Below are 115,343 nucleotides of genomic sequence, written 5' to 3'. Positions count from 1 at the left end.
TATATTACAGCAACTACCATCTATTTTACAGTGAAAACGTGTAGGGTCGCTTTTTCTGATATGGCGTTCTGGTATGCCGTGGTAGGAAAACAGAATATGGTCATAATCAAAGTCTTTTAATCCCTCTTTAATACTTTCGGACAAGGCTTTAATGTAATCCGGATTCTTATAAAAGGCTGGCATTGTGGTAACTTTCATTTCAGGAAAAAGTTTTTGTTGATCTTCCAACACCTTCACTACTACTGTTTCATAGGAAGACATGGCGTAATGCGGATATAAGGGAACTAGCAACACATCGTCCACGCCTTTATCCTTCAACTCTTGCAATGCATTTTTTATGGTCATGGTACCGTAACGCATCCCTAGCGCAACGGGCATTTTGGTGTGCTCACGTAATTTTTTTGTAAACCGTTCGGAGAGCACAATTAAAGGAGAACCTTCATCCCACCAAATCTTTGCATAAGCCTTAGCAGATTTCTTGGGCCTAGTTTGAAGTATTATCCCTCTGACCAATAGCGTTCTTAACCATTTTGGAGCATCTATTACACGCTCATCCATGAGAAACTCATCCAAATAAGGTTTCACATCCTTTGCGGTAGGATTATCCGGGGAACCCAAATTAACTAGTAAAACTCCTTTCATGCTGCTTTGTGTTTTAAAACAAAAATACGAGTTGACTTCAATATTACCCTAACGGATGAGCAATACTTTATCAATGGTGATATAAGTTGTTTCAATCGCAGCTTAATGATAACTTTGACGACATCTAATTCATGATTTCGCTACAAACCTAAAACCTATGGACACTGTTTTTAAGGATATGCCCAAGGAGGCTATTTTATATCTGAGTTTAACCTTTGGTGGTTTTCTTATACTCTATTGGACGGTACTTTTTGTTTTGCGAAAACTGGGTAGGGACCCCAAGTACTTATTACCCGAAGGCGTTATGAAGCGGGTAGCTTTTCCTATTTTTCTAATCTTTGTTTCCATCGTTATTAGAATGGCCTCTTTTAGGCAATTACTAGGGCTAGAGGACAAAGGATACCTTTTTCGAAAAGCAAGCACCTTGCTTTTCATCTTCGCCGCAACGTGGTTGGTAATAGGGGTTTTAAAGGTGATAAAAAAACTTATCATACATAACTACGATGTTAGTTCTTCCGATAACCTGAAAGCCAGAAAAATATACACGCAGTTTAATATTCTAGAACGGATTATCATTTTTATAGTAGTAATATTAGCTATAGGCCTAGCGCTAATGAGTTTTGAAGAAATTCGTGAAATCGGGGTCAGTATCTTTGCCTCTGCAGGGGTTGCCGGTATAATCATAGGGTTCTCCGCTCAGAAATTAATTGGGACCATACTTGCGGGTATTCAAATAGCCGTTGCACAGCCCATAAAAATAGATGATGTTGTCATTGTTGAGGGTGAATGGGGACGTATAGAGGAAATTACCCTGACCTATGTGGTCGTTAAAATATGGGATAAACGTAGGCTGATAGTCCCAACTCCCTATTTTATTGAGAAACCCTTCCAGAACTGGACCAAATCGTCTTCGGACATTTTAGGAACCGTATTCCTTCATATGGATTATAGGGTTCCGTTCGATGCGCTTAGAAAAGAACTCGCTACCATTTTAGAAAGTACAGACTTATGGGACGGTGAAGCAAGTAATATTCAAATAACCGATAGCAAAGCGACCTATGTAGAGGTCAGGGCCATGGTCAGTGCTCGGAATGCCTCAGACGCGTGGGATTTAAGAGTACTGGTACGGGAAAGACTGATTACTTTTTTACAGGAAAACTATCCGGATAGCATTGCTCACAACAGGGTGTTGTTGAAGGACGTTAATACAAAAGAACAATAAATACGTACTTTTATTCCCATGAAATCTCTTTTGCTATTTACATTTTTCATTCTAACGACTGCGGTATTTTCCCAACAAATCACCTGCACCCCAAAAAACAAACAGGCAGTAAAAGATAAATTGATACAGGTAGCTAGTTTACTGGAAAAGGATTTGGGCAAAACCATGGTTGCTGTTGGAAAGACTTTTTTAGGCACCCCATATGTTGCAAAAACCCTAGAAATTGATAAGACAGAATTACTGGTGGTAAACCTTCATGGATTGGACTGCACGACCTTTGTTGAAAACGTGCTTGCTTTTAGTCTGCTTTTAAAGAACGGGCAATCCAGTTTTGATGATTTCACTCAAGCCTTAGAAACCATTCGGTATAAAGATGGCGAGTTAGATGGTTATGCTTCTCGATTGCACTATTTTTCGGAGTGGATAGCCAATAATGAGTCTAAGGGTTTATTGAAAGACATTACCAATGAAATAGGTGGCAAGGAAATTACCAAGCCCATAAATTTTATGAGCACCCATCGCGATTTATATCCCTTTTTGAGCGATGATGCCAATTTTGAAAAAATTAAGGCTTCGGAGAAGTATCTGAACGAACAGGTAATTTGTGTCCTAGCACAAGAAGATATTTTGGCCAACGAACACCTCATTAAATCCGGGGATATCATAGCCCTAACAACTTCTATTAAAGGCCTAGATATTACACACACCGGAATTGCAACTCGGGAAAAGGATGGTCGTATCCATCTATTACATGCCTCTACCGTGGGTAAAGTAGTCGTATCTAGTCTACCCCTGATAGACTATCTCAAGAAAATAAAAGGCAATACCGGCATCATGGTGGCAAGGGTTTCTTCCTAACAGATAACGAACGGTATTTTACGATTTAAGCGTTGGGCAGGGCCATTACATACTTCTTAGGTGTAGTACCATACTTCTTTTTAAATGCTGCTATAAAATGGCTAGAAGTACTGTACCCTATTTTTAAACCTATTTCGTTGACATTGTACTGTCCAGATTCCAGAAGCCTTCTAGCGTACTCCATTTTGTAATCAAAAAGAAAGCTGTAAACCGAATCTCCATAAATCTGCTTAAACCCCTCTTTCAAACGTTTAAGGCTTAGTCCTATTTCCTTGGAAAGTTCAGGCAAAGAAGGAGGTTCGGCCATATTCGCAATAATCAGCTCCTTAGCCCTTCTAATACGTTTTACGTTATCCTCGTCTACAAGAAAAGGGCATTGTTCTACATCGGCATCCGTGCTTTTATTAAAATAAAGGGAAATTAATTCGTAGACCTTTCCCTTGATAAATAACTTCTTGATGGTAGGGTGCAAATTATAGTTTATCATTTGACTGAGCACTACCGCTATGGCCGGCGAGACCGCCTCTTGGGCGTAGTATTTCTTTTCGCTACTTTCAGTATTAAGAAAAGGAATATAACTGGCTTCATCAGAGAATAAGGAATGAAACTTGCGTATGGTCATTACCACGGAAACCATCCATGAACCGGGAGCTAAGGACAGGTCCAATGGTAAATCTAACTGCGTATTATACAATAATAATGAATTTTCCTCAGAAACTTCCAGGGCATAGTTTCCTTGGTTAAAGACAAATTTTCCACCCCCTTTTAAACAGAAATGGAACTGTATATATCTTTTATTGATCTCTCTTGTTACCTGCTGAGGCTCAACCCCTTCATTCTGTATTTTGAGTACATAGAAACCGTCATCGATTAATATTTCCTCGAAAGAACCTGTAGCGACATTTTCTAATTTCATTTTAAATAAATTTTACTTCTAAGTTATTTAGATAGAGTCTAAATAATATGCTGATGATGCTTAAAATCATAATAAAATTAAGGCATTTCAGCGGATTTACATCAATTTACTCAGAAAAACACTTTTATCGATGTTAATTGTTCCTCTAGCGTTACTTTTATCCAAGGACGGGTTCTATTTTTGTTTCGCTTTATGAAAGATTATCATATTTCCAAACACAATTCCTTTTACACCATAGGACTTAACTACAAAAAGGCCGATGCCGTAGTGCGGGGTAAATTCAGTTTGGACGAGACTTCCATGAACAATCTTTTACTTAAAGCACAAGAACAAGGGGTAGACGGACTTCTGGCAACTTCCACCTGTAATAGAACCGAGCTTCACGGCTTTGCACAGCACCCCTTTCAACTTATAAAATTACTTTGTGAGCATTCCAACGGAACCGTAGAAGAATTTCAGGAAGTAGCCTATGTTTACAAAAATAACGAGGCCATTGGCCATTTATTCCGCGTAGGCACGGGTTTGGACAGCCAAATACTTGGCGATTTTGAAATCATCAGTCAACTGAAACAAAGTTTTAATCGTTCCAAAAAAATAGGTATTGCGAACCCTTTTATAGAACGGCTATGTAATGCCGTAATACAGGCGAGCAAGCGTATAAAGAATGAAACCGAAATTTCTTCAGGAGCCACATCCGTGGCTTTTGCATCGGTACAATATATTTTAAAGAATGTCACCGATATTACCGAAAAGAACATTCTACTCTTTGGTACAGGTAAAATTGGAAGGAACACTTGTGAAAATCTAATCAAACATACTAAAAATCCGCACATCACCCTAATCAACAGAACAAAGGGTAAAGCTGAAAAAATTGCCGGAAAATTTAACCTTTCCGTTAAAGATTATGGGGATTTACAGACCGAAATCCGTAAAGCCGATGTTTTGGTAGTAGCCACGGGCGCATTAAAACCTACCGTTTCCAAGGAATTAATCTATACAAAGAAGCCGCTTCTGGTATTGGATTTATCCGTTCCAAAAAATGTAGATGAAAATGTATCCGATTTAGAAAACGTAACGCTGATTCATTTAGACCATCTCTCCCAGATGACCGATGAAACATTGGAACGAAGAAAAGAATTTATCCCTGCCGCGGAGGTAATCATTGAGGATGTCATGGCAGACTTTATACAGTGGTTGGAGACCCGTAAGTTCGCTCCAGTTATAAAAGCCTTGAAAATGAAGTTGAAGACCATGAAGGACGAGGAACTAGATTATCAGTCCAAAAAGAAATCCGATTTTGATACGGAACATGCGGATATTATCTCTGACCGCATTATTCAAAAGATAACCAAACAATTTGCGAATCACCTCAAAGATGATAAGGTAGATTCTGATTCCAGTCTAGAACTTATCCAAAAAGTATTTCAATTAGAACTGGACCAGAAATGAGCAAAACCATACGCATAGGAACCCGCGATAGTGAATTAGCACTGTGGCAGGCCAATACGGTAAAAGATGCCTTGACATCTATGGGCCATAAGGCACAGATCGTAAAAGTAAAGTCCACTGGAGATCTCATCTTGGACAAACCCCTTTACGAACTTGGGATTACGGGCATATTTACCAAAACCTTAGATGTTGCAATGCTCAATGGGGAAGTAGATATCGCTGTGCATTCCATGAAAGATGTACCCACCGCGCTACCCAAAGGCATTGTACAAACGGCTGTATTAAAGCGTGCCAATTATCTGGATATTCTGGCATATAACGACAATGAAGAATTCCTTGGACAACGCAAAGGAGTTATCGCCACAGGTAGTTTAAGAAGAAAAGCACAATGGTTGAATAGATACCCCACCCATACTGTGGTTGACTTAAGGGGCAATGTAAACAGCCGTTTGGAGAAATTGAACAATAGCGATTGGAACGGAGCCATTTTTGCCGCCGCCGGATTGGAACGTATAGGTTTGGAACCCAAGAATACCTTGGGTCTTACATGGATGCTACCCGCCCCGGCACAAGGAGCGATTATGGTGGTTGCCATGGAACATGATGATGAAATACGCCAAATCTGCGCACAACTCAATCATGAGGAAACGGACATCTGCACCCAACTAGAAAGGGAATTCCTAAGAGAGCTTGAAGGTGGTTGTTCTGCACCAATTGGGGCATTAGCCTATATAAACAAAGAGAATATTGTTCATTTAAAGGGTATTCTTTTAACCGTTGACGGTTCTAAAAAATTGGAAGCTTCTTTGGAAGCACCGCTTGGAAAACATAAAAATCTCGGAATTGATTGTGCCAAAAGTATTCTTAGCCGGGGAGGCAAACGCCTCATGAACGAGCTGCAGAATGGCAATCTACAACCACACGTGTTCTCTACTAAAAAATTCACCGAAGAACAGCAACAACGCTTCTCGTCTTCAGTAAGGGTAGATTCAGAGGATTTTATAAAGATAAGCCCCAATAGGATTTCTCCGATACAGCTTAGGAAGGAAATGAAGAATGTGGTATTCACCAGTAAAAATGCGGTGGAGAGCTTGCTGACCAACATAAGTCCAGAAGAGCTAAAATTTGAAAACATCTACTGTGTTGGTAGAAAAACCAGACGTCTCATTCAGAAGAAAATAGGCAAGGTTACCCATTTTGAAAAGAATGCTACAGATTTAGCGAACTATTTAGTAGAGTATATCGAGGGCACCGAAGTAACGTACTTTCATGGAAACCTTAGCCTAGATATAGTGCCAAAAATTTTAGAGGAGAATAATATTACCGTTCATACCATTGAGGCTTACCGAACAAAATTAGCCGGAAAGAAGATTGATGAAGCAGTGGAAGGTATTTTATTCTATAGCCCTTCGACCATTGAAAGTTATTTAATCAATAATGAACCAAATAAGATAGCCTACTGTATCGGTGAGACTACCGCTGCCGAAGCACGCAAACATTTTAAGGATGTTAAGGTCTCTAAAATACCGGACGTAGAAAGTGTTATTGATCTAGTGAATGATGATTTTAAAGCCCCCTAGCCCCCAAAGGGAGAATTATTGCATGATATTATGATAAAAAACGACCTATTCCTAAAAGCCTTGAAAGGCGAAACCGTTGAAAGGCCACCAGTTTGGATGATGCGCCAAGCGGGCAGGTATCTGCCCGAGTTCATGGAAATTAAACATAAATATGATTTCTTTACCCGTTGCCAGACCCCAGAATTAGCCTCGGAAATCACTGTACAACCCATTCGGAGATACGGCATGGACGCGGCAATACTCTTCAGTGACATTCTTGTCATTCCACAGGCCATGAATATTGAAGTAGAAATGAAGCCAAACTTTGGGCCTTATCTGCCCAATCCCATCCGTTCACAAAAGGACCTAGATAGCGTCATTGTGCCCGATATTAACCATGCGCTAGATTACGTAATGCAGGCCATAAAGGCGACCAAGGAAAAATTAAACGATGAAGTACCTTTAATTGGTTTTGCAGGTTCTCCGTGGACCATACTCTGTTACTGCGTTCAAGGGCAAGGAAGTAAGACTTTTGACAAAGCCAAAGAACTATGTTTTACGCAACCCGTAGTGGCTCATGAACTATTGCAAAAAATAACGGATACTACTATTGCCTATTTAAAGGCGAAGGTAAAAGCAGGTGTTAATGCCGTACAAGTATTCGACTCTTGGGGCGGTATGCTTTCTCCTGTTGATTATCAAGAGTTTTCTTGGCAATACATACAACAAATAATCGATACCTTAAAAGATGAAGCACCGGTAATCGTATTCGGAAAAGGCTGTTGGTTCGCTCTAGGCGATATGGCCAAATCTGGTGCATCTGCACTTGGTGTAGATTGGACCTGTTCCGCTAGAAATGCCAGATATCTTTCTGGCGGCAAGATTACACTACAAGGCAATTTTGACCCGTCTCGGTTGTTATCACCCCCTGCGCAAATAAAGAAAATGGTAACGCAAATGATCAATGAATTTGGAAAAGACCAATATATTGTAAATCTTGGTCATGGTATTCTACCTAACGTTCCGGTAGAAAATGCAAAAGCGTTCATAGATGCCGTAAAAGAATATAAACCATGAGCTAAGCAATCCTATGAGTTTACTTAAAACTTTGTCGGGGAAATACCTTCGTTTTAAACTAGGCTTAACCCCTCAACAAAACCTTTTTTATGGGTTTCTTAGCTATGTACTTATAGGAGCGGTTCTGCTCTCCCTTCCCTGGTTGCAAAAAACCAGCGTATCCTTATTGGATAATTTATTCATTGCTACCTCAGCCGTCTCTACGACAGGTCTCGTCACAGTCTCCGTATTTGATTCCTATAACTTCTTTGGACAACTGGTTGTAGTGGTATTGTTTCAGCTTGGCGGTATCGGTTACCTCACGTTTACCACCTTTATGATTTTGTCCACGACCAAAAAAATTACCCATTGGCATCAAACACTACTTAAAACAGAATTTACGCTACCCGTTACTATTAAGATAAGGGATTTTTTGAAATCGGTCGTTGTTTTTACCTTAGTCATGGAGGTGTTAGGAGCCATATTGTTCTATATCGCGTTCAGCAGAGAGGGAATGTCCGTTTTAGAGGCATTATGGTCAGCTATTTTTCATAGCATCAGTGCCTTCTGCACAGCAGGTTTTAGCCTTTTCAATTCTGGTTTTGCCGATTATTCAGGGAATGTTCTAATTAATACGACCATTTCCATTTTGGCCATCGCCGGTTCTTTGGGGTTCATCGTTGTTACCGACTTTGTACTCTTACTCCGCAAGAAAAAGCATAACCTTAGCTTTACGACCAAAATAGTTTCTTACGGCTTTTTGATATTACTTTCATTTGGGTTTATCTTTTTCTATACCTATGAACCTGCCATAAGTAATTTAGAGGGCAGCGAGCGTTTTCTAGCCGCTTTCTTTCAGAGCATGACCGCAATGACCACCGTAGGTTTTAACACCGTAGATTTTGGAGCTTTTATGCTCCCTATGCTGTTGGTCACCATATTTCTAATGTACATAGGGGCATCACCCTCCGGTACCGCGGGTGGGATGAAAATTACGACGCTAACGGCAGTTCTTGCCATCATGAAAAGCAGGTTAACGAACAGTAAGCGCATTACCTTTTTGGGTAGGATTATACCCTACGAAAGACTTTATATTGCTACCTCCTCCTTTATTTTTTACACCTCCATTATAGCCTTGGGCACTTTTATCTTAACTTTTTCGGAAGACTTTAAGTTTGAACGAATTTTGTTTGAAGTGGCATCCGCACTCGGAACGGTAGGTTTAAGCACAGGTATCACCGGGGACCTGTCCGTGGTAGGTAAAATAATCATTATCATAACCATGTTTATCGGAAGATTGGGCGTACTTACCTTTGGTCTCGCCATTTGGGCAAAACAACATACGGGAGATAAAAGCATCCCTACTGACGACATTGCCGTGTAATTATGATCTTTGATTTATCCGACTATATTATAGAGGCCATACATGAAAAACATGCTTGGCGTATCTGTGACCTTATGACGATAAATTCGGAAAGATTCCGTCGCTTTTTCCCAGAAACGCTTCAACAGAATCTAACCCCGGACCTCTCCAACTATTTTGTACAGCAAAAAGTACGTCAATTCCATAGAAGAGAGGAATTTCTCTTTGTTTTAAAGGAAGCTGAGCATAGTGCCATAATAGGCCTAGTTTATATAAAAGACGTGGACTGGGCCAAAAAACGGGCAGAATTGGCCTATTGCATAGGTTATCAGTATGAAGGACGAGGATATATAACACAAAGCGTTCAAAAGCTTTCTGACTACGCTTTTAAAGAGTTGGGCTTAAAAACACTTCAAATAATAGTACACAGATCCAACAAAGGAAGCATTCGAGTTGCCGAAAAGTGTGGGTATATTTGGAGCAAAACCTTGGTAAAGGCCTTTACGCCACCTAATGAAAATGCTTTGAACATGGAACTTTATGAATTACAATATGAAAGATAAATTCTACACCTACATAGAAAAACTACAAGACACGATTACCACTAAATTGGAAGCTATTGATGGTGAAGCTACCTTTAAAGAAGACCTTTGGAAACGACCAGAAGGCGGCGGCGGCAGAACCCGTGTAATTGCAAACGGTAAGGTATTTGAGAAAGGCGGCGTAAATATCTCCGGGGTATATGGAGAGTTACCTAAAAGTATGCAGACCTATTTTGGGGTAAAGGATGCCGATTTCTTTGCCTGTGGGTTAAGTTTAGTACTGCACCCCAAAAACCCAATGGTACCCACGGTACATGCCAACTGGCGCTATTTTGAAATGTATGACAAGGAGGGTAATATCGTGGACCAATGGTTCGGTGGCGGACAAGATCTTACTCCCTACTATTTGTTTGATGAAGATGCCGTACATTTCCATAAAACCTGTAAAGAGGCCTGCGATAAACACCATCCTGAATTCTACCCCAGATATAAGCAACGTTGTGATGAATATTTCTGGAATACCCATAGAAACGAGGCCAGAGGCATAGGTGGATTGTTCTTTGATTATTGCAAAACAACAACGGAAACAACAATGACCGATTGGTATAATTTTGTAACGGAAGTAGGGAATAGCTTTCTACAAGGTTATGTGCCCATTGTAGAAAGAAGAAAGGACCTGGCTTATACTAAGACCCAACGCGACTGGCAAGAAATTAGAAGGGGCAGGTATGTGGAATTTAATCTAGTACATGACAAAGGCACCCTATTTGGCTTAAAGACCAATGGTAGAATTGAAAGTATTTTAATGAGTCTGCCCCCGCACGTACAATGGCACTATGACCACCAACCAGAGAAAGGTAGTGAAGAAGCAAAACTTTTAGAAGTATTAATAAGACCACGGTCTTGGGTATAATCGTATACGATATGGGGAAAAAAGGAAAAGCAAAAAATACGGTCAATAAAGCCAAGCATATCAAGCTTATGACCCAGAAGAAGAATAAGCTAAAAAAGGAGGTCACACTTAGAAAAGAACGTTTAAAAGTAATCATTGCAAAAGCCAAAGAAAGCGAATAATTTAAATCATACTTCACGGATATGAAACAAAAAATCTACCAAATCGATGCTTTTACCGATACTGTTTTTGGTGGTAACCCAGCAGCCGTATGTCTTTTACAAGAATGGCTTCCCGATGATGTAATACAGAACATTGCCGCTGAAAATAATTTAGCGGAAACCGCTTTCGCTGTTTCTAAAGCCGATTATTATGAACTTCGATGGTTTACTCCCGAGCTAGAAGTAGATTTGTGCGGACATGCAACTCTGGCAACCGCTTTTGTGCTATTTAACTACTATGGACTCAAAGAAAATACTCTACGGTTTATTTCTCCAAGAAGTGGTGAACTTTTGGTTGATAGGAACTTGGATGGGAGCATGACGCTAGATTTTCCTAAGGATGAGTTATTCGCCGTAGAAAATCAAGAAGACATCAACCGCGCCATTGGAAAGGTTCCGCTCCAAACGTTTAAAGGAAAAACGGACTTCCTTTTGGTGTTTGAATCCCAAGAAGTCATAGAAAACATATCACCAGACTTTCATCTTTTAAACCAGCTTGATTGCCGTGGGGTTATCGTTACCTCGGTCGGGAAAGAAGTAGATTTTGTATCCCGATTTTTTGCGCCACAATGCGGTATTCCAGAAGATCCTGTTACCGGTTCGGCACATACATCCCTGACACCCTATTGGTCATCAACATTGGATAAGACAAAGATGAGCGCCAAACAACTTTCGCAACGTGGAGGAGCATTAGGCTGTGAATATCTTGGCGACCGCGTAAAAATCACGGGCAAGGCAGTTTGTTATATGGTTGGGGAGATTTTTCTTCGATAGTTAGTGGATGATATAACATCACCCACTAGGTTTATGCTAAGGCCACTACTCCTCTATAACTTTCAAGTTGTCATCAGAATTACGGTCAATAAGCTTGTTGTAGGGGTCAATACCTGCCTTTAAAGGCTTTTCGTCCGTTATTATGGTAAAGGTATTATCGCCCGGAGAAAGCCATTTTAAATCCATAGAAAGCGGGTTTTTTATAGTGATCCCGTCCTCGTTGGTTACATCTTCTCCAAAAAGACCGATGTCTACCAAATTATTTTTGTCATCTGCCAGTTTTTCCTTTCCGGAATCGTCATAATAAATCTTCTTGGAATTTACGGTAAACGTAGTTTTCCATTTGTTGTTATCTAGCGCTTTTGTCTTGGCGTTCATGACCCTGTTCTCATAAAGTACAATTTCCTTAAATCCGTCGTCAACTTTATATTTTAAGGAGTCCGGGGTTACTTCATAAAGTGCTTTGTACAAATCTTCAGACGATGCATAATAGCCTTTTTTAAAATATTTAAACTCGTTCAAGAAGTTACGAAGTCCTTTATTTACAGTGGCCTCACCAATAACGTCTTGCAAATCATACATAATCATGGAGCCTTTCTCGTACCAAATATACTGACCGGTCTCTACGTCCATTAACGAGCGTTCCGGTTTAAAGCTAAATTGTCTGCTAGATAGATATTCGTCCAGCGAATTCTTTAAAAATGATTTAATACCATTTTCTCCATACTCCTGCTTCATCGTCATAAGCGATACATACTCGGCCAAGGTTTCGGAAATAATATTGGCGCCAGAAGTTTTGCTCGGTGTTACGATATGACCCCACCATTGGTGAGCTACTTCATGCGATGTTACACGAAATGCGTAATTGTAATCTTCGGCCTTGGAAAAATCCGCCACAAAGCCAAAATCCTCGGAATAGGGTATGGTCGTAGCAAATGATTGCGCAAAGTTGGAATACGCAGGAAATTCGATAATACGTATGACCGAATAGGGGTACTCCATATAATTTTTGGAGTTATAGTCCAATGATATTTTGATTCCCTTTATAAAATATTCCAGGTTCTTGTTATGCTCCGGGTGGTGATATATCTCAATCTCCACTTTTTTTCCGCTCGGCGCTGTCCATTTGTCTTTCTTTACCTCATACTTAGCACTAACGAAATTGAAGAAATAGTCGGTCTTGCCCTCTAGTTTGTAATTGTAATAACTTCGGTCTCCTTCGTTCCACTTTTTTATAAGTGTGCCTGGTGCAATTGCAATTTGATCACTAGATGTACTAACGATAGCTTCAAAATTCATATAGTTGGCATCCTCGTTAGATAGGTTCCTTTTAAGTGCCAAACTATCCGTCCGTGGTGGAAATAGAAAATCTAATTCTTCCAGACCATACTTTTTACGAACGCCATTATCGCTCAAAGCACGGTCGTAGTGAAACGTAGGGAAAATGGCATCCCTGAAAAACGTTCCGTTTCCTAAAATAGCGGTTTCGGTATCATTGGAAAATCCATGCGTACGTACCTTGGTTTCAATAACTAAATTTGCCGTATCCTTTGCTTGTAGGGGTTTTGGCAACTTATAAATAAAAAGACGATAAACACTATCGTTTAAAAATGGCTTTATTTCGGTACCATTGTACACAACCTTACTAATCTTAGTGTCCGCGATAGGGAACTTAATTTCCATCAATACCGTATCGATGGGTTGGTCCGACGGATTTATAATCTTAAAAATCCCTTGAGCATCCGCTTTACGCTCCTCTGGATAAATATCAATATTGGCCTTTAGATCAATTACTTGAATGTGCGGTTTGCCTATATACTTCCCATAGGCTTTCTCTGCATCGGCATTTACCCTTTCTCCATAATCACCATCCTCTAACTGATTCAATACCTTTATATTGTAATAGCTATATGCGGCTACGGAGACAAAAGCCAGCAAAAAGAACAGGGTATAGGCAACAGTGCTACCTTTAAACCTACTCTTGGCCAATTTTAAACGCTCTTTAGCGGAAGAAAAGAATCCTCTGTTCCAGAATATTTTACCAATCGCAGCAAAAACACAAGTAAACAAGACCCAATATAGATTCAACCAAAATTCTCCATATAGGTAATGGCCAAAACCATTTAAATCGCTTAAAAAACTTCCGGTGGTATCACTGAATATTAGCAAGGGGTTGTTGGTTTTAAAGGCCAAACTTAAAAGTAGGGGGAGTCCAATATAGATAGTAATTACGATGAAATGACCCAAAAATTTATTGTTCACCAAGACATGGATAAAGAAGGCCAGCAATAAGGTCATTAAATAGGCAGGAAATATTTTGGCAAAATTATAGGTGAAATACATGCCTAGCTCATAGTTGAAATAACCATTAACCGTTTGGTATATTATACCAACTAGTATTCCTAATAAGGTCAGTACTACGGCAACCCCAACGAGCGAAATAATTTTAGAAAGATATAGGGTATTGTTACTCACCGGCAGCGCATCATAAAACTCGAACGTTTTGTTTTTACGGGTTCTATGTACCGCTTCACCAGCATAAATAATTAGGATAATTACAGAAAATAACGATATTCCTCCTGCTATTTGCGCCACCATATAGCGTGTTAGAGGCAAGGACGGCGTACCGTAGATTTGATTGGATTGATAAGCCACGAAACTAGCGATAAGAATACCTATGACTATCAATACCAAAAAGACAGATTCCTTTACAATGGATAAAAATTCTATTTTACTAAGCGACCATAGATTTCCCCACTGTGCCTTTTTTGTGAAACTCTGGGCAATGGCCGTAATTCCGCTTGGCTCATAAATTGCTTTATCTTCCTTAACGGATTTTTTCTTTTTGGATGCCAAAAACCCTTTGTACGAAAATTTGAAAAGCGTAAAAAGAAATATTACTAGGGCTATTCCCAACCAAAATAAACGATTCAACATAAATTTTCCCGAAAGGGAAAGTTGTGTGGTGTTCAATTCATTAACGGACCAATATTTGGTGATATAACCATATGCCCTGTTTCCGAAAGGATCTACGTAAACACTAAGCCATTCCGTATCTAAACTGGACAATAGTTCACCTGAAATAATGGTCGCCAGAAAAAGGACAATACCTCCCAAATAGAGGATAGGCATCCGTTTAAAGAAGGTCATAAGACTAAAGAACAAACTCCCGATAAAAAAGGCATTGAACGTCAATAAATAAACAAACGGTAAAAAGTAGGACCAGAAATTAAAATCGGTATAGGTTCCATAATCCGGTCTATCTAGAAAAGCACCGAGCCCAAAACCTATCATGGCGCCCACCATTGCACCCAAGTTCATAAGCGTTACAATGGCAAAGCTGCCCCAAAACCGTCCAAGGATATAGTTTTTTTCAGAAACAGGATACGTAAAATAAGTTTCCGCAGTCCTATGCTCCTCGTCCCTGAATACCGGAACACCCATAATAGCGGCGTAAAAGAATAGGGCCAAAATGCTCATTCCCCCAAGAACACCTACTATGGCGTCAGGACTATTGGTATACTGTGCCGTGACGGATTTTTCAAACACCGCCAATAAAAACGGCATCAGGAACATGATAAAAATATAGATGTAGGTAGCCGGTCTTCGGAGTCGGTATTTCAACTCAAACAAGAAAATCTCTTTCATGATTATACGGTTTGAGGTTGATTGATACTATAGAAATAAAAATCTTCCAGATTGTTGTTCACCAATTCAAATCCGTCACCGGGATCCGTATCATGGTAAATATTTACGTTTAGATTTCCGCTTCTGAGATAGGTGGAAAGTACTGTATATTCCGACTGGTATAAATCTATCTCCTCCTTCGCGATTTTCTTTCGAGACACCCTATTATTCAAGGTGTTGGACAGTTCCTGCGGATGCCCTTGGACCACCACCCTGCCCTCGTTAAATACGGCCATATTCGTACACAGGTTAACTACATCATCAACAATATGGGTAGATAGAATTACGACCGCATCCTCTCCGAGCTCACTTAGCAAATTATGAAATCGGTTACGCTCTAGAGGGTCCAAGCCAGCAGTGGGCTCATCTACAATAATCAACTTTGGGTTGCCGATCAGGGCTTGTGCAATTCCAAAACGTTGGCGCATTCCACCGGAATAATCCCCAAGATTGCGTTTACGGAACTTAAATAAGTTCACCTTGTTCAATAAATCGGAAACATACGCCTTGCGGTCGTTCTTGTGCTGAATCCCCTTAATCTTGGCGATATGGTTCAGCATCATTTCGGCAGATACTTTTGGATACACCCCAAAATCCTGTGGTAAATACCCCAAAACCTTGCGAAGTTCGTCAGGAGCCCCAAAAACATCCGTATCATTAAAGGTTATGGTTCCGCTATCGGCCAATTGTAGGGTTGCGATGGTACGCATCAAAGTAGATTTTCCGGCGCCATTAGGGCCTAAAAGGCCGAACATACCCGTTCCAATTTCAAGATTTACATCGTTTAGGGCCTGTGTTCCGTTAGGATACGTTTTATTCAAATTGGAGATATAGAGCATATGCTATGTTTTGGTTGGTTTATAATTTTAAGGAATAAGTATGGAAGATATTCAATTTGTTACAATCTCAACTATTTTAGCAAGGATTCAAATTATAAGAAAAAGACTATCCGCTCATAGAATGACAGGCTTCCCTTATATTTGTGAAAGATTCATTTTTTTTTAAAAATAGTTTGTACAATCCTAGAACAATAAACTGTGTATCCACTCATAAGAAATAGAAGACTTAGAAGTTCAGAAGCCATAAGACATTTGGTTCGTGAAACCATTATTACACCAAGCGACTTTTTAGTACCGCTTTTTGTTGTTGAAGGTAAAGGTGTTAAAGAAGAAATAGCTTCCATGCCCAATTATTACAGACTTAGTTTGGATAACCTGGAGAAAGAAGTAAAAGAATTATGGAACATGGGGCTTTGTGCCGTGCTCCTTTTTGTAAAAGTTCCCGATAATTTAAAGGACAATGCCGGTTCAGAAGCGTTAAATGATAATGGTTTAATGCAATTGGCCATAAAAACGGTGAAGAATGTTTGTCCGGATATGTTGGTGATGACCGATGTTGCCCTTGACCCGTATTCTTCTTACGGGCATGATGGTATCGTGGCAGATGGACAAATACTCAATGATGAAACTGTAGAAGTGTTGGCAGAGATGAGCGTTTCGCACGCCAATGCCGGAGCCGATTTTGTAGCTCCTAGTGATATGATGGATGGTCGCATACTTAGTATCAGGGAAGCTTTGGAAGACGAAGGGCATAGCAACACAGGAATCATGAGTTATAGTGCAAAATACGCTAGTGCTTTTTACGGTCCTTTTCGTGATGCTTTGGATTCTGCACCGGTGGACATTAAAAACGTTCCCAAGGATAAAAAATCCTATCAGATGGATTCCGCCAACAGGTTTGAGGCCATTTCGGAAACCCAACAGGATATTGATGAAGGTGCGGATATCGTCATGGTAAAACCTGGACTTTGCTATCTGGATATTGTTAGGGAAATAAAGAATGAAGTAGACGTTCCCGTAGCCGTATACCAAGTTTCAGGGGAGTACGCCATGGTCAAAGCCGCAGCGGAAAAAGGCTGGTTAGATCATGATGCCGTAATGATGGAACAACTCATTGCCATAAAACGTGCTGGGGCCAATATTATAGCCAGTTATTTTGCTAAGGACGCTGTTCGGCTGATGTAGAAAGGTAACGCCCTCTTAAAAGGTTTCCTTTTAGGTGAAGAAAAATTCAATATGAAAAGAAAGCTTCTCATTTTGTTATGTTGCGTGCTTCCAATGGAAGCTGTCCTTTCACAAGAAATCATACCTGACAAAATTGCACTGCCAAGAACGCATACACAAGATGTATCGCTGTTATCAGAAGTGGATTTACTTTCCGTAAACCCAAAGGTCGATTCCATAATAACGAACGGTATAAAAAATGAAGCATTCCCAGGAGCACAAGTACTTGTTGCCGAAAAAGGGAAAATCATCTTCCACAAAGCTTATGGATTTCATACCTATGACAGTATTCAACCCGTTGCTTTAAATGATCTTTACGATTTGGCATCGGTCACAAAAATTCTTGGTCCGCTACCTGCATTGATGAAGTTGGTAGCTGAGGGCAAATTAGATTTAGATACGCCTTTTAGTACCTATTGGAAACCGTGGCGGGGCGTAAAGAACAAAGAAACCATCACGCTTCGGGAAATTTTGGCTCATCAGGCCGGTTTAAAGCCTTATATCGTTTTTCTGAATCGTGTTTTAAATAAAAATGGCAAACCCAAGAATCGCTTTGTTAAAAAAGAGCGGAACAAGCGGTTTGAAAAGGAAGCTTACGATGGAATCTATGTTAAGGATAGGTTCAAACTAAAAATGTACCGTATCATAAACAGGTCCGAGGTATCTTCTGAAAAGAAATATGTCTACTCGGGTTTGACATTCCTCATTTTTCCTGAATTGATCCAACAATTAACGGGTATCCCCTATGAAGACTACGTGACAACACATTTCTATGCACCCATAGGCGCCAAAACCTTAGGGTTTTTGCCCATGTCCAAGAGGCTTTCAAATAGGATAGTCCCTACCGAGGTAGATACGCTTTTTCGCCATACCGTGACCAAAGGCTGGGTACATGATGAAAATGCCGCGCTGCTGGGTGGTGTTTCTGGTAATGCCGGACTTTTTGGTACAGCAAACGACCTGGCAAAGATGATGCAGCTGTATCTGGATTATGGCATGTATGATGGCGAAAGAATACTGCCGAAGGAAATCGTCAAAGAATTTACAAAGGTACAATATCCGGATAATGAAAATAGAAGAGGATTAGGTTTTGACAAGCCACTCTTAGGTAATGCTTCGCTTCTCTTTTCTGAAGCCTATCCCGCACCTCAGGTAAGTCCTGAAAGTTTTGGACATAGTGGATTTACAGGTACTTTCGTATGGGCAGACCCTTCAAACCAATTGGTATATATTTTCTTGTCCAACAGAGTGTACCCTTCGCGTAATCACAGAAAATTGTACGAGCTCAATATTCGCCCCGCCATACAGCAAGTCTTCTATAATGTACTCGCTAACTCAAGTTAAGCAAGACACATACCTATTTTATTGGTATCTTAGTCCCAGAAAATGAACCTATGGGACTACTGGTATTCTATGCTGTTATTTCAATCTTTTTTTCCTTTCTGTGCTCCATATTGGAAGCCGTTCTACTGAGTATTACACCAACCTTCATCAATGTTAAAAAAAGGGAAGGCAAGTCATATGCCACTACTTTAGAAGAACTAAAGAAGGATGTGGACAAGCCTCTTATTGCCATACTGACCCTTAACACCATAGCACATACGGTAGGAGCCATACTCGTAGGTGTACAGGCAAAAGTGGCTTATGCAGAGCTATATGGCACTGAAAAAAGGGCTATATTCGGAATTGAGTTTTCGGAGGACCTTATGGTCGGGGTGGTCTCTACCATTATGACCATTTTAATCCTAGTGGCTTCCGAAATCATACCTAAGACCATTGGTGCGACATACTGGAGGCAGCTATCTAACTTTACCGCCAAAGCATTGAATATTATGGTACTTGGTCTTAAATATACCGGACTTCTTTGGCTGTTGCAATTATTCACCCGTCTCGTAGGTGGCAAAGGACATCACGGTAGCGTACTGAGCAGGGAGGATTTTACGGTAATGACGGATATGGCCCACGAGGAAGGTGTCTTTGAAAAATCCGAATCCACCATTATTAAGAATCTTCTGCGTTTTGACGAGGTATTGGTGAAGGATGTAATGACCCCAAGGGCCGTGATGAAAATTGCCTCGGAAGAGAAATCCATTCAGACCTTTTTTGAAGAAAATCCTAAGTTAAGATATTCTCGTATTCCTGTGTTTCAGGAGAAGATGGATAATATCACCGGTTTTGTCCTAAAAGATAATGTCTACGAAGAAATTATTAATAAGAACGGTGGGTTGCCGCTTGGTGAAATTAGAAGGGATATTCTAGTTACGAGAAGAAGTACCCCTATCCCCAAATTATTCGATATCCTTATCGCCAAAAGAGAGCATATTGCCTTGGTCGTTGACGAATACGGTTCTGTTGCCGGTCTTGTAACCATGGAAGATGTTATAGAGACCCTTTTAGGATTGGAGATTATGGACGAAAGTGATAATGTAGCGGACTTACAGCTCCTAGCGCGTAAGAATTGGCAAAGTAGGGCCAAGCAAGCGGGTGTTATAGAGCAAACTCCTGAAACTCCGAAAGGGGAATAACCACAACTAATGGAACAAGCCTTTATCCAAAGTCCGTTAGGTGTCACCAAATTAAAAGGCGATACCAATGGCTTAGTCGCTATTTCCGTCCTTAATTCCGCCGAAGCCCTAACCACCGTTATCCCTGCATGTTTAGAGGATGCCGCTTATCAGCTTAAAGAATATTTCGACGGAAAACGCCAACACTTTGATTTAACGTTAAATCCCGTCGGTACCGATTTTCAGAAACGTGTTTGGAAAGCCTTGGCAGAGATTCCATACGGTAAAACGGTTTCTTATCTGGAACTCGCTAAAACCTTGGGTGATGTAAAAGCCATACGAGCCGTTGCGGCGGCCAATGGCAAAAATCCCTTATGGATCATAGTTCCTTGTCATAGGGTAATAGGAAGCGATGGTTCATTAACGGGATATGCTGGTGGTCTGCATCGCAAAAAATGGCTTTTAGAGCACGAAAGTCCGGTGAAACAACAATCGTTATTCTAATTTTTTGAGACTATCTGGTCGGTTTTTTACATCAAGTAGCTAACAAACGTACGCCCTACTGCACTTCATCCCTATTTTTGTCCGTGTTAACGCAACAAATTAGAATTATAAGTTAAGGACTTAGGTGTAAAACAAACTGGGCGGTCCGTTCCCAGAAAATTTTCAGTATTACTTTTACAAATAAATAGTTCGCAATAATTGCCTATTTTCATGGGACTAATTCGCTCTCCAAAATGAAATATTTCAAATTTCTAGTTTCTCTTATGCTCACCGCTGCCGTTTTTTACGGTCTAAATACCAAGATTGGCCCGGCACCACCGATTGGAAAGTTTCTTAATCCGTATACCGGAATATGGCAGAACGAAAAAGACGATGCCATTACGGGAACCATAGAAATAAAAGGTCTAAAGGAGAAAGTGACCGTGCATTACGACGCACAACTGATACCACATATTTTTGCACAAAACGATACCGATCTATATAAAGCGCAAGGCTACATTACTGCAAAACATCGCCTTTGGCAGATGGAATTTCAGACCTATGCAGCCGCTGGGCGTTTATCGGAGATAATTGGTGATGCTGCTCTTGATTACGATAGGCAAGAACGTAGACGAGGTATGGGTTTTGGGGCGGAACAAGCCCTAATAAAGATGAAAGAAGACCCGGAAACGGCAGCTTATATAAAGGCTTATGCGGAGGGTGTAAATAACTATATCAACCAACTACAACCCAAAGACTTCCCGGTTGAATACAAATTATTAGATTATGTTCCGGAACCATGGACAGTTAAAAAAACAGCCCTTTTGTTGATGTATATGACAAAGGATTTATCAGGGTTTGACTCGGATTTAGAAAATACCAACGCCTTACGTTTATTCGGAAAAGAACGTTTTGATTTGCTGTTCCCCGATTTTTTTGAGGTCAACGACCCTGTAATTCCAAAAGAAACAGACTGGAGTCACATCGATGTGCCTATGACAAAAACACCGGAAAGTGAATTGCCCTTAGATACCATTACTAGTACTATGGACAAACCACACCCTGATAACGGCAGTAACAATTGGGCCGTTTCGGGTCGAAAATCCTATTCTGGCAATCCTATTTTGGCCAATGACCCTCATCTAGGCCTAAATCTACCTTCCATTTGGTTCGTAATGCAACTGAGTACACCAGAACATAATGCCTTTGGGGCCACCTTACCCGGAGCCTTGGGCGTTATCTCAGGTTTCAACAATCATATTTCTTGGGGAGAAACCAACGCCACGAGAGACGTATTGGATTGGTATAAAATTGAATTTAAAGACGATAAGCGTACCCACTACAAATATGGAGAGGCATGGAAAGAGGTCAACATCAGAGTAGAAGAAATAAAAATAAAAGGTAAGGAACCGTTTAAGGATTCCGTACGCTACACGCATCATGGTCCTGTTGCATATGACATTAATTTCAAAGGAGATAACGGACGTGCAGGCTATGCTATGAAATGGATAGGACATATTGGCGGCAACAACCAAAAAACCTTCTTAGCCTTGAACAAGGCACATAATTATGAAGAATATGTTACGGCATTGACGCATTATAGTGCTCCCGCCCAAAATTTTGTATTCGCTTCTACCCAAGGTGATATAGCCCTTTGGATACAAGGAAAATTTCCGAACAAGTGGAAGGGACAAGGAAAATTCTTGATGGACGGTAGCAACCCTGAAAATGATTGGCAAAGCTTTATTCCCCAACCCTTTAATGCCCATACCAAAAACCCGGAAAGAGGATTTGTAAGTTCTGCCAACCAGCATCCCGTGGACCAAACGTATCCCTATTATGTCTTTAATGACGGTTATGAAACCTATAGAAATAGGGTGATCAATGAATTTTTTCGAAGTAAAGAAACTTTTTCCATTCAAGATTTCAAGGACCTGCACAACAATAATTATAACCTGAAGGCCGCAGAACTTATTCCGTATGCTTTGGAAAACATAGATACCACTATGCTTAACGCTGAAGAGATAGCTGTCTTAGAACAATTGAAAAACTGGGATTTTTATAACGATATCGATAAAGAAGGGCCAAGTATTTGGAGGAATTGGTGGGGTAAACTCTATACTATGGTTTGGGACGAGTTTAGCGTGGAAGACGTGGCGTTGGACGCTCCGTTTACCTATCAAACCATACATATGCTTAAGACTATGGGAGAAGACCCTTTCATGGATATAGTAGCGACTCCGGAAACAGAGCATGCGAAAAATCTGTTCCTTTTAAGCTTTAAGGAAGCGGTAAAATCCCTAACGGAATGGAAATCAGAAAATGGCGAGTACAACTGGCGCGACTATAAAAACACTAGCGTAGGGCATCTGCTGCAAGGTCTACCCGCTTTCTCCAGAACCAATCTCCCGATTGGGGGAGGCAGAAATATTGTAAATGCAACTTCCGAAAGGCACGGACCTTCTTGGCGTATGATCGTAGAGATGAGTTCGCCTCCAAAAGCGTTGGGCATCTATCCAGGTGGGCAATCGGGGAATCCAGGTAGTAAGTTCTATGATGATTTTATCGATGTATGGGCGGCAGGCGAATATCATTGTCTCCATTACCTACAGAACGATACAGAGGCCGATGCCGTAATAGCTACGCAAACCTTAACACCAAACTAAATGAACTCCAAAAAAATAAATTTTGCTGTAACACTTGTTCTAGCCTTGGCTTTTTCATTTTTCCTACCGTGGTGGTCGGTAATGTTGGCCGCGTTTATCACGGCGTTCCGATTACCTCTAAAAGGTATTAGCGTATTTCTATTACCTTTCCTTGCCATTTCATTGTTCTGGGGTATTTATGCATACCTTTTGGCAAACGATAATAGTTTTATCCTTTCAAAGAAAATAGCTGTACTATTACCATTGAAAGGTAGCCCATACCTTTTAATTTTGGTTACAGCCGTAGTTGGTGGTTTAGCGGCCGGGATAGCTGCAATTTTTGGCAGACAATGTCAACTACTGTTGAGAAAGAAATAAGATTTGCCTACTCTATAAAATACACGGGCACAAAATTCAACTCTACGTTCTCTAGTAGTTTACCTTCATCAGAAATTACCATTGCTCCTCCTCGTAATTGACTATCGTTCGTAAACTCGCTGTAGGACACTAGGAAAAACCTTTCCTTAACATTGTACTGTTGACTAAAAATGTTGATAGAAATATCATTTGTTATCTCTACTTCGCTAATTAAATTAGGCAAATCAATGATACTATTGGTGCTGGTGGCCAAATCATAGATAGCAGGTCCCCGCTCTATGCTGAAAGGCTGTGAATACTCAAACTCATAATAAAATTTATTATCGATAAGTTTTGCGTTGATGGGTCCCGGATTAAAACGTTGGCTTAATGTAGGCAAAAATTCTTGAACCCTGTCTAAAGTATTGAAATCTAAAATGTCCAACGTGGTGTTTGCCTCAGAAGAAAATTTAAAGACCGCCAAATCGCCATTATCGTCGATTAAAATACTTGGAGCATCGTTGCCAAAGGACAAGGTCTGCTGTATGACATTTGTTTCCGTTTCGTAGACGCTTATCTTATATTCCAAAGCGTTGGTTCTGTAGGTAACGAACAACTTGCCGTTATGGTATAAAGGAGGATAAAGTGTATTGATGTTAAATTCCAGCGAAAGGTCGGTGCCCTCTAATGTGTTTAAAGTAATATTACGAATAGCAAGGTTCGTTGTTCCTTGCGGGTTGTAGAACCCGAAGAACACGGAGGTATCATTATTTGTTCCCCAAACAATAGATCGGGCCGAGGTATTTGTATAAAAATCGTTGTAGACTTGAACTTCGTCAGTGTCCACATTTTTTTGGATCAAAGAGAATTTTCCGGAATCGAATGAATAGAAGGAGAGCGTTGAACCAATCTGCCTTAAGGTCAAGTAGTTGGTGTTAACCCCAATTTCGTTGGTAAGGTTGGTTTCAACGGTGCTGTCTAGCGTTCCGTCCTGGCGATATTGAAAAACAGCATCCTGGTTGACTCCAATTAGTTCAAAACTAATTCTTTCTTCAACCTCGGGGGTTGCCATATCGTCTTCTTTTGAGCAACTCAACAAGAAAAAACAGCAAAAGAAGAAAACTAAATAGGAATTACGCATGTCATAGATGGTTTTGTACCACGCAAACAAGTCAATTTCGCATACCTAATTAGATGTGCGAACCGGACTCAATTTCATAGCAAAAATTTTTGTCAACGAGGAAGATACAATATTATTCGAAGGCTAAGTTGATGATCTTATTAAATTAATGCATTAATTTAATAGCGCTAACCATAAGTTTAATGCCATGTTACAAAAGATTAACTTGGAAAATATCTTATTTCTGGATATTGAAACCGTTCCCGAAAAGGAAAATTTTGAAGATTTGGATGATGCTAAAAAAGAACTCTGGGACCAAAAATCGCGCTACCAAAGAAAAGACGATTACACCCCCGAAGAATTTTACGATCGTGCGGGTATCTGGGCAGAGTTTGGAACAATAGTGTGTATTTCTGTAGGTTATTTTAATTTAAACGGTGATTCCAAAACGTTTCGGGTAACCAGTTTTCAAGGTGATGAGGTAAAATTACTGAAGGAATTTAAAAACCTGTTGAACAGTCATTTTAATCAACCGAAACACTTACTATGTGCGCATAACGGAAAAGAATTTGATTTCCCCTATATCGCCAGAAGAATGATTATCCACGGTATATCATTACCCTACAAACTGGATTTGTTCGGAAAAAAACCATGGGAAGTACCACATTTGGATACCATGGAACTTTGGAAGTTCGGTGATTACAAACACTATACTTCTCTAAAACTTATGGCCCATATTCTGGGAATCCCGTCACCAAAGGAAGATATAGACGGTAGTATGGTGCGCGACGTCTTTTATGAGGAGAAGGATATTGACCGCATTGTAAACTATTGCGAGCTAGACGTAGTTACCACCGCACAGGTATTCTTAAAAATGAGAAATGATGACCTTTTGAATGATTCGGAAATAAAAAAGATTTGAGAATAAAAAAACCTCCCGACTATGAAAATCGAAAGGCCTATCTTGAGTAGTAATTGTACTTTTGGGGGAACTACCTTTCTTTAATATTTGAAAAACTTAGCACTTTTTTTACTTCCCAAATCCTGAACTTGTATAATGTACAATCCTGTAGCCAAATCGGCCACATTGATTTGAGCATTCTTTGCCGACCCTGTTTTGAGTTCAATTCCGGAGGAAGATACAATACTATACATCGCCGTATCGGCTACCTCTGTATTTAACCTAATCTCGTTTGCCGCCGGATTGGGATAGACTGAAAAATTAACTTCTGCGTCTTTATTGAACGTTTCATTGAAATCTAGAGGATCCACTACCGTTGATTCCCCTAAGAACGTAAAACGATACTCATCAGTATATTCTGATGCAATGTTTTGAGAACAAAATGTGCGTACCCGTAGGATGTAGTTTTCATTGGCTAGTAGATCTTTCAGTACAAGGGAATCGTTAGACACATATTCCGTGATCCATTGGTCCTCATTTTCATTTTTATATTGTACTTCATATAGTGCATCCAAAGTACCGTTCCAGGATGTCGTTATCTCATTCGTCGAGGCCGCATCCAAAGCAAGATCATCCGGGGTGGCAATACTACAATGGTTCATTTTAACACCTGAAATTAATAGCGAAAAATCCTGAGCATTATTCTTAAGTGCACCCTTATGGGATACGGTAATCGTATACGTACCTTTTGCATTTGGAATGTCTATTCTTTCAAAAGGATCTACAAGGTTATCGCCTTGTTTTGCACCTGCATTAGGGTCAATTGGGTTTAATTTCCAAGGAAAAAAAGTTTTCCCATCTTGGGTAATCCGTATGTCCAAGTCATTCACCAGTGCAATCCTTTTATCGTTTACCACTCCTATATTAATGTATTCCGATTCTGGGTCGGTCCAAGAAATAGAAGCAGCTAAGGTTTCATTTCCATTTGCCGTTACGGTAAAGGTAAAGGTGGCACCATCCTCTAGGTTCTCTTCAGAAATATGAGTCGTATAGTCTTTGTTTATAAGTGCTTCGGCAGCTTTTTTAGCGTTCATAATGCCCCATCCCATTTTATAATCAGGTCCGGCCTGATCTACATCATCCGCCGTATGCAAAGCCAATCCTTTTAAGGTTGCCGCTTTTAGATAAGAACCGTACAATTGCTCGTTATACTGTTGTAACAACAATAACGCCCCAGTAACACCCGGAGTGGCCATTGACGTTCCTGAGGAAGCATTATAGCTTGTATTACTCGTTGCGTACGTAGACACGATAGAAGATCCATCGCCCGCTAAATCTGGTTTAATCCTTCCATCATCCACAGGGCCAAAGCTACTGTATGGGGATACCTCAGCTTCCTTGAGGTTTCCTTTTCCATCTACCTTAGTATTTGCACCGGCTATCGTAAGTCCGTTCTTAGCTAGGGTAAAACCCAACATCAGATCAAAACCGTCACTACTCGTTCCAAAGATGGGAGCATCGTTATCTCTTCTGCTCTGGGCATTACCTGCGGCAGTAACCATTAAATAATAGGGAGCGTTATACATTATCCTGTCCCAATCCTGGGAAACCTTGATATAGGAGCCAAAATACCAGTCCGGCACTCTATCGGTTTTGATACCATAAGAGTGATTAGAAAGTAATAGACCGTTAGCTGCTGCCTCTGTCACCTCTATTTTATCTCTTGTCCAATCGTGTGAAAGTACATTTGCGGCATGGGCAACCCCTTTAGCTTCTTTCTTTATACCAGATGAAATAATGCGACCAGTTACCATAGTAGCGTGTGCATCTATCTCATTGCTTCCATCGGCAATAGTAGCTCGGATATCATATTCTTGATGCGTTGTAAGCGCAACACCAGAATCCCAAACCCCTACCTGCATTCCTGCTCCATCCAAATCCAGTTCTAACAAACCGTTTGTATGTAACGTAGACGCCCTTGAAGTCTGACTTGCATCCTCAGCATAGGTTTCGTAAAAAATAGGGCTACCATCGGTGCCCACTTCTTGTAATTCTATTTTTTTACCATCGGGAAGTACTTCTTTAACTTTCCAGTTGTTTATCTTGGCAAGCGCCAACGTTTTTTTCCTGTTATCTTCAAAATCAAATTCCAGATCTACGTGCATTGCCCCTATCTTGGAAAAATCATATTCCTTGTCAATAAGGGACTTTAATTTTTCGGACTGGCCAAAAGCTAACGGACAAATTAAAATAAAGAGCAAAATGATACTAATCGATGTATACATTTTGCTCTCAGGTATTTGGTAGTTCATAGGTCGTAGGTTATAAATGTAAGATTTGGACTACAAATATATTTTACAACGCTAGATAATCAATTCAAAAAATAGATTTATTCGATGAAATACATAGGATGATATCCTTTCCTGTTGTGAAAGTGCTATTTTTTGTTGTTTATAGGATTATTCTTACAAATTGTATTCGCTAAAAAAGCTTTATTTATTATATTTAAGAATAATGTAAACAGGAAAATGATCGCTATAACCGCCCAAATATTTACTCCCGGCGTAGGTTCTAAATGGGCTCCCTTTATATTTCCCCTTATACTCCTTTAAAGACGCATCATCATAAATATTGGCCCTATCAAAGCTATGCGAACCCTTTTGGTAGTTAAAAAAATTGTGTGATATGATAATTTGATCAAAAAGGCTCCAACTTTTCTTATAATTGGCGCTTCCCCTTATTTTAGGAGCATGTAATTTCTCCATAGGGTTATATAAAACACTATTCGATACCAATTTCTGTATACTGGCTGAATGAGGGTCATCATTAAAATCTCCCATTATGATGTAATTAGGATTACTATGGTTTTTCTCGATTGACGCCATCTTCTTTAAAATCACGTCCGCGGCAATGATTCTTTTGTATTCCGTAGAATCGCTTCCGTCTCTCCTGGAGGGCCAATGGTTTACGAATACATGAATTTCTTCCCCATTCAATTGCCCATGTACATATAATATATCTCTTGTGGTATCTCGGGCACCATCCAGATTTTTTATGATCAATGGCAACGGCGCTGCACTCAGGATTTTAAAATACTTCTGATGAAAAATAAGTGCAGTATCTATACCTCTCTCGTCGGGGGATTCATAGTGGACAATATCATAAGGAATGTTTGCTAATGAATCCTTTTTAATAAGATCTTGTAACACCGCCTTGTTCTCCGCTTCAGCCACCCCAATCAATACCGGGGGATGCGTATTAAAGTCTTTTCCTATTTCAAAAATGGTTTTAGCCAGTTTACCCAGTTTTTGTTGATATCTTTTGGGTGTCCATTTTTTAAAACCCTCTGGAGTAAAATCCTCGTCTAAAGTATGGTCATTATACTCGGCATCGAATAAGTTTTCAAGATTATAAAATGCCAGAGTATAGAGATGTTTGCTTTTTCTTTTTTTAAAAAGGAAAAATCGCATAGGGTGTTTAATTGGGTCAATAAAATTACTAAAATAGCTTGGTCCCTTTTTCTTAATTTTGCACTTTAAATATATATGTTAGAAAAGAAAACCAATACCTACGAAAAAACAGTACTCATTGGTATCCTGAACAGGGAACAGAATGAGGAAAAGGTTACAGAATACTTGGACGAGCTTGAATTTTTGACCTACACTGCTGGCGGAGAAGTTTTAAAACGCTTTATACAACGAATGGATGTTCCCAATCCAAAAACACTTATCGGAAGCGGTAAAATGTTAGAGGTGGAAAAATTTGTTGAAGAGAATGAAATAGGCTCTGTTATTTTTGATGACGAACTTACACCTGCACAACAGCGAAATATAGAAAAACAGCTTCGCTGCAAGATTATTGACCGTACCAGTCTTATCCTAGATATTTTTGCTCAGCGCGCACAGACCAGTTATGCCCGTACGCAAGTAGAGCTAGCCCAATACGAGTATCTGCTGCCCCGGCTAACCGGTTTATGGACACACCTAGAGCGACAAAAAGGTGGTATTGGCATGCGTGGTCCAGGGGAGACGGAAATAGAAACAGATAGGCGTATCGTTAGAGATCGTATAACCTTGCTTAAAAAGAAACTTCTTAAGATCGATAAGCAAATGGAAACCCAGCGGGGTAATAGGGGAGCTTTGGTTAGGGTTGCCTTGGTGGGCTACACCAACGTGGGCAAATCTACCTTAATGAACGTTATCAGTAAAAGTGATGTTTTTGCAGAGAACAAACTCTTTGCCACTTTGGACACGACCGTTCGTAAAGTAGTCATTGGTAATCTTCCTTTTCTATTGAGTGATACGGTGGGGTTCATTAGAAAGCTTCCGACCCAGTTGGTAGAGAGTTTTAAGAGTACGTTGGATGAGGTACGTGAGGCCGACCTATTATTGCACGTTGTGGATATTTCTCATCCCCAATTCGAAGAGCATATAGATTCTGTTCATCAAATTTTAGACGAGATAAAAAGTGCTGACAAAAGAACCATTATGGTTTTTAATAAAATTGACCAACACGAGAATGAAGTAATAGAGGAAGACGATTTAGTCACCGAACGTACTTCCAAACATTTTACCATTGCCGACTGGAAAAGTACATGGATGGAAAAAGTGGGCGATCGTGCCTTGTTCATATCCGCCCTTAATAAAGAAAACCTTGACGAATTTAGGAAGAGGGTTTATGATGAGGTAAGAGACATTCATGTGACGCGTTTTCCTTACAATAATTTCCTTTATCCAGAACATTTAGATGAATATTAAGTGCAAAGTATACATCGTATGATGTAGTTCATCGATCAATTACTTCCATTGATATTTTTCACAACATTATAAGATACGTTCACAACATAAATCTTGTGAAACTGTAAACTTGCCATAAATTACACTGTGTTTAAGTGAAAGTGTTGACCCCAAATCAAGAATAGAACTTACATAGCTAGAAAGTAAAATCCCAAATTTTACGATAACTACTTAACCTGAAAAGCCCTCCAAAAAGGAGGGCTTTTTTTATGATGTTTCGTTCTTAGTGCTGCCTAGAAGGCATAGTTTAAACCAAATAAAATATAGGTCTGCAAATCGTTTTCAACATCTTCAAAAGATGTAGCCGTTGCAGGTGTTTGGTTCAAAGCAAAATTCAATGCCTCTTGTTTGTTGTTTCTTAGACCGAACTCAAAACCAAGTCCAATGCCGTTCCATAGGGTATATCCAAAAGAGTTTATCCACGTGTAGTTAGATAGGTCTCCGCTCTTATAACTCTGGAACATGGATAAGTTGGTCTTAAAGTTAACCGCTCCAATTTTTCTAGTGTAATCCGCAATTATCTTGGCACCTAAAGAAGATTCAAAAACAGCATCGTTGTTGCTAAATACAAAGTTGTAGTTTAAGGGGTGAATGACCACCACTAAATCCGTTATCGGAGTCCATGTAGCACCAACACCTAAATCCAAGTAGCCAGGGTCATTAAAATTATCCAGAATCGTAGTCCTATATTCCCCTAATCCAGAGATGGCGAATTTTTCCCTGATTTTACGACCGTAAAGTGAAGTAATTGTAAATACGTCCGCTGCTTGTCTAAAGCTATCGTCGTCAGCCGGATCATCTTTATCGTCAAATTTTACCCATCCAAGGTTAATGTTCGCAGAATTTCTCCAGAAAAATTTCTCTTGGTTCAGGTTGGCAAAACCATTTACCGTAACACCAATGTTACCAGAGGAGTTGTTCGGTGACCCCTGCGCATACCAGTTATTGAAGCTGCTTAAGTTAGCACCAATGGTACCAAACGCTCCTTTTTTCCATCCAGGAAGTGCATCAATCTGTGCTTGAATAGCATCTACCCTTCCCTGTATGGCAGCAATAGAATCTGTTTTAGGGGCCATTTGGGCCTTTAATTCTTCTTCGGTTTGTGAGAAACCTAAAGCGCATGCAAACAGTAGCGCCGTTGTTAGTAAAATGTTTTTCATGATTTCGTGTTTATTTTTTTAGAAACGCAAATGTAAGAATAGTCACATTTCAAACTAAAAAAAAGTGGTATTATTTTCTTTTATACAAGGGTACGGAGGAACAGGCTTCACCATACATGACCGACTTTACTACTGGCAATAATTTCGCCGTTAGAATTAGATATGCATTGGGAGGGACAGGTTTGTTACTACAGCCCTTTATGATTACAGGTTTATCCTTGAAGTCAGAAACAGGTATATTTTCTATGATAGATTGGTATATTGAGGTCTCCAAATCTTCAAGGTTTCCTAAAACCGTTCTGACTGTAAAGGGCTGAAGTTTTGTAGTAATCAGCATATAAGCCCATCCAGGAATTATGGCATCCGTGGAACAGGTTAACGCTACATATGCACCCTTATACTGTTCCCAATTATGTGCCTTGATATAATCCCTGAATTCTTTTTCTTTCAAGATAAAGCCCTCAAAAAGCCAATCTTTTATATCTAAAACAATACGCTCTCCTTTTGGATAATAATCTTCAAGGTCAAATGTTACGAGCTTGCTTTGGGCAACCTTATTTATAATTTCATCAGGCATGGCTACAACTTAAAGTTTATACCGATTAAGCTGTATTAGAGCATTCCCAGTTCCAATTTAGCCTCTTCGCTCATTAAATCTTGGGTCCAAGGTGGATCAAAGGTAATTTCCACCTCCGCATCCTTAATTTCGTTTATAGATTTTACCTTTTCTTCTACCTCTACAGGCAAGGTTTCTGCAACAGGACAATTAGGTGAAGTTAAAGTCATCAAAATCTTAACCTCTGTATCTTCGTTGACCAGAACATCATAAATAAGCCCTAGCTCATAAATATCTACGGGAATTTCAGGATCATAAATCGTTTTCAATACTCTAACGATTTTATCACCTAAGACTGCACTATCTTCTGCTATATTATCTTCGCTCATCTTTAGTTTATTTGTGTTTGATATGCCACCGCATATAATTTAATCTGTTTTATCATGCTCACAAGACCATTTGCCCTTGTAGGTGATAAATGTTCCTTAAGCCCTATTTCGTCTATAAATGCCGTATCGGCGTCAATAATGTCCTTTGGCTTTTGATTGCTGAATGCCCGTATTAAAATAGCAATAATTCCTTTGGTAATTATCGCATCGCTGTCGGCAGTAAAAATTAATTTATTCTCCTCTAAGGTAGCATGTACCCAGACCTTACTTTGACAACCTTTGATGATATTATCATCCGTCTTAAATTCATCTTCAATTAAAGGCAAGGATTTTCCCAACTCTATCATATACTCATAGCGCTGCATCCAATCTTCGAACATCGAAAATTCATCTACTATTTCATCTTGTATTTCCTTGATATTCATAAGCCCAATTTATCTCCCTAAAAGGATATAATTTTTTGCAAAAATACAATAACAATCGGTGGTTATCAATAGTTTAAGAAAACCATAACTCCGATGTTTAAAGCAACATATTCTTTGCTAGTCTAACACTATTGACCAGAACATCTACCTCTCCTCTGGTATTATAAAAACTAAAGCTGGCCCTTGCAGTGCCGGGAATTCCGTAAAAATCCATAATGGGTTGTGCACAGTGATGTCCTGTTCTCAAGGCAACCCCCAGCTTATCCAAAATACTTCCTATATCATAGGGGTGTAAACCTTCAATATTAAAAGAAATAACAGAGGTCTTTTTTTTTGCTGTGCCGTATATTTTGAGTCCTTCTATTTCAAGAAGTTGCTTCGTTGCGTATCCCAATAAGTCCTGTTCATACCTTGCTATCTCATCAAAACCAATTGCGTTCATATAGTCCAAGGCTGCGCCAAAAGCTATGCCACCACAAATATTGGGTGTACCTGCTTCAAATTTATGAGGTAAGTCCGCATAAGTGGTTTTCTCAAAAGTAACTTCTGCAATCATTTCGCCACCTCCTTGGTAAGGTGGTAGTTTGCTAAGCCATTCTTCTTTGCCATATAACATACCAACTCCGGTGGGCCCACATATTTTATGTGCGGAAACCGTATAGAAATCTACATCCAGTTTTTGAACGTCTGCCACTAAATGCGGTGCTGCTTGGGCGCCATCTATTAGCACGGCCGCACCCACTGCATGGGCTTTGTTTATTATTTCTTCAATAGGGTTAATGGTTCCTAATGCGTTTGAAATATGATTACAGAATACCAGCTTTGTTTTTTTGGAAAGTAAATCATCATACACCTCCATTAAAAGTTCCCCGTCTTGATTCATAGGAATAACTCTTAGTGTTGCCCCTGTACGTTCGCATAGCATTTGCCAGGGTACGATATTGGAGTGGTGTTCCATTGCGGAGACAAGGATTTCATCTCCTTTTTCAATCAGGGAAGAAAAACCGTTCGCGACGATATTAATACTATGGGTAGTGCCTGAGGTAAAGATAATTTCATGAGGCTTGACCGCATTAAAATGTTTTTGAATCTTTACACGTGCTTGCTCGTATTTATCGGTAGCCTCTTGCGATAGTGCATGAACACCCCTATGTATGTTAGCGTTGTAATTCTGGTAGTAGTCCACTATTGTAGCTATCACCTGTTGTGGGGTCTGTGAGGTAGCCGCATTATCTAAATAAACCAGTGGTTTACCATTGACCTCACGTTCTAAAATGGGGAAATCTTTTCGAATTTTCGTTACGTTCAACATAGCACTTTTATTGAAATACAAAGATACCGACTAGGTTCCATATCTACTTACATCACAGGGCCAAATTAAAGTAATATGATTACGTATATCAGCGAAAACTATAATTCGCAGAAAACTGTAGTGCAACATTGTAGTTCTGAGCATTGGGTAATCCGTTCAGCCGATTTCTAATGCCAATATAAAATCTAGGCGCTAACGAAATGTTATCGTTTATACGCATAGCCACTCCCGCAGTAACACCGTAATCCAACTGAAAATCTCCTGAGACGGAGCTTCTTTCATTAGTATTAGTACCATCTTGCTCGTCCAAATTCTTGATTTTTGTTACTTGGTTGAGCAAAAACCCGAACTGTGGACCAAATTCCAAGGAATACCTGTCATTAAGCAGAAATTTTCCTAGTAGTGGAACAGTCAGGTAATTCAATTGCACGTTGGTTCTAAAATCATTTTCTTGGCCAGTAGAACCCCATTTTGGATGGCAGCCAAATCCGTACTAAACTGAAATCCTTGAGAAGAATATAGGAGTTCTGGTTGCAATTGAAATTTTTCCGTGAACGCTATCTCTAAAAACAGGCCTACGTGACCGGAGAAACGAAATTTAATACCATCCGTTAAATCCCCAACAACGGAAGAATAATTTAGCCCGCCCTTTAATCCAAAAGTGGTCTCCTGGGCATTACCATCATAAATCAAAAACGAAAAAAGAGCTATGACAATCATAGCTCTTTTTCTATTATTATCAATTTTGTACATAACTTATAAGTCAAATCCTAGATTAACCCCTAATTTCTTGGCAATTAGTTTATTGATTCTAGCTTTAAGTTCAGGAATACGAACACTTTCCAAAACATTGTTGGCAAAAGCGTACATTAAAAGTGCACGTGCCTCCTTCTTAGGAATACCCCTTGTTTGCATGTAAAAAAGCGCATCTTCATCTAATTGACCAATAGTGCAACCGTGGGAACATTTTACATCGTCCGCAAAAATCTCTAATTGCGGTTTTGTATTGATCGTTGCCTTATCACTTATCAGGATATTGTTGTTCTGTTGAAAGGCGTTGGTCTTCTGCGCTATCTTGTCTACAATGATTTTACCGTTAAAAACCCCGGTAGAACTATCGCCATAAATTCCTTTATAATCTTGATGACTTTCACAATTAGGTTCAATATGATGTACCAAAGTATGATGGTCCACATGTTGCTTATCTCCTAAAATTGTAACCCCCTTCATGGTAGAGTCCATGTACTCCCCGTTTTGAAAGAAATTAAGATTATTTCGGGTTAGTTTACCGCCAAAGGAAAAGGTATGTACGCTAACATTACTTTTACTTTTTTGGTTGATATAGGTGTTATCTATCAATGAAGCTTTAGCAGCGTCATTTTGGATTTTATAATAGTCTATTATCGCATTTTCTGCAGCATAAATCTCCGTTACGGCATTGGTAAGCACTTCGTTAGAAGTAAGACTTTGATGACGTTCTATAATCTGGACTTCTGCGTTCTCCTCTACAATAACAAGGTTTCTTGGTTGCAGCATTAGCGATGCCTCGTTCCCAGTAGCCAAATTCAGTATCTCAACAGGCTTTTTAGGCATCTTGTTCTTGGGAATATAAATATATGCCCCCTCTCTACTAAAAGCAGTATTCAAGGTGGTTAAAGACTCATCTTTTGAGGCTACCTTATTAAAGTATACATCTATAATCTGTTTGTACATGGGTTTGGTCAAGGCCGAACTCATTAAACAAATATCCACCCCGTCGTGTGTAGTTTCGGATAAGTGCGAACTATAAACCCCATCAATAAAGACAATTTTATAGGTGTCTATATCATGGATAAAATATTTTTTGACATCCTTATATTCAAGTGCATTGTCCTGTTTAGGAAAAATGCTGAAATCTATTTTCTGGAGACTGTTCAACGAAGTATATTTCCAAGCTTCTTCCTTCTTGTTCGGAAACCCCTTTGCTTCAAAATTCTTTATAGCCTCGGTACGCACATCGTGAACAGGGTGTTCTACGTCCACATTGTTCTCAAAGGCCATAAAGGAAGAAATTAATTTATCTTTTAAATCCATTTTTTTAATTTTCAGTTTGCAGAAAAATCACGGGTTACCCCTAAACGGCAGCCTCTTGCTTAATCCAATCGTATCCTTTCTCCTCTAGTTCCAGTGCCAATTCCTTACCGCCAGATTTTACAATTTTACCGTTATGTAGTACGTGAACAAAATCAGGAACTATATAATCTAAAAGTCTTTGATAGTGTGTAATAACAATTACCGCGTTATCCTTGCTCTTTAATTTATTCACCCCGTTCGCTACAATTCGCAAGGCGTCTATGTCCAAACCGGAATCCGTTTCGTCCAAGATGGCCACCTTAGGTTCTAACATTGCCATTTGAAAAATTTCGTTTCTTTTTTTCTCCCCTCCGGAAAAACCTTGGTTTAAAGAACGTGAAAGGAATTTCCTATCTATTTCCAATAATTCGGATTTCTCACGAATTAACTTCAGCATCTGGTTTGCTGGCATATCTTCCAGGCCTCTTGCCTTTCTAGACTCGTTTATGGCCGTCTTCATGAAATTAGTAACAGAAACTCCAGGAATTTCCACAGGATATTGAAACGAAAGAAACACGCCCTTATGTGCTCTTTCTTCCGGAGCAACATCTTCCAAATCCTCACCGTTCAATGAAACAGAACCTTGAGTTACCTCAAATTCTTCTTTCCCGGCGATAACAGAAGCCAAGGTACTTTTACCTGAACCGTTTGGACCCATTATTGCGTGTACTTCACCCGCTTTAACTTCTAGGTTTATTCCTTTTAAAATCTCTTTATCCTCTACTTGAGCATGTAAATCTTTAATCGTCAACATTCGCTACTAGTTTAAATATTTTGGTGCCTTGGGCATTTTATTAAAATCTTCTTTTTGATGCTGTAAGTATACTTTCGCATTTTTCTCCTTCGCTAAAGCTTCAAACGCATCCATACTGGATAGGGTTTGCTCTACATCGAAGTTAAAACTTGGAACTCTCTTGTGTTCCCTATTTTCATATAAGTGATATAAATCTCCAGTCAACAATGTGGGACCATTCTCTGGCATATCCAGAAATAAAACCTGATGCCCTGGTGTATGACCTGGCATGGATTTAATAATAACGCTACTGTCTCCGAATACATCAAAATCTCCATTTAGTTTTTTAACGTTTTTGAGTTCTTTAATGGCCTCATACAGTCCTGCATTCTCGCTATTCCTGATTTCTTCACTTGTAATCATATCATACTCTGAACCTTGAACCAGCCAAGTGGCATTACTAATGGCATTGGCGTGACCACTATGGTCAAAATGGGTGTGGGATAGTCCTAGGTACGTGATATCATCCGGTGTCATACCTATTGTTTTCAATTGATTCACGACCGAATCCTTTCTAGATACGGTAAAAGCACCGCTTGGATCTGTATAGGGTTCTGGCATGGGAACCAACATTTCTGGCAAGCCTGCGTCCCACATTAGATTTCCCTTAGGATGGCTAATAACATAAAATGGATCGGCAAATTCTTTGGTCTGACCTTGGTACGTAGTATCTTGAGAAAATAACTCCAGATTATTGACCATTACGGTTCCACCGCTAAAAGTGTAGAGCTTCAGTTCGGGTTTTACTATTTCAGCTTTCCTTTCTTCCTTTTTTACCTCTTTACATGAAAAAAAAGTAAAAGATATCGCAAGTATAAATAGTGCTTTTTTCATTTTCAAATTAATTACCCTACAGAACCTTCTAAACTGATTTCCAATAATTTTTGTGCTTCTACTGCAAACTCCATGGGAAGTTTGTTCAGCACCTCTTTACTAAATCCGTTCACAATAAGCGCTATAGCTTTTTCAGTATCGATTCCTCTTTGGTTGCAATAGAAAATTTGATCTTCACCAATTTTACTGGTGGTAGCCTCATGCTCTATTTGAGCCGATTTGTTCTTAGCTTCGATATATGGGAAGGTGTGTGCACCACATTCATTACCCATGAGAAGCGAATCGCACTGTGAAAAATTACGGGCGTTTTCTGCCCTAGAACCGATCTGTACCAGACCTCTGTAACTATTCTGTGATTTTCCAGCGGAAATACCTTTTGATATAATGGTGCTTTTTGTGTTCTTTCCTAAGTGGATCATTTTAGTACCCGTATCCGCTTGCTGGTAGTTATTGGTTACCGCTATGGAATAAAACTCGCCCACGGAATTGTTCCCTTTTAAAATACAGGAAGGGTATTTCCATGTTACCGCAGAACCTGTTTCTACCTGTGTCCAAGAAATTTTAGCATTGTTCTCACAGATACCACGCTTGGTAACAAAGTTATACACACCTCCTTTACCTTCGGCATTTCCTGGAAACCAGTTCTGAACGGTAGAATATTTAATCTCAGCATCATCAAGTGCAATAAGTTCTACTACCGCTGCATGCAATTGGTTTTCATCCCGAGATGGTGCCGTACAACCCTCCAAATAACTCACGTAACTACTTTCATCTGCGATGACCAAAGTGCGCTCAAACTGACCAGTACCTCCTTCATTAATTCTAAAATAGGTTGATAATTCCATGGGGCATTTTACACCTTTAGGAATATAACAGAAAGACCCATCGGTGAAAACGGCAGAATTCAAAGCTGCATAAAAATTGTCTCTTTTTGGAACAACGGTCCCCATATATTTTTTAACCAGTTCTGGGTGCTCTTGTATGGCTTCCGAAATAGGCATGAAAATAATACCCTTTTCAGCTAATGTTTTTTGAAATGTAGTTGCTACTGAGACCGAATCTACCACAATGTCTACCGCAACGTTCTGTAACTTCTTTTGCTCATCTACGGAAATTCCTAATTTCTTGTACATGGCCAACAGCTCAGGGTCTACATCGTCCAGAGTTTTATTTGGGTCCGCTTTTTTGGGAGCGGAATAATAGCTTATAGCCTGGAAATCCGGTTTTTCATAACGTACGTTGGCCCACTCGGGTTCTTCCATGCCTTCCCAGATACGGTATGCATCTAGTCGCCATTCTGTCATCCACTCCGGTTCGTTTTTCTTTTTGGATATAGCACGAACAATGTCTTCGCTCAAACCCTTTGGAAAGGTATCTGACTTTAAATCTGTGTAGAAACCATATTCGTATTCTTTGGTTTCCAGTTCTTTCTTTAACTCCTCTTCAGTATATGCCATGTCTTTTCTAATTAAGAAGTTAAAAAGGGAAAGAGTAAAAATTATACCATTCTCTTTTTAACAAACTTGATGTAATTAGCAAGTTGTTTTGAAATATTCAAAACCTCGTTCTTATATTCTTTTAATTCTTCTTTTTCAAAATAATTAATCTCCAACATTACATTGAAAAGACTCCTTACTTCGCCAGCTGAACCTTTAGAAAAATAAAGATATCGTATTAATTCTTTGTCTGTTTCTCTTTCAAATCCTTCCGCTATATTATTCGAAATTGAAATGGTTGCTCGCCTTATTTGGTCAACCATTGCAAAATCGCTTTTTAACGGTTGCTTTTTAAGCAACACATAAACCTTACCTGTAAAAACTATTGCCGCTTGATAAACTTCTAAATCTTCAAACGACTTATACATTCTACCTTTACTATTTTTTAACTCCTTCTCTTTTTAACTTCCCTACAATGAAAAACTCTCTCCACAACCGCAAGTTCGCTGTGCATTGGGGTTGTTAAAAACAAATCCTTTACCGTTTAAACCACCGGAATACTCCAACACCGTTCCTACGAGATATAAAAAGCTCTTTTTATCTACGATGATACGTACATCGTTATCTTCAAAAACCTTATCGGTTTCTGCCATTTTATTATCAAAGTCCAGTTCGTAGGATAATCCACTGCATCCGCCACTTTTTACACCTACGCGAACGTAATCTTTAGTTGCGTCAAAACCTTCTTCTGTCATGAGGTTGATGACCTTCAATTTTGCCGTTTCCGATACTTGAATCATTTCTTAATTGGATTTGGTCTAAATAGTTTACAAATATAAGTCATAAGTAGGTTTTTATTACAAAACCTAACATTATTATAACGTATATCGGGATAGGGTTTTTCTATCCATATCATTTGAAGTGCTATTTCACTTTAATCACTACAAGGTCCGATTTACCCTTTGTTGTCAAGGAAGGAAAGTTTGTGCTTGAAGTTTCACCGACCAATAGTACACTGCTATCTGAGTTTTCCATAATATCAAATCCAAAATCAATATTGTCGCCACCAAAAGATTTTTGCCAGACGAGATTGCCTTCAGCGTCGATTTTTATTATCCAAATATCGTTTTCACCTGCGTTTTCAGTAGTGTCCGCATCGGAACTTTTAGAATTCCCAATTACAAAAAATCCTCCATTTTTACTTGGGGTAACGGCCTGAGCGGCATCAAACTGGGAACCACCAAAAGACTTTTCCCAAATTAAAAGCCCAGCATCATCAACTTTAATAAGCCAAATATCCGATTCCCCTTTGGTTACTGAAATATCCCCATCATTACTAAAAGTATTGCCAACAACAACATATGCGTTATCATCGGTTTTAGCGATATCATAGGCAATTTCTATTCCGGAACCTCCAAAAGAACGTTCCCATAGCATATTCCCTTTATCATCTACCTTTACTAACCAAAAATCATAACTTCCCTGCGTATCGCTAATATCAAAATCATTGCTCTCGGAAAAACCGGCCATTACAAAACCAAGATCTTCAGATTGTACAACACCATGTGCCCTATCATTGTTAGTTCCTCCAAAATAACCCCTCCATTCTACGTCTCCTATTTTGTTAATTCTGGTTCCCCAAAATTCACCCACGCCATGTCTGGTCAATGTCCCTGATTTCTCTGTATTTCCGTCCGCTCTAGCAGAGGTAATATCTAAAAAGCCCGTAAAGAAATAGCCGCCATCGGTAGTCTGTAAAATATCGTAGGAATGATCGTGACCGGAAAAACCAAAACTCTTCTCCCATTCGATAGTCCCCGAAGCATCTAAATTTAATACCCAATTATCGTGAAATCCATTATTAACAGAACCGTCTCCATCATCGCTCATAGCATAACCCGTTAGGGCATAACCACCATCTAGCGTCTGTACCAAACTTTCCCCCCGGTCATCCTTGCTACCCCCATAGGTCTTGTTCCATTGTAAATTGCCGTCTGCATCCAGTTTTAAAAGCCAATAATCGTTAACGTTCAATGATTTATTTTGAATATCTCCGTCAGTACTATTGGTATAACCTAGAATTGCATACCCACCGTCTGCTGTTTCTATTACAGCCTGCGCTGTTTCTTCACCTGTTCCTCCAAAACTTTTTATCCACTCCAATTCTCCTAAGAACTGGTTAGCCGGCAGATCAAAATCCATATTTGCCTCTTCTCTTGAGCAAGAAAATACGGCAAACACCATAAAAACAAGGAGAAGTTTTTTCATGGTCTTAGTTGGATTTTTTAATTATGAAGAAACCGCCATTAATATCACTTACCAATATTTTTCCACTTTCAAAGTAGGGATACACACTCCAAACCCCGTCAAATTGGGTATTGTCGTCACTAGGATAAGTGTCAAAAAAACCTATTTCAGAAATATTCTTCCCTTCAATCTGTGAAATATCCAAAACCCGGACTCCGGCGGTATAATTTGCAAGGAAAAACTCATTCCCTAAAACATACCCGTTATGGTCAATAGCGCTTGTAGGCCCAAGGTAGGTATCGTGTAACACGGGATTATCCAAATCGATCATATCAAAAACAAGCGTTCTAGATCTAAAGCCAGAATTCACCTCATCCAGCTCGTCGCCTAGGATAAAATAGCGCTGATCCTCCGTAAACCATCCCTGATGGGTATACCCAATATTGGGATAAGGTAAGGTAGCAAGTTCCATAGGATCATCTTTATTTGATACATCTACCACCACCACTTGATCTTCATTAGCTCCCACAAAAATTTCGGCACCAGCATAGTCCGCATCCGGTCCCGTATAAGTGACCACCTGTGCATCATGGGTATAACCGTTCTCGCCCCATCCACCTGCAGCAAGAGGAACCTTAGGGTTTTGCAAATCTAAGAAGTGAACACCGCCATTAAAAACATCATTGCGATCCGTACCAACAGGGTAAGCAAAACCGCTGTCTTCATTAATTACGATATTATGGGCATTACCAATAGCGGTATATCTACCATCCTCCGAAAAAGTCTGCGGAGCATTTGCTACATTTCTTAACCTTGTTAAATCAAAAACCTGAACCCCATGATTATTTGCCTCTGCCACGATGTAAGCATGGTCTTGATAAACTTTGATGTCTCTCCAAGAACTTGAAGAGGTGGCTGTAGGCAACTTTCCTAAATAAACCAAGTTTTCCGAATCAGAGACATCTATGAAAGCTGTGCCATTATCCAATCCCATAAGTGCGTATTCCTTACCGGTGGTAGTATCCGTCCACCCCCAAATATCATTGCCGGATTGCGCTTGAAAGGTACGTATCGATATTCTTCCCACTAGATCATATCCGCTACAAGGAAAATCACCGGCCATACCATTTTCGCACGGCATTGCGTTCATAGTTACTTCCGGAATCTCAGGATTCTCGATTACTTCAAGATCATCAAGCACTTCATTTACGGAACAAGAAGAAATAACCAATAGCAAAGAAAAAAGTCGTAATAGTTTCATGTGACTCATCATATCAATAATTGTACCCTTACGTAAAGATACGAGATAAAATCTCTTCTAATTCATCACGAAAATTATGAAAACCCTTTTATAATGCAGGGTTAAAGTATCACCAGAACTAAAATATCTCTAACACATGCTCTTAGAGTTCAAGTTATTTAGATTATCTTAATGCCCCTAAACGAACAACTTTAATTTAATTCTTCTATGTCTAACAAAAATTTCATTTTAAAAAATACCTCCAGAAGGTCCTTTGTAAAGAAAACTACCGCTGCCGCCGCAGGTTTTATGATTGTACCAAGACATGTACTAGGCGGACAAGGGTATGTTGCCCCAAGTGATATGTTGAACATTGCCGGTATTGGCGCCGGAGGAAAGGGCCACAGTGATATTGCTTCCTTCGCAGAAAGTCCTAATGTAAATATTGTGGCGTTATGTGATGTAGATGATAGACAAGCGGTAAAATCACGGGAAGCATTTCCAAAAGCCAGTTACTACAATGATTTTAGGAAAATGTTGGACAAGGAGAGAGACAATATCGATGCCGTCTCGGTTTCTACTCCGGATCACAATCACGCAGTTGCAGCGTATAAAGCCATGCAAATGGGCAAACACGTTTACGTGCAAAAGCCATTGACCCATGATATTTGGGAGGCTAGAATGTTGACCGAAGCAGCTAAAGAATTTAAGGTAGTTACGCAAATGGGTAACCAAGGAGGTTCTGGTGATGGCGTAAGAAAAATGAAAGAAATTTATGATACCGGAATTATTGGGGATGTACATACGGTAAAATGCTGGACCAATAGAGCTATTTGGCCACAAGCCCTGCAAACTCCTGTAAAAAAAGATAAAATACCAAAAGGCCTCAATTGGGATCTTTGGTTGGGTACTGCTGAAATGCGCGATTATAATAATGCGTATCTCCCTTTTGATTGGAGAGGATGGTCAGATTTTGGAACAGGTGCCCTCGGGGATATGGCCTGTCATATTATGGATCCCGTTTATAGAATACTCCCAATTTTATATCCAAACGCTGTTGAGTGTAGCGTCTCTGATTCTTTTAGCGGTAATTTTCAATATAAGGATTATCCGAAAAGCTTTCCGAACTCCAGCAAAATACACCTAAGCTATCCCAGAACGGATGGGAAGGGCACTATAAAAGTATCTTGGATGGACGGTGGACTTTTACCTGAAAGACCAGAGGAATTAGGAGATGACGAAGCTTTGGGCAACTGGGATGGCGGTGTGCTATTCATTGGAGATAAAGGAAAACTAATGGCGGACTGTTACGGAGCCAATCCAAGGTTGTTACCTTTATCACTTAATGAACAGTTCGAGGTAGAGGAAACGATAGCCCGTGTTCCAGAGGGACACTATTTACAATGGGTAAATGCTTGTATGGCCGGTTATGGCAATGCTGAAACAAGTTCTTCTTTTGATTATGCAGGACCGTTTACAGAAAGTATCCTAATTGGAAACTTGGCCCTTAAATCCTATTTTGAGGTAGATCCCGCAGCAGAAAACAAAAGTTTCTGGGGAGGCGGTAAACAGTACTACGGAAGAAAACGTTTACGGTGGGATGCCGAAAACATGAAAGTAACTAATTTTGAACCTGCCAATAAATTCGTAAAACGAAATTATAGGAATGGTTATACATTAGGATAAGGATATCCCCTATTTCATTTAAAAAAACTGAAGCTTTGGGCTTCAGTTTTTTAATACTTTGAATTTAGGTTTAGTGCTTATTTTTGCAATATGATAGAAGATAAGAATAGGGAAAAAACATCACTGGAAAAATTAGGGGAATTTGGTTTGATAGCACATCTTACAAAAGACTATCCTGTTCATCATAAATCCACAATAAAGGCTATTGGAGATGATGCGGCCGTATTGGATTTCAATTCAAAAAAGACCGTTGTCTCAACAGATCTATTAATAGAGGGCATTCATTTTGACCTCAGCTACATGCCTTTGAAGCATTTGGGCTACAAGGCCGTCATGGTCAACCTGTCGGACATTTATGCCATGAATGCCATCGCCACACAAATAACGGTTTCCCTTGCGGTTTCTAATCGGTTTCCTTTAGAGGCGTTGGAAGAACTTTATGCAGGAATACGCCTGGCATGCAAAACCTATGGTGTTGATTTAATAGGTGGCGATACCACATCTTCCAAAACAGGAATGCTACTTAGTGTTACCGCAATCGGTGAAGCAGAAGAGAAGGACATTACGTACCGTTCGGGAGCCAAAGCAAACGACTTACTGGTAGTAACCGGTGATTTAGGCGGTGCTTATATGGGTCTTCAGGTTTTAGAGCGGGAGAAAGAGGTATTCAAAGTAAATCCCAACAGTCAGCCAGATTTAGACCCTTATTCCTATATCATAGAACGCCAATTAAAACCAGAGGCACGCAAGGATATGGTAACGCTACTTCAAAAATTAGATGTGCTTCCTACTTCCATGATTGATATCAGCGATGGTCTTTCTTCGGAGATTTTACATCTCTGTAAGAACAGTACGGTTGGTTGTAATCTATATGAAGATAAAATTCCCTTGGACCCAACGGTAATATCCAGCTGTGAAGAGTTTCATATGGACAGTACCATGGTAGCCTTAAGTGGAGGTGAAGATTATGAACTCTTATTTACCATTGACCAATCCGACTTTGACAAAATAAAAGGAAATCCGAACTTAACGGTAATCGGTCATATGACCAACGCTGATCAAGGTGCTCATTTAATTACGAGGGCGGAAACTAAAATTCCGTTGACGGCACAAGGATGGAATTCGTTCAATAATTCTTAAAAGTAAATAATCCCAAGATGTGCCTACGAGACATTGGATGGAACGCCAACATCTGTTTCCACCTAAGCGTCGAAGCATTATAAATCACGATTATCAAATAAAAATCCTGGAAAAAAGAGCGATCTTTACTTACCGTTGTGGGGCGTACGACAGTTAAGATAAAAGGTGCTTACTTTGTTTCCAGGAATAGTTAGTAAATTCCATAACCAGCCACGGGAGTGGAATTTATAGCATTAAAAAACAAAACGATTACGCTACTTGCTGTGCGTTATGTCTTCTTTGATAGATATGTTCTAAAGTTCTGTTGATATCCTGAAGTTCAGGGGTAAGAATAGATAGGTTACCACTAACATCGGTGGTAACTTGCTTACTGCAATGAATGCATTTGTATTCTTTAATATGGGAAGTAACTTTCTTAGAAACTGAGTAGTGGTGGCCAAAAATATTGCAGAATATTTTTTTCATGTTGTAGGGTTTTTTTAGGTGCATAGGTACGATTTGGGGAATCGATAAATGCTAAGGTTTTCTATTGCTGTTTTTGATGATTCTAATTTAAAGAACAATCGGGTTCTTAATTACTTTTCTAAAGTATATCTTTTTAATCATCTGAACTATAATTTGTTGTGATGTAGACAATTCTTGTGGTTAACCTTTAAAAAACAGAGGTAAGCCATTTTTAAAAATCGCATTTCTTATTTTTCATTTATCTTTCCGCTTATTTGTTTAACATGACCAACACCAAAGAAACCCTAGTCACAGCTTTCGCCTTATTCTCCCTTTTTTTTGGAGCGGGTAACCTCCTACTACCTCCGCTTTTGGGTTATAATGCAGGAGAAGACTGGATGTGGGTAACCTTTGGTTTTATGATAACGGCAGTGGTTATTCCTATTCTTGGAATTTTGGCACACGCCAGACTGCAAGGCACGATGTACGACTTTGGAAAAAAAGTGTCTCCTACATTCAGTACGATTTATTGCATTATCGTTTATCTTATTTCTATTACTATACCTTCTCCAAGAACGGCGTCTGCAACACATGAAATGGCCATACATCCTGTGTTTGGTACGAGTCCGTTATTGACCAGCAGCATTTATTTTGCTCTGGTTCTGGTATTTGTTCTGAACCGTTCTAAAATATTGAATTTCATCGGTAAGTTCTTAACACCTCTTATTGTTATTATGCTTTTCGGCGTAATAGGAATCGGCTTGTTCACTTCTGATGGACTAATGAACGTATCTTCTTTTGATGCTCCCGTGGTCAGCGGAATTCTAGAAGGTTATCAAACTTTTGATGCCATCGGTGCCGTAGTCGTTGGAGCTGTAGTTATTATATCATTGAATCTAAAGGGACTAACTTCCTTTGAGGCAAAAAAGGAAATGATACGTAAATCTGGTTTTATTGCCGGTTTGGGGTTGCTTCTAATATATGCAGGTTTAATTTCTGTAGGTTCTTTTTTTGGTTCTGATATTCAAATTGATAATGCCCTAAGCAACGATATGCAACGGGCCAATCTCCTTCGTGGAATTAGCATTGCCTCGTTAGGAGCTTTTGGAAACAAGGTCTTGAGTATGCTAATTGCACTCGCTTGTTTTACTACTGCTGTTGGCATCGTTACAGGTACTGCGGACTATTTTAAGGGACTCTTCAAGGGGTCACAAAAGGCCTATATTATCACGGGAATAGTGGCTTGTTGTATCGGGGTGTTGATAGGTCAGTTAAATTTTCACGCTATCGTTGTCATTGCCATTCCCGCTTTAATGTTCATCTATCCTATTACCATCGTACTGATACTACTGAATGTTCTGCCCGAGAAATTAGCATCTGCCAAAGTATTCAAAGCGGTAGTGATTACGACTATGATTTTTAGCATTCCAGATTTCTTAGCCACGATTGGCCTGGCAGAAGCAGTTTCAAACCTCCAAGACTATATTCCCTTGAGCACCTTTAGCCTAGGGTGGGTATTACCCGCTGTAACAGTTTTTATTATAATGAATTTGATGAGTAATACCAAAAGGACTATATAATCCACTACTCCTTCTTATAGACCACTTCTCCATTAAAAATGGTCATCACTACTTCGGTATTCAAAAACTTATCCTCAGCAACGGTCATAAGATCTTGGTTATAAATAGTAAAATCTGCCAACTTGCCCGCCGTAATCGACCCTTTAATATCCTCCTCAAAAGCACCATATGCAGCGTCCAAGGTATACGACCGCAAAGCCTGGGCTCTTGTCATTTTTTGTTCAGGTTCATAACCTCCTTCGGGTGTGCCTTTTAAAGTTTTACGACTAACGCTGGCGTACAGACTGGCTATAGGATTTAAAGGTTCTACGGGGACATCCGTTCCGTTAACAATAGGAATGCCACTTTGCAGTAAAGTTTGCCACATATAGGCACCTTCCTTAATGCGTTTTTCTCCAAGGCGGTCTATGGCCCAAGGTCTATCGGACGACATATGTACGGCTTGCATCGCGGGAATTACCTGTAATTCTGCAAAACGTGGTATATCATCCGGATGCAAGTGTTGGGCATGTTCAATACGGAATCTATGATCTTTAGTTGTATCGGGTAATTCGGTAAAAGCCGCTTCATATCGATCCAGTATTTCTCTATTGGCCCTATCGCCAATAGCGTGGGCGCAAACCTGAAAGCCATTTCGAAGTCCGTTCAAAGCGGTTTCCTTTACAAATTCCATAGGAAGTGTTTCGTGTCCAAAATGGCCCGGTCTGTCCGTATAAGGTTCTAACAACCATGCCCCACGGGAACCCAATGCACCGTCACAGTTTAGTTTTACGGAACGTATGGTAACCAAATGTTCCGGATCTATCATGGGTCCTTTTTCATACCATTCTCCTAACAATTCTTTATCCCAACCTGTAAGCATGGCATAGATTCTTAGTTTCATTTTATCCTCGGCCTTCATTTGCTCATACAAAGCAATGGTCTCTTTCCCTATTCCCGCATCGTGGAAACCAGTAATTCCATTTCTTTGACAAGCGGCCACGGCCAATTCAAAAGCTTTTTTATCCTTTTCCGCTGTGGTTTCCGGGATATGTTCTGTAATAATCGTCATGGCCCTTTCGTTAAAAATCCCCGTAGGTCTTCCTAACTCATCACGCATTACCTCTCCACCTTCAACTTTAAACTTATCTATACCTTCTTTCGATAGTACTTGTAACCCTGCTATTTCCATGGCTTTTGCATTTGCAAAGCTGGCATGCCCACTAGCGTGTTTAAGATATACCGGGTTGTCTGGAGATACGGCACTGAGTAAATCATGCGTTTGAAATCCGTTAACGGTTACTTCGGGCATATTATCCCATTTACTTTGATGCCAACCCCTACCTATAATCCATTCTCCTGGAGCGGCCGTCTTCACCTTTTCGGCTACGGCATCTACTATCTCCTGATAGCTTTTCGTGTGCATCAAATCAAGATTTAGCTCATTGTAACCTAGCCCCATAAAATGTCCATGTCCTTCAATTAGTCCGGGCGTCATAGTTTTGCCCTTTAAATCTATAAGTTGCGTTTTTTCATCTTTATAGACCTCAGCTTCATCAAGTGTCCCCGCAAATAAAATTTTATCTCCTTTAGTTGCAACTGCTTCAACCTGCGTTTGGGTCGTGTCCACAGTATAGATAGGTCCACCATAAATGAGTAAGGTAGCCGTTTCGCTTTTTGGGCCGTTACAGGCCAATAGTATTAAAAGAAAAAGACTAATTAGAGTTACATTTTGAATTCGCATCGGGTATGGTTTTTTAAAAGCTTGAATTTACGATATAAAACAACTAGTAGAAATACCATTTATAAGAAGTTCAAGTTAATTCCATTATTCTTATGCTGTGAATAAATTGGAATCCATTGATCTTTAGTGCAGATTTTGTATTAAATTAAGTTCCAATCATTGATTATTATGCTGCTTGTCTTTGGTCTTTCAAATACTTTAAAGGTATTTGATTATCGACTCCTGGGTGTCTTATGTGCTTGTTATAGTAATGACAGTATCGTTTGCTCTGTTCATATAGATATCTTCTTGAATCTGGTTGGCTCAGGTATATGCTTGCTTATTTACCCTTCTCCACCGTCTTTCTATAAATACATTATTGATAGTCCTTGCTTTACCATCCATACTTAATTTTATGTTGTTCGACAGAACTAAATGTGTAAATACCTCAGAAGTGAATTGGCTCCCCTGAACGGTATTGATAATCTCCGGCTTACCATGTACCTCAATAGCTTCTTCCAAGGTCTCTTTGCATCACTAAGCGTCCATAGTGTATAATACCTACCAGTTTATTGCAAATCGATTATGGCCACTAGATACATGAACCCTTTGCGCATCGGAATGTCGGTCGCCCATATTTGATTCGGTCTTTCTTTTTTTAGGTTGCCAAGAAGATAAGAATGTACTTTATGTTCCTTATTAAGCTTAGAAGTGTGCCTACCCGTTATGATGGCCTTTAAGCCTATACACGATAACACAACCTTTCTATACGCTTATGGTACTCTTTATGGTCCTTGTACATAGTAAGCCATTTGTGCATCCGTTTGCCACCTTTGAAAAAGTGGTGTGCGTGATGCCCATCCAAAAGACGCATCAACTTCAAGTAGAGTTCGCTTTCTCCTTTAGGATTATAATAAAACCCTGAAAGATATAATTATTAAAGGTTTGACTGCATTTCGATACTTAGGTCGTAATGATCCATGCTTATCATTTTTCTCCTTTCTTTGATCGGTCTTAGCGCAAGGCGTTCTTTAAAAATCGAGCACTACATTTTGCTTGCCTATAACTTTTAACAATCGATCTTCCTTTTCCTCTGCCTCGCTCCTTGGGGATTTGTCTACTTTGGCGAATACCGACTCGGCCTGCGTCAAGAACTCCCGTTTCCATAGGTTTACCTGTTGAGGCGATATCTCGAACCTTTGTGCAAGTTCCTTTGCCGTGTAACGCTCTTTAAGCGCTTCTAAAACTACCTTTTTCTTGCATTTTGAAGGGAATTTAAGTTTCTTTTAGTGAACTTAATTCACTGTCCCGTTTTGGGGGTATATTCAAATATGAATTCCAAACGTTCTTCCGCTGTCAGAAAAAAATATTGAATCACAATGAAATGTTCTATTTACTCGTTAACTATACTATCTGGGAATATTATACTCTGGTTGTAGCCTTACCCGTTTTAGGACATCGCTAAATTCATAAAAATATCTTTATCGTTGACCGTTTCGGGGAAGAATTCTTCCCCGAAACGGTCTTTATACTCTCTCGGTGGCATATCTCCCAATGATGAATGTGGGTGCTGCGTATTGTAATCCTTTTTCCATTTATCGGTCAATGTCCTGATCTGGTGCAGGTCGTTGAACCAGTAGGCATCAAGTACGTCCTCACTGTAAAACCTGTTGAGCCTTTCCATGTAACCGTTCTGCATCGGCCTGCCCGGTTGTACGAACCTTAGTTCCACTCTTTTTCCCTTGCACCATGCCGCCAAGGTCTTCGAGATGAACTCGGGACCGTTGTCACAGCGTATCGTCTTTGGAAGCCCTACTTCCTCTTCCAGATACTCCAAGGTCTCCACGACCTTTCTTGCCGGATAGTTCAGACCTATATCCATGGCCAGTGCCTCACGGTTATAATCGTCCATGACGTTGAACACCCTTACTTTCCTTCCATCGGAGAGAACGTCCGACATGAAGTCCATACTCCATACCTCGTTGAGCGCCGTAGGGGCCTCCAATGGGTTCTTTACCCTTGCGGGCAGTCTTTTCTTATGCTTTCTGCGCAGCTTCAGGTTCGTCTTCCTGTAAACCCGAAGTACACGTTTCCTGTTCCATTTATGGCCTTCGCGACGAAGCCGTTTATAGTACACCTCGAAACCCCTTGTCGGCAGTTCTTCCGCCAACCTCGATAGCGCCTCGACAACTTCCGTATCGTCCTTTTTGGTATGGTAGTACCACATCGAACGGGCAAGCCCGATCACTTGGCAGGAACGCGATACACGGACCGAATAGGCATCCTGAAGGTACTTGGCACGGTGCTTCTTGTCGGAAGGCCCTAGAACTTTTTTGACAGTACGTCCTTGAGCATGCGCACGTCCAGGCTTACGTCGGCGTACATCTGTTTGAGCTTGCGGTTCTCCTCCTCGAGCTCTTTGAGACGTTTCATGTGCGTGACCTCCATTCCGCCATATTTCTTGCGCCAATAATAAAAGGTGCTCTTGTCGATGCCCAGTTCGCGGGATACATCCCCGACACTACGGTCCTGTTCGTTCTCTTTCAAGGCCTTGATGATCTGGCTCTCGGTAAACTTGCTTTTTTTCATGTGACAGTTAAAATTTAAAGTTAGAAAATTCTAATTTTAAGCTGTCCTATTTTTAGGGAAGGCTACATTTTTAGGGAAGGCTACAATACTTATGACTAAATAAATATGAGTTTGAGCAAAATTTCAAACTTTGTTGGTATTAAACAAAATGAAAATTTAGAAAAACATATAATTGTTAATATCAAATTTTCAATGGAACCTTACACCCTTCTGCCTTTTTACCACTTTTATGTCTCGGCAAGGAGACCCATGTTCACCTCCCATCGTCTGAGGGGAGGTGTTTTTACCATTTTCTAAATCAAGGAACAAACTAAATTTATCAACAATTGTATCCAAGTAAGAGTTCCCCGCAACATTAGGGCTAGTGGGCCTGCATCAACCCCTCAATCTCCTCCACTTCAATGGGAATGGTAGCCATAAGGTTAATGGGTTCTCCTTTTTCTTGGATAACCACATCATCTTCCAAACGAACCCCCATCTTTTCTGCCGGAATATAAATTCCAGGCTCTACCGTAAAGACCATATTCGCCTCCATTGGCGTTTTTAACTCGCCATAATCATGGGTGTTTAAACCAATATGATGACTGGTTCCATGCATAAAGTATTTTTTATAGGCAGGCCAATTGGGGTCTTCATTTTGAACATCTGCCTTATCCAACAAACCTAAACCAAGTAATTCCGAAGTCATTAGTTTTCCGCATTCTTTGTGGTATTCTGCCCAAATGGTTCCTGGTATCAGCATTTTAGTCGCCTCGTTCTTTACGCGGAGTACCGCGTTATATACTTCTTTCTGACGTTTGGTGAATTTGCCGTTTACCGGAATGGTACGTGTCAGGTCACTTGAGTAATTGGCATATTCTGCAGCTACATCCATAAGAATAAGGTCTCCAGATTGGCATTGCTGATTGTTCTCCAAATAATGTAACACGTTAGCATTGTTCCCCGAGGCAATAATAGGTGAATAGGCAAATCCCTTGGAGCGGTTTCGGATAAATTCGTGCAACAGTTCCGCCTCGATTTCATATTCCCAAACGCCTGGCCTTACAAATCCCAGCAATCTACGGAAACCTTTTTCCGTAATGGAACAGGCCGTTAACATCATAGCAATTTCCTCCGGCTCTTTTACCCCTCTGATTTTTTGCAAAATGGGATTACTTTTCGCGACGGTATGTGCTGGGAATTTCTTTTTACAGTCCATAATAAACCGGTCTTCCCTGGTCTGTGTTTCCACCGCCTGGCGGTAATGCTCATTGGTGTTAAAATAAATGGTTTCTGCCTCCGTCATCAAATCAAAAAACACCTTATCAAAATCAGATAGCCAATAAATCGTTTCAATGCCAGATACTTCAGTCGCTTGTTCCTTAGTAAGTTTTGCGCCTTCCCAAATGGCAATGTGCGCGTTTGTTTCTCGAACAAAGAGTATTTCCCGGTGTTTTTTATCCATGGCATCCGGGAACAGTAGCAGAATCGTTTCTTCTTGGTCCGCTCCACTTAGATAAAAAATATCACGATGTTGCTCAAAAGGCATGGTGCTGTCCGCACTGATGGGATAGATATCGTTAGAATTAAAAACGGCTATGCTTTTTGGACGCATTTGTGCCGTGAACTTCTTCCGGTTCTTTATAAAAAGTGAATTAGGGATTTGCTCGTATTTCATGAATATTCAGTTTGATGCTAAATTTAAGAATTAAGTACTGCTTTATCATTTTAGGCGGCAAGAAATAATGGATTCACGATAAAATTGAAGTCGTCACTTCTACCGATTTGCCTATCTTAGTATCCTGACATTCACAAGAACTTTTCAATCTTAAAAAAAGTACACATTTATGAAACGAACGGCACTCCTCATCCTGTGCGCATGTATTCTTAGCGCCTGTGGCGAAACAAAAAAAGAAGAAACGCAAGCGGAACTTTTTGCTCGTATAGATACTGAAATAAAACAGAATGCAAAAGTGTACAGTACGCTAAAGGAAGCTACAGAAACCATTGGTCATAGACTTACGGGTTCCGAAAACGGGGCTAAAGCCGAAGAATACACCTTTAATAAATTCAAGGAGTATGGTTTTGACGATGTAGCATACCAAACCTTTGAAGTGGAGGCTTGGGCAAGGGAATCCGTGACTTTGGAAATAGACGGAGCGCCTGTTAAAGTGGTCACCTTAGGACACTCTCCCATTAAAGCGGAGGTTACTGCCCAGATTGTAGATATGGGCAACGGACTGGAGGCCGATTATTTAGCGGACCCCGAAGCGGTAAAAGGAAAAATATCCTTGATATATATTAATATTTTAGAAGGAAGCCCCGAGGGGTTAACCAACCTGCACCGTAGCGAAAAAACGTCTTTAGCTATGAAATATGGGGCAAGAGGTGTTATCATTATCAATCAAGTGCCCAATGGAGTGCTATTAACGGGAACGGCTTCCGTTACGGGAGCACTTATCCCCATTCCTGCGGTATGCATTGGCATGGAAGATGGTATGGCCTTAAAAGAAAAGTTGAAGGATAAAAGTATATCGGCGCATATTCAAATGACCAATAAAAGTGATATTATAAAAGCTAGGAACGTAGTAGCAACTTTAAAGGGTAGTGAAATACCTGAAGAAGAAATTGTCATCGGCGGGCATTTGGATTCTTGGGATTTGGCAACGGGAGCCATAGACAACGGTATCGGTGCTTTTGCCGTTCTGGATATTGCCAGGGCATTTAAGGCGAATAATCTGAACCCTAAAAGAACGGTAAAATTCATTATGTTCATGGGAGAAGAACAAGGTTTGTTAGGGTCTACCTATCTCGTGGAAGAAGCAATTAAGAATAATACCATTGAGCAGATAAAATATATGATGAACCTGGATATGTCCGGAAATCCCATTGGCATGAATGCCGGGGGTAAACTAGAGGATGAAGCATTTTTTAAAGACTTGGGTGCCGCCATACAGCAACAGGATACCATTTATCAGAATACCTTTTCCAATCGTTCCGGATTGCACAGCGATCATCAGCCATTTATGTTAGAAGGTGTTCCTATCCTATCGGTTCATAGTAACCTAGACCGTTCCATCTATGGTTGCTACCATTCCGATTGTGACGACTTTAATCTAGTTAATGAAACCCATGTAACCAACACCTCACGCTTTGGAACCATGATGTTGTACGCACTTGCTGATGCGCCCAAACTTCCTGCGACTAAAATGGATAGCGAGACAACCAAGCAGTTCATGATAGACAATAACTTGAAGGAAAAACTAATGATCGGCGGTGATTGGAAATGGGAAGAGTAAACCCTTAACAAAATAAATAATATGAAAAAGCAGCTATTTTTTCTCTGTTTTTTGATTTTAACCCTTGGCTGTTCCCAAGAGCAGGTTCCTCAACCGACTTCCGATGACTATTTTAAAATAATTCGTCCAGAGTTCAACGGAGAACTGGCTTATGAAACCACTGCTTTTGTAGAACAATACTGGCGGGTGGCGGGCAATACCGGTTTTAATAAAAGTGTATATTGGATTGCAGAACATTTAGAAAAATCAGGATATGTTCTAGAAAATAAAGCAACGGATACGGAACGTCTCACCTACAGAATAGAAAAGCGTGCCATGGCAAACCCTACTTGGGAACCGGTTTCGGCATCGCTCCATATTGAAGGGGAAAAGGATCCCTTACTCCTTTCCTCCACCAATAGAAATATGACCTATCTCAATTCTGCTTCTACTCCAAAAGAGGGGGTTACTGCTGAAATAGTGAATTTAGACACCGATACTAAGAGCAGCATCAAAGGGAAAATTGTCTATACCGAGTCTCGCGCAGGTCAATTTTATGAAAAGATGGTTGCCGAAGGCGCATTGGAATAGTAACCTATAATAACCCATCCTATCTACATCCAGAAAAAAACACGACCTCTATTCAGTTTAGGAGTCTGCCAAACCAAAAGAAAACAAAACTTTGGGGCATTGCTTTGTCCCATAAGGCCAACCAAAGATTAAAAACGAAATTAGAAAAAGGAAGCACTAGGGCTAAAGTGGTCATACAAACCAAAATCTATCCCTCTGAAGAATTGACCGTAGTAGCTAACATCAAAGGCAAAACCCAACCCGATGAACGCCTGGTTTTTAGCGCACACATTCAGGAACCGGGCGCCAACGATAATGCTACCGGTGTTGGGGTACAGTTAGAAATGGCCACCTTGGCGGCAAAACTGTTTCAAGAGAAAAAAATAGACCTTGGTCGCACCATGACCTTCTTATGGGGAGATGAAATTATTTCTACCCGACGATATATCCTAGAGGATAAAAAAAGAGCTACGGGTATCAAATGGGGTATAAGTCTGGATATGGTAGGAGAAAACACGGCTCTAACGGGAGGTTCGTTCTTAATTGAAAAAATGCCCGACCCAAGTGCTATTTGGACTAGGGGTAATGACAAACATTCAGAATGGGGCGGCGAGGTTTTATCCTTAGCTGAAATGAAACCACATTACCTTAACGATTTTATTATCGATAATTTTAAAAAACAAGGGACATATTCAAATTGGGAAGTAAATACCAATCCTTTTGAAGGCGGTAGTGACCATACACCATTTCTTGATGCTGATATTCCCGGACTATTACTTTGGCATTTTACGGATCAATTTTATCACACGGATAATGATCGTTTGGACAAGGTTTCCAAAGCGACACTTAAAAATGTTGGAACAGCCGCACTAGCAAGCGCTCTTACCTTATTGAGTGCAGATAAATCCACAGCACTAGCCGTTCTAAAGAATATAGAAATAGCCGCAACAAACAGGCTAGCCATAGAATTTGAACTGAGCAAGGCAGCAATGGCCAAAAATTCAAATTTTAAAGAACAAATAAAAATACTGAGTGCTTGGGAAGATTGGTATCATAAAACTATGGAAACGGTAAGGGATTTGCATACTGGTTCCGATGAAATCCTAAATACTGCTATTGAAGCGGCGCAGCAAAATTTAAAGTCTTTGGTTCAAAAACAAAAGGGAAAATTAAGGCAATAAAAAAGGGACCCTTTAGAGTCCCTTGGTTTTAAGTTGGTTAATTTACTTTATTGAGGCCGCCTAAGAGTTTAATAACCCTAAGCTTGCCTCGAAATTCTATATTCATTTCGTAAGAATGTGCAATGGGCCTGCCAAGAGATGGCTTACTTAGACATTGCGCCCTTGATCACCCCGATCATGGCCATAATGACACCACCACCAACGCCCCCGCCGGCTACACTTCCAAGGATACCGGAAATATCCATGCCGCCGTCCGTTCCTAGACCCAGCATACCCAGTAAATAGCCTCCTAATCCGCCTCCAAGAATACCCGAAATACTATTTCCTAAGGTACCTAGATTAAGTTTTGGCAATAATTTCCCTGCAACGTTTCCTCCGACCGCGCCAGAGATTAATTGAATGATCAACGGTAAATACTCTTCCATTTTATGTTACTTATTGGTTATATATCAATAAATTAACAATATTTTTTGATATTAAACAATTTATTATGGTTCTAATTAAGAAATTTGTAATGCTTAAAGAATATTTTCTTACAAATTATTTTTTTGGGGTGGCTGAAACTTATTACTAACTTCCCTGATGGAATCTGTAATAAACCAGAATGAAATATTTAACCCTTTTAGTAGTATTAAATGTCGCCCTTAGTACAGCGCAAATTACACCGACCGCTAAGGAAATTAATCTTGGGGCCTTTGCTTATAAAGCGAAATTAGCAGAACAATCATTGGTCAAGAATATCCCTCTAAAAAACATTGGTCCCTCAGTGATGAGCGGCCGTGTCGTGGATATTGCTGTAAATCCCGAAAACACCATAGAATTCTATGTGGGTTATGCCTCTGGAGGTCTTTGGCATACAAATAATAATGGAACTACCTTTACCCCTCTTCTTGATGAGACGGACACCCAAAATGTAGGTGCCGTGGCTGTTCATTGGCCAAGCGGAACCATCTACCTGGGAACGGGAGAAAATAATTCCTCTAGATCTTCCTATGCCGGCATTGGTATCTTAAAATCCGAGGACAGTGGAAAAACTTGGAAAAATATAGGTTTAGCGGACTCCCATCATATTGGCAGGATAATTATTAACCCTAATAATCCCAACGAAGTTGTAGTCGGTGTAACCGGTCATCTCTACTCTGCGAATCAAGAAAGAGGCATTTTTAAAACCGTGGATGGCGGAAAAACTTGGAAAAAAACACTTTATATCAATGATAAAACTGGAATCATAGACGTAGCCTTTGCCCCTGAAAATTTCAATATTCAATATGCCGCAGCTTGGGAAAAGGATAGGAAAGCATGGAACTTTGACGGTAATGGCCCTAATTCCGGAATTTACAAGAGTATGGATGCCGGAGCTACGTGGATAAAAGTCTCTAATGCAGACAGTGGTTTCCCTACGGGAAATGGAGTTGGTAGAATAGGATTGGCCGTTTTTGATGAAAACACGGTATTTGCAGTACACGATAATCAGTTCAGGAGACCCAAGGAAAAAGGAAAAGAAAAGAAATCATCAGGGTTGGTCAAGGATGATTTTAAAACAATGACTTCCGAGGCGTTTTTGAACCTATCGGACAAAAAACTGAATACATTTCTTAAAACCAATAATTTTCAAGAAAAATACCGAGCGGACAATATTAAACAAATGGTTCGCAGCGGAGCCGTGAAGCCTGTTGATTTGGCCAAATATTTAGAAAATGCCAATTCTTTGTTGTTTGACACCCCCGTTATAGGCGCCGAGGTCTACAAAAGCAATAATGGTGGCAAGACATGGTCCAAACAAAACGAAAATTACATCGATGACCTCTTCTACAGTTATGGATATTACTTTGCTCAAATAGCAATAGACCCCAATAACGCTGATAAAATTTATCTGGCCGGCGTCCCGATAATAAAATCCGAAGACGGTGGCAAAACATACGCTTCCATAAACGGGGATAATGTCCATGCGGATCATCATGCAATTTGGGTGAATGCAAAAAGACCGGGCCACATAATCAATGGAAACGATGGTGGTGTTAATATCAGTTATGATGATGGTCAGAACTGGATAAAGAACAACGCACCTACTGTAGGTCAGTTTTATGCCATAAATGTTGATAATGAGGAACCCTACAATGTCTACGGAGGACTCCAAGACAACGGCGTTTGGAAAGGCCCGCATAACGCAGAGGAAAACAGTGCTTGGCACCAAAATGGTCAATACGCTTGGGAATCCATCTTAGGCGGGGATGGTATGCAGGTACAAATAGATAGTAGGAACTCGGATATTGTTTATACAGGATTTCAATTTGGAAACTATTTTAGGTTAGACCTTGCCAATGATAAGAGAACCTACATACAACCCAAACATGAATTGGGAGAAACACCGTATCGGTTCAATTGGCAGACCCCCATTTTATTATCCCCTCACAATCAAGATATTCTATATATAGGAGGTAATAAATTACACCGTTCCCTCAATCAAGGTGATGACTGGGAAACGATTTCGCCCGACCTCACCCAAGGCGGTAAAGAAGGAAATGTCGCCTATGGTACCCTAACAACGATTGCAGAGTCTCCATTTAAATTTGGGCAAATCTATACAGGAAGTGATGATGGTATAGTGCAGCTTACCCAAAACGGAGGAGGCACTTGGACTATAATCTCAGATTCCTTTCCAAAAAATCTTTGGGTCAGTAGGGTTCTTGCATCAAAACATAAGAGAGAAAGGGTGTATGTTACCTTGAACGGTTACAGATGGAACGATTTTAATGCCTATTTACTGGTAAGTGAAGATTATGGCACTACTTGGAAATCTTTGAGCAACAACATCCCAAAATCACCCCTTAATGTTATACTCGAGGATTCCGAAAACGAAAATATCCTATACTTAGGAGCTGATAACGGATTGTATGTTTCTTTTGATCGAGGTAATACTTGGGAAGTATTTCAAAACGGAATGCCCAATGTTGCGGTACATGATTTAGTCATTCAGCCCAGGGCAAAACATCTGTTGGTTGGTACCCATGGCCGAAGTATTTATAAGGCAGATATCGCCAAGCTACAAGATATGACTCCCGAAATAATGAATAAAAGTCTTTATGTTTTTGATTTGGAAACCCTTAAGCATAATAAGAATTGGGGCAATGCTTGGAGTTCTTGGTCCAAACCAAACACGCCAGGACTCGATATTACTTTCTATAGTTCAGCAGCGGATACGTACCAGGCCATAATCACCTCAGCCGATGCTATTGAGGTAAGCGCGACAGAAATTGTGGCAGACAAGGGACTGAATATCCTATCGTATGATGTTGCCTTCTCCAAAGCCGGAAAGTTGAACTATCTAAAAAAACACAAAACGGATTTACCCATAGCTAAAAACGGAAAGACATACTTACCGACCGGCACCTATACGGTGGAACTGTCTGGGAACGGCACCAAAGAGTCCAAAAAGTTTACGATCGAATAATGGAATCCTTTATAAATCAATAACCTTATGAAACGTATTATAATTCTAGTTTTCGCCATAAGTTTTTCGCAAGCACATATTTCCTGTGCAAAAAGTAAGGAACCCATAAAAGTTTTGATTGTTGACGGTCAGAACAACCACGCACAGTGGCCAAAAACAACGCATATGCTTGCAACCTATTTGAAAGAGAGTGGTTTGTTTACTGTTGATATTTATCGCTCTGCATATACCTGGAAAGGAGAAGAATTTCTTTCCCAATATCCTGTAGAGAAAAAAACGACCCCGTTGGAAAAACCCAAATCTGACACAAACTTTGCACCAGATTTCTCTAAATATGATGTGGTCAGTAACAATTTTGGGTGGAATGCGGCGGAATGGCCAGAAGAAACCAAGCGCTTCTTGGAAAAGTACATGGAAAATGGTGGCGGATTGGTTGTTTTTCATGCTGCGGACAATTCTTTTCCGGAATGGGAAGCGTATAATAAAATGATAGGCCTTGGTGGCTGGGGAGACCGCACGGAGAAAGACGGCCCCTACGTATATTATAATGATAAGGGAGAATTAATACGAGATTTAAGTCCAGGTCCGGCGGGTGCCCATGGGCCACAAAGCGAATATCAAGTGCAGTTACGAAATAGCGCACATCCTATTACCAAAGGAATGCCTGAGGTTTGGTTACATACCAAAGACGAGTTATACAATAGCTTGCGCGGCCCTGCTGAAAACATGGAGGTTTTGGCCACGGCCTACGCGGATCCTGATAATAAAGGTACTGGTAGGCACGAACCCGCACTTATGACCTTGACCTATGGGAAGGGACGTATTTTTCATAATATCATGGGGCATGCGGATTATTCCGTTGCCTGTATCGGATTCATTACTACCATGCTTCGTGGTGCGGAATGGGCGGCCACAGGAAAAGTTACTCAAGAGATTCCAAAAGATTTTCGAACCGCAGATAAGGTAAGCTCTAGAACATTTCCGAATAACTTAAACTACGCAACGGTTCATACGATATTTTGACCGTATTAAGAATACCATGAATTTATCACTTATGCAGTTAACATTAAGCATACCCGCTTTACTATTTCCGGCCATTTCTTTGACCATGCTTGCTTATAATGCACGCTATTTGGCCATTGCTGCGTTGATCAGACAGCTTTATGAAAAGTATCAAGCAAGTTCTTCTGGTCCGTTAGAACAACAAATAAACCAACTACGTAAAAGGCTAGGCATTATAAAAAGTATGCAGGCTACGGCCATCCTTAGCTTTTTACTGGCCGTAATTACCATGTCGCTTATTTATATGGAATTCAATTTTTGGGCTAATGCCATCTTTGGAATTAGCCTCATTGCTCTTATACTCTCATTGATATTATCGTTGATTGAAGTGCAACTGTCTACAAAGGCATTGGAAATACAATTGAAAAACATGGAGGCTTAAATCCCTACATACGGGACAACTTTAACGTTAATTTGTCAGAAACTTCAATTTTTAAAGTCTTATTTTGCTTTCCATAGATGATCAATTATATTGCTATCTTTATTTGCTATCCCAAAACTATAGCTTTTGTGATGAAACGTGTACGGGAACTCCCATTTTTTAAAAATATCAGAGAAGTCAGGGAATTCGATTTTGGTATTTTTTATTACTTCGATGGTCTAGTTATTTCGGAAATAAAAGATGGCGTGATTTTTGATTGGAAAATGGCCGAAAAAGCGGTTATAGCGGCACAGGAAATTTTTGGTGAAAACGCTCCAATTGCCTATATATCCAATAGAATTAACAATTATACGGTATCCCCTACGGATTGGATTAAATTCTACAATAACAGAAATCGATTAAGTTTCTATTCCGTAGTAGGTAGTACGCAAGGAAGTTTTACCAGTTTAGTTCTTGAACGTATGTTTTTTCAAAATTCCATTCATCAATTTACAGACCTGCAACAAGCAATTGATTTTAGTCTTGCTAAAATCGAAGAAAACAGGGCCACTGTCTAAATAGATCATATCACTACTTTCCAAACTATCTTTATGCTAGGGAAGCCCCCACATGAAACAGTGCGTCTCCTTGATTGACCACGGCTTGGTGATTAATACAAATGATGTAGCCGTCCTCAGGGGCCTTTATAAGTTTGGTCTTCTTTCCGTAAATATCCGATACCAAACCTAAAATGACACCCTTTTGCATTTGAGTACCGTTCAGCACCTTAGGTATAAACATCCCCGCAGTAGGAGCTCTGAGCCATCGGCGCTTGTCTAAATAGATGGTTTTCTTCAAGCCGCCATAATCCTCGTTCAAATTCTTTGCCATATCAAAATATCTTAGGATTCTTAAAATACCATCAATCCCGGCAGCAATGGAAAAATCATCGAAACGCATACTTTCACCAGCTTCGAAGACGATTGTTGGTTTGTTCATTAAATAGGCGGCATTACGAAAAGAACCCTTTATCAGTTTAGAAGAGAACGTAAAGGGCGCATTAAAGATAGAGGCCAACTCGGCACTTAAACCATCTTCATGGGTATAACGAATCTGCGGAAAATTATGTCGCTGGCTCCCGCCCGTATGTAAATCGATAGCTATATCTATTTGATGCATGATCTCATTAAGATAATGATAGGCAATTCTACTGGCCATGGAACCTTTTCGGGTTCCCGGAAAACTGCGATTAACATCTTTCCCGTCCGGCACATCCCTTGAAAAATGAATAAATCCGAAAATATTCAGGATGGGTACCGCTACAATAGCACCTTTATCAATGGCAAATAATTTGTCGGCCAACATTCTTCTTACGATTTCTATACCGTTGATTTCATCGCCATGCAAACCAGCTTGTATAAGCAAGGTAGGGCCTGGGTTTTTTGAGTTGAACACATAAACGGGAATGTCTATAAGCGTTCCTGTAGGTAGACGGTCAATACTAATTTTCAAAAGTTTGTTCTCACCAGGAGCAACACATTCCCCTCCAATTATGATTGTCCTATTTTCTTTTGCGAAGTCCATTTCTCTCTACGAATTTTATGATTTTTCGAGCAACATTGATACCAGTGGTAGCTTCGATTCCCTGAAGCCCGGGAGAAGCGTTTACCTCGATTAAAAGAGGTCCTTTTTTTGACCGTATTAAATCTACCCCTGCAACGCCCAAGCCTAAGTATTTCGTTGCATTCAAGGCAATGTACTCCTCCTTTGCCGTTAACTTCACCTTTGCTGTGCTACCTCCCCTGTGAACGTTGGAACGGAACTCGTCCAATTCGCTGGTTCTTTTCATACTCGCTATAATTTTATCCCCAACAACAATAACCCGTATATCCTCGCCATTACTTTCGGCAACATATTCCTGCATCAGGATACTGGTATCCATTTTATAGAACGTATCGATGATAGATTTTGCGGATTTTTTACTTTCTGCCAAAATGACCCCTAGCCCTTGCGTTCCTTCCTGTATTTTGATAATTACAGGAGCTCCTCCAAGAATTTCGATCTGTTCCTTGATATTATCCGGATTAATAGAAAATAGCGTTTCGGGAATAGGTATCCCCTTTCTTGCCATTATTTGAAGGGTTCTCACCTTGTTTCTGGCCCTAGCAATGCTTAAAGATCGTGCTGTACTAAAGACCCCGTTCATTTCAAACTGTTTTACTATTGCTACGCCGTGTCGGGTAACTTTAGTGCCAATTCTTGGAATAATAGCGTCAAACTCATCGGTAATATCTTCTTCCCTGTGATAAATTCTGGGCTGGTCGTTGCCCAATTTCACTGAACATTTGGTATGGTCTATAAGTTCAATATAGTGACCGGACTTCTGAGCTTCTTCAGCGATCCGTTTTGTGGAATAGACGTTCATACTAACAGAAAGTAGGGCAATATCCATCTATAGATTGCTTTCCTTGTTATATAAGTACGTCTTACAATTCATCTACCCTGTTTAATGAAAGCTCCTAAAATAAGCTTTTTACCCCTTAAATTCTAAACAGGGTTTTACATATGATTAAAATGGGTCTAAATAATATACTAAACCCCTTGAAAACTTGTTAATAACTTGCCCGTACCTTAAATTTGTTACGCTAAAAAATCAACAAATGAGTGGATTGTTAAAATCTTCAATAGCCCGAAAAGTAGTGATGGCGCTTTCCGGTCTTTTTCTTGTTCTCTTTCTTGGACAACACTTCGTCATCAATATTACCTCTGTCATTGCACCGGATACTTTCAACACATGGTCACATTTCATGGGTTATAATCCCTTAGTGCAGTACATTTTGCAGCCCATTTTAATTGCGGGGGTCATTGTACATTTTGTGATGGGAATTGCCTTAGAAATTAAAAATAACCGAGCACGCTCAGTGAAGTATGCCAAATATAAGGGTAGTGCAAATGCTTCTTGGATTTCAAGAAACATGATTATCACAGGTCTCGTAGTCTTGGCCTTTTTAGGATTACACATGTATGATTTTTGGGTGCACGAGATGGCATACAAATACATAGAGAATAATCCTGAAGACCCAACAAGGTATTATGTCGAAACGGTAGAAAAATTTGAGCCTTTGGTACGAACCTTACTTTATGTAATTTCTTTTGGACTTTTGGCGCTGCATTTACTGCACGGTTTTGCATCTTCGTTTCAAACCATGGGGGTAAACAATAAATACTCTCCTGCAATACAAACATTCACGAAAATATATGCCATCGCAATTCCTTTGGGCTTTGCATTCATTGCCATATATCATCATCTTAACCCAATAACACATTAAATATGGGCATATTGGATTCTAAAGTCCCTTCAGGGCCACTGGCCGATAAATGGACAAAACATAAAAATGAAATTGACCTGGTAAATCCGGCCAACAAGCGTAATATAGATATTATCGTGGTAGGTACCGGACTGGCAGGAGGTTCCGCAGCAGCAACTTTAGCGGAACTGGGTTACAACGTAAAAACATTCTGCTATCAAGATTCTCCAAGAAGAGCGCACTCCATCGCCGCTCAAGGAGGTATCAATGCCGCTAAGAATTACCAAGGAGATGGCGATAGCAATTACCGTTTATTCTATGATACCGTAAAAGGAGGCGATTATCGTTCCCGTGAAGCTAACGTATATCGTTTAGCAGAAGTATCCGGACAGATCATTGACCAATGTGTAGCACAGGGAGTTCCTTTTGCGCGAGAATATGGTGGGCTATTAGATAACCGTTCTTTTGGTGGTGTTCTGGTCTCTAGAACTTTCTATGCAAAAGGGCAGACAGGACAGCAATTACTTTTGGGAGCATACTCCGCTATGAACCGTCAGATCAATAGAGGTAAAATTCAGCCTTTTAACCGTCATGAAATGATGGATTTGGTAAAGGTAGATGGTAAAGCTCGAGGAATTATTGCACGAAACCTAGTGACGGGAGAAATTGAAAGACATTCAGCACACGCGGTCGTTTTAGCCACCGGGGGTTATGGAAATGTATTTTTCCTTTCCACCAATGCCATGGGAAGTAACGTAATGGCTGCGTGGAGAGCACACCGTAGAGGTGCTTATTTCGCAAATCCTTGCTACACGCAGATACATCCTACTTGTATACCCGTTTCCGGAGATCATCAATCTAAGTTGACATTGATGTCGGAATCTTTACGAAACGACGGACGAATTTGGGTTCCGGCAAGAAAAGAAGATGCCGTAGCCATTCGTGAAGGAAAATTAAAGCCCACGCAACTTAAAGAAGAAGATAGAGATTACTACTTGGAAAGACGTTATCCTGCTTTTGGAAACTTAGTGCCAAGGGATGTTGCCTCAAGAGCGGCAAAAGAACGTTGTGATGCCGGATTTGGTGTAAATAAAACAGGCGAAGCCGTTTATTTAGATTTTGACGCCGCCATAATGCGTTACGGTAAAGAAAAGGCATTGACCTCAGGAATGAAAGATGCCGATGACAAAACCATTAGAGCTTTAGGCGAAGAGGTTATAGAAGCTAAGTATGGAAACCTTTTTCAGATGTACGAGAAAATCGTAGATGAAAACCCGTACAAAACTCCCATGATGATTTATCCTGCTGTGCATTACACCATGGGTGGACTTTGGGTAGATTATAATTTACAGACTACCGTAGAAGGTTGTTATGCAGCTGGTGAAGCTAATTTTAGTGATCATGGAGCGAACCGATTGGGAGCTTCTGCCTTAATGCAAGGACTTGCCGATGGTTATTTTGTACTGCCCTACACTATTGGGGATTACCTCTCGAACGATATTAGAACTGGTAAAATACCCACTGATTCCCCAGAGTTTGATGCTGCGGAAAAAGAAGTTCGCGATAGAATGGAGAAACTAATGAACGGCAAAGGCACCCACTCTGTAGATTATTACCATAAAATATTAGGTAAAATCATGTGGAACAAATGCGGTATGTCCCGTAATGCCAAAGAACTTCAAGAAGCCATTGACGAGATTTCCGCTTTGCGTAAAGATTTTTGGGAAAACGTTCGTGTTCCAGGAACGGCAGATAGTAAAAATCAAGAGCTAGAGAAGGCCGGTCGTGTGGCAGATTTCCTAGAATTAGGGGAATTGTTCGCTAAGGATGCGCTAACACGTAACGAATCTTGTGGAGGCCACTTTAGGGAAGAATACCAAACACCAGAGGGCGAAGCCTTGAGAGACGATAAAAACTTCAAGTTTGTCTCCGCTTGGGAATACAAAGGCGAGCCTAAAGATGCCGTACTGCACAAAGAAGAGTTGAAGTACGAAAATATTGAGTTGAAGACGCGTTCCTATAAATAAAATGCTATGAAATTAACATTGAAAATATGGCGTCAAAAAGATGCTAGTTCCAAAGGAAAAATGATGGATTACACCATTGACGGTATTGATGGCGACATGTCTTTCTTGGAAATGATGGATGTTCTTAATGAAGACCTTATAAACAAAGGTGAAGAACCTGTGGAATTTGACCACGACTGTCGTGAAGGGATTTGTGGCTCCTGTTCTTTACAGATCAATGGCGAGCCCCACGGCCCGGACCGGTTAATCACTACCTGCCAATTGCACATGCGTAAATTCAGTGATGGTGATACCATAACTATTGAACCGTTCAGGGCAAAGGCATTTCCAGTGATTAAGGATTTAATCGTAGACCGTACCGCTTTTGATAGGATTCAACAAGCTGGTGGCTATATATCGGTAAATACTTCTGGAAACACACAGGATGCCAACTCCATTCCTATAGATAAGCACGATGCAGATGATGCATTCTATGCCGCAGCATGTATCGGCTGTGGTGCTTGCGTAGCAGCTTGTAAAAATGCTAGCGCTATGCTCTTTACCTCTGCTAAAGTATCGCAATACGCACTATTACCTCAAGGAAAAGTAGAGGCCGTAGACCGTGTCCAGAATATGGTGCGTCAAATGGATCTGGAAGGTTTCGGCAATTGTACCAATACCGGTGCATGTGAAGTGGAATGCCCTAAGGGGATATCCTTAGAAAACATTGCACGTATGAACCGCGAATATTTAAGCGCGAGCATCAAAGGTTAATTCAATCCCGTTCAAAATTATTTTAAAATCCCACACCTCATCATGTGGGATTTTTTATTTTTAGTTCATGTCCAAACCATACGCTGAAGAACGCATAAAAGTACCTCGTTTTAATGAGGAATCCGGCTTTTATACGACACCTCAACGCTCTAAAATAATGAGCAAAATTAGAGGCAAGAACACCAAGCCGGAACTTGCATTTAGGAAAGCGCTCTACGCGGCAGGTTATCGCTATAGGATTGACTACAAAAAGCTTGTAGGAAAACCGGACATTGCACTACCAAAATATAAAACAGTAATCTTTATTGATGGTGATTATTGGCATGGAAAGGATTGGGAGCTAAGAAAGCCTAAAATTAAAACCAACAGCGCATTTTGGATTGCCAAATTTGAACGCAACATACAGCGTGATAAAGAAGTAAATCTGGCCCTAGCGGAAAAAGGGTACACCGTTTTCCGGTTTTGGGAATCAGAGATTAAAAAAGATATAGGGGCTTGTCTTCAAAAGGTAATCGTCCACTTAAATTCCATGCATACGCGATAATTTTTTATGCGATAAAACTCAATTAGGAAACCTTTGACCTTTGAAAGTCCTAATTTATAATGGCTTTAACGGATTTTTCAACTTCTGTTTATTAGATTAAGAATGAAATTAATTATTAACATTAAAACAATAACAAATGAAGAGGATTGCAATTTTAGCAACAAATGGATTTGAAGAAAGTGAATTAAAATCACCCAAAGAAGCGATGGAAAATGCCGGATTTCAGGTAGATATCGTAAGTCCGGAGAACGGAGAAATCAAAGGATGGGCAAATGGAAACTGGTCCAATACCTACAAGGTAGACAAAATATTGAATAACGTTAAAGCGGAAGATTATAATGCCCTAGTCTTACCGGGCGGAGTGATTAATCCGGATAAACTGAGAAGGAACGACGATGCCCTACTATTCGTGAGGGATTTCTTTAAAATGAAGAAACCGGTTGCGGCCATCTGTCACGCCCCGCAAATTTTGATTAGTGCAGACGTGGTCAAGGGAAGAAAAATGACATCGTTCAGTTCTATTAAGGACGACTTAGTGAATGCTGGGGCCAAGTGGGTAGACCAAGAGGTAGTTGTAGACGAAGGATTCGTAACCAGCAGAAATCCGAACGATTTACCAGCTTTCAATTCAAAGTTGATTGAAGAGATAAAAGAAGGAAAGCACGAAGAACAACATGCGTAGTCTTCTGACTTTATGATTATTGAAGCCCGATGGAAACATCGGGTTTTTTTATGTTCCTAACAGCACTTATTTCCTTAATTTTAAACTGTGCAAACCAATAATTTACAATTCGATTCTAAATTGCCTAAGGTTGAAACCACCATTTTTACAACGGTGGGTAACTTAGCAAGAAAGCATGATGCCATTGACCTATCCCAAGGCTTTCCAAATTTCAAGGCTGACCAAGAACTCATGCAATTGGTGGCTCAAGCCATGCAAGATGGGCATAACCAATACGCCCCAATGCCAGGCTATTTTGGATTGCGCGAGGTTATCTCCCAAAAGATGGATAGCCTACACGGGGCTTACTACCATCCTGAATCAGAAATTACGATAACTGTTGGTGCTACACAGGCTATTTTTACGGCTATAACGGCATTCATAAACCAAGGTGATGAAGTAATCGTCTTAAAACCGGCCTATGATTGTTATGAACCGGCTATTGAACTCAACGGAGGTATTCCCATACACCTAGAACTTAAAGCTCCAGAATATGCGGTAGATTGGGTCGCCTTTAAAGCATTGCTTACGTCCAAAACCAAAATGGTAGTTATTAACACACCGCATAATCCTAGTGGTCTTATATTTTCGAAAGCGGATATGCTGCAATTACAAGCCTTGTTGCGTGATACCGATATTATCTTAATTAGTGATGAGGTATATGAGCACATCATCTTTGATGGCGCGGAACATGAAAGCGTTGCAAGGTTTGAGGATTTGGCTTCGCGCAGTTTTATTTGTGCCTCCTTTGGAAAAACATTTCATGTCACCGGATGGAAAATGGGCTATTGCGCGGCTCCAGGTCCTTTAATGAAAGAGTTTAGAAAAGTACATCAGTTTAACGTATTTAGTGTAGATCATCCTACCCAACGTGCCATGGCGAAATATCTACAGCATAAAAATCATTACACGGACCTGAATGCTTTTTATCAGCAAAAGAGAGATTTCTTTTTAAAGGGTGTAACCAGTTCCAAGTTTCTTTTTAAACCGACCATGGGCACTTATTTTCAATTATTGGATTATAGCCAAATCACAGATGAAGCGGACGAGGATTTTGCTAAAAGGTTAATAATTGACTATAAAATAGCCAGCATTCCTATTTCGTCCTTTAATGTGGACAATAGGGACGACAAGGTACTTCGGTTCTGTTTTGCCAAAAAGGCAGAAACCCTAACCAAAGCCTTGACCGTTCTTAACCGACTTTAAGGCATTGCGGCATTTACCTTGGTCATGAACGCTCCTATTTTACTAGGATCTAACCATCGGGTAACCACGACCAAATCATTGTCCCGGTCTACGACGATAAAATTTCCGCCAAATCCTGCAGCATAATAGATGTTTTCCGAAAGACCTTCCCAGTGCCTATCCCCTTTTTTATTAAGCCACCACATATAGCCATAATTTGGATTTGGAGCAGAGGACGTAATGGCCTGTTCAATCCACTCGTTGCTAATTATGGATTGATTTTTCCATTTGCCATTGTTCAAGAACAAAAGTCCAAAACGGGCCATGTCTTCGGTATTTATAAAAAGGCCTGCGCCAGAATGACCGCCGCCCGTGACCGATTTCATTTTAATTCCATCTATTTCTGTCCAAGCATGGTCATAACCGTACCACCGCCAAGTTGAAGAAGCACCGATATGGTCCATAATATTTTCTTTGAGAACCTGTGGCATGGGCTTACGCCACACATGAGTAAGGGCATATGCCAAAACATTGACTCGAACATCGTTATATTCCATTACGGTTCCCGGTTCTTTGGGAAGTGCAAATTTCCAATCATCTACATTACCCTCCCTCGGTGGTCGGTCGGCCCAATCCTTACCTCCCCAAAGCGCTCCCGACCAAGCTGAATTTTGCTGTAGTAAATGCTCCCAGGTAATCTTTGAGTTATGGGCACCATCAAAGGTTCCATCCCAAATATAATCTCCAACTTTATCATTGGTACTGGAAATGATTCCTTTATCAACCGCCAAACCTGCCATAGTACTCAAAAAACTCTTGGTGACACTAAAGGTCATGTCTATCCTTTTGGTATCTCCCCACTGGGCAATAACATATCCGTTTTTAAGGATCATTCCCGCAGGTCCGCCTCTTTTTTTCGTAGGACCCAAAATCTTATGGTAAGGTTCCCGTTCAAAACCCTTAAGAATAGCAATACGCAAATCTCGTGAACCATTGTATTCGTTAGACTCCGCAAACGAAATGGCCTCATTAAGTGCGGAACCATCTACTTTAAATGCTTTTGGAACCTTATGTTCCCAAGCCAAATTTTTATCCGGAAAATAGTATTCTTGTGCAGTTATTGCGGTTGCTCCGAAAAGTAGCAGTGTAAATAGAATGAGGTATTTCATGGTAAACCTTTATGAGGTCCTTAAGTTAATCAAATCAAAACGCATTAACCAATCCTTTTGTTTATCCGAACCAATATAATAAGGATGCGTCCCGAACTTCTTAAAGCCATGTTTTTCGTAAAATTTAATCGCCTTTATATTTCTTTCCCAGACACCTAGCCATAAAAAGGATTTACCGGCTTCGGCCATTAACTGTTTAGCCTTATTAAGGATCATTGCTCCATATCCATTGCCCTGAAATTCGCGCACCACATAGATGCGTTCCAATTCCATACTTTCCTCCAGTTTCAAATCAGACTGGGCATCATTAGTATTCAACTTAAAATACCCAATTCTAACCTTCTTTAGGTAGGCGAAATAAAATGTCGTATTTGGATTTTGAAATTCTGCCGTGAGCCTTTCATTACTAAAAGCCACTTTCATGTAGTTCTCAAAATCCTCTGGGTCGTTATCTGCTGCGAAAGCTTCAGAAAACGTCTTTTTTGCCATCTTAACCAAGATTTCCAATTCTTCTTTTTGGCATTTTTTATAGGTAACCATCACACTACTAAAATAAAAAAAGGAGCAAATAAATTTGCTCCTCTACGGGGGAATTTTGATGTTACATTATTTATATCATAAACAACTTCTTAGTCAGTTTAAAAATTCCTTTCAGAAATTCTCCGATATGCATAGTTGGTTCTTCTTCTATGGCTACTGTTTTTTGATTCGTTGGGGTTTGCATAATAAGTAGGTATTTCATTATTAATTTTGTTTTGTGGCGAAATTACTTCCGGTAACTCTTACCAAGTATGTTCCATTTTCACTAGCTACCATCTTTACCTTATCGTCCGGGAAATCGGTCCCAGGGTAAGAAATGGTGTATATATCATCTTCTACCGTCCATCTAAAATCTGTTAAGAAGGTTACCTCTTCACCATTATATCCATGAAACCTTCCTAGATACACATCATTAAAAATCCACTCTTCCTTGTCTACGGTCATTTTATTACTATTGGTGGCCGTTTTGACATTATGTTGCCAAATACCAATTACTGGGTCATCATTTATCTCTATTTTTGAACATGATGCGAAAAGAATGCATACTACTAAACATTTGAAAAAAGTCTTCATCTTGGGTTAAGTTTTTAAAAGCGATTTGGGATTCACTTTAATTACAATACAAATATATGAAAGAATTTTCTTACAAAAACAATTAATGTGACAAAATACTCATTTTTTGTGGTCAGCTGAACGAATATAAAAATATAATCGTTGAAATGACATTTTTTGTCGTTTAAATACAAAATTATCTTAATTAGGTTATCTATTTATGTGAATTTTTCCGTTTTATGCGGAGATTCAAGAAGTTTCTACGTCGTATAAAGCTTCAAAAAGCACTTAAGATATCCCCGTTTCAAAAATTAAAGCATAAAAAAGAGCGACTTGGGGGAGTCGCTCTTTTATAATCTATTCTTTTAAAGAATCTATAACATAAATAGTTTTTTGGTCAATTGTACAATTCCGCTGAAAAAATCATTTCTGTAAACTTGTACTTTCTCTTCTGGTGCAATGTGGTTCGTTTGGGAATTCATTTGGGTAAAATTTATTTTTTTATTGTCGGTTGTTATTTTTCTACACGATAAATATAACATCGATAATTCGTTTTTTCAGCATTATTGTTGCGAACGCATTCTAAAATGTTGTGAAAAAAACGAACCGTTTCCTTTCATCGATAAAATGCATACTATATTCAATCTAATTGCATCTCCTTCACGTTGTCCGATACCTGCAAGTTTCCTTCGGTTGCGGCCTTAATCTGCTCTATGCTAACGCCAGGGGCGTGTTCTAAAAGCAAAAAGCCTTTTGGGGTAACCTCTAATACTGCCAAGTTCGTCACGATTTTCTTAACACAGGCAACTCCCGTTAAAGGAAGCGAACACCTTTTAAGCAATTTAGACTCACCCGCTCTGTTGGTATGCATCATAGCAACAATGATATTTTCAGCAGAAGCTACCAAATCCATTGCCCCTCCCATGCCTTTCACCATTTTCCCAGGTATTTTCCAATTGGCGATATCTCCTTGCTCAGAGACTTCCATAGCTCCTAAAATAGTTAAGTCTACGTGTTGCCCCCGAATCATATTAAAGCTCGTAGCCGAATCAAAAAAAGAAGCGCCAGGAAGTGTGGTTATGGTTTGTTTACCTGCATTAATGACATCCGCATCTTCTTCGCCCTCATATGGGAATGGCCCCATACCCAATACGCCGTTCTCGCTTTGGAACTCTACACTAATATCGTCCCTCACAAAATTCGCGACCAAAGTAGGGATGCCTATACCAAGATTCACATAATACCCATCTCTTACTTCTTTGGCGATACGTTTCGCAATTCCATTCTTATCCAACATAGTCTATGCTCTTTGTCTTATGGTTCGCTGTTCAATTCTTTTCTCGTAAGACGTTCCCTGTAAAATACGCTGAACAAAAATACCTGGAACATGTATTTCATTGGGATTCAATGCTCCGGCAGGAACCAGTTGCTCTACTTCCGCTACGGTAATTTTAGCGGCCCCACACATAGCCGGGTTAAAGTTTCTAGCAGTTCCTTTAAATATAAGGTTACCGGCCTCATCCCCTTTCCAGGCCTTAACGAACGAAAAGTCGGCCTTAAAAGCCTCCTCAAGCACATACATTTTTCCGTTAAATTCTCTGGTCTCCTTCCCTTCTGCAACCTCCGTTCCGTATCCTGCAGGTGTAAAAAATGCTGGAAAACCTCCTTGTGCAGCCCTACATTTCTCAGCTAGGGTACCCTGAGGTGTTAACTCTACCTCTAACTCGCCACTAAGCATTTGTCTTTCGAATTCGTCGTTTTCTCCCACATAGGAAGAAATCATTTTTTTTATCTGCTTTTGCTGTAATAAAAGACCTAAGCCAAAATCATCTACCCCTGCGTTGTTCGATATACATACAATGTCCTTAATCCCCATTTTAACCAGTTGCCCTATCGCATTTTCAGGGATACCACACAACCCGAATCCTCCAAGCATAAACGTCATACCGTCCTTTACGCCCTCTAGCGCTTTCTCAATATTAGGTACAGTTTTGTTTATCATAATTATAGATTTATCCTCCTTCTAAATTACTGCTTTTAAATGAAATCTCACTAAAAAAAAAGACCCTGCGCTGTGCAGGGTCTATTCTATTAAAATAAGAAACCTATGGTTTTTTAGAAATCTAAATCCTCTAGATCATCTTCTAGCTCAATGTCCTGTTTCTGGTTTTCCACAAACTTTTCACAATCCGTAATTATCGACATGTTATCCGGTTTCTCAAAATCGCGCTTAGAAATACCTAATTCCTCATTCGCATAATTCTTTTTCATATATAATCCCCAAATGGGTAAGGCCATTGCTGCGCCTTGACCGTATTTAATATTTTTAAAGTGTATGGAACGTTCCTCACCACCTACCCAAACACCCGTTACTAAATTGGGTACCATTCCCATAAACCAACCATCACTGTTGTTTTGGGTAGTCCCCGTTTTACCGGCAATCGGGTTGGTAAGCTCGTAAGGGTAGCCTGTTATAATCTCTTTATAGACTGAATTATTCTTATTATAACTATGTCGTAATCTCGTTCCAGAACCTCCCTGAGTAACACCTTTCATTAAGTCTACCATGGCATAGGACACTTCTTTACTTAGCACGTCCTTTGTTTCCGGAACGTACTCGTACAGCACAGTTCCGTTCTTGTCCTCTATACGCGTTACCATTACCGGTTTCACGTAGACTCCTTGGTTGACAAACGCGCCATAGGCCCCAACCATTTCGTACACGTTAACCAGTTCTGTTCCCAAGGCAATAGCGGGTACAGGTAATATTTCATTGGTGAAACCTAAATTTTTTACGATAGAAACTACAGACTTAGGCCCTACCTTATCTATTAACTGGGCAGTGACCGTATTCACTGAATTTGCTAAAGCATATTTTAAGGTCATATCCTTTCCGGAGTACTTAAAATCAGAATTTCGCGGGCACCACGGTTCCATATTCCCGTGTTTGCCAGCTTCTATACAGTATTGCGTGTCTGGCAGTGTCTCACAGGGAGATAAACGTAATTGGTCAATGGCCGCAGCGTAAACGAACGGTTTAAACGTAGATCCAGCCTGTCTAGAACCTTGAATCACATTATCATATTGAAAATGCTTATAATTTATGCCTCCTACCCAAGCCTTAACGTGGCCGGTCTGCGGCTCCATGGACATCATTGCCGCTCTAAGAAAGGTCTTGTAATACCGTATAGAATCCAAAGGTGTTAAAACGGTATCTTTTTCCTTGGTATCGCTCTTCCAATCAAATACGGTCATTTCGGTCTTCTTGGTAAAAGAATCTCGTATCTCTTTTTCAGATTTCCCAGCCTCTTTCATTTTTCTCCACCGTTCCGATGTTTTTATAGCGCGTTCCATAATACGCTCGGTTTCATCATCGGTTAAGTCTAAAAAAGGAGTAGTTGGGTTCCGTTTCTTTGTATTTTGAACGAAAAACTCTGCTTGTAAGCGCTCCATATGTTGGGACACGGCCTCCTCGGCATTCGCCTGCATTTTAGAATCTATGGTCGTATAAATCTTAAGTCCATCTAAATAAAGATTGTACCTATCCCGTTCCCCTTCAAGGGCCGGTTTTGGATTTTTTTCAATCCAGTCTTTCATGAACCGTTGCAAATACATTCTGAAATAGGTAGCCAGACCTTCTCTATGGTTCTCTGGATTAAAATTTATGTTCATCTCCAAGGCCCGGAGGGAGTCTCTTTCCTTCTCGGATATAAACTCATACCTGGCCAACTGTCCTAAAACAATGTTTCTCTTTTTCTGTGTGAGCTCCTCCCGTCGCAGAGGATTGTACAGGGAAGAATTTTGCAGCATTCCCACTAACATGGCAGACTCCTCCATTTTTAAGTCTTTTGGTTCCTTACCAAAATAGATTCGTGAAGCAGAACGAATACCATCGGCGTTATTACCAAAATCGTAAATATTAAGATACATGGCAATGATTTCCTCCTTGGTATAACTGCGTTCTAACCTAATCGCTAAAACCCATTCCTTTATTTTCTGCTGAATGGTCTCGAATTTATTTCTAGACCGTACGCCTACAAAAAGTTGACGTGCCAATTGTTGGGAAATAGTACTTGCACCTCCTCTTTTACCAAGAAAAAATGCGGCCCTTAAAGTTCCTCTGGCATCTATTCCCGAATGGTCCCGAAAACGAATGTCCTCGCTGGCAATTAAGGTGTTCACCAGATTTTCTGGGAGATCTTCGTATTTAATATCCGTACGGTTATCATCTAGATAAAATTTACCTAATAGCTTATTGTCCGAAGAGAGTATTTGAGAGGCTAAATTTGTTTGCGGATTTTCTAGATACTCATAGGGTGGTAATTCTCCGAACAGACCCCACGAAGCAGAAAGAAATATTAATGCAACGAAAGCTATACCTGAAATAAATAAAATCCAAAACCATTTGATAAACTTAAAAAAGCCCTGAGGCTCTTTCTTTTTAGCGACTTTTGCCATTAGCTTAGGGGTTACTCTTTGTTATTTCTATACCTACATCCGTGATACCTTCCAATGCTATAATACCGGAAACAGTACCGTTTTTTCGCATAGCGTGGGATATCTCTAAATTATATACGCCCTTGGCAGGGAAAACGATGTTTTCCTTGTACCAAAGTTTGTTTTCCTTGATGCTTCCGTTTCCCTTCCCCAGCCACGTTCCATCCGGCAGGGCCATTTTATATTCTAAAGTGTCCTGCAACACCTCTCCGTTCGGTGTGGTTAAAGCTGTAATCAGAAAAAGGTTGCTGTAGGGAAAATTATCATCGTTCCTCACATTGATGAACATATGATGATTCTGGACCGTATCTAATTCAGTGAAAGAAAATTGAACAACATTGTCCCTGTTCCAAACAGCGCCGTTTATGCTCTTGTATTCCGTATGGGCCACGTTGGTATTACAGGAAGCTATGATAATCGTGAAAATTAGCAGACAACTAATGCTTCGCATTTTTTTGATTTCTTTTTCTATTGTTGTTCTTTTTACGGTTCCTATTTTTATTTCTGTTGTTCCTGTTGCTCTTTCCTTTAGGCCTGTCGAACCTTGTGAGACTATCTTGCCCTACCACATTTTCAAAAACGACCTTTTCCTCTACACTATTTTCCAAGGCATACAGTTCTAGACTCGCTACTTTTTCCTTTTTCCTGTTCTTTTCGAGAATTTCATTGGTCTGGTCTTTGGAAAGCACATGCCAGTTCGCAGGTTCGTCCTTATAGGAAAACCACAACATTTCCTTAAAAATATCCGTTTTTTGGCAAAAGGCAAGCCCTTTCTCGGTAAATAGTTTAGTGTCCTGAGACGGAAAATCTTTCAATGCATCCAAGTAAGCATCGAGCTCATAGTTTAAGCAACATTTTAACTTTCCACATTGACCGGCCAGTTTTTGAGGATTTAAGGAAAGTTGCTGATAACGGGCAGCAGAAGTACTCACGGACCTAAAATCCGTTAGCCAAGTAGAGCAACATAATTCCCTGCCACAAGAACCGATTCCGCCAAGACGTTGTGCCTCTTGCCGGTATCCTATTTGGCGCATTTCAATGCGAATACCAAATGCTTTGGCCATGTCCTTTATAAGCTGACGAAAATCAACACGCTCCTCTGCGGTGTAGTAGAATGTAGCCTTGGAACCGTCACCCTGAAACTCTACATCAGAGATTTTCATCTGTAATTTCAATATGATGGCTATTTCCCTGGCCCTTTTCTTTATCTCTTCTTCCCGGTTCCTACATTTCTGCCAAATATCAATATCTTTTTGGGAAGCTTTTCTGTAAACCTTGGCAAAATCCTCGGATTTATAGTCTTCTTTCTTGCGCTTCATCTGAACGCGCACCAACTCTCCGGTCAAGGTAACCATACCTATGTCGTGACCAGATTGGGCCTGTGTAGCGACAATATCGCCAATAGAAAGTGAAAGGTTTTCTGTGTTCTTAAAGAACCCTTTTCTGCTATTTTTAAATCTTATCTCAACGAACTCAAAAGGCTTCTCTCCATTGGGTAACGCCATATTGGAAAGCCAATCGAAAACTGTTAATTTATTGCAACCATCTGTACCGCAAGTACCATTATTCTTGCATCCCTTTGGTTGTCCATCCTTGCCGGTAGAACAACTACTACAACCCATATTTTATATATTGATTTGACAGGAACAGTCTAATTCCGCCAAAAAAGGTTCATAAAAACTTAATGGTAAAGATAGTGTTTTTTTAATCCGATGTAAAGTACGGCGCCAGAGTGCTCCCCGTCAAGAATGAGGTAATCGTTATATTGCTTTTTTGATGGTCATAAAGTAACAGCCCAAAGTTGTACTATGAAAAAAAGCACTTTCAGGAACCGAAGCGTAAGTACTACTTTTTGAACTTTAATACTTCGGAGCGACCTTTTTTAAAAATCTTATTACTGACCGTTTTTCCTTTTCTCAAAGCTTTCTGCTCTTCAAAAGGCAGCTCGTGAACCTCTTTACAGTCGTCCGAACAGCACTGATTCATTTTTTCGGCACACGACGGGCACTGAATGAACAGTAAGTGACACGCTTCATTTGCGCAGTTCACATGCTCGTCGCAAGGTTCCCCGCACTGGTGGCATTGTGCTATAACATCATTACTGATACGCTCTCCTCTCCTATGATCGAATACAAAATTTTTACCCCTGAATTTATTCTCTAGATTTTGGTTTTTTACCTGCCGCGTGTATTCAATGATACCACCCTCTAATTGATACACCTGTTGAAATCCTTTGTGCTTGTAATACGCACTTGCTTTTTCGCAACGTATACCACCGGTGCAATACATTACTAATTTTTTATCTTCCTTATGGTCCGCTAAATCTTTCTCAATAATATCCAATGAATCACGAAAAGTATCCACGTCCGGGGTCATTGCATTCTTAAAATGGCCTATTTCACTTTCATAATGGTTGCGCATATCTACCAAAATCGTATCAGGGTCCTCAATGAGTTCATTAAAACGCTTGGCATCTACATGAATCCCTCTATTGGTAACGTCGAAAGCGGCATCATTAAGACCGTCCGCAACAATTTTATGACGCACTTTCACCTTCAATTTTAAAAAGGACATATTATCCTGTTCAATGGCAATGTTCAAACGAACATTTTTCAAGAAAGAAATACTGTCCAAATGGGATTTGAACGCATCAAAATTCTCGGCTGGCACAGAAAGTTGTGCGTTTATACCTTCGTGAGCAATATAAATGCGCCCGAGAACTTCTAACTCGTTCCAATGAATAAAAAGATGATTCCGGAATAAAGCCGTGTTGGCTACGTGTGCATATTTATAGAAAGAGATGGTAAGGCGTTCTTTTCCGGCCTCTTCAATTAAAGATGCCCTTTCCTTTGCACTTAATGTATTGTACAGTTGCATGCTATACCAATTATTTAAGTTAAAGAATAATTCTTAAGTTGCCAAAGGTACAAAAATCAGTTTTTCTTAGTCCAAGCGCAGCTTTTAAAAAAAGCTTATCAAAAACAAAAAGAGCCTTGATTACTCAAGACTCTTCATTCGGCTATTCCATTTTTCTTCTTCATAGCATTCTTTGAAAATGATAAAAGGAGATAGCCACCAATCTCCGCTGACACTAAAAACAACGGATTATAACCAAATAACCAACAGACTTTTTAAATAAGATAACAATTATAGAAAATGGTTGCGTAATAGCACGCTATATTATTCTTTTCAAAAAAGAAGTGTTAATTTAGCTACCCTAAAAATGAAAAGATGAGTTCCGAAAAAGATGCAAAATTAAAAGCCCTTAAACTAACGTTGGATAAAATGGACAAGACCTATGGTAAGGGTGCTGTCATGAAAATGGGAGATAGCGTGGTTGCGGATGTTGAGGTGATACCTTCAGGTTCTTTAGGGTTAGACATTGCCTTGGGAGTAGGTGGATATCCGCGTGGAAGAGTTATTGAAATATACGGTCCGGAATCATCTGGTAAAACTACATTAACACTACATGCTATAGCGGAGGCTCAGAAAAACGGTGGTATTGCCGCTTTTATAGATGCGGAACATGCTTTTGACCGTTTTTATGCCGAAAAATTAGGGGTAGACATTGATAACTTAATTATTTCCCAACCGGATAATGGGGAGCAAGGTTTGGAAATTGCGGACAATCTAATTCGCTCCGGAGCTATTGACATTGTAGTAATAGATTCCGTTGCCGCTCTTACACCAAAAAGTGAGATTGAAGGAGAAATGGGCGATTCAAAAATGGGCCTACATGCCCGTTTAATGTCGCAAGCCTTGAGGAAATTAACGGGTTCCATCAGCAAAACGCATTGTACCGTTATATTCATTAACCAGTTGAGGGAAAAAATTGGTGTTATGTTCGGTAATCCAGAAACTACTACTGGCGGTAATGCCCTTAAATTCTACGCATCCGTTCGATTGGATATTAGAAGATCCACCCAGATAAAGGATACGGACGGTAATGTTCAAGGAAACAAAACAAGGGTAAAGGTCGTAAAGAACAAAGTTGCGCCTCCTTTCCGCACCACTGAGTTTGATATCATGTATGGCGAAGGTATTTCCAAAGTAGGAGAAATCATAGACTTGGGTGTTCAGTATGAAATCATCAAAAAAAGTGGTTCATGGTTCAGCTACGGAGATACAAAATTAGGTCAAGGTAGGGACGCAGTAAAGTCATTGTTGCTAGACAATCCTGAACTTTTTGAGGAATTAGATGTAAAAATTAGGGAGGCCATTAATACCATTAACTCCTAATACATCATTTTTTGCAAGGTTTACGCAACCTTTAGGATAGATTTTCATCTTTAAAGAAAAGAAATTATCGTAATGGGAAGAAAAGTTATTTTCCTGGTGATATGTTTTACTTTATTGCTGTGTGGTTGCTCCAATGATGATGGTCCAAATTTTCATTTTACGGCATTACAAATAATCAGTGCCGATGTCCCGGAATCGTTTGAACTAAATCAGACCTATCAAATAAACGTTACCTATAACCTGCCTGACGGTTGCACCGCTTATGAGGGTTTCGATATAAGTGACGAAGATACCACTACAAGAAATATCGTTGCCATAGGTTCTGTTAGAACGGACATAGAGGCATGCACACAGATAGTTACAACAGAAGAGGCATTTTTTAATTTTACGGTCATCTACAACCAACCGTATACCTTTAAATTTTTTCAAGGAGAAAATAGTGATGGGGAAGCTGAATTCCTTGAAATAATTGTGCCCGTAAATTAAAAACCAACTTAATCCAACCAATCTTAGTGAGTCTAGAACAGCTCATACATAACTGTAAAAAGGGCGACCGAAAGGCGCAGGCTCAGCTGTATAGAAAATATTCCGCTGTTCTTTTTGGCATCTGTCTTAAATATTCCAAGAACAAGACCGAAGCGGAAGACAGTTTGCATGATAGTTTTATGACCATTTATGATAAAATTGAGCAGTATAAGTCCAAAGGGTCTTTTGAAGGCTGGATGAAAAGAATTACAGTAAACACCGTGTTACAAAAATACAGAAAGGAAGAACCTTTAAATGTTGTGCATGAAAATACGGAAGAAGAAGTAACCGTGGATTCCTCTTTTGAGGATATTGGATTACAGACCTTGTTGGAATACATAAGGGAGCTTCCCAATAAATACAGAACAACTTTTAATTTATACGTACTTGACGGGTACACACATAAAGAAATAGGTGAGTTGCTGGGTACTAGCACCGGAACATCAAAATCTAATCTTGCTAGGGCACGAATGCTCTTAAAAGAGAAAATAGAAAACAAAATTTCTCAATCAATTATCGGGATGGTAATACTATTGGGAAGCTATATATGATTCTAAAGAATCAGAATAAAAAATTAAAGTCTTAAAAAGATGGGCAAAAAGAAATTAGACGAACTATTCCAAGATACATTCTTGGACTTCAAGGAAGTTCCCGACGAACATGTCTGGAAATCCATTGAGGCGTCATTGAACAAAAAGAATAAAAAACGTGTGCTGCCGTTGTGGTGGCAACTAGGCGGTATCGCCGCAGCTTTGTTAATTGGGTTTGTACTGTTCAATCCATTTGCGGAAAACAATACAACAGAAGAAATAATAACGGACGTAGAACATAATGCACCTGAGATAAATACAAACGCTATTGATTCTACAGGAATCAAAAAAGCAGATTTCAATACTCGTATTGTAGATACTACAGCTATTACTTCCAAAGAAGAAATGGAACATAATCCTGGGAAAAATGTGATACAATTGGCCAATACGCCTAAAGTTAAAGAGAGTAGATCCGATAGCGACCAAAATATGTCAAAGCAAAAATCGAAGATAGCTACGGACAATTGGAATTCTAACGAAGAAACCGTAGCGCAAACAAAAGAAAAGAGTCCGGTCAAAAAGAGTAAAAAAGAACAAAACAAGGGCTCAAATTTTACGAATGACGTATTTGCCAATGAGACTGAAATTGCGCAATCTAATCGCACTACAAAGGAGAAGGTGCTTCAGGAGGAACTATCAAATACTGATGTTTCTCCAAAAGATAGAAGCTTAGAAACTACTACTACCAGTAATCCTGAAACAGCTCTAGCTGCAAATGCAGATGACGAGAAAGAAACCGAGGAAATAATTGAAGACCCTAAGAAAAAATCCATCTTCGAAGAAATCGAGGAACAAGAGGCCGTAGTGGTTGCTAAAGGTAATACCAAAAAATGGTCCGCTGGCCCTAGTGTAGCTCCCGTTTATTTTAATGCGATCGGGGAAGGCTCTTCTGTACATTCCATATTCGTTCCCAATTCTAAATCGGGGAATATCAATCTTAGCTATGGATTGTCGGTTGCTTACGAGATAGGTCCTAAGCTTACCGTTAGATCGGGAGTGCATAAGGTAGATTATGGCTATGATACGAACGATGTTGCATTCTCCTCTTCCTTAGTAGCTTCTACCAATGGTCAAATTGACAATATTAATTATTCTGCAACCTCAAAAAATCTGGTGGTATCTAGTAGAAAAGGTGGGAACGCAAATGCCGTCGTTAGTAACGAAGCTATAGATGTGTCGGCTCAAAACCCGGAAAGAGACGGGGTAATGTCCCAACAATTAGGATATGTTGAGGTTCCGGTAGAACTCAATTATGCCCTTGTGGACAATAAGTTCGGGGTAAATCTTATCGGCGGAATTAGCTCCTTGTTCTTGATAGACAACTCCGTAGCCCTTACATCTGGAGGTCTAACGACGGAAATGGGTGAGGCCAATAATGTAAACGACCTAAATTTTAGTGCTAATGTGGGTCTCGGGGTGAATTATAAATTCTCGCCTAAAGTACAATTCAACTTAGAGCCTGTGTTTAAATATCAACTGAATACATTCTCTGAGACAGATGGTACTTTTAACCCCTATTCCTTAGGTATATACAGCGGGCTTAGCTTTAGATTTTAAATAGTACGGGCATTGTACAGTTTTAAATCGGCCAAAATAACTTCGCGCACTTCTTCTCTAAGGGTAGACTTGTCCTCTGCCCCCAAAATACCCGTTTCAAAAAATTCATGCACCTTGGCCCTAGTCCTTCCCGGACCTCCACTAAAAAAGGTGAACGAAAATCGTTTTTTGTTATCGTAAAAAGTAATGGGAACTATAGGTATTTTATGTGCTATGGCCATTTTAAAAGCGCCGTCTTTAAAAGAGTCCAAAATCACGGTCTCTTCTGGCACGCCACCCTCGGGAAAAATACAAATGCTCAGACCCTGTTGTAGGCGTCTTTGGGCCCTTCTATAAACGCCGGTCCTGCTTTGCGTATCCTCTCTATCTACCATGATACATACCCGTTTATAAAAAAATCCAAAAACAGGTATTTTCACCAGTTCTTTCTTGCCAACGAACACAAAGGGGTTTTTACTAACGTAGAGCATGAGCATTATATCCAACATACTAGTATGGTTGGCGACCAACATGTAGCTCTGCCCTTTTAAAATAGGTTGTTCAAAGGTAACGCTAGGAGGGCATCCCATGCCATAAAGTATTGGTTTTGCCCAAAGATTACGTGCCAACCAAAAGAACTTAGGGTACCAAGCTTCCCTAGAAACAGAAACTAGTAGTAAGGGAAAGAAAATGAATATGGGGATAGCCACCATGATATAGAACCAAATACGGTAAAAAGTCTGGCCTATACGCTGAACCATTTTGAGCATAAATCAAAAATAGTTATTTCGGTTCTTATTTTTTGATTTGTTTTATCTTTACTCGCTTAGAATACGACAGCAATGGCAAGAATTTTAACGGGAATACAGAGTACGGGAACACCTCATCTAGGCAATATCCTCGGCGCTATTATTCCCGCCATACAAATGGCACAGAACCCCAAGAACGAATCTTTTCTCTTTATAGCGGATATGCATTCGCTAACACAAATAAAGAATGGTACTGAATTACGGAACAATACCTATGCTACCGCGGCCACTTGGCTTGCCTTTGGTCTGGATATAGAAGAAACCGTATTCTACAGACAAAGCGATGTACCCCAAGTAACAGAACTGGCTTGGTATCTCAGCTGTTTCTTTCCTTACCAAAGATTAACACTGGCACATTCCTTTAAGGACAAAGCCGATCGCTTGGAAGATGTAAATGCCGGACTCTTTGGTTATCCTATGCTCATGGCAGCGGATATTTTGCTGTACGATGCCAACATCGTTCCAGTAGGGAAAGACCAATTACAACACTTGGAGATGACTCGGGACGTTGCCTCTCGTTTTCATGCGCAACTAGGCGAAACCTTTATACTACCCGATGCAAAAGTTCAAGAAGAAACCATGTATGTTCCCGGAACGGATGGGGCCAAGATGAGCAAGAGCAAGGGCAATCTGATCAATCTTTTTCAAACGGATAAAAAACTTCGTAAGCAGATTATGGGCATTCAGACTGATAGTACGCCTATGGAAGACCCCAAAGATCCTGCTAAGGATAATGTGTTCGCTCTTTATAAAATACTGGCTTCCCAACCTCAAATAGAGGAGATGAGCGCTAACTATTTGGCAGGAAATTACGGTTACGGCCATGCAAAACAGGCGCTCTACGAGGTTATTTTGAACAAGTTTGAAGAGCCCCGTGAAAAGTTTGAATATTATATGAACAACCTCAACGATGTAGATGAGGCACTCGCCCTTGGTGCTGAAAAGGCCAAGAAGGTAGCCGATGGCGTTTTGCAAAGAGTGAGGGAAAAGTTAGGGTATTAGGCCTCCCCTAGCCCCTCCAAAGGAGGGGGATTAATTAAGTCCAATATTTTGAGAAAAATTAAGGAACCGACCTAGTAGTCGGTTCTTTAACAATACACTACTCAGGAATAGCAGCCCTATAGGGTTCAAAGGCCTTGTTTTAACGACAGGTGCCTATATATCATCTAATTCGAAAGTTGTTTTCTCTTTGGTAAACTAATCGGTTTGTAAATAATTAAATTGCTTCGAATAATTTTCCTGGTAACGGACGAATAACGCCCTTCATTTCCATGGTCAACAAGGTAGATGAAGTCTTAAAAATGGGCAGCTTACACTCTAAAGCGATAGTGTCCAAAAGTTGCTTGCCATTATTTTGTAGATAGTTGTACATCGTTTGTTCTAGGTCGTCCAAGGTTACAAATAATTGCTTTTGTACCGTTTTCGTTTCCTTTTCCTCCAAATCCCAATCCAATAAATAAATGAGGTCCGCCGCAGATGTCAACATATGGGCCTGCTGTTTTTTAATCAGGTTATTGCAACCTAGACTATATTTGTCCGAAGCTCTTCCGGGTACTGCAAAAACATCCCTGTTGTAGCTGTTCGCAATATCGGCAGTGACCAAGCTACCCCCTTTCTCGGCAGATTCTACCACTATCGTAGCCTCACTCATTCCTGCTATAACCCGATTTCGTTTTAGAAAATTCTCCCGTTCCGGATTACTTGTACTCCAAAATTCAGTATAAAAACCACCATTGGCACAAACCTCTGTCTGGTATTTGGCATGCACTTTAGGGTATATCTGGTTTAACCCATGCGCTAAACAGCCAATAGTCTGCAACCCGTGTTTCATAGCTTCTCGCTGAACACAGATATCCACTCCATAGGCGAATCCGCTTACTATAATAGGGTTAAGGGGCGCAATGTCCGCAATGAACTGTTCACAAAAAGCCGTTCCGTAACTCGTAATATTCCGCGTACCCACAACACTGATCACTTTTCGTTTTTCCAAAGCTATTTTCCCTTTTTTGAACAAAAGAATGGGGCTATCGATACAATGCTTTAAATAATCCGGATAATCATCGTCCTTAAAATAGTTGACTTCTATAGCATTCGTATTGCAATATGTATACTCTTTTTCCGCAGCTTCTAAGTGTGCCGCATCGAACAAATGCTTTATGGTCTGGGTGCCAATACCATCAATTTTGAGCAATTGATGCCGTTTAGCCTCAAAAATTGCCGCTGGACTACCACAATGTGCAATTAACTTTTTAGCGATTACATCTCCAATATTAGGAACATGTTGCAATCTTAAAATTGCAATCAACTCAGCCGTAGTATGTTGGAAATTTATCATGACAGCCCACAAAATACTACAAAAATTAATGTTAATAAAAAGTTATCCTATGAGTTTCTATGCCTCTATTTTTTTTTGATATTTGCCTCATATGGTACTAGAACACTATATCAGCGACTTGCTATACAGGTACAATTGTGTGGTGGTCCCAAATTTTGGGGCTTTCCTTACACAAAAGATAGCTGCACGCATCAATGATACTACAAACACCTTTTTTGCCCCTTCAAAGTCTATTGCGTTCAACGAGCAGTTGATTACCAATGATGGCCTTCTGGTCTCCCATATAGCACAATCGGAAAAAATTACTTTTGAGGATGCACTTTCACAAATTGAAGGGATTACTAAAAAATGGAGCCAGAAATTAACAGAAGGTGAAAAATTAAGCTTGTCAAAAATTGGTCTGTTATGGACCGGTGCGGAAAATAAGGTACAATTTCAACCTTCATCAGAGGTTAATTATTTGACATCTTCCTTTGGCCTATCATCTTTTAATTCAATTCCCGTAACACGCGAAGTTTTAAAAGAGGAAATTATTGCTTTGGAAGAGGACATTCCGTTTATCATAAGTCCTGAAAAACGAGAAACCACATCTTTTCGGCCCTATTTAAAATATGCGGGAATTTTACTCTTGGCCTTGTCTACAGGTCTTACGGGATATCGTGCCTATGAAAAAGGCATGGTTAACGAGCGGTTAGTTAGGCAAGACGCTCAAAAAGAAGTGACCCGGCAGATACAAGAGGCTACTTTTTTCAATACTGCGCCCTTAGAATTACCTACCGTAAATGTAGATGCCGTTTCTACCGTAGAAAACAATACGGCCCGTCATCATATTGTTGCCGGAGCTTTCCGTGTTAAGGCGAATGCTGACAGAAAAATAGCCACACTACAACAAAAAGGCTATAAGGCCGCATACTATGGAACCAATGCCTATGGTCTTCACATGGTGACCTACGACCGTTACGAAAATGCGCAGGAGGCTTTGAGCGCATTAAGAGAAATTAAGCGAACGCAATCCTCGGACGCTTGGTTACTTTCTGAAAAGTAAGGTCGGCTACCGTCCCAAGGAGAATATTTTGAAATTCTACCTGCTTTTTTCTTTTACCGAATACCGCCCAAAAATCTCTTTTTGACACGTATCTTTGTATGGAAAAATTTAATGCAATGGAAGCCAAAACACCTTCAGATTCTAGAACTACAATGACCGATATGGTGCTCCCCAGTGAGACCAACCCACTGAACAATTTGTTCGGGGGGGAACTTTTGGCACGTATGGATCGCGCTGCAAGTATTGCCGCTAGAAGACACAGTCGTCGTATTACCGTTACGGCTTCTGTGAATCACGTTGCTTTTAACAGGGCAGTGCCCGTAGGTAGCGTAGTGACCGTGGAAGCTGCCGTTTCCCGTTCTTTTAGGACCTCAATGGAGGTTTATATTGATGTTTGGATGGAAGATCGTTTTAGCGGCGAGCGCACTAAAGCGAACGAAGCCATTTATACTTTTGTGGCCGTGGACGAGACTGGTAAGCCCACAGAAGTACCGCAACTCTCTCCGGACACCGATTTGGAGAAAGAGCGTTTTGCAGGAGCTCTAAGAAGAAAACAACTGAGCCTTGTTCTCGCTGGGAAAATGAAACCCAATGAAGCCACAGAATTACGTGCTTTGTTTATAGCCCCCTAGGACTCCAAGCGGGAATATATTATAAACTTTGAAAAGGTTAAATTAAAAGTCAAAATGGTCTGGGTGTGGTCCAATACGTTCCCCTCTGTCCAAACTATCTAAGTATGTTACATCTTCCTCGGAAAGTTCAAAGTCAAAAATAGCAGCGTTGGAAGCAATACGATTTTTGTGGACTGATTTTGGAATGGTCACCACTCCCTTCTGAAGGTTCCAACGCAGTATCACCTGAGCTACGGATTTGTTGTACTTATCCGCCAATTCCTTGCAGATATCCAAGTCAAAAACCTTACCCTGCATAAAGGGCGACCACGCTTCATACTGAATGGTATTTTTATTGCAGAAATCGATTAAATCCTGCTGTACTACATAGGGGTGAAATTCCATTTGGTTTACCATAGGTGTCACCTTACAATCGCTCAACACCTCTTCTAGATGATGCTGCAAAAAATTGCTTACGCCAATTGCCCTTACCTTCTTCTCGGCATATAAATGTTCCAAAGCTTTCCACGTGTCCTTGAATTTACCTGCTACGGGCCAATGGATAAGATAAAGGTCTAAATAATCCAATTGCAATCGTTCCAAACTATCCGTAAAAGCCTTTATAGTACTATCATAACCTTGGTCTGCGTTCCACACTTTACTAACAACGAAAATTTCTTCCCTAGCTACAGCACTTTCCTTAATTCCTTTACCAACGCCCTCTTCATTTTTATATACCGATGCCGTATCTATATGCCAATACCCTATTTCTAATGCGTCTTTAACCGAATCGACCACCTCCTGCTCGTTATCGGCTTGGTAAGTACCCAAACCAAGGTAGGGCATTGCTACGCCATTATGTAGCGTAAAAGTTCCTTTGATATCTGTTATTGTATTTCTATTCATCTATTCTTTTTCTAAAGTTGATACACCCATTCCTCAGGGTTCAGTCTGGACGTATCCTGATATAAATAAAATTTTAAGCGTGTCTGTCCGTTAGTTTTGTTGGTGTATATAGTACCCAATTCTTCTTTAATCCCCACTTTATCCCCTTTTTTTACATAAAGTTCTGCCAAATTATAATAGGTACTGATAAAATTACCATGTTTAATCTGCACCCCTTTATTTCCACCCGGAACGGCTAAAATAGCAATGACCTCCCCTTCAAAAATTGCTCGCGCCTTGACACCGGGGTCGGTGGCAATAATTACGCCGTTGCTCTGATGCTTAATGCCGGGATATACGGCGTCTTTATAAATACCAAAACCCTGACTTTTTATTCCTTTCTCCACAGGCCAAATAAGCTTACCCTTATTAGAGGAAAAGTTCTTGGCGATTAACGTAGCCTCAGGAGTAAGTGCAAACTTACTAGCACTGGTACTCTTCTTTCCGGACTTCTTGTTAGAGGCAGCTATGGCGCTTCGAATAAGCTTTTCAATCTGTTGGTCTATTTTTCGTGCTTCCCGTTTTTTCTTGTTAATGGCACTACTATATTTACTTTCGTTCTTGCGTATAGTTCCTAAAAGTGCTTTTTGCTCCTGTATTTCTCCAAAGAGCTTATTTTTGGCCTTTCTATTCTGTGCCAATAATACTTCTTTTACTTTTCGTTCTTCATTAAGGTCACTGTTCAGTCGTGTTAGTTCATCCGTTTTTGCAATAATCTGAGCCCCCTGCTCTTTTCTGTAGTCGGTATACTGTTTCATATACTGTAAGCGCTTAAATGCTTGAAAAAAGCTTTCCGAGGACAATAGGAACATTAACCTGTTCTGTTTGGATTTATTCTGATACGACTTCTGTATCATTTTAGCGTATTGGTCTTTTATCTCTTGTAATTCGCTCTTCAGCTTACCAATATTCCTGATGTTGGTGTTGATCTGTCTGTTCAGTAGGTTAGATTGTTGGTTGGTAACCCGAATCAATTGCTGCCTTACGATAATTTTTTTATCCAAGGCTTCCATTTGGTCCAAAACGTTTCCTTTTTCCTTCTTTTCCGCAAAAAGCAGGCGATTGATATCCCGGATTTCATTTTGAAGCTGCTCTCGCTTCTCTTCTAAGGCTTTCTGTTCGCTAGTTTGCCCATATAAGTCCTGGGTCAGCACGACCAGCATAAAAAGAACTATCTTAAATGTTACCGCTTTAAAATACATCTTACTCCAGTACTATTTCTTCGTATCCCTTGGGAATTTTATAAGGGAAATTCAAGGTCCTGTTCAACTCTAAATTTCGATACTCCAACTGAATCCTATTCTCCGTATTCTTCTCCACGGCATTGATGTTAATGGTGTTGGGCAATACCTCATCACCAATACGCTGGTAATTCTCATATTTGATTTCTAGCAAACGTTTCTTTAAGGGCTGCGAAAGTTGCTGGGAGGCCATTTTAAAATTTTTGGGCTCTATTTCAAAAAGTGTTTTATAAAGTACCTCGTTAGCCCTTGGAAAAAGTCTGTAGTGCTCCCCGGTTATAGAAGCTTCGTATTTTCTTTCCCTTAAATCTAACAGCGCTTGTCCTAAGAGTAAGTTCTGGACAGTCTTAAAATCTACTTCCGTTCCCAACAGGTCGCTTAAATAGGAAAAATCCCCATCAAAATACTCATTCTGTAATTTGTTATAAAAAGAGACTTTATTTGGGGTAATGTAGGCCTTAACAATACCCAAGGGAGCGCTCATCCAAATAGCTTTATCCTTTTCCAGGCGAAGGCTTACGGAAAAACTCTGCGAGTCCTCACCATCGGTATAATCGATTTTGACCTTTCCGCTTAAGGTTTTAAATGTGGGCTGGTTTTGATAATGGGCCCTTATGATTGACTTGGACGACAAACCCTCATCTACCGTACCATCCGACACCAATTTTGTGCTTTTGCAAGACAAAACGAAAAGTGTAAGAATACCATAAAGGAAAGGTTTTAGGTATGTATTTATTTTCCCTCTCATAACTTAAAATCCGGGTTTAATCTTACTAAGGTACATATTTGCCTTTGATGGATTGCTTATAGCACTATAGGCATCTGATAGTTCCTTGTAAATTTTATTGGCCAAGGCAATATCGTTGATCAAATAATCCAAAGCTACTTCCAACAACTCAATTGCATCTCTGTGCTTTTTGTTTCTGTTCAGTGCATATCCGCTAGCGTAATAAAAATAGGGTTGTGAAGGATAGCTCTCTAAAGCTTCCTCTGTTAATTGCACTAGGCCTAAATTGCCGCCGTTCATTTTCATCAGCCCCTTTATTCTCATTTTATAATTTTCTATGCTGTTGGACGTATTGTTTCTTGCCGTTGCCGTATAGGAAACCGTTTGTTTGTTTGCGTCTTTCTTCTGGAGGGAGTCGTTTATTTTTTGCTCTAGGTCCATCCTGTTCTTTGAGCTTTCAAGTGTTTTTAGAACCGCAAGCGCAGCTTCTAATTTGCCATCCTTGAAATAGATTTGAGCAAGATTTTCCTTCAGTACCGCATTATTGTACGGAATTAGATTTTCTAAGGAACGTATAGTATTTCCTTGTTTCCCCACTATGGTATTTAAAGTATGCAAATACCAGTAGTTTTCAGGCTCACTGTTCAAGGCCTCAATTGCATATTCCTGTGCAAGTATATTTTTTTTATCTAAATGATAGCTCTTTGCAAGTTCATAGGCAACCACCTTGTTTTCTGGTTGTAATCGTTTGCATTCCAGCAAAAAATTAATGGCCCTGTCGTAGTTCTGAATTCCTTTCTGTTTTAATGCCTCAAAGAAGTTTTCTTGAAAATCATCGGAATAGTCCTCTAAAAACACCTCTGCACTTTCTTCTACCCTAATTTCATTTTCCTCTTGAGCATAAGAAAGAGCTGGAACAAAATTTATTCCTAAAAAAAGCAACAAAAAAATACATTCATTCTTCATACCTTAACATAAATTACCCCTTTGGGGGTTAGGGGGCTTTTACTTTACTCCAGTACTACCAAAACCACCTTCTCCTCTCACCGTACTTGACAATTCCTCTACCTGTTCCCAAGTTGCACGCTCATGTTTTGCGATGACCATTTGTGCAATACGTTCTCCATTTTCAATGGTAAAAGCCTCATTGGAAAGATTTATAAGGATTACTCCGACCTCGCCCCTATAGTCAGCATCAATCGTGCCAGGGGCATTCAATACCGTAATCCCCTTTTTAGCTGCCAAACCACTTCTAGGTCTTACTTGTGCTTCAAAGCCGATTGGGAGTTCCATAAAAAGGCCTGTTTTTATAATTGTGCGCTCCATAGGTCTCAAAACAACGGGTTCTTGAATACTTGCTCTTAAATCCATACCAGCCGAAGCATTGGTTTCGTAATGTGGCAAAGCGTGGTCTGATTTATTAATGATTTTTATATTCATTTCTTTATGATTATTTTTTTGAGGTTTTCTCCTTCCAGTCTATAGGTCAGGCCAAGGAAAATAAGCAACAAGATTATTCCCACGAAAAGGTTTCTATCAAAAATGTAAAATGATAGGATAGAAAACAAGATGGAGATTCCTAAATAAAAGATAATTTTTCTGAAATTATAGGGTATGGGATAATACATGCGTCCAAAATAAAAGGACAACAACATCATTGTTCCGTACGCCGTCAGTGTAGCAACCGCAGAAGCCATATAACCAAAATAGGGAATAAAGACAAAATTGATAATGATGGTAAGCACCGCACCGATCATAGAAATATAAGCCCCGTATTTTGTTCTGTCCGTTATTTTGTACCATACGGATAGATTGTGATAAATACCTAAGAAGAAACTTGCCAGTACTATCAATGGCACAATGGGCATGGCATCCCAATAGGATTCGTCTAGCACAATCAATCGCTTTAAAACATCAGCAAAAACGACAACCGTCAATAGAATAATACTTCCCAATACCACAAAATAATTTGTAATCTGAGCATAGGCCTTCTGCGGATTTTTGGTTTCGGAATGACTAAAGAAAAAAGGCTCTATTCCCATTCTAAAAGCCGTGGCGAACAGGGTCATGAAAAGCGCTAATTTATAGCAGGCAGAGTACTTCCCCATTTCACTTTTAGCAATATCCGCCGGAAGCAATTCTGATAATAAATATCGGTCAAAAACCTCATTTATGGTAAATGCAATACCCGCCACCATAACCGGCATGGCATAGGTGAGCATTCTTCGCCACAAATTCGTATCAAAGCGGTAAGAAGGTCTTTTATAAACACCCAGCATTAATAGCAAGGTGATGGCGCTAGCAATAAGATTGGAGACTAGGATAAAAGAAATTTCGAAATTTGGAACGTAGATTCCGCTGAAAATACTCGAAGTGTCCCCCTTAGCTATTTTAGGCAGCAGAATTAAGAAAAAGAGATTGAGACCTAAATTAATCGCTACGTTCAGAATTTTGATTACTGCATAACGCATGGGCTTTTCATTAGCCCTCAGTAATGCAAATGGTATAATTACCAAAGCGTCCAAAGCCAAGATACCCAGCACAAAATTCATGTATTCCGTATCTATATTCAGTGCCCTGGCAATACTTCCCTTAAAGACGAGGCCAACCAAAACGAACAACAGTGTAGAAGCTCCTAAAGAGAGTAGCGAGGTGGATATCACGTTTGCCCTGTTTTCCGCTTCCTTATAAAAGCGAAAAAAGGCAGTTTCCATTCCATAGGCCAAGAAAACATTGAAAATGGCGAACCATGAAAAAATTAAGGTGACATCACCGTAAGTACCAGGAGGCATTACGGAGGTATAGATGGGCACTAGCAAAAATGACAGCATCCTAGGTAAAACGGTTGCCAAGCCATAAATGGCTGTTTGCTTAAAAAGTTTTTTCAGCGGATTCAAACACCTAACATTAAGGCCTCAAAAGTACCCAATTACGGTGGTTAAACAAAGTTAGTTTTTTGGTTTCCCCTTGTATAATAGGGGTTGTTTTTCTTTTATCCCTGTTATCTTGGTCTATTTTAACTTTCCATTTTCGGTATAACTGAGAACCGCATCGGTAGCCCCTAATTTCAAAGCTATGGTTTCAGCCGACCCCCCTTTGGAATTCGGTATTTTGGCCATAGCGTAATTTGCGCCGTCAACTTGTTCCATGGTCACTGGAGCTTGCTTTCCCCTGAAGAAAATTTCTTTCATTACTACATCACTTGCATTATCTATAGTAACGGGAATTTTAACCGCAATACCGCTCCCACTACTTTCCAAACCACCACTATATACCTGGCAGGACGCATTCCCTAATTCAAACGGAATTTCCGTTTGTAATTTTTTTTGTGAAGAACAGCTAAAAAGTCCCAAGAGCATAATGCAGATTATATATTTAAAACGTCCCATGTACATCTCTTATTTGGTTTTTGTAAAGATATGTGAATATGTGTTAATTTCAGTCACTTACCATAAAACCAAAAGTGATGCCAATAGTACGATTAAAAGAGACTATTGTTGCAACCGCTTTATTTCTTGCATTTCTTTTTGTATTTGCTTGGCAATGAAAATACCCAAAACAATTAATGATACTAGACCGGATATTATTATGTACGTATAAAATCCAGAAGACAAATTAGCTTTAAAAAGTGGCAAGAGTATTAGAAACCCAACAACATACCCCAGAACAATTGCGGGTGTCCATATAAAATGAACATTTTTCCTGCATTTATAATAACTAATAAGGGCATTCTTATAGTCGTTGTAATTTGAAAGGGTATTCAATCTTCCTAGTTGTTTTATACTTAAAACTTCCAGTAACATACGAATCAACAGTGTACCTACCATTAGGGCCAGGCCTAAAATAACTTGATTGTTTTCATATCCGGAGATATAGATAAAAAAGACTATTAATATTATCGCTGTAATGGCAAGGATCACATTCGTAATTTTTTGCTTATCCTTTACTCTTTTTATTCCTTGTAACAACTCTTTAAATCCTTGCTCAGTGGCTTCCGCCCCTGGCTGATTTTTCCAATTTGATTGTAACTTCTCAAAATTATTCATTGTTTACGCATTTTGTTAATTGACTTTTGATCCGATGTATTCGTGTGCGGATTGCTTCGTGTTTTATTCCTATGATTTCAGAAATCTCTTTTTGTGGCAAACCCTCGAGCTCCAATAAAATAATGGCCTTGTTGGTTTCAGATAAGGTATTGATACATCCATATAACTGCACTAACATTTGATGCTTTTCCTCTCCCGAATAGGCCTCATGGCGTTCAGGAATATCCTTTATATCGTAGTTAATTCGATGCTTTTTCTGCTTCCTGAGTTGCGTAAGGCAGGTATTTACTGTGATTCTATAAATCCAGCTTCCAATACCACTTTCATTACGGAACTGTTCCAAGTTCTCCCAAATTTTAATGAATACATCCTGCGCTACATCTTTCGCCAAGGCCTGGTCTCCAGAAACGTATCCCATACACAACCGCATCACCTTAGGGTAATTATCCCTATAAATTTCCTTATATCTTTCTTCTGATGGGGTCATTAGTTCTCTAAGCTATGAAACAATTTTTCTTGAAACCAACTAGGATTGTCATACATGACAAAATGTGCAGTTCCTTCCGCAAATTCTAGATTATAGTCTTCCAGATTAGCGTATTGTTTAGCGTAGGTGCTTTTGGCCATTTCTAGGCCGTAGGGTTCCGTTGCGGCCAAAATGGTGACCGGAATATTTATTTTGGCAATATCGGCTCTTAAATCGAGCTTTAATAAATCGGTATACCCATAAACATAGGTTTCCCTATCTGCCTTTAGCATCCAATTCTTGACTAGGGCCTTTTTCTCCTTATTTAGGGTCATTCCGGAAGCCATTTGCTCTGCCATGGCTTCAAATGCCCCAGCCTCCATGGAAAGCATTTGTTTGTTCCAAGCACTTTCGTAGGCGAGGGCTTCACTGTCATAGTTAGATATCATAAGCGCCCCGGTCGCAGGTAGTGCATCTATAATAATTAGTTTTGAAAGGGCGTGCTCATTTTCGGTAGCCAACCAAAGGCCTAAGGTTCCGCCGAGACTATGCCCCAGAACAACTACATTTTTAAGATTTTGATTTTTAATATAACTTTCTACGCCTTCCTTTATTTTTGGGAACCAAGGTTTTTCAACTGCAGGAACCTCTCCAAAGCCAGCAAAGGTAAAAACATGGCATTCGTAATCTTTAGAAAGTGCTGCCACCGTAGCTTCCCACACTTCTCCTGTGCACGTGAATCCTGGGAAAAGTAATATAGGCAGACCTTTACCTTTTACCGCTACTTCAAAAGGGTATTGCTGTGCGGTACTGCATAATGTGATCAGTAAAATGCTTAACGTGAGTATTCTTCGAATTGTTTTCACAATATATATTTTTAAATGATTTTCCCTTTAGATGACAATTCTTAGAAATGTTACATTTAAAATGTCCAGAAATCAAAAAAACTTTATTCGGTAAATAACTTCGGGTCAAGCCCATGAGACATTTGAGGCAAAACCAACAATTATTTCAAAGCCGGCATCGGGGCATAGTAAATCTTGATTATCGAGTAAACGACCCGCTTTAAAACCGATGTAGTTGAAGGAGAATACTAAGCTACTTCAGTTATTTCGTCCGAGAGGTTTATGCGTTTCATGGCTAAAGAGGCAAATAAAAAGGCAATGAACAAGAAAAAGGCAGCTAAGGTATAAGAAGCTCCCGGATAATAAATATCGCTTTCAGAACGAATGAAATAATAGAAAACAGGCGAGAAAATCAGTTGACCCAATATGGCCGTTACACTTATTAGGCCTGTAATGGCTCCCTGTAGATTGCCCTGCTCCTTTTCAGAAACTTGATTGGATATAACTCCTTGAACGGTAGGTCCGGCGACACCTCCCAGAGCATACGGAATTAAAAAGGCGTACAACATCCAAGGTTCGGACGCTAGAGAGAAGAGAAACATCCCAACTGTCCATAACAGGAAACCTGATATAACAACGGTTCTTTTCCCAAATTTTTTCACAAGTACTCCCACTAAAAATCCTTGGGCTATAGCTACCAGAAGCCCAACTACCATGAGAGAAATCCCTATTTCCCTCGGGCTCCAGTCATATCGTTCAATACCATAATACGACCATGTAGAAGGTAGTGCCTGGCCTGCAAGATTTGCTAGGAAGAAAGCAAATATTAAAAGTAGCACCCCTTTATAGTTCCGAAGACTCACTAAGGAAACCCCAGGAATCATCTTTAATACATTTATGGACCTTCTATTCTCTAGCGTTAACGATTCTGGAACAAAAAACCATCCAAAAAGAAAATTCGAAAAGGTTAGTCCCGCTGCAATATGGAAAGGCAGCCTAATGTCTAATTCTCCAAAAAAACCGCCAATTCCAGGTCCAATGATAAATCCCAATCCAAAAGCTGCCCCGATGAGACCAAAATTCTTGGCCTTTTCTTCCTTGGTACTGATATCTGCAATGTAAGCCGATGCAACTGTGAAACTTGCGCCGGTAATTCCCGCAAGGAACCTTCCTAGAAATAACCAAGTAATAGTGGGCGCCCAGGCATGTATTACATAGTCTATACTTAATCCTAAAAGTGCTATTAAAAGAATAGGCCGTCTTCCGAATCTATCGGAAATTTCCCCAAGAACGGGTGAGAACAAAAATTGCATTCCAGCAAAAGCGGTAGTTAGCCACATCCCGTAGATAACGGCCATGGCGGTACCCTCACCTGTTAATTCCATTATCAAATCCGGAATTATGGGCAGAATTATTCCTATGCCTATAACGTCTACAAGAATGGTGATAAAAATAAAGAGTAGTGCCGTTTTCTTTGATTTCATGGATAGGGCAAAAATCGGCAAAAAAATAATCCTAGAAAGGAATCTGAAGATGAAAGGTTACAATTTTTAGTATATTCCACTTGAACACCTATTCTTTTAAAAAACAAAAGATGAAAAAACTACACTTTACGACAGTACATCTTCTAGCCTTACTACTGACTGTTTCATGTCAACACAAAGAAGTTGAAAAAAAGGTGGCCGAAAAACCGAACATTATTTTCATCATGTCAGATGACCATGCTAACCAAGCCATTAGTGCCTACAGTTCCAGACTAATTGAGACCCCCAATATTGATAGAATTGCAAAAGGAGGTATCAAGTTTACCAATGCCAGCGTTACGAACTCCATCTGTGCCCCGTCTAGAGCAACAATTCTTACGGGCAAACACAATCATATAAACGGAAAGACAGATAATCGACGACCTTTTGATACCACGCAGGTAACGTTTCCCCAAATCTTCCAAAAGGCAGGTTACGAAACCGCCATGTTTGGAAAACTACATTTTGGCAATAATCCAAAAGGGGTAGATGATTTCATGATCTTACCCGGCCAAGGTAATTATATCAATCCCGATTTTAATACTCCCCATGGTGACACTACCATTACGGGTTACGTTACCGATATCATAACCGATATTACCTTAAACTGGTTAGATAAGAAAAGAAATCCCGAAAAACCCTTTATGCTCATGTACCTGCACAAAGCACCACATCGACCGTGGTGGCCCAGTCCAGAAAAGTTTGAAGAATTTTATGGCAAAACATTTCCAGAGCCTACAACATTGTTCGACGATTACAGTAATAGAGGTACAGCTGCGAAAACCGCAGAAATGAATCTACTGCGTCATATGATGTACAATCACGATAGTAAAATCCGCCCTGGACTTACCGAAAAGTTGCAACCAGAACCTGTTGTCCCAGAATTTGAAGGTGGCTTTGACAACCCCTATACCAATAGAGCCACAGATGCCCAAAAAGCGTTGTACGAGCCAATTTTAGATAAAATCAATAAGGACTTTGAAACCAATTGGCCCCAAATGAACGATGAGGAGAAAATGCGTTGGAAATACCAAAGGTACATGCAAGATTATTTGGCCTGTATTTCTTCAGTAGACGACAATGTGGGAAGAGTGTTGGATTATTTGGATGCCAATGGACTATCGGATAATACAATGGTTATCTATACCTCTGATCAGGGCTTTTATTTAGGCGAACACGGCTGGTTCGATAAGCGATTTATATACGATGCGTCCTTTAAAACACCTCTGCTCATTCGGCGGCCTAATAAAATAAAGCCCGGTATTACCAATGAGGAAATGGTACAAAACCTTGACTTTGCCCAGACCATGTTAGAAGCGGCACAAATTGAAGCTCCAAATGATATGCAGGGTGAAAGTTTAATGCCCCTATTGACCTCTAATGATGCCAATTGGACCAGAGATGCCGTATACTACCATTATTACGAATATCCCGCAGTACATCAGGTAAAAAGGCATTATGGTATCGTTACCATTGATTATAAATTAGTCCATTTTTATTACGATGTTGATGAGTGGGAGTTATATGACCGCAAGAAAGACCCAAATGAAATAAACAATGTTTATACCGATCCTGCGTACGCCAACATAGTTGCAGAACTAAAGTTGAAGTTAGAAGATTTACGTAAACACTACGGAGACTCGGATGAACTTAATCAAAAATATATTGATTTAGACTTGGAGCGCAATATGAAGTAAGTGCCCACTTTAAATAGTAATAAAAGCAAAAAACCTCACATTTCTGTGAGGTTTTATTTTCTTTAGTACTGTTGGAGACATTCTTGCCTAGTCAACAATTTTAATGAAAATATACTGAATTTTCTGCGTTTAGTTATTCAACGCTTCGGCTCCACCAACGATTTCCAAAATTTCATTTGTAATTGCAGCCTGTCTTGCCTTATTGTAGGTAAGTTTTAATTGGTCTCTGAGCTCGGTGGCATTATCGGTCGCTTTGTGCATTGCTGTCATACGCGCACCATGTTCACTGGCAAAAGAATCTCTTATTCCCTTATATAATTGTGTCTTTAAGGACTTTGGAATCAATTGTTCTACGATTTCCTCTTTGGATGGTTCAAAAATATAATCCGCACTTGCGTTCTCCTCTCCTTCAATAGGAACAATTGGTAAAAATTGCTCTGTCATGATAATCTGGGTTGCGGCATTTTTAAACTTATTGTAAACAATTTCAATACGGTCATAAGAACCATTTGTGAATTGCTCCATTAAGCTTTCGGCAATAGCAGCGCTGCAATCAAAGGTTAGGTCGTCATATATATCGCTGTGGTTTGCAATAACAGTATAATTCTTGCCTAAAAAGTCGTTAGCTTTCTTTCCAATAGCAACAAAATCTACTTGTTTGCCCGCATACGCTTCCTCTGCCAAGTATGAACATTGTTTAAGTATATTGGTATTAAAAGCGCCACACAATCCTCTGTTTGACGTAATACCTACCACTAATACCTTGTTCACGGAGCGATTATCAGAAAACTTACTTCCGGAATCAGCGTCCAGACTTGCACTTAGGCTTTGTAATAATTCCGTAAGCTTATCCGCATAAGGTCTCATGGCCGTAATGGCATCTTGCGCTTTTTTCAATTTTGCAGCAGAAACCATTTTCATGGCACTGGTAATCTGCATAGTTGATGAAACTGATGCTATCCTATTACGTATCTCCTTTAAATTGGCCATTTTTCTAGTATTTAGTCATTAGTAATTAGGACTTATTCGGTTCTTAATACTGACTACTTAGTACTTATTTCAATTGACTAGTTATATTTTGCAGACAAATCTTTACAAACAGCGGTCAAAATCTCAGTTACCTCATCTGTAAGTTTCCCTGCTTTTAACGTATCTAAAACATCTCTGTGTTTAGCGTTTAAGAACTCTATGAAATCTCGCTCAAATTCTTTTACCTTTTCAACAGGTACGTCTCTAAGTAAGTTTTTGGAACCTGCATAGATAATAGCAACTTGGTCTTCTACGGTAAATGGATCGTTCTGTGCTTGCTTAAGGATTTCAACATTTCTACGTCCTTTTTCGATGACGTTCAGTGTAGCGGCATCCAAATCAGAACCAAACTTTGCAAAAGCTTCCAGTTCACGGAACTGAGCTTGATCTAGTTTTAATGTACCTGCTACCTTTTTCATGGATTTAATCTGAGCATTACCTCCAACACGTGATACGGAAATACCTACGTTAATAGCCGGACGCACACCTTGGTTGAATAAATCTTGCTCCAAGAATATCTGTCCGTCCGTAATTGAAATAACGTTAGTTGGAATATAAGCTGATACGTCACCCGCCTGCGTTTCAATAATAGGAAGTGCGGTTAATGAACCACCACCTTTTACAATTGGTTTAAGCACGTCTGGTAAATCGTTCATCTCCTTGGCAATCGCATCATTGTTGATGACTTTTGCGGCACGCTCCAATAATCTAGAGTGCAGGTAGAAAACATCCCCAGGATAAGCCTCACGTCCCGGTGGTCTTCTTAACAACAAAGAAACTTCACGGTAAGCAACTGCCTGTTTGGATAAATCATCATATATAATCAATGCAGGACGACCTGTATCCCTGAAATATTCTCCAATAGAGGCCCCTGCAAAAGGAGCATAAACCTGCATTGGCGCTGGGTCAGAAGCGTTAGCAGCTACAATAGTTGTATACGCCATTGCACCTTTGTCCTCCAATACTTGGGCAATCCCAGCAACGGTAGATGCTTTTTGGCCAATTGCCACATAAATACAATAAACCGGTTCCCCTGCATCGTAAAATTCTTTTTGGTTCAAAATGGTATCGATACAAACCGTAGTCTTACCGGTCTGGCGGTCACCAATAACCAATTCTCTTTGTCCTCTACCTACAGGAATCATGGCGTCAATTGCCTTGATACCTGACTGCAATGGCTCTGTTACTGGTTCACGGAAAATAACCCCTGGTGCCTTACGCTCCAGTGGCATTTCATATGTTTTACCGGAAATAGGTCCTTTACCATCGATAGGAGTTCCTAATGTGTTTACCACACGGCCAACAATTCCTTCCCCAACATTGATAGATGCGATACGTTGGGTACGTTTTACGGTAGCTCCTTCCCCAATAGCTTTGGATGGACCCAATAGTACAACCCCAACATTATCTTCTTCCAAGTTTAGAACGATTCCTTCCAAACCACCTTCGAATTCAACTAATTCACCATATTGTGCATTTGCCAAACCGTAGACTCTGGCGATACCATCACCTACTTGCAATACGGTTCCTACTTCATCTAAAGTAGCGGTTGCATCAAAACCTGATAATTGTTGTTTTAAAATTGCTGAAACTTCAGCGGCTTTTACTCCTGCCATGTTTTTATATATATAAGATAAAAGACGTAAAACGTAAAACGTTAGCGCCTAATAAAAGTTATTTATAAACTGTTTGTAAATTCTCTTTTAATATTATTCAGTTTGTTCGCGATACTAGCATCATACTGCAAATCTCCAACACGTAATACGAACCCGCCGATGATACTTTCATCAACTTTATTTTCGATAGTCACTTCTTTTCCGGTAATAGAGGTCACTTGCTTTAAGATTTTCTTTTCCAAAGTAGCGTTCATAGGAACTGCAGTAGTAACGAAGGCTACATCTTTTCCTTTTAGTTGTTCATTAAGGATAATGTATTTTAAGGCAACCTCGTTTAGCATAGTCACCCGTTTATTATCCACTAACATTGTAATTAAACCTTCTGAAATGGCATTACTTCCCTTAAAAATTTTATGAAGGGCTTCTTTTTTAGACGTACTGGAAATAACCGGACTAGCCAACATATCTCTTAACTCCTTACTTTCAGAAACTGTCGCCACAACTGCACGCATATCTTTTTCAACGGAATCAGTAGCTTTATTGTCTACTGCCAAATCCAAGATTGCTTTTGCATAACGTATGGCTGCTCTAGATTCGCTCATTCTTAATTCAATTTGATATCGCCCAACATTTCATCTACTAGCTTCAACTGCTTGTCCTTACCTGATAATTCCGATTTGATTACCTTCTCCGCAATAGAAACTGAAAGTTCGGCTACTTGAGTCTTTATATCGGCTACAGCAGCTTTCTTTTCGCTCTCAATGGTTGCCTTGGCTTGCTGTATCATTTTATCACCTTCAATCTTTGCCTGTTCCTTGGAATCTGCAACCATCTTCTCTCTTATTTCACGCGCCTCCTTCAGCAAAGCTTCCCGTTCTGCACGAGCCTCTTTTAAAAGATTTTCACTATCCGCCGTTACGTTCTGCATTTCTTTCTTAGCGTTCTCAGCGGCTGCCAATGCATCTTTTATACCGTTCTCACGTTCATTAACCGCATTAAGTATGGGTTTCCACGCAAATTTACGCAACAACAACAATAAGCCTACAAACAGTAATGTTTGCCAAAAAAACAAGCCTAAAGAAAATTCGTTCAATAATTTTTCCATGATAAATAAGTTCTATGTGTTTTAATTTTTAAGAAACACTGACCGCAACCAACCGTTACGGTCAATGAACTTTAGATTTGTTAGGATGCAAAAATTGCAGCGAAACCAATCCCTTCAATAAGTGCTGCTGCGATCAGCATAGCTGTTTGAATCTTACCATAAGCTTCTGGCTGACGAGCGATAGCATCCATGGCAGAACCACCGATTCTACCAATTCCCATACCTACTCCGATAACCGCTAAACCTGCACCTACAATTGCTGGAATTTCCATAATATATCTAGTTTAAAAATTAAAAATTCAATTCTATAAATGTGCCAACTCTGGCTCATCATCATGCCCATGGTCATGCTCTTCTGCAGCAAAACCAAAATACAAAGCCGATAGCATAGTGAAAATATATGCTTGTAATACAGCTACTAATATTTCAATAAGCGATATTGCAAACGCCAACCCAAATGATAAGGGACTTCCTAACCAACTCTTGAAAATAAACATTAACCCTATTAAGCTCATTAAAACGATATGTCCTGCCTGCATATTCGCATACAAACGTATCAACAAAGCAAATGGCTTAATGAAAATTCCTAAAACCTCAATTGGCACAAGGATAATATAAATAAGGATTTTACCGTACCACGGCATGGTATCTCCTAATGGGTCAAAAATGTGCTTCCAATAATCTTTTGTTCCGGTTAGATTGGTCAATAAAAATGTAATAAGAGCCAAAGCCACCGTCACGGCAATGTTTCCTGTGACGTTAACTCCTAGCGGAGTAAGTCCAAAAATGTTCAAGAACCATATAAAAAAGAAAACGGTAAGTAAATAAGGCATGTACTTTGCATATTTCTTTTCACCAATATTTGGCTTGGCGATATCGTCCCTGATATAAATGACAATAGGTTCGAAAAACCTTCCGACACCCGTTGGTACACTGCCATTCTTTGCATAGGATTTTGCCAGACTTGTGAACAACCAAAACATTAATAAACACGTAATAAGTATCATTACCACACTCTTGGTTATAGAAAAATCTATTGGCTTTACGTTTGTTGGATGCTGATCTTCATCATACGTTATTGTACCGTTTGCATCTGTCTTGTAAATTTTACTATGGTATAACTTATAGTAGTTGCCGTCTACCTCGGCGAGTGTTTCACCATGATGGAATTTTGATGAAGAGAAAACTTTAAGACCGTTATCCCATAAAATAACGGGAAGCGGAGCACCAACATAGTGATGTTCGCCACTTTCATCGGTATAAGAATACAATGAAAAATCATGTGAATCCTGAAGGTGATGCTGAATATATTCCTTTATCTCCGTTTTTAGGTCCTGCTTTGGCTCATCGGTAGACTCTTTGGTCTCGAAGGCAAAAATATTGGAGCTTAGAAGTAAAGCTATGGCTACTAGAACTTTGAAAAAAAATGTTTTTCGCATATTGCTCAAAATATCGGTCTCTAAAAATCGGTGCAAATGTACGTCATTATGGCAAAAAGAAAAAAGCAAATGAGACTTTATTTGCAAGTAAGAAGTCAAGAACGCTTTAATCCATTTTTTTGAGCATTTTAGCCATAAAAACCGTCTCAATAATCAGGGATACCGCATAGGGCACGAAAAACGCGGAAAACTCCACTTTGTCCATAGTATCATCGGCACTATAAACGGGATAAAAAATAATGAAGAAAAATATGAACTTTAAAAAACTACCTCCCATAAACAAAAAGCCTATTTGATTCTTTAGCCGTTTTTGAAATATGTAGAGTAAAATGTAAATGGCCGCTGCTAAAAAGGCGTTTACCAGGTACGACTTCACGATAAGATTGCCGTATTTAGGCAATCCCATAGCTGCCCATACATACGTATGGATTAAAAAGGAAAAGGTCAAAAGGGCGCTTAGAAAGAGAAGAAATTGGACGATGGGGTATAGTCGCGTCTTCAATATTTTATATTTTTAAGTTGCTTCAGTACTACCCAAAGAGAAATTGCCACACCTAGAAGTGTGGCAATCGCTGTGCAAATTCTTTTTTCATTTCCGTAATATTCATCCAACCAAATACCTCCTTTGGCCGCCAAAAATATTATAGCTCCCATTTCAAAAGCAATACCGGACAGTACTGCGATATTTTTAAGGTTGTTTTTCTTAGGAGGCTTTTGCTGGTTCATTTTTATTGCTAGAGTTACCGCTCATGGAAGACTTAAAGCTTCCAGAAGGTGAGCCTATACCTCCTTTACCTTTCATGCTACATGAAGCGTTGAAGGTGGCGCCAGGTTCTACAGCTAGCTTACTAACAGTTACGGTTCCTTCTATGACCGCAGAAGATTTTAAAGAAAGCAGATTAGAGACTAAAAGTTCACCGTTGAAACTTCCTTCAATATCTGCATTTACACATTCTACTTTTCCGTGGATATAGCCATCTTTACCGATGACCACTTTTCCGGAGGTTTTTACGTTACCGTCTAATTTGCCGTCTATCCTAAAATCTGCTTCGGAAACGATGTCTCCTTTTATTTTAGTGTTCTTTTCAATTCTATTGGGTTGTCCTCCTATTTCGTTCATAGCGCTAGGTTTTTGTTTATCTGAAAACATGTGTTCATGGTTTTGGGGTTAAAAGTGTATTTCTGTAAGCTTCTAAATTTTTGTGTACTTGAATAATCTTGTAGTTATCAGATAAAATTACAAAATTCTCATCAGCCACCTTATAATCCTTATTGTTTTTTAATAGCTCTGCATAACCGAGCGCAAAGTCCTTGTTCTTAAAGCCATGCACAACTACAAATTGGTCTTCCAAATTGTAAATATCCTTTGAAACGATATTCTTATATCTTAAATCTGCTATCGATTTTTCTAAAATCTTCATTAATTTCAAGGCCTTCTCGTTATTACTTCTCTTGAAAGGGAAAATAACTTTCCAGTTGGCCGTACCCTTGGAGTCCGTTTCCGGAGAAAAGTCTTTCGGTTCTAACTTAGGAAGTTGTTCGGCTATCATTTGTTCCGCTTTTTTTCCTTCTGGATTGTTGGGATACGTTAACGCAACATAGTTCAAGGCCTCCTTAAAATCCTCGAAACCTTGTAGCCTGCCTATTGCGTTGGCCTTTAGCATTTCAAACTTAGGCACGATGGGATCTCCGGTAAAACGGTTGATGTTCTCCTCCGTGGCGGTAATGACCTTTAGAAAATCTTGCTGTTGGTATAGCTTGAACAGACCTTCATAACGCTTTTCTGGGCTGTCCGACGCATCCGATAGTACCGCCTGCGGGTTTAATAGTATTTCCGCATATCTAGAATCGCCATGGTTAGCGATAATGTCCGCCTTCATTTCTGCCTGCAAAGCACTACCCTCTTCCTCATAAATTTTATACAGGTTGTACTTGGAAGGAAGGATCAAGCGTTCTTCCGGATTGGATGCCAGAACGCTCTCCAACTTTCCAACGGCCAGAATGTTCTCTTTGAATTTCTCTTTATAGATAAGTCCCAATTGGTAATTAGCAAAGTTTCGTTCTGCCCTAAGGCTATCCACAACAGCTATTTCCGTAGGCACTTTATCCATGTAATAGTCCAAAGAAAAATTTTCGTCCTCAGAAACCTCAGCCTCTGCAACCGGAACACCTGCAACGGTATTATCGTTAGTAGTTGTATTATTTGAAACTGTTTTGTTAGACCAACGCCAATCATCCGCTAGTTCCCGATTACCCCATTTATTCTTAAAATCGTTCTGTCCGTATCCTAAACTAGTGATGTTATAGAAGTAGAATTTCCCTTTGTTCTCCTTACCTCCTTTACTTTTGGAGAAAGCTGCGAAGCCTTCGGTAATCTTATCCTTTTCTTTTTTCTGCGCGGCTTCTTTGGCTGCTTTTAATGCTGCAATATGGTCTTCAAAATAAGCTATTCTATCATCTATGGGCAATTCAAAAACTGTGATGACACTATCCGTGTATTGCACAATATCCTCGTATTTTATAACGTCTTCCAGGTTGTCCAATTTCTTCTTGATGGCCCTGTATTTTCTTGTGTTTTCGTCAAGATTGGTCAGCACGCTATCATAATACGCGCCCGCAATCTTATATTCATTCTGGTCAAAATTATAGGCCCCTAGGTTCTCATAGTTCAAGGCATTTAATTTAGGTTGGTTTTGAGTAGCTCGTAACGACTTATTGAAATAAACAATAGCCAGACTATCGGAACCTTGCTCCAAATGAAACTCGGCCACCTGTCTAAAAATCTTGTCTAAAAACGGTCTGTTTTCCCGGTTCTCTTCCAAATCGGTTAAGTATTCCAAAACCTCCTGTTGATTTTCAGCGGTAATCTCCGTATTCCGTATTTTTTGGATTTCTGCATTGATCATATACACCCGCGGTGATTTCCTGTTCAGCTCAATAACCTTATCAAAAGCGTAGTTGGCACTATCCTTATAGCCCAATTGATTGTAAAGCTGACCAATGATGTAGTAGTACCTGCCCTTTTCCGGATTCTTCTTAGTGTAGTACGATGCTACTTTTAAATGCTGTATGGCCGTATCCGGAGCGTTGAGATTAATATAGGCCTGGGCCAACATGGAGCGGGCATCTGCATATTCTTGGTCTTTAAGTGTCTCGAACTTCTCCAGACGCTTTAGATTCTTAATGGCCAATTCCTCGTTCTGTAGGCGGATATTTACTTTCTCGCGCCATATTGTGGCCTCGTTAAGTTTGTCGCTTTCCGTGTATTTTTTTAAAATATAATTAAACGATTCAAGCGCAGGGATATACCGTTCATCAAAATACCGTGCTTTTCCTAATAGCAGGAATGCTTCATCTGTCTGAGGGTTACGCTCACGGTCTTTGATATCCATGCTATGGCGTTGTATGGCCTTTGTGGCTTTTTCCTCAGCAATGATGAAGTTGGGGTTATTGTCCTCCGAATCTAATTTTACCTCACCGGAAACCTCTAGCCGTTCAATGGGCAGAATTTCCCAATAGTCGTCGCGATAGGTATCGTTAAGGGTGTTTCTACCTTCCTCAAAGGCAATATTACCGTTGTACAGCGTATTATATTTGGTGTTTAAGGCATGCCAATTTCTATTGAGGAAGGCGTCTTTTTTTGTGGAACAGCCACTAAAGAGCAGTGTCCCTAAAAGTACAGCGGATATAAATTGATGTTGAAGCTTCAAAATTAAGTGTATACGTATGTATGGTTAACTTAAAAACGGCCATATTATTATGCAGTTCATCGACAAAAGGATAAATTTTTTGTGTTAGATTGGTTCTTTAAGATGTATTAAAACAAACTAGTTGGTCTCTTAGTGATATATTGAAGTGTTCAATTCACGACATGGGTTCAATCTATCGATGATTTTCCCTATAAAACGGCAATTTGATAATAGGAGCAATATTTGGGAAATTAAAAAAGCGACTAGATAGTCGGTTTTACTATTTTCCTATTCTAATCGATCAAATGCAGTTTCGAAACCTTCATTTGAGATTACCCAGCAAAAAATGCCTCTAGCTCCTTTAATGTTTCCGCAGAGGTCTGAATATCTTTGACCACTTCTCCTTTGTTTAAAACAACGATGCGTTCACAGACTTCCGTAACATGAATTAAATCATGGCTGGAAACCAAAATAGTAACATTATCCTTTGCCGCAAGGTCTTTAATAATGCTTTTTAAGCGTATTTGGGTGGTGGGGTCCAAGTTTGCGAAAGGTTCATCTAAAATTACGACTTCAGGGTTTCCAATAAAAGAGGCCACTATACCCGCCTTCTTCTGATTCCCTTTGGACAAATCTCTTAGATATTTCTTTTGTCCAAGTATTTCGCCGTGAAAAAAATCATCAAACTGCGCTAGCAAGGCATCAACATCTGCCTTATTGGCTCCCCTAAGATCTCCGATAAAATAAAAATATTCTTCCGGAGTTAAATATCCGATTAAGAATGTTTCATCAATAAAGGAAGAGGTAAATGGTTTCCAATCCTCACTAGTGTTTACCTGTACCTCATTATTTAATATATGTCCCGATGTTGGCTGAATTAAATCCAGAAGCAAACTAAAAAAAGTAGTCTTACCGGCACCATTGTTTCCGACAAGGCCAAAACTTTGACCCTTTGGAATTTGTAGATGATCAATGTTTAGAACAGTCTGTTTCCCGTACTTTTTTGTTAAGTTTTCTGTTGTTATCATAAAGTCATTAGTTTTTGCTTGCTTATTATCCGTTGTAGGGTTATGCTTGTTCTATCGTATTTAAGTCGTTGGCCAATGGCCCACCTGCTGTATCTTATCTCCTGTCTCCTGTCTCCTGTCTCCTGTCTCCTGTCTCCTGTCTCCTGTCTCCTGTCTCCTGTCTCCTGTCTCCTGTCTCTTAAAATCAACTAGCTTTCTCTTTAAATCCGGCAATCATCCCGTACTTCTTTTTTCTATATTGCTCGGTCACCAAATTCAATAAATAGTTCTTCATGGCAAAACCAATAATACCCAGTACGGATAAAACAATCACCGCGGCCTCAAAGGAAATAGCATAGTAAAAAATAGAGAATAGTACTATAGGAACTACTAACACTGGGAGCATCACCAAAAACTGCGTTGCACTGGTGCCCTGCATATTCCCGAACGGACTCTGATCCAATTCGATGCGCTTTTTGTTAAAGGAGCCAAAAAATAAAATGGCCGGTATATTTACTCCAAGATTGTACAATGCGCAGGCCAAGTTAATAGCCAGAGCCTCCCAACCAAAGTAAACGTAGGGTATGGTAAGTAAGAACATCACCACCACACTAACGGAAATCAACATTGCTTTAGACTCCAAATATTTTCGTAATGGAATATTTTGAGACATCATCATGGAATAATAACTGCTGTCCCACGCTGGAATGAACTGCCCAAAATTACTAAGGAAAATACCGGTCATAAATACGCCTAAAAATGCCTTCATAGGCATCATATCCGCATAAATATCCTGTGTGTAGAATATGAGCCCGTAAAAAACAAAGAGCAAGGAGATGAACACTTGTGATTTTGTTCTTTTATTTCTCCATATCATCTTTAAATCTAACTGCAAAAAAGTGCCCAACTCCCCAAACTTTTTAGTCCAAGCCAAATCGCTTGTGTTGGCTACCGTACTTTTAGCCTTTAAACTGGCATCCAAATATATTTTAGTGTTTAAAAATTTAAAATTGATGTAATAGATGAGTGCCGCTAATAACACAGGTACCAATACGGTCAGGGGATACGCATACAAAGCATGAAAAATAGGCCCAAAAAATGCTTTGATCGAAAATATCTGAAAATAGTCTAAGGCATAACCAACGACCAAAGCACCTACGATAACTATAAGGGCTTTATCATTCTTATTGATCAATAGGTTAATGTAGTTAACGCACAATACAATGGCCATAATGGCAATAACCCATAGGACCACATTCAAGGCGGGATATCCTTGAATGAGCAAAACAATGGCGAAAGGCACAAAAAAGAAAAGGGATAATAGGTTATAAATAGAGGCCCCTGACCGTCCTAGAATATAATGTGCGATAGAACTTTTCTTAACCGGCGTTGTTAAAAAGGGTTTAATGTCCATTACCGGTAATTTTTGCATGAAATAACGCAGAAAAAGCTCAATAAGAATCCAGTAGATAAAATATTGGCTTATAATCCACATCGGGTTCTGATCCGGAAATATTTTACGTAGAATAAAATACATTCCTCCGCCGGCACCAATGAGATAAAGGAGCATGATAAAACCAAAAAAGCCCATTACTATTTTTAAGCCAAGGCTCTTCCCGAAATTGGAAGAACGAAAAAATGACTTCCATTGTAGTGCAGCAAATTTTTTAAACATAAAGGTTGGTTTATGATATTCTGTTCATTGGTAATAGAAAAATGAATTTTGTTACAAGGAAGTCAATTTTTTTCAAAATGCAATTTTTTATCGCTCTTCCAATTCGTAATTTTGCCTTCCACTGAAAGAAGAACAGATTATGGCAGATTTTCATGCCCTTACGGTAAAGTCGATAAAGAAATTAACCCCTAGCTCGGTAGCGGTGACTTTTGCTATTCCAAAGGAACTTATTCGATCGTTTGCATTTACCGCAGGACAGTACATTACTATAAAGAAAGAAATAAAGGGAAAAGAACTCCGCAGGGCATACTCTATAAGTTCTTCCCCAAGAAAAGAGGATATTACCATTGGTATAAAAAAAGTGGACCGTGGTGGTTTTTCCGACTACGCCAATACCAAACTACAGGTTGGCGATGTGCTAGAAGTGATGCCGCCAGAGGGTCGTTTCACCTTCAAATCCTCCGAAGTTAAAAACATTGCTGCGTTTGCTGCTGGTAGCGGTATTACCCCTATCATGAGCATCGTAAAAACGGTATTAGATAGTAATCCGGCAAACAAATTTGTGCTTGTATATGGCAATAAGTCTTATGAAGAGACTATGTTCTATACGGATTTAGTAAAACTGGAACTGGATTATACCAATAGGTTTTTTGTTTACTTTACCAATAGTCAGGCTAAGGAAGATAAGGCCCTATTTGGCCGCATAGACACTTCTACCGTAAACTACGCTTTAAAGAATAAACATAAAGACCTAGATTTTGATGGCTATTACCTATGTGGTCCGGAACAAATGATCCATTTGGTAACCGACACCTTGGTAGAAAATGAGGTTACAAAAGACAAGATTCACTTTGAACTGTTCACCTCAACAGAAATAAAAGAAGAGCTGCCCGTAGCACCGGACGGAAAATCCACGGTCAAGGTCATTGTTGATGATGAGGAATTTGAAATCACCATGGATAAGAGCACTTTGGTCTTGGATGCCGTGTTAAAAGAAAACATCGATGCCCCGTATTCCTGTCAAGGTGGAGTTTGTAGTAGTTGTATCGCTAAAGTAAAGGAGGGTAAGGCAGAAATGGTTAAAAATCAAATCCTGACCGATGGTGAAATAGCGGATGGCTTTATCCTAACCTGCCAAGCACATCCTACGACACCTACCCTAACGGTGGATTATGATGATGTGTAGCCCTACTTCGACTGCGCTCAGCACGAGCCTATTCCCCAAAGGGGTATCTGCTGTGGATTAGACAGCACATTAATGCTTTTTTTACCAGAGTTGAAATCAGAAACGAGAAACCAACCATCCGAGTTCGGATTCTTTCCCTTAGGGGAAGCTAGAGGACGCGGCTCTTTTCAAACTCCCTAACGGCAGTTTCATAACCAATGGCATAGGCTTTTTCTAAGCCTTTTCTATCTAGAATTCCAATGTGTTCTAGTTCTTGTGGTTCGAATACTAAGTCGCACTTATCTATTTTGGCCCTATTGATCGCGTAGACCATCAATCCCGTAACCCTACCGGTTAATTGAATAGAATTGTTCAAATCCTTTTTCTGTAATTTAGAAACGATGGAAACATTACTTCCGATCACGCAATCTACTTTCTTCACCAAGGGTTCGGACGGAAAGTTGTTCATAATTCCACCATCCGCATATAGCATTCCTTTATACGTCACAGGGCTAAAAACAGGGGGCAGGGCCGCTGAGGCCAATAAAGGTTTTATAAGTTTGCCCGATGTTATGAACTCTTCCTCCCCTTGTTCCAAATTCGTAGCCACGACATGGAGTTCCCTCTGAAGACCTTCAAAACTATCATGCGGAAAATAGGCTTTGAAAATATTGACGTAACGCTCCGTATCTATTAATCCCGGTTTGGCCAGTGCAAAAAAGTTGTATTTAAAAAGAGGGGTCTCCTTAAAAAAACGCATCATATCCAAAACCGAATTTCCGTTCGCGTACAAAGCCCCGATTAAGGCCCCAACACTACTGCCGGCAACGATTTTGGCCTCCAGACCAAACTCTTCCATGGCTTTGATAACGCCAATGTGAGCCATACCGCGAACACCGCCACCGGAAAGGACAAGGCCTATCGACTTATTTTCAAATTGTGGAACTTTCATTAGGGTTTTGGTATAAAAAATGCCGTATAGCTTCAACACTATACGGCATCAAAATTAACCAAATCTAGTTACGAATCTATACCAAAGGCATAATAATAGGTGCTGCCATCTTCATAGATGCCTTCCAACATCACGCCACCTTTCTTATTTTCAAGCAATGTCGCCACATCGGATACTTTCTTCACTTTTTTACCGTCTATATGTGTGATGATAAAACCTTCTCGCATCTGGGTTTCCTTGCGTATTTTACCAGGATACAGTTTGGTTACACGCACACCGCCGTCTACATTCAGCTTCTTGGCCATTTCTTTATCCAAGGTTTCAAAATCGGCCCCTAGAAGATTCAAGATTTCCTTTTTCTCCTTTTTTACAATGTCCGTACTCCCTTTGGCATTTTCCAAGATAACCATTAGCTCTTTTTCTTTTCCGTTTCTACTTACGAGCAAATTCACCTCGTCCCCAGGTCTTTTTCCTGCGATAATTTCCTGTAATCTAGGAGAGGTCAGGGTCTTGGCCCCATCTACACTTAAAATAACATCTCCGGGCAACACTCCAGCCTTGTCGGCCGCACTATCTTCACCAACCTGTTCTACCCATACCCCGTTAGTGAAATCTACTTTTTTCTCCTTAGCTAAGGCGCCATCCATAGTGCGGATGGTTACACCCAACATACCTCTCTGCACCGTTCCGTATTTGAGAAGATCTTCCATGACTTTTGTAACAATATTACTGGGCACGGCAAAACCATATCCCGTATACGCTCCCGTGCTACTGGCAATAGCCGTATTTATTCCTATAAGGTCGCCGTTTAAATTTACCAGTGCACCACCACTATTCCCCGGATTTATTGCGGCATCGGTCTGAATAAAGCTTTCTACAGCGAATTTTTCGCGGTTAATATTGATACTTCTGGCCTTAGCGCTAACAATTCCCGCCGTTACGGTAGAATTAAGTCCCATGGGATTTCCTACGGCAAGCACCCATTCTCCCACCTCTACATCATCAGAATTTACCAAGGCCATAGTTTTAAGATTATCGGCATTTATCTGAAGTAAAGCGAGGTCCGTGGTGGGGTCGGTACCGATGACAGTAGCTTTATAGGACTCATTATTATAAAGCGTAACTTCTACCTCATCGGCATTTTCAATGACATGATTATTGGTAACGATATATCCTTTTTCGTTTATGATTACCCCAGAACCTGTTCCTATTCTTGGTTGTGACGGCATTCTTTGTGGAGATTGTCCTTTGAACATATCCCCGAAAAACTCTTTAAAAGGGTCCGGCAACGCCCTTGCACCCTGATTTCCATAAGAAGAACTCGTTTGAGTAGATTTAATATGTACTACGGCATCTAACACCTTATCCGTAGTTGCTGTAAAGTCCAAAGGGGTTATGTTCCCTTCGTTATCCGCGGTAAAAAGGACCTTTTTACCTTGTACCGCTGCTTTTTCAACTAGATTTACAGGGGTTTCTCTAAACATTTGGCTAGTCGCCCAAACCCCAAGACTTACTACTAAGGCTATTACAGCTGATAAGAGATATACTCTTGTTCCATTAATATTATCTGCTTGATGTCTCATTATTATAAGTTTTAAATTTTCGACATCAAT

The 115,343-nt window shown here is 39.9% G+C and carries 110 protein-coding genes and 2 pseudogenes (1 of these 112 only partly in view); 43 read left to right on the top strand and 69 right to left on the bottom strand.

What is annotated here, in order from left to right; all coding sequences use genetic code 11:
* Positions 1 to 642, bottom strand: partial view of a ferrochelatase gene (gene hemH, locus BFP77_RS07915; protein ID WP_099573488.1) — the 5' portion only. The gene continues 390 nt to the left of window position 1, outside the view; only the first 642 of its 1,032 coding nucleotides appear in the window; its start codon is at positions 640 to 642; its stop codon lies beyond the left edge, outside the window.
* 157 nt (positions 643 to 799) lie between these two features.
* Here hemH and BFP77_RS07910 point away from each other — a divergent pair, with 157 nt between their 5' ends.
* Complete coding sequence (locus BFP77_RS07910; protein WP_099573487.1) at positions 800 to 1,864, top strand: mechanosensitive ion channel family protein; 1,065 nt, start codon at positions 800 to 802, stop codon at positions 1,862 to 1,864.
* 18 nt (positions 1,865 to 1,882) lie between these two features.
* Positions 1,883 to 2,722: an N-acetylmuramoyl-L-alanine amidase-like domain-containing protein gene (locus BFP77_RS07905; protein WP_099573486.1), complete on the top strand. Its 840-nt coding sequence runs from the start codon at positions 1,883 to 1,885 to the stop codon at positions 2,720 to 2,722.
* 25 nt (positions 2,723 to 2,747) lie between these two features.
* On the opposite strand, the gene BFP77_RS07900 is transcribed toward BFP77_RS07905, so the two are convergent.
* The gene (locus BFP77_RS07900) at positions 2,748 to 3,638 is read right to left on the bottom strand and encodes a helix-turn-helix domain-containing protein (RefSeq protein ID WP_099573485.1); all 891 of its coding nucleotides are present in this window, start codon (positions 3,636 to 3,638) and stop codon (positions 2,748 to 2,750) included.
* A 192-nt stretch (positions 3,639 to 3,830) separates the two neighbouring features.
* On the opposite strand from BFP77_RS07900, the gene hemA reads away from it, so the two are divergent.
* From hemA to BFP77_RS07865, 8 genes are read left to right on the top strand one after another with little or no spacing between them, the layout of a single operon-like run.
* Positions 3,831 to 5,087, top strand: coding sequence for a glutamyl-tRNA reductase (gene hemA / locus BFP77_RS07895; protein ID WP_099573484.1), 1,257 nt, complete (start codon positions 3,831 to 3,833; stop codon positions 5,085 to 5,087).
* Positions 5,084 to 6,667 carry a hydroxymethylbilane synthase gene (hemC, locus tag BFP77_RS07890; RefSeq protein ID WP_099573483.1) on the top strand — a complete coding sequence of 528 codons (1,584 nt, stop codon included), beginning with the start codon at positions 5,084 to 5,086 and terminating at the stop codon, positions 6,665 to 6,667. The genes hemA and hemC overlap by 4 nt, the downstream gene beginning before the upstream one ends.
* A gap of 30 nt (positions 6,668 to 6,697) precedes the next feature.
* Positions 6,698 to 7,723: a uroporphyrinogen decarboxylase gene (gene hemE, locus BFP77_RS07885; protein ID WP_099573513.1), complete on the top strand. Its 1,026-nt coding sequence runs from the start codon at positions 6,698 to 6,700 to the stop codon at positions 7,721 to 7,723.
* Between the two features lie 13 nt (positions 7,724 to 7,736).
* Positions 7,737 to 9,086, top strand: coding sequence for a TrkH family potassium uptake protein (locus BFP77_RS07880; protein WP_099573482.1), 1,350 nt, complete (start codon positions 7,737 to 7,739; stop codon positions 9,084 to 9,086).
* Positions 9,087 to 9,088: 2 nt separating this feature from the next.
* Positions 9,089 to 9,628 (top strand): GNAT family N-acetyltransferase, encoded by a 540-nt coding sequence (locus BFP77_RS07875; protein WP_099573481.1) that lies wholly within the window; start codon positions 9,089 to 9,091, stop codon positions 9,626 to 9,628.
* Positions 9,618 to 10,520: an oxygen-dependent coproporphyrinogen oxidase gene (hemF, locus tag BFP77_RS07870; RefSeq protein WP_099573512.1), complete on the top strand. Its 903-nt coding sequence runs from the start codon at positions 9,618 to 9,620 to the stop codon at positions 10,518 to 10,520. Before BFP77_RS07875 ends, hemF begins: the two co-directional genes overlap by 11 nt.
* 11 nt (positions 10,521 to 10,531) lie before the next feature.
* Complete coding sequence (locus BFP77_RS16965) at positions 10,532 to 10,681, top strand: hypothetical protein (RefSeq protein WP_180272328.1); 150 nt, start codon at positions 10,532 to 10,534, stop codon at positions 10,679 to 10,681.
* Positions 10,682 to 10,702: 21 nt separating this feature from the next.
* The gene (locus BFP77_RS07865; RefSeq protein WP_099573480.1) at positions 10,703 to 11,494 is read left to right on the top strand and encodes a PhzF family phenazine biosynthesis protein; all 792 of its coding nucleotides are present in this window, start codon (positions 10,703 to 10,705) and stop codon (positions 11,492 to 11,494) included.
* 45 nt (positions 11,495 to 11,539) lie between these two features.
* Here BFP77_RS07865 and BFP77_RS07860 read toward each other — a convergent pair whose 3' ends face one another.
* Complete coding sequence (locus tag BFP77_RS07860; protein ID WP_099573479.1) at positions 11,540 to 15,142, bottom strand: ABC transporter permease/M1 family aminopeptidase; 3,603 nt, start codon at positions 15,140 to 15,142, stop codon at positions 11,540 to 11,542.
* Between the two features lie 2 nt (positions 15,143 to 15,144).
* A complete protein-coding gene (locus tag BFP77_RS07855) occupies positions 15,145 to 16,020 on the bottom strand; it encodes an ABC transporter ATP-binding protein (RefSeq protein ID WP_099573478.1) in 876 nt (291 codons plus the stop codon).
* A 198-nt stretch (positions 16,021 to 16,218) separates the two neighbouring features.
* On the opposite strand from BFP77_RS07855, the gene hemB reads away from it, so the two are divergent.
* The 6 genes from hemB to BFP77_RS07825 all read left to right on the top strand — a co-directional run bounded on the left by hemB (position 16,219) and on the right by BFP77_RS07825 (position 23,254).
* A complete protein-coding gene (gene hemB / locus BFP77_RS07850) occupies positions 16,219 to 17,205 on the top strand; it encodes a porphobilinogen synthase (protein ID WP_099573477.1) in 987 nt (328 codons plus the stop codon).
* Between the two features lie 51 nt (positions 17,206 to 17,256).
* On the top strand, positions 17,257 to 18,588 hold the full coding sequence (locus BFP77_RS07845) for a serine hydrolase domain-containing protein (RefSeq protein WP_218963462.1): 1,332 nt from the start codon (positions 17,257 to 17,259) through the stop codon (positions 18,586 to 18,588).
* A 50-nt stretch (positions 18,589 to 18,638) separates the two neighbouring features.
* Positions 18,639 to 19,769, top strand: a complete 1,131-nt coding sequence (locus BFP77_RS07840; RefSeq protein WP_099573475.1) for a CNNM domain-containing protein — start codon at positions 18,639 to 18,641, stop codon at positions 19,767 to 19,769.
* A 9-nt stretch (positions 19,770 to 19,778) separates the two neighbouring features.
* Positions 19,779 to 20,252, top strand: a complete 474-nt coding sequence (locus BFP77_RS07835) for a methylated-DNA--[protein]-cysteine S-methyltransferase (RefSeq protein WP_099573474.1) — start codon at positions 19,779 to 19,781, stop codon at positions 20,250 to 20,252.
* A gap of 233 nt (positions 20,253 to 20,485) precedes the next feature.
* The gene (locus BFP77_RS07830; RefSeq protein ID WP_099573473.1) at positions 20,486 to 22,897 is read left to right on the top strand and encodes a penicillin acylase family protein; all 2,412 of its coding nucleotides are present in this window, start codon (positions 20,486 to 20,488) and stop codon (positions 22,895 to 22,897) included.
* On the top strand, positions 22,898 to 23,254 hold the full coding sequence (locus BFP77_RS07825; protein WP_099573472.1) for a hypothetical protein: 357 nt from the start codon (positions 22,898 to 22,900) through the stop codon (positions 23,252 to 23,254).
* Between the two features lie 7 nt (positions 23,255 to 23,261).
* On the opposite strand, the gene BFP77_RS07820 is transcribed toward BFP77_RS07825, so the two are convergent.
* The gene (locus BFP77_RS07820; RefSeq protein ID WP_099573471.1) at positions 23,262 to 24,305 is read right to left on the bottom strand and encodes a hypothetical protein; all 1,044 of its coding nucleotides are present in this window, start codon (positions 24,303 to 24,305) and stop codon (positions 23,262 to 23,264) included.
* A 256-nt stretch (positions 24,306 to 24,561) separates the two neighbouring features.
* Between BFP77_RS07820 and BFP77_RS07815 the strand changes: the two genes are divergently transcribed.
* The gene (locus BFP77_RS07815; RefSeq protein ID WP_099573470.1) at positions 24,562 to 25,275 is read left to right on the top strand and encodes a 3'-5' exonuclease; all 714 of its coding nucleotides are present in this window, start codon (positions 24,562 to 24,564) and stop codon (positions 25,273 to 25,275) included.
* A gap of 80 nt (positions 25,276 to 25,355) precedes the next feature.
* On the opposite strand, the gene BFP77_RS07810 is transcribed toward BFP77_RS07815, so the two are convergent.
* Both BFP77_RS07810 and BFP77_RS07805 read right to left on the bottom strand, forming a co-directional pair.
* Positions 25,356 to 27,566, bottom strand: coding sequence for a S8 family serine peptidase (locus BFP77_RS07810; RefSeq protein WP_257212907.1), 2,211 nt, complete (start codon positions 27,564 to 27,566; stop codon positions 25,356 to 25,358).
* A 180-nt stretch (positions 27,567 to 27,746) separates the two neighbouring features.
* A complete protein-coding gene (locus BFP77_RS07805) occupies positions 27,747 to 28,724 on the bottom strand; it encodes an endonuclease/exonuclease/phosphatase family protein (RefSeq protein ID WP_099573469.1) in 978 nt (325 codons plus the stop codon).
* Between the two features lie 75 nt (positions 28,725 to 28,799).
* Between BFP77_RS07805 and hflX the strand changes: the two genes are divergently transcribed.
* Complete coding sequence (hflX, locus tag BFP77_RS07800) at positions 28,800 to 30,011, top strand: GTPase HflX (RefSeq protein ID WP_099573468.1); 1,212 nt, start codon at positions 28,800 to 28,802, stop codon at positions 30,009 to 30,011.
* Positions 30,012 to 30,283: 272 nt separating this feature from the next.
* Here the strand turns inward: hflX and BFP77_RS07795 are convergent, their stop codons facing one another.
* The 15 genes from BFP77_RS07795 to BFP77_RS07725 all read right to left on the bottom strand — a co-directional run bounded on the left by BFP77_RS07795 (position 30,284) and on the right by BFP77_RS07725 (position 42,584).
* A complete protein-coding gene (locus tag BFP77_RS07795) occupies positions 30,284 to 31,210 on the bottom strand; it encodes a DUF3078 domain-containing protein (protein ID WP_099573467.1) in 927 nt (308 codons plus the stop codon).
* Positions 31,211 to 31,280: 70 nt separating this feature from the next.
* Positions 31,281 to 31,787: a DUF2480 family protein gene (locus BFP77_RS07790; RefSeq protein WP_099573466.1), complete on the bottom strand. Its 507-nt coding sequence runs from the start codon at positions 31,785 to 31,787 to the stop codon at positions 31,281 to 31,283.
* A gap of 35 nt (positions 31,788 to 31,822) precedes the next feature.
* The gene (locus BFP77_RS07785) at positions 31,823 to 32,155 is read right to left on the bottom strand and encodes an iron-sulfur cluster assembly protein (protein WP_099573465.1); all 333 of its coding nucleotides are present in this window, start codon (positions 32,153 to 32,155) and stop codon (positions 31,823 to 31,825) included.
* A gap of 2 nt (positions 32,156 to 32,157) precedes the next feature.
* A complete protein-coding gene (locus tag BFP77_RS07780; RefSeq protein ID WP_099573464.1) occupies positions 32,158 to 32,580 on the bottom strand; it encodes a SufE family protein in 423 nt (140 codons plus the stop codon).
* Between the two features lie 97 nt (positions 32,581 to 32,677).
* The gene (locus BFP77_RS07775) at positions 32,678 to 33,892 is read right to left on the bottom strand and encodes an aminotransferase class V-fold PLP-dependent enzyme (RefSeq protein WP_099573463.1); all 1,215 of its coding nucleotides are present in this window, start codon (positions 33,890 to 33,892) and stop codon (positions 32,678 to 32,680) included.
* Between the two features lie 88 nt (positions 33,893 to 33,980).
* Positions 33,981 to 34,316 carry an outer membrane beta-barrel protein gene (locus tag BFP77_RS07770; protein WP_180272327.1) on the bottom strand — a complete coding sequence of 112 codons (336 nt, stop codon included), beginning with the start codon at positions 34,314 to 34,316 and terminating at the stop codon, positions 33,981 to 33,983.
* Positions 34,313 to 34,645 (bottom strand): outer membrane beta-barrel protein, encoded by a 333-nt coding sequence (locus BFP77_RS07765; protein WP_099573461.1) that lies wholly within the window; start codon positions 34,643 to 34,645, stop codon positions 34,313 to 34,315. The genes BFP77_RS07770 and BFP77_RS07765 overlap by 4 nt, the downstream gene beginning before the upstream one ends.
* Before the next feature lie 3 nt (positions 34,646 to 34,648).
* Positions 34,649 to 35,965, bottom strand: coding sequence for a Fe-S cluster assembly protein SufD (sufD, locus tag BFP77_RS07760; protein WP_099573460.1), 1,317 nt, complete (start codon positions 35,963 to 35,965; stop codon positions 34,649 to 34,651).
* A gap of 40 nt (positions 35,966 to 36,005) precedes the next feature.
* Positions 36,006 to 36,758 carry a Fe-S cluster assembly ATPase SufC gene (gene sufC / locus BFP77_RS07755; RefSeq protein WP_099573459.1) on the bottom strand — a complete coding sequence of 251 codons (753 nt, stop codon included), beginning with the start codon at positions 36,756 to 36,758 and terminating at the stop codon, positions 36,006 to 36,008.
* Positions 36,759 to 36,764: 6 nt separating this feature from the next.
* Complete coding sequence (locus tag BFP77_RS07750) at positions 36,765 to 37,631, bottom strand: N-acyl homoserine lactonase family protein (protein ID WP_099573458.1); 867 nt, start codon at positions 37,629 to 37,631, stop codon at positions 36,765 to 36,767.
* An 11-nt stretch (positions 37,632 to 37,642) separates the two neighbouring features.
* Positions 37,643 to 39,088, bottom strand: coding sequence for a Fe-S cluster assembly protein SufB (gene sufB, locus BFP77_RS07745; protein ID WP_099573457.1), 1,446 nt, complete (start codon positions 39,086 to 39,088; stop codon positions 37,643 to 37,645).
* A 41-nt stretch (positions 39,089 to 39,129) separates the two neighbouring features.
* On the bottom strand, positions 39,130 to 39,495 hold the full coding sequence (locus tag BFP77_RS07740) for a four helix bundle protein (protein ID WP_099573456.1): 366 nt from the start codon (positions 39,493 to 39,495) through the stop codon (positions 39,130 to 39,132).
* Positions 39,496 to 39,537: 42 nt separating this feature from the next.
* Positions 39,538 to 39,867 (bottom strand): HesB/IscA family protein, encoded by a 330-nt coding sequence (locus BFP77_RS07735; protein ID WP_099573455.1) that lies wholly within the window; start codon positions 39,865 to 39,867, stop codon positions 39,538 to 39,540.
* 124 nt (positions 39,868 to 39,991) lie between these two features.
* Positions 39,992 to 41,335 (bottom strand): hypothetical protein, encoded by a 1,344-nt coding sequence (locus tag BFP77_RS07730; protein ID WP_099573454.1) that lies wholly within the window; start codon positions 41,333 to 41,335, stop codon positions 39,992 to 39,994.
* Positions 41,336 to 41,339: 4 nt separating this feature from the next.
* Positions 41,340 to 42,584 (bottom strand): choice-of-anchor B family protein, encoded by a 1,245-nt coding sequence (locus BFP77_RS07725; protein ID WP_099573453.1) that lies wholly within the window; start codon positions 42,582 to 42,584, stop codon positions 41,340 to 41,342.
* A 198-nt stretch (positions 42,585 to 42,782) separates the two neighbouring features.
* Here BFP77_RS07725 and BFP77_RS07720 point away from each other — a divergent pair, with 198 nt between their 5' ends.
* The gene (locus tag BFP77_RS07720; protein ID WP_099573452.1) at positions 42,783 to 44,240 is read left to right on the top strand and encodes a Gfo/Idh/MocA family protein; all 1,458 of its coding nucleotides are present in this window, start codon (positions 42,783 to 42,785) and stop codon (positions 44,238 to 44,240) included.
* A gap of 90 nt (positions 44,241 to 44,330) precedes the next feature.
* The gene (gene thiL / locus BFP77_RS07715; RefSeq protein WP_099573451.1) at positions 44,331 to 45,380 is read left to right on the top strand and encodes a thiamine-phosphate kinase; all 1,050 of its coding nucleotides are present in this window, start codon (positions 44,331 to 44,333) and stop codon (positions 45,378 to 45,380) included.
* Between the two features lie 249 nt (positions 45,381 to 45,629).
* On the opposite strand, the gene BFP77_RS07710 is transcribed toward thiL, so the two are convergent.
* The gene (locus BFP77_RS07710; RefSeq protein WP_099573510.1) at positions 45,630 to 45,845 is read right to left on the bottom strand and encodes a hypothetical protein; all 216 of its coding nucleotides are present in this window, start codon (positions 45,843 to 45,845) and stop codon (positions 45,630 to 45,632) included.
* 263 nt (positions 45,846 to 46,108) lie between these two features.
* On the opposite strand from BFP77_RS07710, the gene brnQ reads away from it, so the two are divergent.
* Positions 46,109 to 47,404, top strand: a complete 1,296-nt coding sequence (gene brnQ, locus BFP77_RS07705) for a branched-chain amino acid transport system II carrier protein (protein WP_099573450.1) — start codon at positions 46,109 to 46,111, stop codon at positions 47,402 to 47,404.
* Positions 47,405 to 47,408: 4 nt separating this feature from the next.
* Here the strand turns inward: brnQ and BFP77_RS07700 are convergent, their stop codons facing one another.
* From BFP77_RS07700 to BFP77_RS07675, 6 genes and pseudogenes are all read right to left on the bottom strand, one after another.
* A complete protein-coding gene (locus BFP77_RS07700; protein WP_099573449.1) occupies positions 47,409 to 49,127 on the bottom strand; it encodes an amidohydrolase in 1,719 nt (572 codons plus the stop codon).
* Between the two features lie 303 nt (positions 49,128 to 49,430).
* Positions 49,431 to 49,628 carry a hypothetical protein gene (locus tag BFP77_RS17125; protein ID WP_099573448.1) on the bottom strand — a complete coding sequence of 66 codons (198 nt, stop codon included), beginning with the start codon at positions 49,626 to 49,628 and terminating at the stop codon, positions 49,431 to 49,433.
* Between the two features lie 509 nt (positions 49,629 to 50,137).
* A pseudogene (locus BFP77_RS07690) lies at positions 50,138 to 50,377 on the bottom strand (transposase); the annotation flags it as partial.
* Between the two features lie 179 nt (positions 50,378 to 50,556).
* On the bottom strand, positions 50,557 to 51,576 hold the full coding sequence (locus BFP77_RS07685) for an IS3 family transposase (protein WP_257212906.1): 1,020 nt from the start codon (positions 51,574 to 51,576) through the stop codon (positions 50,557 to 50,559).
* A pseudogene (locus tag BFP77_RS17315) lies at positions 51,543 to 51,695 on the bottom strand (transposase); the annotation flags it as partial. The gene BFP77_RS07685 and the pseudogene BFP77_RS17315, both read right to left, overlap by 34 nt.
* A gap of 361 nt (positions 51,696 to 52,056) precedes the next feature.
* Positions 52,057 to 53,352, bottom strand: coding sequence for an aminopeptidase P N-terminal domain-containing protein (locus tag BFP77_RS07675; protein ID WP_099573446.1), 1,296 nt, complete (start codon positions 53,350 to 53,352; stop codon positions 52,057 to 52,059).
* Positions 53,353 to 53,521: 169 nt separating this feature from the next.
* Here BFP77_RS07675 and BFP77_RS07670 point away from each other — a divergent pair, with 169 nt between their 5' ends.
* The 3 genes from BFP77_RS07670 (at position 53,522) to BFP77_RS17305 (ending at position 56,703) form a co-directional block, all read left to right on the top strand.
* Positions 53,522 to 54,973 carry a M20/M25/M40 family metallo-hydrolase gene (locus BFP77_RS07670; RefSeq protein ID WP_099573445.1) on the top strand — a complete coding sequence of 484 codons (1,452 nt, stop codon included), beginning with the start codon at positions 53,522 to 53,524 and terminating at the stop codon, positions 54,971 to 54,973.
* 21 nt (positions 54,974 to 54,994) lie between these two features.
* Entirely contained in the window at positions 54,995 to 55,543 is a 549-nt protein-coding gene (locus BFP77_RS17310; RefSeq protein WP_257212905.1) for a hypothetical protein, read from the top strand.
* 104 nt (positions 55,544 to 55,647) lie between these two features.
* Positions 55,648 to 56,703, top strand: a complete 1,056-nt coding sequence (locus BFP77_RS17305) for a M28 family peptidase (protein WP_257212904.1) — start codon at positions 55,648 to 55,650, stop codon at positions 56,701 to 56,703.
* Between the two features lie 143 nt (positions 56,704 to 56,846).
* Here BFP77_RS17305 and BFP77_RS07660 read toward each other — a convergent pair whose 3' ends face one another.
* Positions 56,847 to 57,128: a hypothetical protein gene (locus BFP77_RS07660; RefSeq protein ID WP_099573444.1), complete on the bottom strand. Its 282-nt coding sequence runs from the start codon at positions 57,126 to 57,128 to the stop codon at positions 56,847 to 56,849.
* 179 nt (positions 57,129 to 57,307) lie between these two features.
* On the opposite strand from BFP77_RS07660, the gene BFP77_RS07655 reads away from it, so the two are divergent.
* From BFP77_RS07655 to BFP77_RS07640, 4 genes are all read left to right on the top strand, one after another.
* The gene (locus BFP77_RS07655) at positions 57,308 to 60,154 is read left to right on the top strand and encodes a VPS10 domain-containing protein (protein WP_099573443.1); all 2,847 of its coding nucleotides are present in this window, start codon (positions 57,308 to 57,310) and stop codon (positions 60,152 to 60,154) included.
* A gap of 27 nt (positions 60,155 to 60,181) precedes the next feature.
* Positions 60,182 to 61,177 carry a ThuA domain-containing protein gene (locus BFP77_RS07650; RefSeq protein ID WP_099573442.1) on the top strand — a complete coding sequence of 332 codons (996 nt, stop codon included), beginning with the start codon at positions 60,182 to 60,184 and terminating at the stop codon, positions 61,175 to 61,177.
* Between the two features lie 31 nt (positions 61,178 to 61,208).
* Positions 61,209 to 61,598, top strand: coding sequence for a DUF2721 domain-containing protein (locus tag BFP77_RS07645; RefSeq protein ID WP_099573509.1), 390 nt, complete (start codon positions 61,209 to 61,211; stop codon positions 61,596 to 61,598).
* Between the two features lie 131 nt (positions 61,599 to 61,729).
* On the top strand, positions 61,730 to 62,155 hold the full coding sequence (locus tag BFP77_RS07640) for a hypothetical protein (RefSeq protein ID WP_099573508.1): 426 nt from the start codon (positions 61,730 to 61,732) through the stop codon (positions 62,153 to 62,155).
* A gap of 31 nt (positions 62,156 to 62,186) precedes the next feature.
* Here BFP77_RS07640 and BFP77_RS07635 read toward each other — a convergent pair whose 3' ends face one another.
* Together BFP77_RS07635 and BFP77_RS07630 are read right to left on the bottom strand one after the other, a co-directional pair.
* On the bottom strand, positions 62,187 to 63,161 hold the full coding sequence (locus BFP77_RS07635) for a succinylglutamate desuccinylase/aspartoacylase family protein (protein WP_099573441.1): 975 nt from the start codon (positions 63,159 to 63,161) through the stop codon (positions 62,187 to 62,189).
* The gene (locus BFP77_RS07630; protein WP_099573440.1) at positions 63,139 to 64,029 is read right to left on the bottom strand and encodes a RimK family alpha-L-glutamate ligase; all 891 of its coding nucleotides are present in this window, start codon (positions 64,027 to 64,029) and stop codon (positions 63,139 to 63,141) included. The genes BFP77_RS07635 and BFP77_RS07630 overlap by 23 nt, the downstream gene beginning before the upstream one ends.
* Positions 64,030 to 64,237: 208 nt before the next feature.
* On the opposite strand from BFP77_RS07630, the gene BFP77_RS07625 reads away from it, so the two are divergent.
* From BFP77_RS07625 to BFP77_RS07600, 6 genes are all read left to right on the top strand, one after another.
* Positions 64,238 to 64,906: a succinate dehydrogenase cytochrome b subunit gene (locus tag BFP77_RS07625; RefSeq protein WP_099573439.1), complete on the top strand. Its 669-nt coding sequence runs from the start codon at positions 64,238 to 64,240 to the stop codon at positions 64,904 to 64,906.
* Positions 64,907 to 64,908: 2 nt separating this feature from the next.
* Complete coding sequence (locus BFP77_RS07620; RefSeq protein ID WP_099573438.1) at positions 64,909 to 66,912, top strand: fumarate reductase/succinate dehydrogenase flavoprotein subunit; 2,004 nt, start codon at positions 64,909 to 64,911, stop codon at positions 66,910 to 66,912.
* Between the two features lie 6 nt (positions 66,913 to 66,918).
* Complete coding sequence (locus BFP77_RS07615) at positions 66,919 to 67,665, top strand: succinate dehydrogenase/fumarate reductase iron-sulfur subunit (protein WP_099573437.1); 747 nt, start codon at positions 66,919 to 66,921, stop codon at positions 67,663 to 67,665.
* 67 nt (positions 67,666 to 67,732) lie between these two features.
* Positions 67,733 to 68,209, top strand: a complete 477-nt coding sequence (locus tag BFP77_RS07610; protein ID WP_099573436.1) for a very short patch repair endonuclease — start codon at positions 67,733 to 67,735, stop codon at positions 68,207 to 68,209.
* A gap of 136 nt (positions 68,210 to 68,345) precedes the next feature.
* Positions 68,346 to 68,891 carry a type 1 glutamine amidotransferase domain-containing protein gene (locus BFP77_RS07605; RefSeq protein ID WP_099573435.1) on the top strand — a complete coding sequence of 182 codons (546 nt, stop codon included), beginning with the start codon at positions 68,346 to 68,348 and terminating at the stop codon, positions 68,889 to 68,891.
* 87 nt (positions 68,892 to 68,978) lie between these two features.
* Positions 68,979 to 70,136, top strand: a complete 1,158-nt coding sequence (locus BFP77_RS07600) for a methionine aminotransferase (RefSeq protein ID WP_099573434.1) — start codon at positions 68,979 to 68,981, stop codon at positions 70,134 to 70,136.
* On the opposite strand, the gene BFP77_RS07595 is transcribed toward BFP77_RS07600, so the two are convergent.
* The 10 genes from BFP77_RS07595 to trhO all read right to left on the bottom strand — a co-directional run bounded on the left by BFP77_RS07595 (position 70,133) and on the right by trhO (position 79,750).
* Complete coding sequence (locus BFP77_RS07595; RefSeq protein WP_099573433.1) at positions 70,133 to 71,284, bottom strand: serine hydrolase domain-containing protein; 1,152 nt, start codon at positions 71,282 to 71,284, stop codon at positions 70,133 to 70,135. The genes BFP77_RS07600 and BFP77_RS07595 overlap by 4 nt on opposite strands.
* A 9-nt stretch (positions 71,285 to 71,293) precedes the next feature.
* On the bottom strand, positions 71,294 to 71,773 hold the full coding sequence (locus BFP77_RS07590; protein WP_257212903.1) for a GNAT family N-acetyltransferase: 480 nt from the start codon (positions 71,771 to 71,773) through the stop codon (positions 71,294 to 71,296).
* 121 nt (positions 71,774 to 71,894) lie between these two features.
* On the bottom strand, positions 71,895 to 72,026 hold the full coding sequence (locus BFP77_RS17300; protein WP_257212902.1) for a hypothetical protein: 132 nt from the start codon (positions 72,024 to 72,026) through the stop codon (positions 71,895 to 71,897).
* Positions 72,027 to 72,028: 2 nt separating this feature from the next.
* The gene (locus BFP77_RS07585; protein WP_099573431.1) at positions 72,029 to 72,397 is read right to left on the bottom strand and encodes a hypothetical protein; all 369 of its coding nucleotides are present in this window, start codon (positions 72,395 to 72,397) and stop codon (positions 72,029 to 72,031) included.
* A 619-nt stretch (positions 72,398 to 73,016) separates the two neighbouring features.
* Positions 73,017 to 73,673, bottom strand: coding sequence for a CoA transferase subunit B (locus BFP77_RS07580; protein ID WP_099573430.1), 657 nt, complete (start codon positions 73,671 to 73,673; stop codon positions 73,017 to 73,019).
* Between the two features lie 3 nt (positions 73,674 to 73,676).
* On the bottom strand, positions 73,677 to 74,378 hold the full coding sequence (locus tag BFP77_RS07575; RefSeq protein ID WP_099573429.1) for a CoA transferase subunit A: 702 nt from the start codon (positions 74,376 to 74,378) through the stop codon (positions 73,677 to 73,679).
* A 113-nt stretch (positions 74,379 to 74,491) separates the two neighbouring features.
* Entirely contained in the window at positions 74,492 to 76,834 is a 2,343-nt protein-coding gene (locus BFP77_RS07570; RefSeq protein ID WP_099573428.1) for a penicillin-binding protein 1A, read from the bottom strand.
* A 4-nt stretch (positions 76,835 to 76,838) separates the two neighbouring features.
* Positions 76,839 to 77,324 carry a gliding motility lipoprotein GldH gene (locus BFP77_RS07565; protein WP_099573427.1) on the bottom strand — a complete coding sequence of 162 codons (486 nt, stop codon included), beginning with the start codon at positions 77,322 to 77,324 and terminating at the stop codon, positions 76,839 to 76,841.
* A complete protein-coding gene (locus tag BFP77_RS07560) occupies positions 77,311 to 78,495 on the bottom strand; it encodes a PSP1 domain-containing protein (protein WP_099573426.1) in 1,185 nt (394 codons plus the stop codon). Before BFP77_RS07560 ends, BFP77_RS07565 begins: the two co-directional genes overlap by 14 nt.
* A 223-nt stretch (positions 78,496 to 78,718) precedes the next feature.
* Positions 78,719 to 79,750 (bottom strand): oxygen-dependent tRNA uridine(34) hydroxylase TrhO, encoded by a 1,032-nt coding sequence (gene trhO, locus BFP77_RS07555; RefSeq protein ID WP_099573425.1) that lies wholly within the window; start codon positions 79,748 to 79,750, stop codon positions 78,719 to 78,721.
* Positions 79,751 to 80,104: 354 nt separating this feature from the next.
* On the opposite strand from trhO, the gene recA reads away from it, so the two are divergent.
* From recA to BFP77_RS07535, 4 genes are all read left to right on the top strand, one after another.
* Positions 80,105 to 81,112, top strand: coding sequence for a recombinase RecA (recA, locus tag BFP77_RS07550; RefSeq protein ID WP_099573424.1), 1,008 nt, complete (start codon positions 80,105 to 80,107; stop codon positions 81,110 to 81,112).
* A gap of 72 nt (positions 81,113 to 81,184) precedes the next feature.
* Entirely contained in the window at positions 81,185 to 81,598 is a 414-nt protein-coding gene (locus BFP77_RS07545; RefSeq protein WP_257212901.1) for a hypothetical protein, read from the top strand.
* Between the two features lie 26 nt (positions 81,599 to 81,624).
* Positions 81,625 to 82,188, top strand: coding sequence for an RNA polymerase sigma factor (locus tag BFP77_RS07540; RefSeq protein ID WP_099573423.1), 564 nt, complete (start codon positions 81,625 to 81,627; stop codon positions 82,186 to 82,188).
* A 39-nt stretch (positions 82,189 to 82,227) separates the two neighbouring features.
* Positions 82,228 to 83,784 carry an outer membrane beta-barrel protein gene (locus tag BFP77_RS07535; protein ID WP_099573422.1) on the top strand — a complete coding sequence of 519 codons (1,557 nt, stop codon included), beginning with the start codon at positions 82,228 to 82,230 and terminating at the stop codon, positions 83,782 to 83,784.
* Here the strand turns inward: BFP77_RS07535 and BFP77_RS07530 are convergent.
* Entirely contained in the window at positions 83,781 to 84,533 is a 753-nt protein-coding gene (locus BFP77_RS07530) for a lysophospholipid acyltransferase family protein (protein ID WP_099573421.1), read from the bottom strand. The two genes, BFP77_RS07535 and BFP77_RS07530, sit on opposite strands and share 4 nt — an antisense overlap.
* Before the next feature lie 72 nt (positions 84,534 to 84,605).
* Here BFP77_RS07530 and trpS point away from each other — a divergent pair, with 72 nt between their 5' ends.
* Complete coding sequence (gene trpS / locus BFP77_RS07525) at positions 84,606 to 85,574, top strand: tryptophan--tRNA ligase (protein WP_099573420.1); 969 nt, start codon at positions 84,606 to 84,608, stop codon at positions 85,572 to 85,574.
* A 214-nt stretch (positions 85,575 to 85,788) separates the two neighbouring features.
* Here the strand turns inward: trpS and dprA are convergent, their stop codons facing one another.
* A complete protein-coding gene (dprA, locus tag BFP77_RS07520) occupies positions 85,789 to 86,907 on the bottom strand; it encodes a DNA-processing protein DprA (RefSeq protein WP_099573419.1) in 1,119 nt (372 codons plus the stop codon).
* 91 nt (positions 86,908 to 86,998) lie between these two features.
* Here dprA and BFP77_RS07515 point away from each other — a divergent pair, with 91 nt between their 5' ends.
* The gene (locus BFP77_RS07515; RefSeq protein ID WP_099573418.1) at positions 86,999 to 87,952 is read left to right on the top strand and encodes an SPOR domain-containing protein; all 954 of its coding nucleotides are present in this window, start codon (positions 86,999 to 87,001) and stop codon (positions 87,950 to 87,952) included.
* 116 nt (positions 87,953 to 88,068) lie between these two features.
* The gene (locus BFP77_RS07510) at positions 88,069 to 88,584 is read left to right on the top strand and encodes an acyl-CoA thioesterase (protein ID WP_099573506.1); all 516 of its coding nucleotides are present in this window, start codon (positions 88,069 to 88,071) and stop codon (positions 88,582 to 88,584) included.
* A 42-nt stretch (positions 88,585 to 88,626) separates the two neighbouring features.
* Here the strand turns inward: BFP77_RS07510 and BFP77_RS07505 are convergent, their stop codons facing one another.
* From BFP77_RS07505 to BFP77_RS07455, 11 genes are all read right to left on the bottom strand, one after another.
* Positions 88,627 to 89,469, bottom strand: a complete 843-nt coding sequence (locus BFP77_RS07505; protein WP_099573417.1) for an aldo/keto reductase — start codon at positions 89,467 to 89,469, stop codon at positions 88,627 to 88,629.
* An 11-nt stretch (positions 89,470 to 89,480) separates the two neighbouring features.
* Positions 89,481 to 90,710 carry a murein hydrolase activator EnvC family protein gene (locus tag BFP77_RS07500; RefSeq protein WP_099573416.1) on the bottom strand — a complete coding sequence of 410 codons (1,230 nt, stop codon included), beginning with the start codon at positions 90,708 to 90,710 and terminating at the stop codon, positions 89,481 to 89,483.
* Position 90,711: 1 nt separating this feature from the next.
* Positions 90,712 to 91,497 carry a DUF4292 domain-containing protein gene (locus tag BFP77_RS07495; protein ID WP_099573415.1) on the bottom strand — a complete coding sequence of 262 codons (786 nt, stop codon included), beginning with the start codon at positions 91,495 to 91,497 and terminating at the stop codon, positions 90,712 to 90,714.
* A 3-nt stretch (positions 91,498 to 91,500) separates the two neighbouring features.
* Positions 91,501 to 92,442, bottom strand: coding sequence for a tetratricopeptide repeat protein (locus BFP77_RS07490; RefSeq protein ID WP_099573414.1), 942 nt, complete (start codon positions 92,440 to 92,442; stop codon positions 91,501 to 91,503).
* Positions 92,443 to 92,481: 39 nt separating this feature from the next.
* Positions 92,482 to 92,916: a dUTP diphosphatase gene (gene dut / locus BFP77_RS07485; protein WP_099573413.1), complete on the bottom strand. Its 435-nt coding sequence runs from the start codon at positions 92,914 to 92,916 to the stop codon at positions 92,482 to 92,484.
* Positions 92,913 to 94,373 (bottom strand): lipopolysaccharide biosynthesis protein, encoded by a 1,461-nt coding sequence (locus tag BFP77_RS07480; RefSeq protein WP_099573412.1) that lies wholly within the window; start codon positions 94,371 to 94,373, stop codon positions 92,913 to 92,915. Before BFP77_RS07480 ends, dut begins: the two co-directional genes overlap by 4 nt.
* 114 nt (positions 94,374 to 94,487) lie before the next feature.
* On the bottom strand, positions 94,488 to 94,865 hold the full coding sequence (locus BFP77_RS07475; RefSeq protein WP_099573411.1) for a hypothetical protein: 378 nt from the start codon (positions 94,863 to 94,865) through the stop codon (positions 94,488 to 94,490).
* A gap of 102 nt (positions 94,866 to 94,967) precedes the next feature.
* A complete protein-coding gene (locus BFP77_RS07470; protein WP_099573410.1) occupies positions 94,968 to 95,522 on the bottom strand; it encodes a hypothetical protein in 555 nt (184 codons plus the stop codon).
* Positions 95,515 to 96,009 (bottom strand): RNA polymerase sigma factor, encoded by a 495-nt coding sequence (locus BFP77_RS07465; RefSeq protein ID WP_099573409.1) that lies wholly within the window; start codon positions 96,007 to 96,009, stop codon positions 95,515 to 95,517. Before BFP77_RS07465 ends, BFP77_RS07470 begins: the two co-directional genes overlap by 8 nt.
* Positions 96,009 to 96,854, bottom strand: coding sequence for an alpha/beta fold hydrolase (locus tag BFP77_RS07460; protein ID WP_099573408.1), 846 nt, complete (start codon positions 96,852 to 96,854; stop codon positions 96,009 to 96,011). The genes BFP77_RS07465 and BFP77_RS07460 overlap by 1 nt, the downstream gene beginning before the upstream one ends.
* Positions 96,855 to 97,081: 227 nt before the next feature.
* Complete coding sequence (locus BFP77_RS07455) at positions 97,082 to 98,317, bottom strand: TCR/Tet family MFS transporter (protein WP_099573407.1); 1,236 nt, start codon at positions 98,315 to 98,317, stop codon at positions 97,082 to 97,084.
* Positions 98,318 to 98,427: 110 nt separating this feature from the next.
* On the opposite strand from BFP77_RS07455, the gene BFP77_RS07450 reads away from it, so the two are divergent.
* Positions 98,428 to 100,053, top strand: a complete 1,626-nt coding sequence (locus BFP77_RS07450; protein ID WP_099573505.1) for a sulfatase family protein — start codon at positions 98,428 to 98,430, stop codon at positions 100,051 to 100,053.
* Positions 100,054 to 100,182: 129 nt separating this feature from the next.
* Here BFP77_RS07450 and atpG read toward each other — a convergent pair whose 3' ends face one another.
* The 12 genes from atpG to BFP77_RS07390 form a co-directional block, all read right to left on the bottom strand.
* Entirely contained in the window at positions 100,183 to 101,043 is an 861-nt protein-coding gene (atpG, locus tag BFP77_RS07445) for an ATP synthase F1 subunit gamma (RefSeq protein WP_099573406.1), read from the bottom strand.
* 77 nt (positions 101,044 to 101,120) lie between these two features.
* Entirely contained in the window at positions 101,121 to 102,698 is a 1,578-nt protein-coding gene (gene atpA / locus BFP77_RS07440) for a F0F1 ATP synthase subunit alpha (RefSeq protein WP_099573405.1), read from the bottom strand.
* A 62-nt stretch (positions 102,699 to 102,760) separates the two neighbouring features.
* Entirely contained in the window at positions 102,761 to 103,300 is a 540-nt protein-coding gene (gene atpH, locus BFP77_RS07435) for an ATP synthase F1 subunit delta (RefSeq protein ID WP_099573404.1), read from the bottom strand.
* 2 nt (positions 103,301 to 103,302) lie between these two features.
* A complete protein-coding gene (locus tag BFP77_RS07430; protein ID WP_099573403.1) occupies positions 103,303 to 103,803 on the bottom strand; it encodes a F0F1 ATP synthase subunit B in 501 nt (166 codons plus the stop codon).
* Between the two features lie 80 nt (positions 103,804 to 103,883).
* Positions 103,884 to 104,075 carry an ATP synthase F0 subunit C gene (gene atpE / locus BFP77_RS07425; RefSeq protein ID WP_164721464.1) on the bottom strand — a complete coding sequence of 64 codons (192 nt, stop codon included), beginning with the start codon at positions 104,073 to 104,075 and terminating at the stop codon, positions 103,884 to 103,886.
* A gap of 33 nt (positions 104,076 to 104,108) precedes the next feature.
* Positions 104,109 to 105,242, bottom strand: a complete 1,134-nt coding sequence (gene atpB / locus BFP77_RS07420; RefSeq protein ID WP_099573401.1) for a F0F1 ATP synthase subunit A — start codon at positions 105,240 to 105,242, stop codon at positions 104,109 to 104,111.
* A gap of 106 nt (positions 105,243 to 105,348) precedes the next feature.
* A complete protein-coding gene (locus BFP77_RS07415) occupies positions 105,349 to 105,744 on the bottom strand; it encodes a DUF6168 family protein (protein WP_099573400.1) in 396 nt (131 codons plus the stop codon).
* The gene (locus tag BFP77_RS07410; protein WP_099573399.1) at positions 105,741 to 105,968 is read right to left on the bottom strand and encodes an AtpZ/AtpI family protein; all 228 of its coding nucleotides are present in this window, start codon (positions 105,966 to 105,968) and stop codon (positions 105,741 to 105,743) included. The genes BFP77_RS07415 and BFP77_RS07410 overlap by 4 nt, the downstream gene beginning before the upstream one ends.
* On the bottom strand, positions 105,946 to 106,392 hold the full coding sequence (locus tag BFP77_RS07405) for a bactofilin family protein (protein WP_099573398.1): 447 nt from the start codon (positions 106,390 to 106,392) through the stop codon (positions 105,946 to 105,948). The genes BFP77_RS07410 and BFP77_RS07405 overlap by 23 nt, the downstream gene beginning before the upstream one ends.
* A 4-nt stretch (positions 106,393 to 106,396) precedes the next feature.
* A complete protein-coding gene (gene porW / locus BFP77_RS07400; RefSeq protein ID WP_099573397.1) occupies positions 106,397 to 108,952 on the bottom strand; it encodes a type IX secretion system periplasmic lipoprotein PorW/SprE in 2,556 nt (851 codons plus the stop codon).
* A 311-nt stretch (positions 108,953 to 109,263) separates the two neighbouring features.
* Entirely contained in the window at positions 109,264 to 109,959 is a 696-nt protein-coding gene (locus tag BFP77_RS07395; RefSeq protein ID WP_099573396.1) for an ABC transporter ATP-binding protein, read from the bottom strand.
* A 184-nt stretch (positions 109,960 to 110,143) separates the two neighbouring features.
* The gene (locus BFP77_RS07390; protein WP_099573395.1) at positions 110,144 to 111,613 is read right to left on the bottom strand and encodes a DUF5687 family protein; all 1,470 of its coding nucleotides are present in this window, start codon (positions 111,611 to 111,613) and stop codon (positions 110,144 to 110,146) included.
* A 139-nt stretch (positions 111,614 to 111,752) separates the two neighbouring features.
* Here BFP77_RS07390 and BFP77_RS07385 point away from each other — a divergent pair, with 139 nt between their 5' ends.
* Positions 111,753 to 112,799 carry a ferredoxin--NADP reductase gene (locus BFP77_RS07385; RefSeq protein WP_099573394.1) on the top strand — a complete coding sequence of 349 codons (1,047 nt, stop codon included), beginning with the start codon at positions 111,753 to 111,755 and terminating at the stop codon, positions 112,797 to 112,799.
* 148 nt (positions 112,800 to 112,947) lie between these two features.
* Here BFP77_RS07385 and BFP77_RS07380 read toward each other — a convergent pair whose 3' ends face one another.
* Entirely contained in the window at positions 112,948 to 113,730 is a 783-nt protein-coding gene (locus BFP77_RS07380; RefSeq protein ID WP_099573504.1) for a patatin-like phospholipase family protein, read from the bottom strand.
* Positions 113,731 to 113,798: 68 nt separating this feature from the next.
* Positions 113,799 to 115,313: a Do family serine endopeptidase gene (locus BFP77_RS07375; protein WP_099573393.1), complete on the bottom strand. Its 1,515-nt coding sequence runs from the start codon at positions 115,311 to 115,313 to the stop codon at positions 113,799 to 113,801.
* Positions 115,314 to 115,343: the final 30 nt, after the last annotated feature.

It is taken from the genome of Maribacter sp. 4U21 (genome assembly GCF_002742365.1).
Classification (GTDB): domain Bacteria; phylum Bacteroidota; class Bacteroidia; order Flavobacteriales; family Flavobacteriaceae; genus Maribacter.
The sequence above is the reverse complement of the archived record's forward strand: the minus strand, read 5'-3'. Positions and strand labels throughout refer to the sequence as shown.

What these genes read in the sequence shown, in the direction of transcription:
- BFP77_RS07910 (WP_099573487.1), top strand. Translation starts at nt 800, where the DNA reads ATGGACACTGTTTTTAAGGATATGCCCAAGGAGGCTATTTTATATCTG.
- BFP77_RS07905 (WP_099573486.1), top strand. Translation starts at nt 1,883, where the DNA reads ATGAAATCTCTTTTGCTATTTACATTTTTCATTCTAACGACTGCGGTA.
- BFP77_RS07900 (WP_099573485.1), bottom strand. Translation starts at nt 3,638, where the DNA reads ATGAAATTAGAAAATGTCGCTACAGGTTCTTTCGAGGAAATATTAATC.
- hemA (WP_099573484.1), top strand. Translation starts at nt 3,831, where the DNA reads ATGAAAGATTATCATATTTCCAAACACAATTCCTTTTACACCATAGGA.
- hemC (WP_099573483.1), top strand. Translation starts at nt 5,084, where the DNA reads ATGAGCAAAACCATACGCATAGGAACCCGCGATAGTGAATTAGCACTG.
- hemE (WP_099573513.1), top strand. Translation starts at nt 6,698, where the DNA reads ATGATAAAAAACGACCTATTCCTAAAAGCCTTGAAAGGCGAAACCGTT.
- BFP77_RS07880 (WP_099573482.1), top strand. Translation starts at nt 7,737, where the DNA reads ATGAGTTTACTTAAAACTTTGTCGGGGAAATACCTTCGTTTTAAACTA.
- BFP77_RS07875 (WP_099573481.1), top strand. Translation starts at nt 9,089, where the DNA reads ATGATCTTTGATTTATCCGACTATATTATAGAGGCCATACATGAAAAA.
- hemF (WP_099573512.1), top strand. Translation starts at nt 9,618, where the DNA reads ATGAAAGATAAATTCTACACCTACATAGAAAAACTACAAGACACGATT.
- BFP77_RS16965 (WP_180272328.1), top strand. Translation starts at nt 10,532, where the DNA reads ATGGGGAAAAAAGGAAAAGCAAAAAATACGGTCAATAAAGCCAAGCAT.
- BFP77_RS07865 (WP_099573480.1), top strand. Translation starts at nt 10,703, where the DNA reads ATGAAACAAAAAATCTACCAAATCGATGCTTTTACCGATACTGTTTTT.
- BFP77_RS07860 (WP_099573479.1), bottom strand. Translation starts at nt 15,142, where the DNA reads ATGAAAGAGATTTTCTTGTTTGAGTTGAAATACCGACTCCGAAGACCG.
- BFP77_RS07855 (WP_099573478.1), bottom strand. Translation starts at nt 16,020, where the DNA reads ATGCTCTATATCTCCAATTTGAATAAAACGTATCCTAACGGAACACAG.
- BFP77_RS07845 (WP_218963462.1), top strand. Translation starts at nt 17,257, where the DNA reads ATGAAAAGAAAGCTTCTCATTTTGTTATGTTGCGTGCTTCCAATGGAA.
- BFP77_RS07840 (WP_099573475.1), top strand. Translation starts at nt 18,639, where the DNA reads ATGGGACTACTGGTATTCTATGCTGTTATTTCAATCTTTTTTTCCTTT.
- BFP77_RS07835 (WP_099573474.1), top strand. Translation starts at nt 19,779, where the DNA reads ATGGAACAAGCCTTTATCCAAAGTCCGTTAGGTGTCACCAAATTAAAA.
- BFP77_RS07830 (WP_099573473.1), top strand. Translation starts at nt 20,486, where the DNA reads ATGAAATATTTCAAATTTCTAGTTTCTCTTATGCTCACCGCTGCCGTT.
- BFP77_RS07825 (WP_099573472.1), top strand. Translation starts at nt 22,898, where the DNA reads ATGAACTCCAAAAAAATAAATTTTGCTGTAACACTTGTTCTAGCCTTG.
- BFP77_RS07820 (WP_099573471.1), bottom strand. Translation starts at nt 24,305, where the DNA reads ATGGCAACCCCCGAGGTTGAAGAAAGAATTAGTTTTGAACTAATTGGA.
- BFP77_RS07815 (WP_099573470.1), top strand. Translation starts at nt 24,562, where the DNA reads ATGTTACAAAAGATTAACTTGGAAAATATCTTATTTCTGGATATTGAA.
- BFP77_RS07810 (WP_257212907.1), bottom strand. Translation starts at nt 27,566, where the DNA reads ATGAACTACCAAATACCTGAGAGCAAAATGTATACATCGATTAGTATC.
- BFP77_RS07805 (WP_099573469.1), bottom strand. Translation starts at nt 28,724, where the DNA reads ATGCGATTTTTCCTTTTTAAAAAAAGAAAAAGCAAACATCTCTATACT.
- hflX (WP_099573468.1), top strand. Translation starts at nt 28,800, where the DNA reads ATGTTAGAAAAGAAAACCAATACCTACGAAAAAACAGTACTCATTGGT.
- BFP77_RS07795 (WP_099573467.1), bottom strand. Translation starts at nt 31,210, where the DNA reads ATGAAAAACATTTTACTAACAACGGCGCTACTGTTTGCATGCGCTTTA.
- BFP77_RS07790 (WP_099573466.1), bottom strand. Translation starts at nt 31,787, where the DNA reads ATGCCTGATGAAATTATAAATAAGGTTGCCCAAAGCAAGCTCGTAACA.
- BFP77_RS07785 (WP_099573465.1), bottom strand. Translation starts at nt 32,155, where the DNA reads ATGAGCGAAGATAATATAGCAGAAGATAGTGCAGTCTTAGGTGATAAA.
- BFP77_RS07780 (WP_099573464.1), bottom strand. Translation starts at nt 32,580, where the DNA reads ATGAATATCAAGGAAATACAAGATGAAATAGTAGATGAATTTTCGATG.
- BFP77_RS07775 (WP_099573463.1), bottom strand. Translation starts at nt 33,892, where the DNA reads ATGTTGAACGTAACGAAAATTCGAAAAGATTTCCCCATTTTAGAACGT.
- BFP77_RS07765 (WP_099573461.1), bottom strand. Translation starts at nt 34,645, where the DNA reads ATGTACAAAATTGATAATAATAGAAAAAGAGCTATGATTGTCATAGCT.
- sufD (WP_099573460.1), bottom strand. Translation starts at nt 35,965, where the DNA reads ATGGATTTAAAAGATAAATTAATTTCTTCCTTTATGGCCTTTGAGAAC.
- sufC (WP_099573459.1), bottom strand. Translation starts at nt 36,758, where the DNA reads ATGTTGACGATTAAAGATTTACATGCTCAAGTAGAGGATAAAGAGATT.
- BFP77_RS07750 (WP_099573458.1), bottom strand. Translation starts at nt 37,631, where the DNA reads ATGAAAAAAGCACTATTTATACTTGCGATATCTTTTACTTTTTTTTCA.
- sufB (WP_099573457.1), bottom strand. Translation starts at nt 39,088, where the DNA reads ATGGCATATACTGAAGAGGAGTTAAAGAAAGAACTGGAAACCAAAGAA.
- BFP77_RS07740 (WP_099573456.1), bottom strand. Translation starts at nt 39,495, where the DNA reads ATGTATAAGTCGTTTGAAGATTTAGAAGTTTATCAAGCGGCAATAGTT.
- BFP77_RS07735 (WP_099573455.1), bottom strand. Translation starts at nt 39,867, where the DNA reads ATGATTCAAGTATCGGAAACGGCAAAATTGAAGGTCATCAACCTCATG.
- BFP77_RS07730 (WP_099573454.1), bottom strand. Translation starts at nt 41,335, where the DNA reads ATGAAAAAACTTCTCCTTGTTTTTATGGTGTTTGCCGTATTTTCTTGC.
- BFP77_RS07725 (WP_099573453.1), bottom strand. Translation starts at nt 42,584, where the DNA reads ATGAGTCACATGAAACTATTACGACTTTTTTCTTTGCTATTGGTTATT.
- BFP77_RS07720 (WP_099573452.1), top strand. Translation starts at nt 42,783, where the DNA reads ATGTCTAACAAAAATTTCATTTTAAAAAATACCTCCAGAAGGTCCTTT.
- thiL (WP_099573451.1), top strand. Translation starts at nt 44,331, where the DNA reads ATGATAGAAGATAAGAATAGGGAAAAAACATCACTGGAAAAATTAGGG.
- BFP77_RS07710 (WP_099573510.1), bottom strand. Translation starts at nt 45,845, where the DNA reads ATGAAAAAAATATTCTGCAATATTTTTGGCCACCACTACTCAGTTTCT.
- brnQ (WP_099573450.1), top strand. Translation starts at nt 46,109, where the DNA reads ATGACCAACACCAAAGAAACCCTAGTCACAGCTTTCGCCTTATTCTCC.
- BFP77_RS07700 (WP_099573449.1), bottom strand. Translation starts at nt 49,127, where the DNA reads ATGCGAATTCAAAATGTAACTCTAATTAGTCTTTTTCTTTTAATACTA.
- BFP77_RS07675 (WP_099573446.1), bottom strand. Translation starts at nt 53,352, where the DNA reads ATGAAATACGAGCAAATCCCTAATTCACTTTTTATAAAGAACCGGAAG.
- BFP77_RS07670 (WP_099573445.1), top strand. Translation starts at nt 53,522, where the DNA reads ATGAAACGAACGGCACTCCTCATCCTGTGCGCATGTATTCTTAGCGCC.
- BFP77_RS17310 (WP_257212905.1), top strand. Translation starts at nt 54,995, where the DNA reads ATGAAAAAGCAGCTATTTTTTCTCTGTTTTTTGATTTTAACCCTTGGC.
- BFP77_RS07660 (WP_099573444.1), bottom strand. Translation starts at nt 57,128, where the DNA reads ATGGAAGAGTATTTACCGTTGATCATTCAATTAATCTCTGGCGCGGTC.
- BFP77_RS07655 (WP_099573443.1), top strand. Translation starts at nt 57,308, where the DNA reads ATGAAATATTTAACCCTTTTAGTAGTATTAAATGTCGCCCTTAGTACA.
- BFP77_RS07650 (WP_099573442.1), top strand. Translation starts at nt 60,182, where the DNA reads ATGAAACGTATTATAATTCTAGTTTTCGCCATAAGTTTTTCGCAAGCA.
- BFP77_RS07645 (WP_099573509.1), top strand. Translation starts at nt 61,209, where the DNA reads ATGCAGTTAACATTAAGCATACCCGCTTTACTATTTCCGGCCATTTCT.
- BFP77_RS07640 (WP_099573508.1), top strand. Translation starts at nt 61,730, where the DNA reads ATGAAACGTGTACGGGAACTCCCATTTTTTAAAAATATCAGAGAAGTC.
- BFP77_RS07635 (WP_099573441.1), bottom strand. Translation starts at nt 63,161, where the DNA reads ATGGACTTCGCAAAAGAAAATAGGACAATCATAATTGGAGGGGAATGT.
- BFP77_RS07630 (WP_099573440.1), bottom strand. Translation starts at nt 64,029, where the DNA reads ATGGATATTGCCCTACTTTCTGTTAGTATGAACGTCTATTCCACAAAA.
- BFP77_RS07625 (WP_099573439.1), top strand. Translation starts at nt 64,238, where the DNA reads ATGAGTGGATTGTTAAAATCTTCAATAGCCCGAAAAGTAGTGATGGCG.
- BFP77_RS07620 (WP_099573438.1), top strand. Translation starts at nt 64,909, where the DNA reads ATGGGCATATTGGATTCTAAAGTCCCTTCAGGGCCACTGGCCGATAAA.
- BFP77_RS07615 (WP_099573437.1), top strand. Translation starts at nt 66,919, where the DNA reads ATGAAATTAACATTGAAAATATGGCGTCAAAAAGATGCTAGTTCCAAA.
- BFP77_RS07610 (WP_099573436.1), top strand. Translation starts at nt 67,733, where the DNA reads ATGTCCAAACCATACGCTGAAGAACGCATAAAAGTACCTCGTTTTAAT.
- BFP77_RS07605 (WP_099573435.1), top strand. Translation starts at nt 68,346, where the DNA reads ATGAAGAGGATTGCAATTTTAGCAACAAATGGATTTGAAGAAAGTGAA.
- BFP77_RS07595 (WP_099573433.1), bottom strand. Translation starts at nt 71,284, where the DNA reads ATGAAATACCTCATTCTATTTACACTGCTACTTTTCGGAGCAACCGCA.
- BFP77_RS07590 (WP_257212903.1), bottom strand. Translation starts at nt 71,773, where the DNA reads ATGGCAAAAAAGACGTTTTCTGAAGCTTTCGCAGCAGATAACGACCCA.
- BFP77_RS17300 (WP_257212902.1), bottom strand. Translation starts at nt 72,026, where the DNA reads ATGAAATACCTACTTATTATGCAAACCCCAACGAATCAAAAAACAGTA.
- BFP77_RS07585 (WP_099573431.1), bottom strand. Translation starts at nt 72,397, where the DNA reads ATGAAGACTTTTTTCAAATGTTTAGTAGTATGCATTCTTTTCGCATCA.
- BFP77_RS07580 (WP_099573430.1), bottom strand. Translation starts at nt 73,673, where the DNA reads ATGTTGGATAAGAATGGAATTGCGAAACGTATCGCCAAAGAAGTAAGA.
- BFP77_RS07575 (WP_099573429.1), bottom strand. Translation starts at nt 74,378, where the DNA reads ATGATAAACAAAACTGTACCTAATATTGAGAAAGCGCTAGAGGGCGTA.
- BFP77_RS07570 (WP_099573428.1), bottom strand. Translation starts at nt 76,834, where the DNA reads ATGGCAAAAGTCGCTAAAAAGAAAGAGCCTCAGGGCTTTTTTAAGTTT.
- BFP77_RS07565 (WP_099573427.1), bottom strand. Translation starts at nt 77,324, where the DNA reads ATGCGAAGCATTAGTTGTCTGCTAATTTTCACGATTATCATAGCTTCC.
- BFP77_RS07560 (WP_099573426.1), bottom strand. Translation starts at nt 78,495, where the DNA reads ATGGGTTGTAGTAGTTGTTCTACCGGCAAGGATGGACAACCAAAGGGA.
- trhO (WP_099573425.1), bottom strand. Translation starts at nt 79,750, where the DNA reads ATGCAACTGTACAATACATTAAGTGCAAAGGAAAGGGCATCTTTAATT.
- recA (WP_099573424.1), top strand. Translation starts at nt 80,105, where the DNA reads ATGAGTTCCGAAAAAGATGCAAAATTAAAAGCCCTTAAACTAACGTTG.
- BFP77_RS07545 (WP_257212901.1), top strand. Translation starts at nt 81,185, where the DNA reads ATGGGAAGAAAAGTTATTTTCCTGGTGATATGTTTTACTTTATTGCTG.
- BFP77_RS07535 (WP_099573422.1), top strand. Translation starts at nt 82,228, where the DNA reads ATGGGCAAAAAGAAATTAGACGAACTATTCCAAGATACATTCTTGGAC.
- BFP77_RS07530 (WP_099573421.1), bottom strand. Translation starts at nt 84,533, where the DNA reads ATGCTCAAAATGGTTCAGCGTATAGGCCAGACTTTTTACCGTATTTGG.
- trpS (WP_099573420.1), top strand. Translation starts at nt 84,606, where the DNA reads ATGGCAAGAATTTTAACGGGAATACAGAGTACGGGAACACCTCATCTA.
- dprA (WP_099573419.1), bottom strand. Translation starts at nt 86,907, where the DNA reads ATGATAAATTTCCAACATACTACGGCTGAGTTGATTGCAATTTTAAGA.
- BFP77_RS07515 (WP_099573418.1), top strand. Translation starts at nt 86,999, where the DNA reads ATGGTACTAGAACACTATATCAGCGACTTGCTATACAGGTACAATTGT.
- BFP77_RS07510 (WP_099573506.1), top strand. Translation starts at nt 88,069, where the DNA reads ATGGAAGCCAAAACACCTTCAGATTCTAGAACTACAATGACCGATATG.
- BFP77_RS07505 (WP_099573417.1), bottom strand. Translation starts at nt 89,469, where the DNA reads ATGAATAGAAATACAATAACAGATATCAAAGGAACTTTTACGCTACAT.
- BFP77_RS07500 (WP_099573416.1), bottom strand. Translation starts at nt 90,710, where the DNA reads ATGTATTTTAAAGCGGTAACATTTAAGATAGTTCTTTTTATGCTGGTC.
- BFP77_RS07495 (WP_099573415.1), bottom strand. Translation starts at nt 91,497, where the DNA reads ATGAGAGGGAAAATAAATACATACCTAAAACCTTTCCTTTATGGTATT.
- BFP77_RS07490 (WP_099573414.1), bottom strand. Translation starts at nt 92,442, where the DNA reads ATGAAGAATGAATGTATTTTTTTGTTGCTTTTTTTAGGAATAAATTTT.
- dut (WP_099573413.1), bottom strand. Translation starts at nt 92,916, where the DNA reads ATGAATATAAAAATCATTAATAAATCAGACCACGCTTTGCCACATTAC.
- BFP77_RS07475 (WP_099573411.1), bottom strand. Translation starts at nt 94,865, where the DNA reads ATGGGACGTTTTAAATATATAATCTGCATTATGCTCTTGGGACTTTTT.
- BFP77_RS07470 (WP_099573410.1), bottom strand. Translation starts at nt 95,522, where the DNA reads ATGAATAATTTTGAGAAGTTACAATCAAATTGGAAAAATCAGCCAGGG.
- BFP77_RS07465 (WP_099573409.1), bottom strand. Translation starts at nt 96,009, where the DNA reads ATGACCCCATCAGAAGAAAGATATAAGGAAATTTATAGGGATAATTAC.
- BFP77_RS07455 (WP_099573407.1), bottom strand. Translation starts at nt 98,317, where the DNA reads ATGAAATCAAAGAAAACGGCACTACTCTTTATTTTTATCACCATTCTT.
- BFP77_RS07450 (WP_099573505.1), top strand. Translation starts at nt 98,428, where the DNA reads ATGAAAAAACTACACTTTACGACAGTACATCTTCTAGCCTTACTACTG.
- atpG (WP_099573406.1), bottom strand. Translation starts at nt 101,043, where the DNA reads ATGGCCAATTTAAAGGAGATACGTAATAGGATAGCATCAGTTTCATCA.
- atpA (WP_099573405.1), bottom strand. Translation starts at nt 102,698, where the DNA reads ATGGCAGGAGTAAAAGCCGCTGAAGTTTCAGCAATTTTAAAACAACAA.
- atpH (WP_099573404.1), bottom strand. Translation starts at nt 103,300, where the DNA reads ATGAGCGAATCTAGAGCAGCCATACGTTATGCAAAAGCAATCTTGGAT.
- BFP77_RS07430 (WP_099573403.1), bottom strand. Translation starts at nt 103,803, where the DNA reads ATGGAAAAATTATTGAACGAATTTTCTTTAGGCTTGTTTTTTTGGCAA.
- atpE (WP_164721464.1), bottom strand. Translation starts at nt 104,075, where the DNA reads ATGGAAATTCCAGCAATTGTAGGTGCAGGTTTAGCGGTTATCGGAGTA.
- atpB (WP_099573401.1), bottom strand. Translation starts at nt 105,242, where the DNA reads ATGCGAAAAACATTTTTTTTCAAAGTTCTAGTAGCCATAGCTTTACTT.
- BFP77_RS07410 (WP_099573399.1), bottom strand. Translation starts at nt 105,968, where the DNA reads ATGAACCAGCAAAAGCCTCCTAAGAAAAACAACCTTAAAAATATCGCA.
- BFP77_RS07405 (WP_099573398.1), bottom strand. Translation starts at nt 106,392, where the DNA reads ATGTTTTCAGATAAACAAAAACCTAGCGCTATGAACGAAATAGGAGGA.
- BFP77_RS07395 (WP_099573396.1), bottom strand. Translation starts at nt 109,959, where the DNA reads ATGATAACAACAGAAAACTTAACAAAAAAGTACGGGAAACAGACTGTT.
- BFP77_RS07390 (WP_099573395.1), bottom strand. Translation starts at nt 111,613, where the DNA reads ATGTTTAAAAAATTTGCTGCACTACAATGGAAGTCATTTTTTCGTTCT.
- BFP77_RS07385 (WP_099573394.1), top strand. Translation starts at nt 111,753, where the DNA reads ATGGCAGATTTTCATGCCCTTACGGTAAAGTCGATAAAGAAATTAACC.
- BFP77_RS07380 (WP_099573504.1), bottom strand. Translation starts at nt 113,730, where the DNA reads ATGAAAGTTCCACAATTTGAAAATAAGTCGATAGGCCTTGTCCTTTCC.
- BFP77_RS07375 (WP_099573393.1), bottom strand. Translation starts at nt 115,313, where the DNA reads ATGAGACATCAAGCAGATAATATTAATGGAACAAGAGTATATCTCTTA.